Origin of the sequence: Fodinibius salinus (assembly GCF_008124865.1) — a bacterium.
Lineage (GTDB): Bacteria > Bacteroidota > Rhodothermia > Balneolales > Balneolaceae > Fodinibius > Fodinibius salinus.
The window spans coordinates 576,714-692,056 of record NZ_VNHY01000002.1 but is presented as its reverse complement, the minus strand read 5'-3'; the positions used below and the strand labels follow the sequence as shown (position 1 = coordinate 692,056).

At 43.8% G+C, this 115,343-nt stretch carries 95 protein-coding genes, 1 tRNA gene, 1 other RNA gene, 2 pseudogenes and 1 riboswitch (2 of these 100 cut by a window edge); of the genes and pseudogenes, 45 read left to right on the top strand and 54 right to left on the bottom strand.

Translation table 11 applies throughout. The features are described 5' to 3' along the window. The 7 genes from LX73_RS07940 to LX73_RS07910 all read right to left on the bottom strand — a co-directional run. On the bottom strand, positions 1-303 hold the 5' portion of the coding sequence (locus tag LX73_RS07940; RefSeq protein WP_148898942.1) for an ECF transporter S component. It extends 279 nt beyond the left edge of the window; 303 of the gene's 582 nt are visible here — the first part of the coding sequence; it begins with the start codon at positions 301-303; its stop codon lies beyond the left edge, outside the window. Positions 304-315: 12 nt separating this feature from the next. Beyond that, positions 316-990: a thiaminase II gene (gene tenA, locus LX73_RS07935; RefSeq protein ID WP_148898941.1), complete on the bottom strand. Its 675-nt coding sequence runs from the start codon at positions 988-990 to the stop codon at positions 316-318. 28 nt (positions 991-1,018) lie between these two features. Then, a complete protein-coding gene (thiD, locus tag LX73_RS07930; RefSeq protein ID WP_148898940.1) occupies positions 1,019-1,846 on the bottom strand; it encodes a bifunctional hydroxymethylpyrimidine kinase/phosphomethylpyrimidine kinase in 828 nt (275 codons plus the stop codon). Positions 1,847-1,850: 4 nt separating this feature from the next. After that, entirely contained in the window at positions 1,851-2,888 is a 1,038-nt protein-coding gene (gene thiL, locus LX73_RS07925; protein WP_148898939.1) for a thiamine-phosphate kinase, read from the bottom strand. A gap of 46 nt (positions 2,889-2,934) precedes the next feature. Further along, positions 2,935-3,030, bottom strand: a riboswitch (TPP riboswitch). A gap of 95 nt (positions 3,031-3,125) precedes the next feature. Continuing rightward, positions 3,126-3,716, bottom strand: coding sequence for a DsbA family protein (locus tag LX73_RS07920; protein ID WP_246138193.1), 591 nt, complete (start codon positions 3,714-3,716; stop codon positions 3,126-3,128). 67 nt (positions 3,717-3,783) lie between these two features. Beyond that, positions 3,784-5,442, bottom strand: coding sequence for a M20/M25/M40 family metallo-hydrolase (locus LX73_RS07915; RefSeq protein ID WP_148898938.1), 1,659 nt, complete (start codon positions 5,440-5,442; stop codon positions 3,784-3,786). A gap of 89 nt (positions 5,443-5,531) precedes the next feature. Beyond that, positions 5,532-7,259 (bottom strand): DUF2339 domain-containing protein, encoded by a 1,728-nt coding sequence (locus LX73_RS07910; protein WP_170245627.1) that lies wholly within the window; start codon positions 7,257-7,259, stop codon positions 5,532-5,534. 214 nt (positions 7,260-7,473) lie between these two features. On the opposite strand from LX73_RS07910, the gene LX73_RS07905 reads away from it, so the two are divergent. Genes LX73_RS07905 through LX73_RS07895 form a run of 3 tightly spaced genes read left to right on the top strand, consistent with a single transcriptional unit; the run spans position 7,474 to position 10,653 of the window. After that, the gene (locus LX73_RS07905) at positions 7,474-8,286 is read left to right on the top strand and encodes an SDR family oxidoreductase (RefSeq protein ID WP_148898936.1); all 813 of its coding nucleotides are present in this window, start codon (positions 7,474-7,476) and stop codon (positions 8,284-8,286) included. Positions 8,287-8,290: 4 nt separating this feature from the next. After that, entirely contained in the window at positions 8,291-9,658 is a 1,368-nt protein-coding gene (locus LX73_RS07900; protein ID WP_148898935.1) for an aldehyde dehydrogenase, read from the top strand. Beyond that, positions 9,655-10,653, top strand: a complete 999-nt coding sequence (locus tag LX73_RS07895; RefSeq protein WP_148898934.1) for a YhdH/YhfP family quinone oxidoreductase — start codon at positions 9,655-9,657, stop codon at positions 10,651-10,653. The genes LX73_RS07900 and LX73_RS07895 overlap by 4 nt, the downstream gene beginning before the upstream one ends. Here the strand turns inward: LX73_RS07895 and LX73_RS07890 are convergent. After that, positions 10,650-11,069, bottom strand: a complete 420-nt coding sequence (locus LX73_RS07890) for a response regulator (RefSeq protein ID WP_148898933.1) — start codon at positions 11,067-11,069, stop codon at positions 10,650-10,652. The genes LX73_RS07895 and LX73_RS07890 overlap by 4 nt on opposite strands. Before the next feature lie 475 nt (positions 11,070-11,544). Between LX73_RS07890 and LX73_RS07885 the strand changes: the two genes are divergently transcribed. The 3 genes from LX73_RS07885 to LX73_RS07875 are packed head-to-tail and all read left to right on the top strand — an operon-like array spanning position 11,545 to position 15,996. Next, entirely contained in the window at positions 11,545-12,255 is a 711-nt protein-coding gene (locus LX73_RS07885; protein WP_148899186.1) for an ABC transporter ATP-binding protein, read from the top strand. Beyond that, positions 12,252-14,801: an ABC transporter permease gene (locus LX73_RS07880; RefSeq protein ID WP_148898932.1), complete on the top strand. Its 2,550-nt coding sequence runs from the start codon at positions 12,252-12,254 to the stop codon at positions 14,799-14,801. The genes LX73_RS07885 and LX73_RS07880 overlap by 4 nt, the downstream gene beginning before the upstream one ends. 10 nt (positions 14,802-14,811) lie before the next feature. Then, entirely contained in the window at positions 14,812-15,996 is a 1,185-nt protein-coding gene (locus tag LX73_RS07875; protein ID WP_148898931.1) for a lipocalin-like domain-containing protein, read from the top strand. Between the two features lie 26 nt (positions 15,997-16,022). Here the strand turns inward: LX73_RS07875 and LX73_RS07870 are convergent, their stop codons facing one another. Next, positions 16,023-16,673, bottom strand: coding sequence for a flavin reductase family protein (locus LX73_RS07870; protein ID WP_148898930.1), 651 nt, complete (start codon positions 16,671-16,673; stop codon positions 16,023-16,025). Positions 16,674-16,792: 119 nt separating this feature from the next. On the opposite strand from LX73_RS07870, the pseudogene LX73_RS13215 reads away from it, so the two are divergent. Further along, positions 16,793-16,891: pseudogene (locus LX73_RS13215) on the top strand (DUF2805 domain-containing protein); the annotation flags it as partial. A 119-nt stretch (positions 16,892-17,010) separates the two neighbouring features. On the opposite strand, the gene LX73_RS07860 reads toward LX73_RS13215, so the two are convergent. From LX73_RS07860 to recJ, 4 genes are all read right to left on the bottom strand, one after another. Further along, positions 17,011-18,033: a DUF2235 domain-containing protein gene (locus tag LX73_RS07860; RefSeq protein ID WP_148898929.1), complete on the bottom strand. Its 1,023-nt coding sequence runs from the start codon at positions 18,031-18,033 to the stop codon at positions 17,011-17,013. Between the two features lie 134 nt (positions 18,034-18,167). Next, positions 18,168-18,815, bottom strand: coding sequence for a LexA family protein (locus tag LX73_RS07855; protein ID WP_148898928.1), 648 nt, complete (start codon positions 18,813-18,815; stop codon positions 18,168-18,170). 147 nt (positions 18,816-18,962) lie between these two features. Continuing rightward, a tRNA-Phe gene (locus tag LX73_RS07850) sits at positions 18,963-19,035 on the bottom strand. A gap of 76 nt (positions 19,036-19,111) precedes the next feature. Beyond that, complete coding sequence (gene recJ, locus LX73_RS07845) at positions 19,112-20,827, bottom strand: single-stranded-DNA-specific exonuclease RecJ (RefSeq protein WP_148898927.1); 1,716 nt, start codon at positions 20,825-20,827, stop codon at positions 19,112-19,114. A gap of 372 nt (positions 20,828-21,199) precedes the next feature. Between recJ and LX73_RS07840 the strand changes: the two genes are divergently transcribed. The 4 genes from LX73_RS07840 (at position 21,200) to LX73_RS07825 (ending at position 25,950) form a co-directional block, all read left to right on the top strand. Next, complete coding sequence (locus tag LX73_RS07840; RefSeq protein ID WP_170245626.1) at positions 21,200-22,372, top strand: Glu/Leu/Phe/Val dehydrogenase dimerization domain-containing protein; 1,173 nt, start codon at positions 21,200-21,202, stop codon at positions 22,370-22,372. A 51-nt stretch (positions 22,373-22,423) separates the two neighbouring features. After that, a complete protein-coding gene (gene hslO, locus LX73_RS07835) occupies positions 22,424-23,326 on the top strand; it encodes an Hsp33 family molecular chaperone HslO (RefSeq protein WP_148898926.1) in 903 nt (300 codons plus the stop codon). A 19-nt stretch (positions 23,327-23,345) separates the two neighbouring features. Then, positions 23,346-24,605: an NAD(P)/FAD-dependent oxidoreductase gene (locus tag LX73_RS07830; protein ID WP_148898925.1), complete on the top strand. Its 1,260-nt coding sequence runs from the start codon at positions 23,346-23,348 to the stop codon at positions 24,603-24,605. Positions 24,606-24,810: 205 nt separating this feature from the next. Beyond that, positions 24,811-25,950 (top strand): DmpA family aminopeptidase, encoded by a 1,140-nt coding sequence (locus LX73_RS07825; RefSeq protein WP_148898924.1) that lies wholly within the window; start codon positions 24,811-24,813, stop codon positions 25,948-25,950. Between the two features lie 39 nt (positions 25,951-25,989). Here LX73_RS07825 and LX73_RS07820 read toward each other — a convergent pair whose 3' ends face one another. From LX73_RS07820 to lpdA, 7 genes are all read right to left on the bottom strand, one after another. Continuing rightward, complete coding sequence (locus tag LX73_RS07820; protein WP_148898923.1) at positions 25,990-26,451, bottom strand: HesB/IscA family protein; 462 nt, start codon at positions 26,449-26,451, stop codon at positions 25,990-25,992. Positions 26,452-26,488: 37 nt separating this feature from the next. Further along, on the bottom strand, positions 26,489-27,157 hold the full coding sequence (locus LX73_RS07815; RefSeq protein ID WP_148898922.1) for an AlbA family DNA-binding domain-containing protein: 669 nt from the start codon (positions 27,155-27,157) through the stop codon (positions 26,489-26,491). Positions 27,158-27,300: 143 nt separating this feature from the next. After that, positions 27,301-28,311 (bottom strand): NAD(P)H-dependent glycerol-3-phosphate dehydrogenase, encoded by a 1,011-nt coding sequence (locus LX73_RS07810; protein ID WP_148898921.1) that lies wholly within the window; start codon positions 28,309-28,311, stop codon positions 27,301-27,303. A 6-nt stretch (positions 28,312-28,317) separates the two neighbouring features. Then, positions 28,318-29,019 (bottom strand): glycerol-3-phosphate 1-O-acyltransferase PlsY, encoded by a 702-nt coding sequence (gene plsY / locus LX73_RS07805; RefSeq protein WP_148898920.1) that lies wholly within the window; start codon positions 29,017-29,019, stop codon positions 28,318-28,320. Between the two features lie 90 nt (positions 29,020-29,109). After that, positions 29,110-29,988 carry a lipoyl synthase gene (gene lipA / locus LX73_RS07800; protein ID WP_148898919.1) on the bottom strand — a complete coding sequence of 293 codons (879 nt, stop codon included), beginning with the start codon at positions 29,986-29,988 and terminating at the stop codon, positions 29,110-29,112. A gap of 17 nt (positions 29,989-30,005) precedes the next feature. Then, positions 30,006-30,770, bottom strand: coding sequence for a lipoyl(octanoyl) transferase LipB (gene lipB, locus LX73_RS07795; protein ID WP_148898918.1), 765 nt, complete (start codon positions 30,768-30,770; stop codon positions 30,006-30,008). A 143-nt stretch (positions 30,771-30,913) separates the two neighbouring features. Next, positions 30,914-32,320, bottom strand: a complete 1,407-nt coding sequence (lpdA, locus tag LX73_RS07790) for a dihydrolipoyl dehydrogenase (RefSeq protein WP_148898917.1) — start codon at positions 32,318-32,320, stop codon at positions 30,914-30,916. Between the two features lie 295 nt (positions 32,321-32,615). On the opposite strand from lpdA, the gene LX73_RS07785 reads away from it, so the two are divergent. Further along, on the top strand, positions 32,616-33,389 hold the full coding sequence (locus LX73_RS07785) for a metallopeptidase domain-containing protein (RefSeq protein ID WP_148898916.1): 774 nt from the start codon (positions 32,616-32,618) through the stop codon (positions 33,387-33,389). A 221-nt stretch (positions 33,390-33,610) separates the two neighbouring features. On the opposite strand, the gene LX73_RS07780 is transcribed toward LX73_RS07785, so the two are convergent. The 4 genes from LX73_RS07780 to LX73_RS07765 form a co-directional block, all read right to left on the bottom strand. Continuing rightward, a complete protein-coding gene (locus LX73_RS07780; RefSeq protein ID WP_148898915.1) occupies positions 33,611-35,227 on the bottom strand; it encodes a peptide chain release factor 3 in 1,617 nt (538 codons plus the stop codon). Positions 35,228-35,366: 139 nt separating this feature from the next. Further along, positions 35,367-36,233, bottom strand: a complete 867-nt coding sequence (locus LX73_RS07775) for a DUF72 domain-containing protein (RefSeq protein WP_148898914.1) — start codon at positions 36,231-36,233, stop codon at positions 35,367-35,369. Between the two features lie 67 nt (positions 36,234-36,300). Next, a complete protein-coding gene (locus LX73_RS07770) occupies positions 36,301-38,163 on the bottom strand; it encodes a M61 family metallopeptidase (RefSeq protein WP_148898913.1) in 1,863 nt (620 codons plus the stop codon). A gap of 371 nt (positions 38,164-38,534) precedes the next feature. After that, a complete protein-coding gene (locus LX73_RS07765; RefSeq protein WP_148898912.1) occupies positions 38,535-38,963 on the bottom strand; it encodes a hypothetical protein in 429 nt (142 codons plus the stop codon). Positions 38,964-39,159: 196 nt separating this feature from the next. Between LX73_RS07765 and LX73_RS07760 the strand changes: the two genes are divergently transcribed. After that, positions 39,160-41,433 (top strand): glycosyltransferase, encoded by a 2,274-nt coding sequence (locus tag LX73_RS07760; RefSeq protein ID WP_170245624.1) that lies wholly within the window; start codon positions 39,160-39,162, stop codon positions 41,431-41,433. Between the two features lie 286 nt (positions 41,434-41,719). Here the strand turns inward: LX73_RS07760 and LX73_RS07755 are convergent, their stop codons facing one another. Then, a complete protein-coding gene (locus tag LX73_RS07755) occupies positions 41,720-42,580 on the bottom strand; it encodes a transglutaminase family protein (protein WP_148898910.1) in 861 nt (286 codons plus the stop codon). Positions 42,581-42,808: 228 nt separating this feature from the next. Between LX73_RS07755 and LX73_RS07750 the strand changes: the two genes are divergently transcribed. From LX73_RS07750 to LX73_RS07740, 3 genes are read left to right on the top strand one after another with little or no spacing between them, the layout of a single operon-like run. After that, positions 42,809-44,029 carry an arginine deiminase gene (locus LX73_RS07750; RefSeq protein ID WP_148898909.1) on the top strand — a complete coding sequence of 407 codons (1,221 nt, stop codon included), beginning with the start codon at positions 42,809-42,811 and terminating at the stop codon, positions 44,027-44,029. 17 nt (positions 44,030-44,046) lie between these two features. Next, the gene (locus LX73_RS07745) at positions 44,047-45,276 is read left to right on the top strand and encodes a site-2 protease family protein (RefSeq protein ID WP_148898908.1); all 1,230 of its coding nucleotides are present in this window, start codon (positions 44,047-44,049) and stop codon (positions 45,274-45,276) included. A gap of 60 nt (positions 45,277-45,336) precedes the next feature. Continuing rightward, entirely contained in the window at positions 45,337-45,756 is a 420-nt protein-coding gene (locus LX73_RS07740; RefSeq protein ID WP_148898907.1) for a hypothetical protein, read from the top strand. Positions 45,757-45,783: 27 nt separating this feature from the next. On the opposite strand, the pseudogene LX73_RS13210 reads toward LX73_RS07740, so the two are convergent. Next, a pseudogene (locus tag LX73_RS13210) lies at positions 45,784-46,022 on the bottom strand (four helix bundle protein). A gap of 220 nt (positions 46,023-46,242) precedes the next feature. On the opposite strand from LX73_RS13210, the gene smpB reads away from it, so the two are divergent. The 3 genes from smpB to LX73_RS07720 all read left to right on the top strand — a co-directional run bounded on the left by smpB (position 46,243) and on the right by LX73_RS07720 (position 48,852). Further along, positions 46,243-46,713: an SsrA-binding protein SmpB gene (gene smpB / locus LX73_RS07730; protein WP_148898906.1), complete on the top strand. Its 471-nt coding sequence runs from the start codon at positions 46,243-46,245 to the stop codon at positions 46,711-46,713. 7 nt (positions 46,714-46,720) lie between these two features. Continuing rightward, a complete protein-coding gene (locus tag LX73_RS07725; protein WP_148898905.1) occupies positions 46,721-47,497 on the top strand; it encodes a M90 family metallopeptidase in 777 nt (258 codons plus the stop codon). Positions 47,498-47,604: 107 nt separating this feature from the next. Then, positions 47,605-48,852 carry an MFS transporter gene (locus tag LX73_RS07720; RefSeq protein WP_148898904.1) on the top strand — a complete coding sequence of 416 codons (1,248 nt, stop codon included), beginning with the start codon at positions 47,605-47,607 and terminating at the stop codon, positions 48,850-48,852. Between the two features lie 93 nt (positions 48,853-48,945). On the opposite strand, the gene rnpB is transcribed toward LX73_RS07720, so the two are convergent. From rnpB to LX73_RS07705, 3 genes are all read right to left on the bottom strand, one after another. Then, positions 48,946-49,292: RNase P RNA component class A (gene rnpB / locus LX73_RS07715), an RNA gene on the bottom strand. Between the two features lie 256 nt (positions 49,293-49,548). Further along, positions 49,549-50,283, bottom strand: a complete 735-nt coding sequence (locus LX73_RS07710) for a zinc ribbon domain-containing protein (protein ID WP_148898903.1) — start codon at positions 50,281-50,283, stop codon at positions 49,549-49,551. 34 nt (positions 50,284-50,317) lie between these two features. Then, complete coding sequence (locus LX73_RS07705; RefSeq protein WP_148898902.1) at positions 50,318-51,358, bottom strand: Nif3-like dinuclear metal center hexameric protein; 1,041 nt, start codon at positions 51,356-51,358, stop codon at positions 50,318-50,320. A gap of 242 nt (positions 51,359-51,600) precedes the next feature. Here LX73_RS07705 and LX73_RS07700 point away from each other — a divergent pair, with 242 nt between their 5' ends. The 6 genes from LX73_RS07700 to LX73_RS07680 all read left to right on the top strand — a co-directional run bounded on the left by LX73_RS07700 (position 51,601) and on the right by LX73_RS07680 (position 54,928). Continuing rightward, entirely contained in the window at positions 51,601-52,308 is a 708-nt protein-coding gene (locus tag LX73_RS07700; RefSeq protein ID WP_148898901.1) for a YggS family pyridoxal phosphate-dependent enzyme, read from the top strand. Positions 52,309-52,390: 82 nt separating this feature from the next. Beyond that, positions 52,391-52,705: a hypothetical protein gene (locus tag LX73_RS07695; protein ID WP_148898900.1), complete on the top strand. Its 315-nt coding sequence runs from the start codon at positions 52,391-52,393 to the stop codon at positions 52,703-52,705. Between the two features lie 113 nt (positions 52,706-52,818). Then, positions 52,819-52,959, top strand: coding sequence for a hypothetical protein (locus LX73_RS12970; RefSeq protein ID WP_170245623.1), 141 nt, complete (start codon positions 52,819-52,821; stop codon positions 52,957-52,959). Then, positions 52,956-53,318 carry a hypothetical protein gene (locus LX73_RS07690; RefSeq protein ID WP_148898899.1) on the top strand — a complete coding sequence of 121 codons (363 nt, stop codon included), beginning with the start codon at positions 52,956-52,958 and terminating at the stop codon, positions 53,316-53,318. Before LX73_RS12970 ends, LX73_RS07690 begins: the two co-directional genes overlap by 4 nt. Positions 53,319-53,363: 45 nt before the next feature. Further along, positions 53,364-53,990: a DivIVA domain-containing protein gene (locus tag LX73_RS07685; RefSeq protein ID WP_148898898.1), complete on the top strand. Its 627-nt coding sequence runs from the start codon at positions 53,364-53,366 to the stop codon at positions 53,988-53,990. A gap of 101 nt (positions 53,991-54,091) precedes the next feature. After that, positions 54,092-54,928 carry a purine-nucleoside phosphorylase gene (locus LX73_RS07680; RefSeq protein WP_148898897.1) on the top strand — a complete coding sequence of 279 codons (837 nt, stop codon included), beginning with the start codon at positions 54,092-54,094 and terminating at the stop codon, positions 54,926-54,928. Positions 54,929-55,180: 252 nt separating this feature from the next. Here the strand turns inward: LX73_RS07680 and LX73_RS07675 are convergent, their stop codons facing one another. After that, the gene (locus tag LX73_RS07675; RefSeq protein ID WP_246138190.1) at positions 55,181-56,227 is read right to left on the bottom strand and encodes an isoaspartyl peptidase/L-asparaginase family protein; all 1,047 of its coding nucleotides are present in this window, start codon (positions 56,225-56,227) and stop codon (positions 55,181-55,183) included. Between the two features lie 132 nt (positions 56,228-56,359). Here LX73_RS07675 and LX73_RS07670 point away from each other — a divergent pair, with 132 nt between their 5' ends. The 4 genes from LX73_RS07670 (at position 56,360) to dxs (ending at position 62,537) form a co-directional block, all read left to right on the top strand. Further along, positions 56,360-58,777, top strand: a complete 2,418-nt coding sequence (locus tag LX73_RS07670; protein ID WP_148898896.1) for a DNA internalization-related competence protein ComEC/Rec2 — start codon at positions 56,360-56,362, stop codon at positions 58,775-58,777. A 240-nt stretch (positions 58,778-59,017) separates the two neighbouring features. After that, positions 59,018-60,334 (top strand): AI-2E family transporter, encoded by a 1,317-nt coding sequence (locus LX73_RS07665; RefSeq protein ID WP_148898895.1) that lies wholly within the window; start codon positions 59,018-59,020, stop codon positions 60,332-60,334. 54 nt (positions 60,335-60,388) lie between these two features. Continuing rightward, positions 60,389-60,607 (top strand): exodeoxyribonuclease VII small subunit, encoded by a 219-nt coding sequence (gene xseB / locus LX73_RS07660; protein WP_148898894.1) that lies wholly within the window; start codon positions 60,389-60,391, stop codon positions 60,605-60,607. Positions 60,608-60,614: 7 nt separating this feature from the next. Further along, on the top strand, positions 60,615-62,537 hold the full coding sequence (gene dxs / locus LX73_RS07655; protein WP_148898893.1) for a 1-deoxy-D-xylulose-5-phosphate synthase: 1,923 nt from the start codon (positions 60,615-60,617) through the stop codon (positions 62,535-62,537). Positions 62,538-62,782: 245 nt separating this feature from the next. On the opposite strand, the gene aat is transcribed toward dxs, so the two are convergent. The 3 genes from aat to LX73_RS07640 all read right to left on the bottom strand — a co-directional run bounded on the left by aat (position 62,783) and on the right by LX73_RS07640 (position 66,991). Continuing rightward, entirely contained in the window at positions 62,783-63,376 is a 594-nt protein-coding gene (gene aat, locus LX73_RS07650) for a leucyl/phenylalanyl-tRNA--protein transferase (RefSeq protein ID WP_246138189.1), read from the bottom strand. Between the two features lie 184 nt (positions 63,377-63,560). Then, positions 63,561-66,026 (bottom strand): zinc-dependent metalloprotease, encoded by a 2,466-nt coding sequence (locus LX73_RS07645; protein WP_148898892.1) that lies wholly within the window; start codon positions 66,024-66,026, stop codon positions 63,561-63,563. A 119-nt stretch (positions 66,027-66,145) separates the two neighbouring features. Beyond that, positions 66,146-66,991 (bottom strand): enoyl-ACP reductase FabI, encoded by an 846-nt coding sequence (locus LX73_RS07640; protein ID WP_148898891.1) that lies wholly within the window; start codon positions 66,989-66,991, stop codon positions 66,146-66,148. A gap of 224 nt (positions 66,992-67,215) precedes the next feature. Here LX73_RS07640 and ffh point away from each other — a divergent pair, with 224 nt between their 5' ends. From ffh to LX73_RS07610, 6 genes are all read left to right on the top strand, one after another. Next, positions 67,216-68,571 carry a signal recognition particle protein gene (gene ffh, locus LX73_RS07635; RefSeq protein WP_148898890.1) on the top strand — a complete coding sequence of 452 codons (1,356 nt, stop codon included), beginning with the start codon at positions 67,216-67,218 and terminating at the stop codon, positions 68,569-68,571. Between the two features lie 124 nt (positions 68,572-68,695). After that, positions 68,696-69,601, top strand: a complete 906-nt coding sequence (gene rpsP, locus LX73_RS13175; RefSeq protein ID WP_148898889.1) for a 30S ribosomal protein S16 — start codon at positions 68,696-68,698, stop codon at positions 69,599-69,601. Between the two features lie 43 nt (positions 69,602-69,644). Continuing rightward, positions 69,645-70,184 carry a ribosome maturation factor RimM gene (gene rimM, locus LX73_RS07625; protein WP_148898888.1) on the top strand — a complete coding sequence of 180 codons (540 nt, stop codon included), beginning with the start codon at positions 69,645-69,647 and terminating at the stop codon, positions 70,182-70,184. Between the two features lie 3 nt (positions 70,185-70,187). Continuing rightward, on the top strand, positions 70,188-70,883 hold the full coding sequence (gene trmD / locus LX73_RS07620; RefSeq protein WP_148899182.1) for a tRNA (guanosine(37)-N1)-methyltransferase TrmD: 696 nt from the start codon (positions 70,188-70,190) through the stop codon (positions 70,881-70,883). A gap of 6 nt (positions 70,884-70,889) precedes the next feature. Continuing rightward, the gene (gene rplS / locus LX73_RS07615) at positions 70,890-71,324 is read left to right on the top strand and encodes a 50S ribosomal protein L19 (protein ID WP_170245622.1); all 435 of its coding nucleotides are present in this window, start codon (positions 70,890-70,892) and stop codon (positions 71,322-71,324) included. Between the two features lie 425 nt (positions 71,325-71,749). After that, complete coding sequence (locus tag LX73_RS07610) at positions 71,750-72,328, top strand: fasciclin domain-containing protein (protein ID WP_211359387.1); 579 nt, start codon at positions 71,750-71,752, stop codon at positions 72,326-72,328. A gap of 445 nt (positions 72,329-72,773) precedes the next feature. Here LX73_RS07610 and LX73_RS07605 read toward each other — a convergent pair whose 3' ends face one another. Together LX73_RS07605 and uvrB are read right to left on the bottom strand one after the other, a co-directional pair. Then, positions 72,774-73,322, bottom strand: coding sequence for a class I SAM-dependent methyltransferase (locus LX73_RS07605; RefSeq protein ID WP_148898886.1), 549 nt, complete (start codon positions 73,320-73,322; stop codon positions 72,774-72,776). A 67-nt stretch (positions 73,323-73,389) separates the two neighbouring features. Continuing rightward, entirely contained in the window at positions 73,390-75,438 is a 2,049-nt protein-coding gene (uvrB, locus tag LX73_RS07600; protein ID WP_148898885.1) for an excinuclease ABC subunit UvrB, read from the bottom strand. A gap of 308 nt (positions 75,439-75,746) precedes the next feature. On the opposite strand from uvrB, the gene tyrA reads away from it, so the two are divergent. Continuing rightward, on the top strand, positions 75,747-76,880 hold the full coding sequence (tyrA, locus tag LX73_RS07595) for a bifunctional chorismate mutase/prephenate dehydrogenase (protein ID WP_148898884.1): 1,134 nt from the start codon (positions 75,747-75,749) through the stop codon (positions 76,878-76,880). On the opposite strand, the gene LX73_RS07590 is transcribed toward tyrA, so the two are convergent. Then, entirely contained in the window at positions 76,881-77,549 is a 669-nt protein-coding gene (locus LX73_RS07590) for a nitroreductase family protein (protein WP_148898883.1), read from the bottom strand. 417 nt (positions 77,550-77,966) lie between these two features. Here LX73_RS07590 and LX73_RS07585 point away from each other — a divergent pair, with 417 nt between their 5' ends. The 5 genes from LX73_RS07585 to LX73_RS07565 all read left to right on the top strand — a co-directional run bounded on the left by LX73_RS07585 (position 77,967) and on the right by LX73_RS07565 (position 92,434). Next, on the top strand, positions 77,967-78,458 hold the full coding sequence (locus LX73_RS07585; protein ID WP_170245621.1) for a DUF11 domain-containing protein: 492 nt from the start codon (positions 77,967-77,969) through the stop codon (positions 78,456-78,458). A gap of 130 nt (positions 78,459-78,588) precedes the next feature. Beyond that, positions 78,589-81,237, top strand: coding sequence for a beta strand repeat-containing protein (locus tag LX73_RS07580; protein WP_148898881.1), 2,649 nt, complete (start codon positions 78,589-78,591; stop codon positions 81,235-81,237). A gap of 72 nt (positions 81,238-81,309) precedes the next feature. Continuing rightward, positions 81,310-88,176 (top strand): OmpA family protein, encoded by a 6,867-nt coding sequence (locus LX73_RS07575; RefSeq protein WP_148898880.1) that lies wholly within the window; start codon positions 81,310-81,312, stop codon positions 88,174-88,176. Then, positions 88,173-92,033 carry a DUF2341 domain-containing protein gene (locus LX73_RS07570; RefSeq protein ID WP_148898879.1) on the top strand — a complete coding sequence of 1,287 codons (3,861 nt, stop codon included), beginning with the start codon at positions 88,173-88,175 and terminating at the stop codon, positions 92,031-92,033. The genes LX73_RS07575 and LX73_RS07570 overlap by 4 nt, the downstream gene beginning before the upstream one ends. Continuing rightward, positions 92,030-92,434 (top strand): response regulator, encoded by a 405-nt coding sequence (locus LX73_RS07565; protein WP_148898878.1) that lies wholly within the window; start codon positions 92,030-92,032, stop codon positions 92,432-92,434. Before LX73_RS07570 ends, LX73_RS07565 begins: the two co-directional genes overlap by 4 nt. Positions 92,435-92,455: 21 nt before the next feature. Here LX73_RS07565 and LX73_RS07560 read toward each other — a convergent pair whose 3' ends face one another. The 3 genes from LX73_RS07560 to LX73_RS07550 all read right to left on the bottom strand — a co-directional run bounded on the left by LX73_RS07560 (position 92,456) and on the right by LX73_RS07550 (position 95,974). Continuing rightward, positions 92,456-94,588, bottom strand: a complete 2,133-nt coding sequence (locus LX73_RS07560) for a hypothetical protein (protein ID WP_148898877.1) — start codon at positions 94,586-94,588, stop codon at positions 92,456-92,458. Between the two features lie 150 nt (positions 94,589-94,738). Then, positions 94,739-95,113, bottom strand: coding sequence for a DoxX family protein (locus tag LX73_RS07555; RefSeq protein WP_148898876.1), 375 nt, complete (start codon positions 95,111-95,113; stop codon positions 94,739-94,741). A gap of 9 nt (positions 95,114-95,122) precedes the next feature. Next, positions 95,123-95,974, bottom strand: a complete 852-nt coding sequence (locus LX73_RS07550) for a proline dehydrogenase family protein (protein ID WP_148898875.1) — start codon at positions 95,972-95,974, stop codon at positions 95,123-95,125. Positions 95,975-96,142: 168 nt separating this feature from the next. On the opposite strand from LX73_RS07550, the gene LX73_RS07545 reads away from it, so the two are divergent. Then, positions 96,143-96,328 (top strand): hypothetical protein, encoded by a 186-nt coding sequence (locus LX73_RS07545; protein WP_148898874.1) that lies wholly within the window; start codon positions 96,143-96,145, stop codon positions 96,326-96,328. Positions 96,329-96,352: 24 nt separating this feature from the next. Here the strand turns inward: LX73_RS07545 and LX73_RS07540 are convergent, their stop codons facing one another. From LX73_RS07540 to gcvT, 13 genes are all read right to left on the bottom strand, one after another. Continuing rightward, positions 96,353-96,991: a hypothetical protein gene (locus LX73_RS07540; RefSeq protein WP_211359386.1), complete on the bottom strand. Its 639-nt coding sequence runs from the start codon at positions 96,989-96,991 to the stop codon at positions 96,353-96,355. 11 nt (positions 96,992-97,002) lie between these two features. Beyond that, a complete protein-coding gene (locus LX73_RS07535; RefSeq protein ID WP_148898873.1) occupies positions 97,003-98,295 on the bottom strand; it encodes a choice-of-anchor B family protein in 1,293 nt (430 codons plus the stop codon). A gap of 149 nt (positions 98,296-98,444) precedes the next feature. After that, positions 98,445-99,266 carry an energy transducer TonB family protein gene (locus LX73_RS07530; protein WP_148898872.1) on the bottom strand — a complete coding sequence of 274 codons (822 nt, stop codon included), beginning with the start codon at positions 99,264-99,266 and terminating at the stop codon, positions 98,445-98,447. A 9-nt stretch (positions 99,267-99,275) separates the two neighbouring features. After that, positions 99,276-99,686: an ExbD/TolR family protein gene (locus tag LX73_RS07525; protein ID WP_148898871.1), complete on the bottom strand. Its 411-nt coding sequence runs from the start codon at positions 99,684-99,686 to the stop codon at positions 99,276-99,278. Further along, complete coding sequence (locus LX73_RS07520; RefSeq protein ID WP_148898870.1) at positions 99,686-100,423, bottom strand: MotA/TolQ/ExbB proton channel family protein; 738 nt, start codon at positions 100,421-100,423, stop codon at positions 99,686-99,688. The genes LX73_RS07525 and LX73_RS07520 overlap by 1 nt, the downstream gene beginning before the upstream one ends. Positions 100,424-100,450: 27 nt before the next feature. Beyond that, complete coding sequence (locus tag LX73_RS07515; RefSeq protein ID WP_148898869.1) at positions 100,451-102,349, bottom strand: SPOR domain-containing protein; 1,899 nt, start codon at positions 102,347-102,349, stop codon at positions 100,451-100,453. Then, the gene (locus tag LX73_RS07510) at positions 102,346-102,549 is read right to left on the bottom strand and encodes an HU family DNA-binding protein (protein WP_148898868.1); all 204 of its coding nucleotides are present in this window, start codon (positions 102,547-102,549) and stop codon (positions 102,346-102,348) included. Before LX73_RS07510 ends, LX73_RS07515 begins: the two co-directional genes overlap by 4 nt. A 6-nt stretch (positions 102,550-102,555) precedes the next feature. Then, positions 102,556-104,280 (bottom strand): TonB-dependent receptor, encoded by a 1,725-nt coding sequence (locus LX73_RS07505; RefSeq protein WP_148898867.1) that lies wholly within the window; start codon positions 104,278-104,280, stop codon positions 102,556-102,558. Between the two features lie 148 nt (positions 104,281-104,428). Beyond that, complete coding sequence (locus tag LX73_RS07500) at positions 104,429-105,478, bottom strand: lysylphosphatidylglycerol synthase transmembrane domain-containing protein (RefSeq protein WP_148898866.1); 1,050 nt, start codon at positions 105,476-105,478, stop codon at positions 104,429-104,431. A gap of 94 nt (positions 105,479-105,572) precedes the next feature. Then, entirely contained in the window at positions 105,573-106,211 is a 639-nt protein-coding gene (locus tag LX73_RS07495; RefSeq protein WP_148898865.1) for a LolA family protein, read from the bottom strand. Further along, positions 106,186-108,762: a DNA translocase FtsK gene (locus LX73_RS07490; RefSeq protein WP_211359385.1), complete on the bottom strand. Its 2,577-nt coding sequence runs from the start codon at positions 108,760-108,762 to the stop codon at positions 106,186-106,188. The genes LX73_RS07495 and LX73_RS07490 overlap by 26 nt, the downstream gene beginning before the upstream one ends. After that, entirely contained in the window at positions 108,746-109,486 is a 741-nt protein-coding gene (locus LX73_RS07485) for a 2-phosphosulfolactate phosphatase (protein ID WP_148898864.1), read from the bottom strand. The genes LX73_RS07490 and LX73_RS07485 overlap by 17 nt, the downstream gene beginning before the upstream one ends. Positions 109,487-109,545: 59 nt before the next feature. Further along, a complete protein-coding gene (gene gcvT / locus LX73_RS07480; protein ID WP_148898863.1) occupies positions 109,546-110,643 on the bottom strand; it encodes a glycine cleavage system aminomethyltransferase GcvT in 1,098 nt (365 codons plus the stop codon). 310 nt (positions 110,644-110,953) lie between these two features. Between gcvT and LX73_RS07475 the strand changes: the two genes are divergently transcribed. Then, positions 110,954-112,114 (top strand): Mrp/NBP35 family ATP-binding protein, encoded by a 1,161-nt coding sequence (locus LX73_RS07475; protein ID WP_148898862.1) that lies wholly within the window; start codon positions 110,954-110,956, stop codon positions 112,112-112,114. A 93-nt stretch (positions 112,115-112,207) separates the two neighbouring features. On the opposite strand, the gene LX73_RS07470 is transcribed toward LX73_RS07475, so the two are convergent. Continuing rightward, complete coding sequence (locus LX73_RS07470) at positions 112,208-112,660, bottom strand: SRPBCC family protein (RefSeq protein WP_211359384.1); 453 nt, start codon at positions 112,658-112,660, stop codon at positions 112,208-112,210. 231 nt (positions 112,661-112,891) lie between these two features. Between LX73_RS07470 and LX73_RS07465 the strand changes: the two genes are divergently transcribed. Next, complete coding sequence (locus LX73_RS07465) at positions 112,892-113,197, top strand: GIY-YIG nuclease family protein (RefSeq protein WP_148898860.1); 306 nt, start codon at positions 112,892-112,894, stop codon at positions 113,195-113,197. Between the two features lie 215 nt (positions 113,198-113,412). On the opposite strand, the gene LX73_RS07460 is transcribed toward LX73_RS07465, so the two are convergent. Next, on the bottom strand, positions 113,413-114,339 hold the full coding sequence (locus LX73_RS07460) for a formimidoylglutamase (protein ID WP_170245620.1): 927 nt from the start codon (positions 114,337-114,339) through the stop codon (positions 113,413-113,415). Between the two features lie 194 nt (positions 114,340-114,533). Here LX73_RS07460 and LX73_RS07455 point away from each other — a divergent pair, with 194 nt between their 5' ends. After that, positions 114,534-115,343 carry the 5' portion of a hypothetical protein gene (locus tag LX73_RS07455; RefSeq protein ID WP_148898858.1) on the top strand. The gene runs 255 nt beyond the window's last position, so the window shows 810 of its 1,065 coding nt (coding positions 1-810); its start codon is at positions 114,534-114,536; its stop codon lies off the right edge, out of view.

The following is a 115,343-nucleotide window of genomic DNA, read 5'->3' as shown; positions in this document are numbered from 1 at the left end:
TGCGGCCAGTCCCTGGGCCACTCCTGACAGCAAGACGGCCAAGCCCCACTCGGATCCCATAAAAAATTCGCCCGAAGCTGCTGCAATCTCTGCCAATAGTCCCACGCCGGGTTTTCTAATAAGCAGGAAAGCCACCGTTGCTGCAATAAACCACATCCCATAGATCAATTGCTCAAGATGCATACCGAGCGGCTTTATGGCGTAGTATAAAGGTCCCCACAACTTATAGATCACCCCAAAAACAAGGGCTACAACTGTGGTAACTAAGATGTCTGAAAGTTTAAGTTGATATCGATTCTTCATCGTTTTATGCACCTATGCCGGCACGGCACTTTTCGGTTCGTGGGGCCACTGCTCCATCTCATAAGCACTGTCCCAAAATTTCCACTCCATCTGCGAAGAACGCACAAAAGCATGCAGCATCTGCTGGCGACGATGTTTGGGCTCTTCTTCCGCAACGCGGTTTGTTATTGTGATAGCCTTTTCAACGCCCTCATTAAACTCTTCTCCCGCATAGGTATCAATCCAATCCTGATAGGGATTATCGGGAGCGGCATTTTCATAAATATGGAGCCCTACCTCACGATATATCCAAAAACAGGGGAGGAGTGCTGCAATAGCAACGGCATTATCTTTCATCGTTGCAGTAGCAAGCAAAAAGTTAGTATAAGCAAAACAAGATGGGGACTTTTGTAGTGGGTTACCGGCATCTAGCCTCTCATAAAACTCGCCGTGCAGTTCCCGCTCCACATCAATAGCATTAGTAGCAAATTCAAGAAACTGTCGAGCCTGCTCATTACTGTCGGATCGAATACCAGCCATCGAAAGTGCCCGAGAATAATCAGAAAGATATAAGGTGTCCTGTTTCAGATAAAAGGTGAAGACCTCTTCCGGCAAAGTGCCATCAGTAAGCTCTTTAATAAAAGGGAGTTTTAAAATACGATCGTAAATAGATTCAATTTCTTGCCAAAGTTCATCAGTAAATTTCATTCCTTTTCAATTCTTTTAGGTTAAAATATTAAATCCAAAATTGGTGAAAATGATGTAACGGTCCACTGCCCCCGCCCATATTATATTGACTACCTGCCGAAATAGCCTGTGTGATATATAGTTTTGCCTGTTCAACTGCTTTAGGCATGGGGTATCCTTTTGCCAAGTAAGCGGCAATAGCGGAAGAGAGGGTACAACCTGTACCGTGGGTATTATTCGTTTCTATACGTTTTGCATTAAATTGATGTAGCTCCGGATCTTTTGATGCGATTGATAAATAATCGATGCTTTCATCCTCCTCAAAATGTCCGCCTTTCAGTAACACTCCGCCAGTGCCAGTTTCCAAGAGGTTCTGGGCGGCTTGCTTCATCGACTCATCGCCGTTTATATCACGCCCCAGTAATCGTTTTGCCTCCGGAATATTTGGCGTAATAAGATCAACAAGAGGAAATAATTCTTCTCTTATCACTTCGATAGCCTCATCCTGTATAAGCTGAGCACCACTTTGAGCAACCATGACCGGATCTAATACAATATTCTTCAGATCATGTTTTTTAATGCGATCCGCGACCACCTCCATAAGAGGCCCGGTAAACAACATTCCTATCTTTACGGCATCGACCTCAAAATCCTCTATCACCACATCGATTTGATCTTTTAAAAACTGTGGCGGCACTTCATGAATAGCCCGTACTTCTTGTGTATTCTGGGCCGTAAGAGCAGCAAACGCTGACATACCGTAACATCCCAAAGCCGAAATAGTCTTTAGATCTGCTTGTACACCGGCCCCACCCCCACTATCAGAAGTGGCAATAGTCAATACACTATCATACGATCGTTTCGAATTGTTTTGCATAAAACTAAGATTCCTTAAAGTGTTTGAACTCCTGTTCTTTGACTTCTACCGGCGATCCATCTCGAAGTATTTCAACTTCAGAATCACCTTTGCTGACACTTCCTATCTGATGTAGAATAGTGCTAAATTTCTGTTTGTATCGCTTTTGCAAATCCTTAACAGCATCTTCGGCTACTGCCAAGAGGAGCCTATAATCTTCTCCTCCTGCCACGGCAAACTCCTGTGCCTGTTTATTGATACCATTTTTTTCATAAAAAGACTTGAAAGCCTGCGACAACGGCAGCTGTTCTAATTCGATATTAAGACGACACTGGCTTTGTTGGGCTATGTGGTGAGCATCTCTCAACAACCCATCGGAGACATCGATCATGGCATGTACCGCTTTTTCTTGACTCAGCCACTGCCCTTTTTCCACTTCCGGCTTTGGCTGTTGGTGACTCTCTAATAACTGCTGGCGCTCTGATTTCGTTAGATGAGCATATTGATCGGGATTTGATAGTATTTTAAGGCCGGCTGCGGAATCTCCCAATGTTCCGGTTACACATAAGACATCACCGACTTTTGCTTCGCTTCGCAATTTTACCTGTCGGGGTTTCCCAACACCCGTAATCGTAATATTGACAATAATATCATTCTGTGACCGAGTAGTATCGCCCCCCAATAGTAAGATATTATGCTTTTTGGCAAGAGCGAGTAATCCATCTCGAAACTGCCTAAGCCAACTTACAGATAGCTCTTTGGGCAGAGCCAGCGATAAGTAAAAGCCATTGGGACGGCCGCCCATTGCTGCAATATCAGAGAGGTTTACGGCCAGTGCTTTATGTCCCAGAAAATGGGCCGAAATATCTTGGCGCCTAAAATGGACATGCTCTACAATAAGATCCGTACTTAGAAACTGCTTAAGTCCGCTGGGTCCTTCTGTTACGGAGCTATCGTCCCCTATACCAATGCCATCTGCAGAGGATAGAGAATCAGCAAAGAGAGCAATAATCTGCTCTTCTGATAAGTCACTTATATTTGGGGAATTCAGCGAATCAGCCATATAAAATATTATGCTGCTCGCCGCCAGAAGGGCAGGAAAAATCAGTACCAATGATTTGTCGTTTCCCTCCGCTGGTGCTAACCAGATCAGGTTACCAGGATTTCATCTCAGCCGCATTCCTGCAGCACTCCTAACGACAAGCAATACGTAATTTCTACGTAAAAGGGAAGCTAGCCTTTTATCCCATGCAATGCAAGCTGGGAACCATAGGATAAAAGTTTTTATAAAACTAGAATATCAGTTTTCCTTCTTTCCAAGATACTTTTCAACTACTTTTTCAAATTCCTCATAATTCTGGGGAAGCTGGGTCAACTTTTCGCCCTCAATAAAAAAGGTAGGCGTAGAATTTACGCCCATATTCATCCCTTCTTGCTTTTGATTCATTACAATACGCTGCGTCTCAGCATCATTAAGATCACTTTTAAACTGCTCCATATCTAAGTTTAGCTTTTTGGCATACCGCTTAAAAGTGGGAATAGGATTTACAGATTCCGACCATCGTTTTTGATTCTTATACAGCATATTATGCATTTCCAAAAACTTGCCTTGGTTCTTCGCCGCTTGTGCTGCCCGTGCCGCCAAAGCCGCAAACTGATGGCTGTTTAACGGATAAAAACGCAGCTTCAGATTAATCTGGTCACCGTATTTATCCTTCAGTTTTTTTACAATCGGATTATAGTATGCACATGCCGGACATTGATAATCACTGTACTCAGTAATTGTTATTGTTGGCTTTTTAGTTTCAGTGTCCTGGGCATCAGCTTCGGACATACCAACGCTTAGTGACAAGATTGCAATGAGAGCTGCTGTTTTGATAAGTAACTTCATAAGGTTCTGCTGTTAATGAAAATTATTCGCTAATTATAACGATGGATTAGACCAAAAGATTCTATATTTATTGGGACGATGCATCTTCAATCATATTTAAACGCGCTTGTTTAAACTCATCACCTTTTTGCCAACGCTGCATGTCTTCGGCATTAATGATGCGGTATCCGACATCAAAAAACAAGCGTACATCCTGCACCATGCCGGCCAGATCCCAATACTTGTTAATTTCGTCATTGACCGTATGATAGTTTGCATTTTGCAGACTGTCCACAGTCTCTGCATAGCCTTCCGGCTTGTCGATAAAATTCGTACCTGAATTAGGAAATATAGCAGGAATCCCTTTCTTGGCCAGCGGAAAATGATCCGAACGATAAAAGTATCCGCGGTCGGGATGCGGATCCGGTTTAACCGTACGACCCTGCTTTTCGGCCAGCTTTTGGATCTGGTCACTTACCGTATTTCGTCCATATCCCACCAATACCAAGTCCTTGGTTTTACCATAGACATTCATACCGTCCAGGTTAATATTTGCCGTTACTTTTCCGGGATGAACTGTGGGATTTGAGGCCCAGTATTTAGAACCCACCAATCCTACTTCCTCTGCTCCCACGAATAAAAATAATACGCTTCGCTTAAGCTGTGGCTGCAACTTTTTGTAAGCACGGGCCATGTTAAGGACAGCGCTTACTCCCGCTGCATTATCCAAAGCCCCATTATTAACAGAGTCTCCTTCAACAGCTTTTGTAATACCCAGATGATCGTGATGGGCGGTAAATACCAAATACTCATCTTTAAGACGATCACTCGTTCCCTCCACAACACCCAACACGTTTTGAGCATCTTGGTTTCGGTAGCTGGCTTCAAGATCTAAGTTCAGTCGCAATCCCTCGAGCGGTACCGGCTCAAACGATCGGCTTTCAGCTGCAGCCAACTGTTCCTGCAGGTTGAGACCCGCACTTTCAAATAACGCTCTGCTGGACTCTTTGGTAAGCCATCCATTTACTTTTGTAGGTGATTGTTCCATTGAGTCATTTCCGCGCAAATAAAATCGCTCACGGCTCCAGCTGTTGGCCACCACATTCCAGCCATATCCCGCCGACGGAGTAGTATGAATAATAAGTACACCTGCAGCACCCATTTCGCGCGCTTTCTCGTACTTATAGTCATACCGACCGTAATACAACCTTGTCTTTCCTTCAAAAAGATCAGCCTTCTTACTGGGATCATTATTTTTTACGACCAGAACCTTTCCTTTCACATCGGCTTCTTTAAAGTCATCCCAGTTTTCTTCGGGCGCCTGAATACCGTATCCCACATAAACTAATTCTGCCTGATCAATGGATACATTCTCGGCCAGATTACTGGGCCAAGCCATAAAATCAGAGTAATATTCAAAACTGCGTACCGTACGGCCATTCTTTGTAATTTGAATAATAGCATCCTCGGCTGTCTTTTGACCAACCAGCGGCACATCCTGTACGTATCCACTATCCGACGCCCCACCCTTTATATCATGTTCTTTCAGCTTACTAACTAAATAGTTAACTGTCTTTTCTGCACCCTCAGTTCCTGTAGCACGCCCTTTAAAGCTATCTGAAGACAGTTTCTCAATGGGCTCTATCAGCTTTTCTTCTGTGATTGATTTTGCGGCCTGATCTATCGGTGACTTTATACAGCCCGCCAGTGAAATACAAACAACAACTAAAAATATCAGCCTTTTCATAATCAGTATTATTTCATTTAAATCATATATTCATAAAATATGACAACCCGTCTCACATATTCTAAACAGCACTAAAAGTAACATAAATTTTATTTATTGCTAAGTTCTCCGCCATCTTTTTTGTCCATAAAATGTGATTGTCCATAGTAGCCCAACAGTAAAAAGACAGCACCAAAACCAATAAAAAGAAAGATGCGCCATATAGCCTGCAGCTGTGACAAATCAACAATAAACAGCTTGGCAACAACTAATAATATGGTGGCCATCCCTGTCAGACGCATCAGTCGTCCGAACTGTATAAACCCTAATATTAATAAGATGGTGGCATAGGCTCCCCACGCTACGGTGATCCATGGCTGGCCGTTTTCTATCAGTGAAAGCTGCTGGTACATCCAAATCAAAAATACCAGGTGGCTAACTATACGATACCCTTTCTTCAGCTTTGTTTGTGACAACCAGCGCGGTATTACCAGTGCACCCACCGCAATGACACCAAGCTGCGTGAAGGGACGAACATTCCAAAGAAGTGGATCAGTACCTGGCCGATAAGCAAATGCCTCGACAACCCATAAAACAACTATACCAAATAGTATATGGCCGGCAATATTGAGTTTCCCATCTCCTGTTTGGTGGGCGATATAACGCAGGCATACGGCCTCAACAGTAAGCGTTACAAAAAGAATGCTTTGCTCCAGCAGAAGCATAAACCCAATAGTGAGCATACCCAGTCCCAACAGCATGTGCGTTGATGCAAGCCCGGTACATTGGTTATTCGTAAGCGGACGATAAAGCAATGCTGCCAGAGCTGATAATCCCATTGCAACATAGCCTGCATGGACCATCGATAACTCCCAAATACCTATTGTCACAGCAAGCATCAGCAATGGAGCAAAAACAACCATGAATTGAACGCTTGGGTTCGGACGAATTTTCTTTTGGCTACGTTTTTGCTCTTTTCCCGGATCGCCCCAACCTTTGCTATCAGATACCCAAAATACATTACGAAATACCGGCAACAGCCATGATCCCAGCAGCCAAACCACGGCTCCGGCCTGCAACATCCAGGACTCAAGTGAAGTATCCGCGGTGGCAATTCCCACCACTATTACCGCTGCACTGCCCAGTGAATACGTCCAAAGTAGCGACTTCCATCCCTTTTGCATATAGATTACGATAACCCCCGCCAGTACCAGCATAGTATAAATCATCAGCAGCACTACACTTCCACCCCCGGTATGCAGCATAAATGGCGTACCAAAAGCACCCAGCGTTCCCACCACCGAAAGTACCGCTTCATCCTGTTGCAGCGACAGCGATAACGCCAGCAGTGTAACTATGATCATAAACGACCAAACAACAGTACTCGGTAGAAATGAATACAGCTGAAATGTTGCAAAACCGGTAATATAGAAGGCCGCAATTCCACCACCCATCAATATTTGTTTAAGTGGACTTTGATCTGTATTCATCTGCAGTCCACCAAAGAAAAGTGTCACCCCAATGCCCAGGCCAATGGCACTTCGGATTGGAGGAATCAGCCATCCCTGATCAACGGAGTATTTAAACAGAAAAGCCACCCCAATCAGTAGTAATGTAATACCAATGCGGTTCAACCACTGTTCATTAAGCTCAAAACCTTTTGATTCCTCCGTCACATCGTCATCAGGGGGCGCTGCTTCCTCCTGTCGGAGAGCAGGAGTAGAAATATTCGACTCATCTTTTTTGGAGGGTACTCCCTTTTCCTCCTCCAAAGCCTTTACCCTTTTTTCTAGCTCATCAATGCGCGACGATAAATTATTTTCTTTTTGATCACCCACCACTCAATATATTTTGTTCAACTACTAATAAAATTATTTGACATGCTGAAAGAGATGCTACCTCAAGATCAGCACAAGGACTTAGAATAACATCATGTCTTAACTTTATAATAAACCACTTTTCTAGAATACTGATATACAAAATTTTCTGCTTCTTCTCTATTGATCACAGTATATTATTACTATACTCTGTGTTCTAAGACAAGATATTTCTATGAGTACAATTGCAAACAGCCATATCCTTATAACCGGCGGCGCAAGCGGCATTGGACTAAAGATGGGGAAAAATGCCCTTGAACGAGGAGCCTCAAAACTGGTTATCTGGGATATAAATACCGAAAAGCTGGAAGAATGCAACAAACAACTTGCCAATTTTCGGGATCGAATCCACACCTATAAAGTGGATGTATCAGATCCTGAACAAATCTACCAGTCGGCGAAAAAACTGCAAGCAGAAATTAATCATCTTGATATTCTTATTAACAATGCCGGTGTTGTTGTGGGCCAACCATTTCAGAAACAGAATATGGCAAACATCAACAAAACTATTGCCGTCAATTTGTTGGGCGTTATGCACACCACCCGCGCTTTTTTGCCCCAGATGATCGAACGTTCTACAGGGCATATCGTCAATATAGCTTCTGCTGTGGCCCACATGGGCAATCCCAATATGTCAGTTTATGCAGGCAGCAAATGGGGCGTTAGGGGATGGTCAGAATCGCTGCGTATTGAGTTAAACAACCAAAATGTCACCGTAACATCTGTAGAACCGGGTTATATTGATACCGGGATGTTTAAAGGAGTAACACCACCGCTGCTCACCCCCCTTTTGGATCCCGAAAATTTAAGCCGACGCATCCTTCGGGCCGTTGAGAAAAATAAAATGCATCTCCGCACGCCATTCATGGTAAAAATACTCCCGTTTTTAAAAGGCATACTGCCCACAAAAGTTTTTGATTTTGTAGCTGGCAAGCTCTTTAAAGCCTATCACTCTATGGATACGTTCACGGGTCGAAACTCAGACTAATAGTATGGAAGAAATCGTCAACATACAGCAGCAGTTTTTCAAACAAGGGCATACTCGTGATGTGGATTTCCGCAAAGAACAGCTGCGCAAAATTAAAAAGCTGCTCAACACTTATGAAGACGATATTTTTGACGCCCTCTTCGCAGATCTGAAAAAGCCGGTCTTCGAAACCTATGAGACCGAGCTGCTTATCCTAAAACATGAAATTGACCACCTGCTATCGAACCTGTCGTCTTGGGCCAGCCCTACCAAAGTAAGCGGCGAATTTTTTAACTTTCCTTCCCAAAATTATATTCATCCCCAGCCATATGGTGTGTCGCTGGTGATCGGTGCCTGGAACTATCCGCTACAACTCAGTCTCAATCCCGCTTTGTCCTCAATCGCAGCCGGCAATACCACCATCATTAAACCATCGGAGCACGCCTCACATACCTCTCGGCTGGTGACCAATATGATCAATGAAAATTTTGAAGCCGGATTTTTGCATGCCATTGAGGGTGACGCGGAGGTCACACAATCTCTGCTGGATCAGCCACTTGACTATATTTTCTTTACCGGCAGCACTACCGTAGGCAAAAAAATCATGCATGCTGCCGCCAAGCAGCTCACTCCACTAACTCTCGAGCTGGGTGGTAAATCGCCCGCCATCGTAGACCAGTCGGCTGATATTGCCACTGCAGCCAAACGCATTTGCTGGGGTAAGTTTATTAATGCGGGACAAACCTGCGTCAGTCCCGATTATGTATATGTTCACAAGAGCCTGAAAAAAACTTTTTTGCAACATCTTAAGGAGTATGTAACAGAATTTTACGGGGACGATCCCAGCCAAAGTCCCGACTACGCACGCATCATCAATCGTAACCATTTTAGTCGGATTACCGGTCTTCTGGAAGATCAGTCCGAAGTAATCGGGGGACAATATAATGAGGAGGATCTTTATATTGAACCCACTATTTTGCCGCGCGCCGACTGGAACCATTCAGTAATGCAAGAAGAAATTTTTGGTCCTCTGCTCCCAGTACTTCCATTTGCCGATCTCGATGACGTAATCACTACTATCAATTCCCATTCCCGTCCGCTGGCCCTTTACCTGTTCAGTACGGATAGCGACAATCAAGAAAAAATAATTAATGAAATTCCATTCGGCGGCGGATGCATCAATGACACGGTTGCACACCTGGCAAACCTTAATTTACCTTTCGGTGGGATCGGTAACAGCGGTTTTGGTCAATATCATGGGAAGAGTGGTTTTGATGAGTTTTCGCATCAGAAAAGCATCATGAAAAAATCCGGCTGGCCCCAAATACCACTGCGCTATCCGCCTTATGAGGGGAATTTGAAATGGCTCAAAAAATTTACTGACTTATTATGACTGATTCTTTTAAAGCCTTTGTCGTCGATGAAGATTCAGAAGGAACCATCTCACAATCCGTGCGCGACTGGCCTATCGACAAACTTCCCGACCACGAAGTACTGGTACGGGTCCATTACTCATCCTTAAATTATAAAGATGCCCTTTCGGCCACAGGTAACAAGGGCGTTACCAAAACGTATCCCCATGTGCCCGGCATCGATGCGGCGGGGATTATTGAAAGTCCCGGTGATTCTACCTTTGATGAGGGGGATAAGGTACTGGTAACCGGCTACGACCTCGGTCAAAATACATTCGGCGGTTTTGGTCAATATATCCGCGTGCCGGCAAACTGGATTGTCCCCTTGCCTGATAATTTAAGCCTTCGGGATAGCATGATCATAGGCACAGCCGGATTTACCGCCTCCATCGGCGTTCACCATCTGCGTCATAACAACATTACCCCTGATGACGGATCCATTCTCGTAACCGGCGGCACCGGCGGGGTAGGTACTATGGCGGTATCTATTCTTTCTGCGCTGGATTACAAAGTAACAGCCGCTACCGGCAAATTGGATCAGTCTTCTTTTCTCAAAAACCTGGGAGCGGCATCAGTCATTCATCGGGATGAAGTGCAAGATGAATCTTCAAAGCCACTACTCTCTAGCCGATGGGCCGGCGTTATTGATACCGTCGGCGGGATTATGCTCGATACTGCTCTGCGCCAAACACAACACAATGGGACAGTAGCCTGCTGCGGAAATGTGCTGGGGCACGAGCTGCATACCAACGTGTACCCGTTTATTTTACGGGGCATAAATCTAGCTGGAATGGACAGCGGCAATTGCCTGATGGAACTTCGAAAAAAGCTGTGGAATAAGCTTGCTTCCTCATGGAAACCCCAAAATCTGGAATCGCTGAGCCACGAGTGCTCGCTGGAATCAATACAAGAAGAGATTACAAAAATTCTGGAAGGCCAACAGGTCGGCCGAGTTCTCGTTAAGCTACCGGATTAAGTTGTAGAGTTAGCCGGGCGATTTTCTCCTGACTCTGATCCTTCGGACGGCTTACCCAAAACTTTCTCAAGCGGTATTTTAACATCAGCACTAGTAACCGGCTTGGTAAGAAATTCTACAAAACCAGTCTTTTTAGCACGCTCAAAGTTATACCGGTCGGAACTTCCGGAAAGATAAATGACGGATGCGTCAGAAAAGGTGCGAATCTCCTCCATGGCCTCAATACCGTCCATCCCCTCTTCAAGCGTAATGTCCATAATGATAACGTCAGGCTCTAACTCAGAGGTTTTCTCTATGGCCTGCGGACCGTTTTCAGCTTTACCAACCACCTCAAAGCCAATCCTTTTGACCATACGCTCCTCTACCATTGCAAGCAAGAGGTCATCTTCTACGATTAATACCTTACCGTCAGCCATTTTGCTGTAATTTGCACCAAGTGGAATTAATCCAACTTGTAGTTTAATCTATTTGTAAAAAATAATTAAAATGTTTTAACATCCAAGTATATTTTTGCCCTTCAGGGATTTTTAACAATACGCAAATAGAGAATCCCCGTTGCAGTGTTAACCTAACACAAATGGTGTCGTTTTTTCGAACCGAAGTGAACAATCAGGTGTTAATACATTTTTTAAAATCAATCAGCGACTCATAACTATTTAGCTCATTAGTAATAGTACCGTTTCACATTCCGTAGTGATATCCAAAGACAATCTTAAACACGCTACCCCTCCCTAATACTGCATTGTTTTGATTCTCTCAAAATCTACTACTTAATGCAACTTCAGTTGAGCCTGCAATGTGATGGTTCTGTAGCAATACTTTGATAGCCGAGGAACCATTGAAGAAGGTGGTATGTTATTTGGTTCGATGATCAAAAGAAAACCTAACTCCATGGATGCAGTGGCGCATATTCAGTTAAAACAGTTGACCAAAATTTATCAGGAAGGAGAAAAAAGCCGCTCCGTGTTGGATGAGCTCAACCTTTCCGTTCAAGAGGGAGAAATGCTTGTGCTATTGGGCAGATCTGGGTCTGGCAAAAGTACTATGCTGAATTTGGTGAGTGGAGTTGACAAACCAGATTCTGGTGAGGTGCGCATCGGTGGGACTGACTTAACAACCCTGAATGAAAAAAACCGAACCCTTTTCCGACGTAACAATATTGGCTTCGTTTACCAATCGTTTAATCTTATCTCCACACTTACCGCGCACGAAAACGTACTGTTACCACTCAAGTTAAAGGGTATCAAGGATAGCCAGACCCTTGATAACGCTCAACAGTTTCTGGATGAAGTAGGGTTGGGGGATAGAGGAGATAGTTATCCTGATCGCCTTTCAGGAGGTGAACAGCAACGAGTAGCTATTGCCCGGGCTCTGGCAAATGAGCCAATGCTTATTCTGGCTGACGAACCAACCGGCAATCTGGATTATAAAACTGGGAGGGATATACTGAGCGTCCTGAATGATCTGGTTCGCAAGAATGGCAGAACAATGATTATTGCTACTCACGATCATGACATATGCAACATTGCGGATCGTGTTCTTGAATTAAAAGGCGGCAAACTGCATGAAGTCGATAACGTTGCTGAAGTGACAGGAAGATGAGTAAACACAAAAAGAATTTGCTGTGGCTTTCTAGCCTGCGCTTTTTATGGAAACATCCCTGGCACTTTGCACTTTCCATTTTGGGAGTAGCCCTGGGGGTATCTGTTGTTGTTTCTATCGACCTTTCCAACAGCTCAGCTAAAAAAGCGTTTTCACTATCTACCCAAGCCGTCACCGGCAAAGCGACCCACCAAATAACGGGAGCCGGCGAAAATATAGATGAAGAGGTATATCGAACAGTTCGGATAGATGGCATGGTTAAAAAGTCGGCACCCGTAGCCGAAGGATATGGACAGATTGAAGGCATAAATCGAACCTTTCAGATTATGGGTATAGATCCCATTGCGGAAGCACCCTTCCGCGATTTTGCCAGCCAAAAAGGTGGAATCGAATTACCAAAATTTATAACTGGAAAGAATACAGGCATAATTGCCAAACCGGTAGCCCGGCAGATTGGAGCATCAGTGGGAGATACGTTGTCAGTTTCAGTGGGTGGGCGCACTTACAGCGTACAGTTAGCAGGACTTATCAACGCTGGTAACGATCGCAGTCAACGCGCACTGCAAAATCTACTGGTCGTAGATGTAAGTACAGCCCAACAATTATTTAACATGCAGGGACAGCTATCCCGCATAGACCTGATTATACCTCAAGAGGATGAAAAAAAGATCATCCCCAAAATACAATCCCTATTGCCCAGTGGGTCCACCATTAGTCGTTCCGATTCAAGGTCAGAAACAGTAGCACAAATGACCCGCGCTTTTGAATTAAACTTGGAAGCGCTAAGCATGCTTGCACTGCTTGTAGGGATGTTTTTAATCTATAATACCATGACGTTTTCAGTTGTACAACGGCGTCAACTTATTGGTCGACTGCGTGCTTTAGGCGTCACAAAAAAAGAGATACTCACCATTATTCTTAAAGAAGCCGCACTAATTGGAATAATAGGTACCATCGTCGGCATTATCTCTGGTCTCTTTTTAGCAAAAGTGCTGCTCAAGCTAGTCACCCAATCCATAAACGATCTCTATTTTGTACTCTCAGTCCAAGAGCTCGCCATCGGATTTTATCCGCTGGCAAAAGCAGCCGTACTGGGATTGGGAGCCACGCTGCTTGCTTCATACTGGCCTGCCCGCGAAGCTTCGCAGGCAAAGGTATCTACCGTATTGAAGCGCTCATCCAGTGAATCAAAAATAAAAGGAAAATTAGGGATTCTTGCCGCATCGGGCCTCGGTGCCATTCTGTTGGGAGCGGCCATTTTACTTATTCCAAATGGCGGTATAGCAGCCGGCTATTCTTCTCTGCTATTTATGATCGTGGGATTTTCATTGGTCATCCCGTTAATAATTGTAGCAATCGCTCAGATTTTTCGTCCACTGTTGGGTAAACTCAATGGCTTGATTGGCACAATGTCGGTCCGGGGAATAGTTACGGAACTAAGCAGAACATCGGTTGCTATAGCTGCACTCGTAGTAGCTGTATCCGCAACTGTAGGCGTGGGAGTAATGGTTGACAGTTTTCGCACAACCGTAGTTTCATGGCTTGAAGCTCAACTCCAGGCTGATGTATATATTCAGCCGCCTAGTGCAGTATCCCGCAAAACAGACACAGAACTTGAACCAAGACTCGTAGATCTACTTAAAGAAACCGAAGGTGTTTCCCGCTCACACACCGTTCGCAGTGTGGATGCACAAACCAACAACGGAACCGATAATCTGATAGCAATAAATCAGGGACCCAGTGCGCAAAAAACCTATCAGCTTAAGAAAAAGAAAGCCGGCTTTTGGCAACGCTACACAAGCGAAAATATCGTTATGGTTTCAGAAGCGTATGCATATCGCAATAATGTAGCATTGGGCGACTCCATTTTTATTGAAACCGATCGGGGACGCACCGGATTTCAAATACAAGCCATAAATTTTGATTACGCATCGGATATGGGCGCCATCACCATTAACCGACGTATATATGACCAATATTTTAACGACAAGGCAATCTCCGGGCTCGCTCTCTATGCTGCAAACGGCATCGAGGTAGACCAGCTCGTAGAACGACTCAGAAAGAGAGCGGAGGGGCAACAAGAGGTCTTTATCCGATCGAACCGCGGACTTCGGGAAGCCTCCATCGCAATTTTTGATCGTACTTTTACCGTGACCATTGTTCTGCGAATGCTTGCCATGCTGGTCGCATTCATCGGTATTTTAAGCGCACTGATGGCCCTTCAGCTGGAACGCTCCCAAGAGCATGCCGTGATGAGAGCTAACGGAATGACCCCCTCCCAACTATGGAACTACGTGACTACCCAAACTGGAGTGATGGGGTTAATGGCTGGGATCTTATCGTTGCCTCTGGGTATTCTTATGGCCTACATTTTAGTCTTTGTTATCAATTTGAGATCATTTGGCTGGAGCCTTCAGTTTGTGCTTTCTCCGTGGCTGCTTGCACAGGCGGTAGGGCTGGCCTTTGTCGCTGCTTTACTAGCCGGTATCTACCCGTCTATAAAAATGGCCCGGGCCAATCCTGCAGATGCCTTGCGTAATGAATAAATAAAAGACAATGAAAACTTCTTTTTGGTATATCCTGGCTGTTCCATTGACCATTGGATTAGCAGTGGGATTATGGTACATCGTTGAAGATAAGGAAGAGATTCGCGCCTCTGTGTCTGTTGCAGAGGCCATGAACAGCGGCGGTATGGAAGGATATAAACGAGTGACCGGGCCTCGAGAATTTATCTTTCCCGATGACCATGGCGCACATCCGGGATATAAAACCGAATGGTGGTACTATACTGGAAATGTATTTACAGAAAGCGGACGCCAATTCGGGTATCAGTTTACCATTTTCAGAAATCAGTTAACTCCGCCAACAGATGTCGCCAACCGTTCAAAAGCACCATCAAACTGGAATACCAACCAGCTCTATTTGGGTCATCTTGCCATCTCAGATGTCGAAAATGAAGACCATATTTTCGAGGAACGTTACAGCCGTGGAGCGGTAGGGCTGGCCGGCGCCGAAGCCGATCCCTATCGTATTTGGATTGAGAACTGGGAGATTAAACGAATGGACTCAACAAATAGCGGAGACCAAAATTTCGCGGTTCACATCAAGGCCAAAATGCAAAGCGGTGCCGCCATTGATCTCAATATAACTCCCGCAAAACCACTGGTTCTGCAAGGGGATAAGGGATACGACCGAAAAGGAACCGACGCAGGGAACGCCTCTTATTATTTTTCTTTTACACGCATGAAAACAGAAGGGATGATCACCAAGAATGAGAAACAGTTCCGTGTCTCCGGTACCAGCTGGATGGACCATGAGTGGAGTACCTCAGCTCTGGGGAATAGACAAGAAGGATGGGACTGGTTTTCAATTCAGCTTTCCAACGGCTACGATCTCATGTACTATCAGCTGCGTAACAAAGACGGTTCCATCAGCAAATTTACGACCGGTTCACTAATTGGTCCGGATGGTCAAAAAACGACAATTGGACCCGATGATGTCAATATTGAAGTACTGGATAAATGGAAAAGCCCACATAGCAAATCGGTATATCCCGCAAAATGGACCATGAACATTCCAAAAGCCAATTTGTTTTTGGATCTACAAACATCATTTCCAGACCAGGTTATGGACGTCTCTGTACGATACTACGAAGGCACAATATCTATTTCGGGAACCATGAATGAAAAAGATATTGGGGGGACCGGGTTCATTGAGATGACCGGATATGAAGAAAAGTAAAGAAGGTACGCTCTCGCTTAACCAAGTTACTCTTTTTCTTCTCTGCTCTTTTCATTTTCTACCCTCACGTAGTCCAGTTTATCCAGCAGCGATGTGCTGTGGTAACCATCCAGACCACTAACTGCTACAGTACCCGCTTTTTCAATATCCAGAAACCCGTCGGTATCTATAAATGATCTGTTGAGCCACACTTCCTGTATTGACCCAACGAGCAGCATGGTCTGGTTTGCTTCTATCATATGCTTCTCAATCGGCTTAAGTCCGATATTTATGCGTGATTCGTTGACGTATGGTGCCGTACATTTTTTTGAATACCATGGGGTTAAATCAGATACATCGAACTCTGAGATTTCTTTGTGATATTTACCGGATGTCTGATGAGCCTGCTCATATATATCCTCATTAATATGATTTACGGTGTACCATCCTTCTGATTTAATGTTGTTCCACGTATGGCGCGGAACGGTATTCGGTCGTAAAATACACCCGAGCAGTGGCGGGTCTGAACCCAGGTGGATAAACGAACTAAAGACGGCCAGATTTTCGCCGTCCTCTTTACTACCTGTACCAATAAGATTGGCACTTTTAAATCCTGACAAGCCATTAATGAGTTTAAGACGGTGCACCCTATCCATATCATCAATATCAGCGCGGCTGATACATACAGAATGTTCCATAATATTGTTGTTGAGCAGTTTCAAGTGATGTATTTAAACGCTCAGCTTTTTAATAACGTTCTGAATGCGCACCATATAATTCGTTAAAAAATGTCATCTCCAACAACATACAATAGCTATTGGATTCCGAAATAAGCCGAATCATTGAAATGGCCTGGGAAGATCCGCCCTTTGGCGCCATAGAATATCTGTTTGGACTCAGTGAGGATGATAACATTGCAAGCAACACCTCATCTTCTACGATTAATACTTTACCATCAGCCATTTTTTTGTGATTTGCACCAAATAGCACCCACACTGCGAATATTTTTGTCCTAAAAGCAGGTCGCAGAATAGTTTAGAAAGAATTAAAATCTTGCTGGGATTCTACCTGATAATCACTTTGTAAAATCCACGGCTGGTAATCTTCTTGCTCGGCCCGTTTCAATACGCTTTCGTGGACTACGGGAATATCCGAACGTTTTTCCGGCCAGCTCCGGACTTCTTTACGATAAATTTTCTTCCACCATTCGCCACGGGAATCATGCATTACTCCTGCGGGATCAGGATTGAGCCTGATCCTGTTTTTGTCATAAATCCGAAGCCCATGATCAATAGCTTTTCGACACATCCAGATTAACGACAAGTCTGAAAGCCCATGCTCCCTGTATCCACCACCTACATCCGTATGCATGCCGGGAAACCACACTTGTTCGAGGGACTGATCCTCATTGACTTCCGATTTCCAAAGCACGGGATGAAAGGTCTTTCGTTTGTCATCAATAGCTAAAGCATGAACGGCATTTTCAACGCTTTTACTAAGTTGAAAATCATGAAAACGATGTTTAAGGCAGGGAATTATATTTAAAATGGTACTTATCCATTTTACAGGAAATCCTAATGCATCCACAGTGTCAAAACATCCCAAAAATTTTATTTTGGTCCACATCGTATGATGCCTCCCGATAAAATTCTTAGCCTTTTTCTCCAGCTCGTCATCATCTCGAGTACGATAAATATCGTAAGCATCGCTGATTAGGTCGGGACGGGATTGGGGCAAAATTCCAAAGTGATGAATAAAGGCAGAGAGGCTTCGAACGGTAGCAGCACCACGGCTAAATCCAATCAGATAAATTTGGTCACCTGACTCGAAATGTTCAAACAAAAACTCGTAACAGTCTTTGATATTCTTGGAAATACCCAACCCTGTTGCCTGCTTAATCAGCTCAAATCCATTGGTCCCCAAGCCCGGATCGTAATAGACAATCTGTTTCTTCGTCCGATCCTCAATGATGTTGAATATTTTATAGACGTTCGAATTGTATCCCTCTCCTCCCTCTTGTCCCGTGCCGTCGGCAAGTATGACGATATTTTTCGACATAACCCTGTACTATTCAGAATATTTATATCAGGATAAGCAATGCCGGAGCAGTTTGCAATCAGTTTTCCCTGTCCTACATTATATGAAGTGCTGTATCTAAGTATTTTCCATTGGACAGACGAAAAAATACCGGGCTACCCGGATCGGAAGATTACCCCCCAGTTTCCGTCCTTTTTCCATGCTTTGCCAATATAAGTTCCATATACGGTCACTTCCTCCCATTCATCCGGGGTAATATCAATAGGCTCGTAGGAGGAATTTTCGGGCTGTAACGTAATGCCGTCGGACCGTTTGTTAATCGTTTTCAAGGTGGTCTCCCCGCGATATCGAATTGCTCCAATTTCCCCGTCTTTTGGCTCACGAGGGTCAATAATAATATAATCACCGTCGCGGATATCGGCATCAATCATACTGTCTCCGTCAACGATAAGAGCAAAGTAGTGATCCGACTTTTCAGGATGTATTTCGACGGGCAAATGGCCAAGATTTTCACTTATCGCCTGATGCATCGCTCCGGCGGCAATACGTCCTTTGATCGGAACCCCGGGATAAAAATCCGATAACTGATTCCGCTTGCTGTGATGGATTTCGTAGTGTCCTTGCCCCATTTTGGACAAGTAATTTTTCTTGGTTAGCCCCTGCAGGTGCTGGTAGATACTATTTGTGGAGCTATATCCAAATTCATTCTGCATGTCATCGTAGGTTGGGAACTGGCTGTAGTCCTCATAAAACTGGAGGATAAATTCCCAAAGCTGTCGCTGTTTGTCGGTAAGTGACTTCATAAGAGTTTATTATAATACATTTCATATGAAAAAACACATGAAAATATATGAAATAATTTTATCGTAAAGCAACAGCAGAAATAAGGGCGCCCAAAACCTCCAAAATAAAAAAGCCCTGCAACTCAAAAGAGTTACAGGGCTTTTGCGTGGGACCGGGCGGAATCGAACCGCCGACACCGCGATTTTCAGTCGCGTGCTCTACCGGCTGAGCTACAGTCCCAGTGCAATACTAGAGCAATAAGAGTTGCCAAATATAAAACGTTTTCATCTTTATCGAAAGAGATAATTCTGTGTTTTTACGGTTCGCGAATTTGTACATCTCGGAGGCGAATTTGCAGTGAGCGGCGGCCATTCCAGTGATTTTCTTCCAGCGAATAAGCAATATCGATCTTCTCGTCGCCGCTGTTGCGAACAACCGGCAGATATTCGTGCATATTAAATCCAATAACATCAAAAGTGCCAGCTCCTTCCTGGGATACTTTCATTTTCAGATGTCCCTTTCCCACAACGGTGGGAACACCCACCACTTCTACATCGCGGCTGGCAAAAACGGGCCGCAGGTTCGAAGGACCAAAAGGCTCAAACTGGCTGAGCAGCTTCCAAAATCCCTTGTTCACATCAGCCAGCTCCAGGTCGCCTTCGATACGCAGGTCCGGCACAAAATCATCCTTGGTAAGTCGGTTGGCAGCAATATCATCCATCTGCCGGCGAAAGGAGTCGAGGTTTTCTTTCTTGATCGTCAATCCCGCTGCATGCTCGTGCCCGCCGAACTGTTCTAGTAAGTCAGCGCATTCTTTGAACGCTTCGTAAATATTAAATCCTTCTATACTGCGCGCCGATCCTTTAATTTTGCCGTCCACCGTACTCAGCATCACCACCGGACGGCTGTAGCTATCAACGAGCCGAGAAGCAACAATGCCAATAACACCGAGATGCCAATCGGGTTGGTGCAATACCAGCGACGAAGCATCATCCATATCATATTCTTCATCAATAATGGCCTGAGCCTCTTCCAGGGTCTCACTGTCTTTGTCGCGACGGGCCACATTAATACTTTCGAGCTCATGGGCCCTGGAGGTAGCCTCCGAATCAGTCTCTGAAATTAGCAACCGCACGGCTTTGGAGGCATCTCCCATACGTCCGGCGGCGTTAATACGGGGACCAATGGAAAACACAATATTTGAGGTGTCAAGGGTACCCGGCGTCATATTAATAACATCAAGCAGTGCCTGCACACCAACGCGAGGCTGTTCATTAATCTGCCTGAGTCCCTCTGACATTAAAATCCGGTTTTCGTCGTGGATGGGCACAATATCAGAGGCAATAGAAATGGCAACCAAATCCAGCAGTTCAAAGCCCATGCTTTCGCTGAGGCCCAGCTTATCGATAGTGGCTTGCACTAACTTAAACGCAACGCCGGCGCCGGAAAGTCCTTCGAAGGGATAATTGCAATCTTCCCGCTTCGGATCCAAAACAGCTACGGCATCGGGGATTTCATCGGCCACATTGTGATGATCACAAATTATCACATCTATGCCGTGCTCTTTTGCTCGCTCTGTTTCTTCCACGGCAGTAATTCCACAATCAACCGAAACAATGAGATCAACATTCGTATCGATGGCGTGCTGTATTCCTTCCTCGTTAATACCGTATCCTTCTTTAAAACGATGAGGAATATAGAAATCCACATCAACGCCAAATCGGCTCAGAAAAATATATAAAATAGATGTAGATGTAGTACCGTCCACATCGTAATCGCCATACACCAATATGCGTTGGCCCTCACGAATGGCCTCGGCCAGGCGCTTGGCTCCCTCGTCCATATCTTTCATCAGAAAGGGATCATGGATACCGCTTAAGTCAGGACGGAAAAAATCTTTAGCTTTGTCATAGGAATCTATGCCGCGCAGAACAAGTAGCTTCGCGATCTGTTGAGATACACCCAGCTCTTCCTGCAATGTTGATACGGTCTCCTCCTGTTCGGGCTCTGTATATACCCATCGGAAAGACATAATTATGTGTTTTTTTCTTTGTTTTCATAAATAGCATGTCGACTGTCAAACCGGACAGCTACGCTACTGCAAAAGCAATAGTGTTTAATTCTTATATTAAGATACAATTTCATTGCCAAAATTCATTATAAGTTGTACTAATTGTTTGCAGCACTCCTTCATAGAAGGCGTTTTTAAATACCTTGAAACCACTATCACATGCAGGCTTTTTTTTGTATCTTCGGATACTTGATTTTAGCCGCATTTACTGCTGAATCCAATAATACATATGCTTAACATAAATTTTGGCTCTCACATATTGGATTTTTTGCTAATCAATCACCGTGTGAGATCCTTTTCTAATGAAAGTGTTAATGATTTAATCCCATTATAATGGAACCATCTACGACAATAGATAAAGAAACAAGTAATGATGTAATGGAAAACTTTCCTCTTTTTAAAAAACTTCAGTCTTATGATCACGAGCAGCTTGTTATCTGCTCGGAACCCGATCTGGGATTAAAAGCTATTATTGCCGTCCACGATACCACGCTGGGGCCAGCGCTTGGCGGTGTTCGCATGTGGCCCTATAACAATGAGCAAGAAGCAATTCGCGATGTCCTTCGCCTCTCCCGCGGCATGACGTACAAAGCTGCTATTTCGGGGCTGAACCTGGGCGGAGGAAAAGCTGTCATTATCGGCGATTCGCGGGAAGAAAAAAGCGAAGCACTCTTCCGCGCCTTTGGTCGATATGTTGACGGGCTCGGCGGGCGATACATTACTGCCGAAGATGTAGGTATTGACGTGCAAAATATGGAGTGGGTTCGGATGGAAACCAATTATGTTACGGGACTACCAAAAACCATTGGGGGAAGCGGCGATCCCTCTCCTGTTACGGCCTATGGGGTATATCAGGGAATGAAAGCATGCGCTAAAAAAGCCTATGGATCTGATTCTCTAGAAGGTAAGCGCATTTCCATTCAGGGAGCGGGTCACGTAAGTTCAAGTTTAGCAAAGTTCTTGAGCGAAGAAGGTGCTGAACTATTTATCTGTGACATTTACGAGGACAAAGTGAAAAGCCTTGCAGAGGAAGTGGGAGCCGAAGTTGTAGATCCCGATGATATTTACGGACTGGACGTTGACATTTTTAGCCCCTGTGCGCTGGGCGGCGTTATCAATGATGAGACAATAAGTGAGCTTACGTGCGATATTATTGCCGGTGCAGCAAATAATGTGCTCGAAGAGGAAGAAAAGCATGGACAAATGCTGCTGGATCATAATATTTTATATGCACCCGACTATGTAATCAATGCCGGTGGACTCATCAACGTGGCCAGTGAGCTGGAAGGCTACAATGAACAGCGTGCACATGATCAAGCTTCTAAAATCTACGATACTATTTTAGATATTCTGAATTATTCTGAAGAAAATGACACACCCACTTATGTAGCTTCTAATATTCTAGCTGAAGAACGAATTAAAAATACAGGCAAAATTAATCAGATATATACATCCGAAAGCAAATTTTCCGGTCACTTGGGAGATTTATATAATAACATCGTATAACAATATGCTGTCGGATGTTGCCTACATCATCAATTAATCCCAGTACATTTTATGTTTTCTAAAAAGCAATTTAAAAATAAAGATCGTCTCATTAAGGGCATTAGTAATAATGAGGGATTAAAAATATCCGTTGTTAAAATGACGGATGTCGTTAAAACGGCCAAGGAAAAACATAACCTTTCACTGCTGAATACTATTTTGCTTGGCCGGGGTATGATTGGTACGATGCTTATGGCTTCTGAACTGAAGGGGGAAGAACGTATTAAAATGCGCATCGAAGGCGACGGTCCGGTAGGCCTCCTTACAGCCGAAGCAAATTGCGTAGGCGAAGTACGGGGCTATGTGCAAAACCCGGAAGTAGAACTCGATTATTCAAAAGATGTAAGCCTTGGCGACGGACTGGGACTGGGAGTATTAACATTCAGCAAGATTTTATACAACGAGGCCAAACCAAAACACAGTTCAATTGAACTGGTCAATGGAAATATTACGGATGATCTGGCCTACTATATGGTGCAGTCAGAGCAAATTCCTTCTGCCATATTACTTGATGTTGGTATCGACCAGCAGGGGAATGTTACCCAAGCCGGCGGCCTCCTCATTCAACGAATGCCCGAAGCACAGGAAGGCATTATAGACCAAATCCAGGAGAAAATGCTGGAGTTTGAATCTATCGACAGCCTGCTTGCTAACGGTTATTATATTGATGACATCATGGAAATGGCAATGAATCCCATTGAAGTAAAAGAACTGGACCGCCAACCTGTTGATTTCTTTTGCCGATGCACCCGAGAGCGCTTTATACATGCATTGTCTATGCTCGGTTTTGAGGATCTTCAAGAAATTAGTGACGAGGGACAAGAACTTGTTTGCCATTTCTGTAATGAGCGGTATAATGTGACAGAAGACGAAATTGAAGAACTGTTAGTTGAGACAAAAGCCAAAATGAACTGATCGCAGTACATCCCATACTATGAGTGAGCGCAATCATGTAGTCATCATTGGAGGCGGATTCGGCGGTATTTCAGCGGCAAAACAACTAAAAAAGGCTGAGGTAGATGTCACGCTCATCGATAAAAATAACCATCATCTCTTTCAGCCACTGCTGTACCAGGTAGCAACAGCAGCCCTCTCTCCGGGTGATATTGCCGTTCCCATTCGTGCCGTTCTTGGAGAACATAAAGGTATGAAAGTGCTGCTTGGCAATGTCGTCAGCATCAACAAAGAAGCACAACATGTTGAACTTGAAGACGGCAAGACGGTGGACTTCGATTACTTGATAGCTGCTCCGGGAGCCCAATACAACTATTTTGGCAATGATGAATGGGAAAATCACGCACCCGGCTTAAAATCTATTGGCGATGCTCTGCAGGTACGAGAACAGATCTTATTTTCCCTTGAAAAGGCCGAACAGCTCGAAGACCCCAAGCTCCGCGAACCTTACCTAACCTACGTTATTATCGGCGGCGGACCTACGGGTGTAGAGATGGCTGGGGCTATAGGCGAAATTGCCAAGCGCAACATGATGCGCGACTATAGCACTTTTAGCAAAAATGAAACACGCATCTTCCTGGTTGAGGCTGCGCCTCGAATTCTTAACGGCTACCCAGAATCTCTTGCCCAAAAGGCGCAACAGACGCTCGAAGATATGGGCGTACGCGTACTCACTGATACGCCGGTTACCGATATTAGTAATAATAATGTGACTTTTTCTGAAGGAACTATTGAAACTCCCAATATCATCTGGGCCGCCGGCGTTGCTGCTTCTCCGCTCTTATCTACACTGGATACTGAACAGGACCGGACGGGCCGGGTTAAAGTCACGGACGATCTTTCTATCCCAGATGATGATCATATTTTTGTAATCGGTGATGCAGCTCATAAAAAAGATGACGACGGTAATCCGCTGCCTGCCCTGGCGCCTGTTGCGATGCAGCAGGGCAAATATATCGGAAAGCTTATTAAAAAAGAGATTGCCGGTAACGAACGAACACCCTTCCGCTATGCCGACAAGGGAACGATGGCAACCATAGGTCGTGCGAAAGCAGTGGCCGATATTCGCGGCTTTAAGTTCAGCGGATTTTTTGCCTGGATACTGTGGTCGGTAGTACACATCTTTTTCCTTATTGGTTTTAGAAGCCGCTTCCGTGTATTTGTTGAATGGATGTGGCACTACTTCACCTTTAAGCGTGGCGTGCGACTCATTACTGATCGGTTTACCAATAATGACTAGCCATCAATGTAATAATAAAGGCTGCTATTTTTGATAGAAACAGATATCCCCAGTCGAGCTAATTTATATGGTTTTATAATTCTATTTAGGCAATAATGTGCTTTACAGACAATTCTTGGAACCTGCTAATTAGCTGAGAATCGAATTACTGGCTTCTCTCTATTATATTAGGTGCAACAATACATAATTAATAGTTGGGAGTATCATGCGACGCCTACAACTTCTGGGTTTTTTTGCTTTCTTGCTTATCTCCATCTCGGCAACCGCTCAAGACCAGAACCTTCGTCAGTACGGTATTGAAATAGGTGTCATGGAAACGGACAGCCTCAATGCCATCACTGATGTCGCAGGCGTAAAAGTTGGTCATCGAACTATTATAAAGGGCGACAGTATTCGTACGGGGGTCACGGCTATTCGCCCTCATCCCGGCAATATTTTTCAGCAGAAAGTTCCGGCTGCAGTATATGTGGGTAACGGATTCGGAAAGCTGGCCGGCTCAACACAAATTGAAGAACTTGGTAACCTGGAAACTCCTATTATTTTAACCAATACGCTGAGCGTCCCTACTGCGGCCGATGCCCTCATTGACTACACCTTTCAGTTTAGAGAAAACCGTAATGTCCGGTCCGTAAATCCTGTAGTTGGAGAAACAAACGATGGCTATCTTAATGACATCCGCGGGCGGCATGTATCCAAAGAGCATGTATTAGCTGCCATTAAAAATGCGAAGTCGGATAGCATTAAACAAGGCAACGTAGGAGCAGGCACCGGCACTATCGCCTTTGGATTTAAGGGTGGCATTGGTACCGCTTCACGGAAGCTCCCTGCAGACATGGGCGGTTATACTGTTGGCGTACTGGTACAATCTAATTTTGGCGGCGTTCTGCAAATTTCGGGGGTCCCAATTGGTAAGGAGCTCAATAAATATTATCTCAGCGATCGGCTTAATGAGTCTCCGGACGGCTCTTGTATGATTATAGTAGCTACCGACGCCCCATTAGCTGCAAGAAACCTTGAGCGGTTGGCAAAACGAGCGGTCCTGGGGCTGGCCAAAACAGGCGGTATTGCCTCGAACGGAAGCGGTGATTATATCATTGCCTTTTCTACAGCCAAAGAAAATCGTATTTCTCACCAATCGGCTAATCGTACCCAGGAGAAAACCATACTTAAAAACAACGCTCTGTCTCCTCTGTTTATGGCTGTAAACGAAGCCACGGAAGAAGCCATTATTAACTCACTGTTCCAGGCCCAAACGATGAGCGGACGCAACGGGCATACGATCAATGAGTTACCGGTTGACTCCGTACTTAAACTGATGGGGAAATATGGACGAGGATCACAATAATATCTCCCCTTCAAATCTAAAAACATCAATTACATATTACTAAGTAGCAAAGGAGCTTCCACAACCACAGGTTTCGGAAGCATTAGGGTTGTCAAAAGTAAAGCCACGGGCATCAAGTCCATCGGGGTAATTAATCGAAATGCCTTTCAGATACATCATATGCTTCGGATCAACGATAATTTCAATACCTTTGCTCACAAGCACCTCATCATCATCCGATTTGTGGTCAAAACCTAACTTATAACTTAATCCCGAACAGCCGCCGCCTTCTACGGCAACACGCAGCTTAAGATCATCTTCCAAGTTCTCATCCTCACGGATACTACGCACCTGTTCTGCTGCACGCTCGGTCAATGATACCGGAGGGCCAGAAAATTCCACATCATCAGGGGCCTGCATCTCTTCTAATGGAGACTGTCCGTTTTGATCTGTAGAATCATCATCTTCATCAACGAGATCCGCTATTACATCATCTAATTGTTCTCCCTGTTCAGAAGGCATAACAGTTGTTCATTTTAAAAATTAGGTTTCAACACTTTTATGAGTACGTAAAGTAATCAACATTGTCTTTGCGAAACAGGTTTAGGATGTCAGCACTAACGAGATTCACGAGTGTACCTGAAGCTTTGGCTCTGGGCACATCCACCAGTTGCGCAAATTTATCAACAGTAATTTCGCCGTACTCATTCAGATAACGAAACAGTTTCTGTTCGTCGGGACCGTACTCAAAAGTTATCCCTTCATCAGAATTTCGCTTCTCAATAATTTTAATAAGTTCTTTACTGGCTACTTTATTCCGATCCTCCTCGCGCATAAATACGGTATCTTCATCTTCGCCTTCCACAAACACCGGCTTATTCGAAACTTCGGGTACTTTAATTACCAGCAAATCCCGTTCGCCAAAGTGAACGATTTCAATCACAATGTCAACGGTAGGTTCACAAAGCTCCTGGGCAGCCTTTTTCAGCAAAAATTCTTCTTCCTGATAGCCCAGCACTCCTACCAGCGACTGGTCATCATCCACTCCAATAAGCAGTGTACCTCCATTGGTATTCGCAAAAGCGGCAATTTCGCGCGCTATTTTATATGCGGATGGAATAGTCCGCTTGAATTCGAGATAGGTACCTTCTCCTGTCTGGGCCAGATTCTTAACATCCAGATAGTCCATTTGGGAAAGCGAAGCGGTACTTCGATTGTCAGGATTCATAGGTACTTCGTCTTTGGTTCACTCGCTAACGAAGGTAATCACAAAATATTAAGTAATAATGAACAAACCGAACACAACTTATAAGATCCTATAGCATGTACTGACTTCATTTCAGGATCTCATCGAATCACAAAGTTAACACTCTATATCACAATCTCTTCTTTAGGGTTCCGAGTCATCAGATCATACAGCATATCTTTGGGATCTTCCTGTTCAAATAACACCCGATGTACCGCCGCCGTAATAGGCATTTCCACATCTAGTTTGCGGCTCCATTCCAAAACTGACTTTGTTGTTTTTACGCCCTCGGCTACCATATTCATGGTCGAGATGACTTCATCTAAACTCTTGCCCTGACCAATATTGTAACCTACAAATCGGTTTCGGCTGTGTTCACTGGTACAGGTTACTACCAAATCGCCCATACCGGACAAGCCTGAAAAGGTATCCTGCGAAGCACCCAGCTTCATTCCCAGCCGCTTCATCTCATGTAATCCGCGTGTAATAAGTGCTGCGGTCGCATTGTCACCAAGATTAGCACCATCCACAATACCAGCGGCAATAGCCATGATATTTTTTACCGATGCTCCTATCTCTACACCAATAATATCATAATTCAGATAGACACGGAACATAGGCGTCAAAAATGTCTCCTGAATATTCTCGGCGGTACGTTTTGAATAGGAGCTGGCTACAACTGTGGTGGGCTTAAACTTACTGACCTCTTCAGCATGGCTTGGGCCCGATATAACTCCGATGTGATCATCAATAATTTTGTCTTCAAGCACTTCACTCAGCACTTGTGACATCGTCATAAACGTATCCTTTTCGATGCCCTTTGCTACGCTTACCACAATTTCATCACCATTAAGATATGGTTTAATGTTGGTAGCCACATCACGCATGGTGTGCGAAGGCGTAGCAAATACGACCATCTCGGGATCATCAAAACATTCTTCGGGATCTGTAGAACTCGCCACCGAATCCGGCAGGGTTACATCCGAAATATAGGATGGATTGCGATGGCGTTTGTTAATACCGTAGGCCACTTCAGACTCGCGTGCCCATAATTGCACCTTGTTACCCGCACGTGCCAGCACTACCGATAATGCGGTTCCAAAACTACCTGCTCCAACAATGGTTATCTGTTTCACTATATTTTAGTTACCGGATTGCGGTTTTTCTTCTTTATTAAGCCACCCTACGGCCGGCTCAAATGAACTTACCCTGTTCTCAGTTCCATTCAGTAATCGCTTAATATTGCCACGGTGCTTTATAATGATTCCAAGACCTACAATTCCACCCAGCAAAAGGACGCTTCCATCAAGATTCCAACCGAAACCATGCTTCAACATCACCAACAGTAATGGATACACAAAGGCTGTAACGAGAGAAGCAAGGGAAACATATCGGGTTGAAAACATAATAATAGCAAATACTACCGCTGCAATGCCTACGGAAACGGGCTCAATTCCACACAGCATACCAGCAGCTGTGGCCATGCCTTTGCCGCCGTCGAAGTTGGCATAAAGCGGAAACATGTGTCCGACAATAGCAAACACCCCACAAACAATCATTAGAAAAGGATCAACATCCCAAAAAGAAAAGGTAATGGGGCCGGATCCAATATGATAGGCCAGCTGACTAATCCACAACGAGCTGGCAAAACCTTTAAAAAAGTCTATCGCCAATACTGCTACGCCTGATGGCCAACCTAACAGGCGAAAGGTGTTAGTAGCACCGGCATTGCCACTGCCATGATTGCGGATATCCACCCCCTTCACAATCTTACCTACCCAAATAGATGAAGGGATGGATCCAACCAAATAACTTATCACTACAACAACAGCAAGTGCTAGCATATACGTTGATTAATTGAAAAAGCTAACCATCTAAAATATAAGAGATGAGAGCTAAATCTCGATGGTAATTTTAAAAATTCTTGAAGCTAATTACACGTGCTCTTCAGCGTGGTAAGATGAACGAACCAGCGGCCCACTTTCAACATGTTTCAGCCCAAGCTCTTCTCCAATTTCTTTATATTCTGCAAATTGATCGGGATGCACCCACTCTTCAACCGGCTGGTGCATCTTTGTAGGCTGCATATACTGGCCGATGGTCAACACATCTACATCGTGATCTACACAATCCTGCATCAGCTCGATGACCTGTTCGCGTTTTTCGCCAAACCCAACCATAATACCAGTCTTGGATTTAATGCCCTGATCTTTTACACGCTGCAACAATTCCAGCGAGCGCTCATATTTTGCTTGCGGACGAATGGTGCGATAAAGATCCGGCACTGTTTCCAAATTGTGGCTCAATACATCGGGCGGAGTATCAATCACAATCTGCAGGGCATCCCACTCTCCGCGAAAGTCGGGGATCAAGGATTCGATTGTTACACCATCAATAGCTTCGCGCAGCTGGCGGTGTGTTTCTGCAAAGATAGGTGCTCCGCCGTCATCACGTTCATCGCGATTTACAGAAGTCAATACAACATGTTTAAGATCCATTTCCTCCGCTGCTTCTGTCACGCGGCGCGGCTCATCCCAATCCAGGCCCTGCATGGGCCGACCGGTTTTTACGGCACAAAATGAGCAGGAACGCGTACAAACATCACCCAAAATCATGAAGGTTGCAGTACCTCGTCCCCAACATTCTCCCATATTTGGGCAGCGCGCCTCGGAACACACTGTGTTTAATGACTTTTCCTGAACGGTCTCCGACACTTCCTTAAATTTTTCGCCGGATGGTAACTTTACGCGCAGCCATTCGGGGCGGCGCTGGGTGGTTTCATTTCGATCAACAACATTCAGTTCTTTAATCATAGCACTAAAATAAAAAATTAATGAGGTGCTGCTTGGATATCAGATTGCACAAGATACGAAAATTCATTGTCCAGTTCAGGCAGTGAATCAACCTCTGATATGGATATTTCAAACACTTCCTGAAAGTGTGTAACCAAATGTGCTTTCACTTCGGTCGGGTCCACTTTGCGACCCAACAAATCCTGCAGGCTGGTTACTTCTTTATCAGAGATACCACAGGGAACAATATGATTGAAATAGCTTAAATCGACATTAACGTTAAAAGCAAAACCGTGCATGGTAACCCAGCGAGAGCACCGAATGCCCATAGCACAAATCTTTTTGTCGCCTACCCAAACCCCGGTCAATCCGTCAATACGGCCTGCTTCAATATCGTACTCAGCACATGTTTTGATGATGACTTCTTCGAGATAACGCAGATATTTGTGGATGTCAGTAAAATGGCGATCCATATCAAAGATAGGATATCCCACAACCTGTCCGGGTCCGTGGTAGGTAATATCACCGCCTCGGTCAATTTCGATAAATTCAGCGTCGATATCTGCCAGTTCAGCCATCCCCTTTAGCATATTTGCTTTATCACCGCTCTTACCCAGTGTATAAACGTGGGGATGCTCTACAAAAAGCAGTACATCGTTGCTTTCATCGCCGGGCTTGTACAACTTTTGCTCTTTACGACGAGCCATTTTTTCATCTACCAGCCGCTGCTGAATAGCCGTCTGTAAATCCCAAACAGGACGGTAAGGGGCGTGGCCGAGGTCATAAAGTTCTACCTTATTCATAGTACCAATCAGGAATTAAAAGATTAAGAATTAGAAATGAGGCATACTGTTCTCCTCATTTCCTAATTCCTTATTCCTAATTTAGGATTTTCTGTTCGTCAGCTAACATGCCAACACAAATTCTCAGAAAAATCGTGCTGCTATTAGCTTCCCAAGTGGACACCTTCGCCGTAGGCTTCTGCAACAGCTTCCATTACGGCTTCTGACATCGTTGGGTGCGGATGCACGGCACTGATAATTTCATGTCCTGTAGTTTCAAGATCACGAGCTACTACTGCTTCAGCAATCAATTCGGTAACGTGAGAACCAATCATGTGGCATCCCAACCATTCGCCATATTTTTCATCAAAGACGACCTTCACAAATCCTTCTTCGTGACCGAGTCCCGTAGCTTTACCACTGGCAGAGAATGGGAACTTGCCTACTTTCACATCGTACCCTTCCTCTTTAGCCTGCTCTTCGGTATAGCCCACCGAAGCAATTTGTGGTTCGCAGTAGGTACAACCAGGAATATTATTATAATTAATAGGCATAGGATCTTCACCGGCTAAGTTCTCTACGCATACCGTACCTTCATGCGATGCTTTGTGTGCCAGCCAAGGACCACCGGCTACATCACCGATAGCATATATACCTTCTACATTCGTTTGATACGTTTCTTTGTCAACCTGGATGGCACCATTTTCATATTCAACACCAATCTTATCCAGCCCGATACCTTCTACATTACCCGCTACACCAACGGCAGAAAGCAATACATCAGCTTCTACAACTTCTTCATCGTCGCCAGTCTTGATGGTAACCTTCACGCCATCACCGTCTTCTTCGATATTGTCAACAGTGCTGCCCGTGCGGATATCCATGCCTTTTTTCTTATAAATCTTGCCAAGCTCTTTCCCGATTTCTTTATCTTCAACGGGCACCAGCGAATCTTTAAGCTCAACAATAGTCACATCAGTGCCGATGGTATTATAGAAATACGCAAATTCGACGCCAATAGCACCGGCTCCCATAACCACCATTTTGTCAGGCTTCTCTTCGAGCTGCATAGCACGTTCTGAATCAATAACCATTTCACCGTCGATGGGAATATTGGGCAGTTCACGCGGATGCGCGCCGGTAGCAATGATAAAGTTGTCAGCGGTAATATCTTCCTCAACTTCGTCATCATCGTTCAAAACATTGACTTGATCTTTGGATTCAAAGACCCCTTTACCTTCAAAGACATCAATCTTATTGGCCTTCATGAGAAACTGAACGCCCTTGCTCATTTTATTAGCCACGTTACGACTGCGATCTATCATACCGCCAAAATCAGCGGAATAATCTTCCACGTTTACTCCATAATCATCGGCATGGTCAATGCTTTCAAAAACTTCTGCTGATCGGAGCAGTGCTTTTGTAGGAATACAACCAATATTCAGGCATACCCCGCCGAGGTGACGTTTTTCAATAATTGCTGTGTCAAAACCGAGTTGTGATGCACGAATCGCAGCCACATATCCACCGGGGCCGGATCCTATTACGCAGACATCAAATTCTTTAGCCATGAGAAAATCTTGATTTGTTGAATTTTGGATAGTTCAATTAGTACATAACCAATCAGAAAATAGTTCTGAAATGTTTGATAGCTATCCACTAATTAAAAAGCCCTCTAATTTAAGGAATAAAGACGAGAGATATAAGGTGTCAACCTATAAAATTCATCTAAGAATAACTCATAGATATATGATATTAAATCATATTAAGAAATCAGACCCATCGAAACTTTTTTAGCTTAATCCTGTTTACAACGAACATTCACAAAATGTGAATAAACGTTACCGGATTATGAGAATATTTGTTATGACTTTATTTAAACGATTAGCCTTATTTTTGGTCTGTTGTTCACTGGTAGTGGTAACCATAAGCTGCTCAGACTCTTCAACGGGATCTAATGAAACATCCCAAACTCAACTTGACAGCAAGAAAGGACCCGGGCAATCTGCAGAGTTATTTCTTAACGGGGATCAATACACCTCATTAGAGGTAGAAATTGATTATATGCCGGGCCATAAACCCACCACAGACGGACTAAACAGCGCCAAAACCTTTTTAGAAGAACGACTACATAAACAAACCGTCACATTCAGCACTCCTACTGAGGTACCTTCTGCGGGGCAAAGCTCCTATACTTCATCGGATGTTCGAAATCTCGAAGATCAATATCGTGATCAATTTACCAGCACCGATGGAAACACCCTACACGTTTACTTCTTGGTTCTTGATGGTGAGTACAGCCAGTCCAACGTGTTGGGTATTGCATACTGGAATACCTCTGTAGCTTTCTTTGGAAAAACCATAGAAGATATCAGTGGTACTCCACCGGCAGCTCCCAGCGAAGAAAAAATTGAAAGTACCGTATTTCGCCACGAATTTGCCCATAATATGGGTCTGGTTGATAATGGCAGTCCTATGCAAACGGATCATAAAACGAGCGGAAGTGCCCACTGTACAACCGACGGCTGCCTCATGAAACCTTCGGTTCGCACTACCGATTTCTTTTCCAACTTTAGCGGCAGTGTTCCCCCTCTTGATGATTTATGTATCAACGACCTACAGGCGAATGGCGGAAAATAGTTTTAGTAAGAGAATCCTTTGCAAAACCACACAATCTGCAATTGTCATCACGAGCCCCACGATTTTGGGGGCGTGGCGACCCCCAATATAGTGGCGATTGCCACATTTCGCTCATTTCATTCACTCCATTCGCAATGAGACAACGTTTTGCAAAACCCCGTAAGAATTGTAATCAGAAAATAGCAACAGTGGGCTTGCTACTTTCTGTCATTTGCCTTCTGCTAACTTTGCTTGAACTTAAATAGATTTTCGGCGCCTACTTTGTCTTCAGCCTGATTGAGTGCATAGCCACTGTCGAACAGTACAATAGGATGACCTTCCATATCCTTAGTAACATGTGTAGAATAGCTACTTTTTAGCTTGTCCATTACATCTGGATCATCACTTAACCAGCGCGCCGCATGGTACGACACCGAATTCATGTGCAGCTCAGTATTGTACTCGGTTTTCATCCGATGCTCTACCACATCAAACTGCAGTGCACCCACCGTTCCCAGTAGCAACTCGTTTCCTACGCCATTGGGGACTTCAAACACATGAACTACTCCTTCTTCTGCCAGCTGCTTAAGTCCCTCACGCAACTGCTTTCGCTTAAAGGGATCTTTAGTAGAACACTTCATAAAGTGCTCAGGCGTAAAGAGCGGGATAACATCAAACTTTACGGGATCATCACTGTAAATAGTTGTACCAATACGAAACGATCCCGGGTTAAACAAAGAAACTACATCCCCGGGATAGGCTTCCTCGAGAATATTTCGCTCATCTCCCATTAACGTATGTGGGGTAGACATTTTTACCTTTTGCCCCGTATTACTTTCCGTAACTTCAATATTACGCTCAAATTTACCTGATGTGATACGGATAAAGGCTGCACAATCACGGTGATCCGGATTCATATTGGCCTGCATCTTAAAAACAAAGCCCGAAAATCCACGATCAAGATCGCGGTCTTCTTGGTTTTCGTCCGCATAGGGCTGTGGCGGATTTGCCAACTCTGAGAAGTACTCCAGAAACACATCCAAACCAAAGTTATTGAGCGCTGAACCAAAGAAAACAGGCGTAGCCTTTCCGTTCAAAAAGGCCTCTTCATCCATCATATCCATCATATCTTCAGTTAGCAGCACTTCCTCACGGAACTTCTCTTTGTCATAATCAGAAAGGTGCGATGCCTCAATACCTTCTTCCAGATCATAGACTTCTGTTTCGGCTTTTTTGGCCCCGTGCTCTTCTTTTTTCTGCAGATGCAATTCTTTACCAATCAAATCGTAAATGCCCTGGAAATCCCTGCCGTAGCCCAACGGCCATGAGGCCGGCACTGCTTCAATACCCAGCTGATTCTCGATATTACTGATAACCTCGAGCGGTTCCAGTCCCGGTCGATCACACTTATTCACAAAAGTGATGATGGGAATCTCCCTCATCTTACACACTTCAAAGAGTTTTTCGGTCTGCTCCTCAACACCTTTGGCAACATCAATCACCATAAGTGCCGTATCGGCAGCAACCAGTGTACGAAGGGTATCTTCAGAAAAATCTTTGTGCCCCGGCGTATCCAACAGGTTAAACTTGATGTCATCTTTCTCAAAACGAAGTACCGACGACGTCACCGAAATACCGCGATCTTTTTCAATGGCCATCCAGTCGGAAGCGGCATAGCGATTAGCCTTACGCTGACGAATGGAGCCTGCCTCGTGGATAGCTCCACCGTAAAGCAGCAATTTTTCAGTGAGGGTCGTCTTACCGGCATCAGGATGAGAAATAATAGCAAAAGTGCGTCGACGCTTAGCCTCTTCTATAATTTCTTGCTGCTGTTTCGTTTTGGTATCGGTCTTAGACATGAAGAGATTTCAAAGTTGGGTATTCAAAAGCCTGTAAAGATAAGGAAATTCGGATGTTATTTCACCTCTGATATAGGAGATAGATTAAGAGATTTAAACAGAAAGGCTATTTGAAGATCCGTGTAACCTGCATTCTATATCAAAACAAATCTATTTGCTTATCCTGCCGGTCAATAGGCCATGCCGGCATCGGCTCCAAATCAACAAGTTCAGTCAGCATTCGATGAAAGGTGCGGGCTATTTTAGGCTGACTGACCCTATCCGGTGAATGCGGAAAAAAATACGGATGCAGTCCCTCTTTAATCCAGTCGGCCACGACAATAGCCCATTCTTTTAAATACGACTCATTCGCTACCGGGTCGTTGCCCCCCACAAAACGAACCATAGGACGCGAACCCGTATTATTAAATCGTACCGGCGAATTGGGCTTTTTCTTTTGGGCTTTCTGCACCGAAGGATCGGTGGGCTTCATAGCATGTAGTTTGCGCGTATCAAAAACCACGCGATCAATGTTATAACTACGCAACAGGCGGTTAAGGCGATGCTCTTCTCGCCCCTGGTTATAGAAATCGGGATGGCGAACCTCTACCGCATAGCTGTACGAGCTGGGCAGCACCCCCACCATCGTCTCTAATCGTGAAAAAGATTCGGGAGAAAATTGCGGCGGCAGCTGAATCATAAAAGGCCCGAGGCGGTCAGCAATAGGATCAAAGACCTCCAAAAATTCCAAAATGTCACTTTCTACATTTTTCAGCTGCTTTTCGTGGGTAATAGAACGGTGAAATTTGAAACAAAACTTAAACTCATCCGGCGTTGCTTTGCCCCATTTTTGCACTGTCCTTTGTGCAGGAATGTTATAGAACGTAGTATTACCTTCCACAGAATTAAAGACCGAAGCATACTGTTTTAGAAATTCCCTCTGCTTCGCATCATCAGTAAAAAAATTACCAACCCACTCTTTAAGACTCCACCCGGTACAGCCAATATGATATTTTCGAATAGGCATGCTCGAATTATAATTTCCTTTTGCTTATAAGCAATTGGTAAAGGTGACTAATCGTTCAAGTGTGGTGCTATTGGGATGCTGTAGCTTTGCTTCCCAGCCAGTCTTCCCGGAACTGATTAATACTGTCCGTTACAGTTTTATCAACCTGTTCAAAGGGTACAACTTGAAGCTGAGGATTTTCTACTAACGTAACCATTGACTCATACGATTCGCCGAGCGATGTATAGGTAATTGAAAGCTCACTACCGGGATCATGTGCTGCTAACAACTGCTGCATATCGCGAGCGTTATCAATGGCCTGCCCATCTATTGACTGTATTTCATCTCCAACATCCAGACCAGCACTGTACAGTGGACTACCAACCTGGGTATTTTCAGATATAGTCGCTTTGCCATCCTCATAACTAATCTTTGCACCTCCCAAACTGATTACCGATTGGTTAGCATGCGCTTTCTGCAGTACAAATCCGGCATTTGCCAACAACGGCTTTAAGTTCACCTGCTTACCACTTCGGATATGTTTGTCAAAAAAGGTTTCAGCAAATTGGGTACTGTCTGTTACTTCAGCCAGTGTTTGCTGCAAATCATCAATAGTATAGGGTTTTTCGGTGATACCGTACTTCTTCCAAACAGCACGCATATAATCATCAAGGGATACATCCTCGAAGGTAGATCGCAGGGTTAAATCAAGCCCGAGACCAATAGTAGCACCCCACGAATAATACGAAATAAAGGTATTGGATTTATTTTGTGCATCTACAGAAGTAGCTGCGTCCACAAAAGGTGCCTGCTGGCTCATTTCGATAGGACTATAATACTGATTACCGACCGAGTTCAACACATAATTGAGCGTGCCCGCCCAATCGGCCGCATATTTTTCGTTGGATATGATTCCAGCCCGACGGATGGTCAAATCATCGTAATAACTGGTAAATCCTTCAGCAAACCAAAGCGCCCCGGAGACATTAGCCTCCATAAAATTGAATGGCTCTAGCGACTTCGGGCGCATTCGTTCTACATTCCAACTGTGAAAAAATTCATGGGAGAGCGTATACAAATTTTGTAGCGCGCCATCACCCTTGAGTGCCGTTTGGCTAGTCAATATTGTAGAGTTGCGATGTTCCATGCCATCACTATGTACATACGGCAGATAATCTACAATAAATGTATATTGATCAAAGTCAAAATCAACGGGCATGCCATAAACTGCAACCTGTTCGGCCACAACTTTTTGGGCCATATCCGCATATTCATTCACCTGTTGCTGTGTACCATTATGATGTACAGCCATCTGAATAGTTTGTCCACTCGTATCGGCAGAGGCCTCCCAAGATGCTGTATCAAAATTACTGAGCTCCGTGGGGCTATCCAGAAAGTAGTAGTAATCAGGTGCTTTAAAAGTATATGGATCGTCGGTCTTTTGCAGCTGCGTAGCTACGTCCCAGCTGCTATTTTGGGGCGGATAAAAGTTAACCGTTACCGGTGTTGAAGAGAGTCCGCGAATCCACGCAAAAGTCGCCGGCATATTTAAGTGCGCATGCTCTTCGTTGATGCCCGAATAAGTGCCGTCGGCATGGCGGCCGTAAAGCGTATAGTTAAACTTGACGGTTCCGTCGTGCCCTTTTACCGTCCAGTTATGCAAGTCCGGACGGTCAATTTCGAGAGTGTCACCAGTGCTGTTTACAGCCGTCACCTCATATACATTCTTGGCAAACTCGTGTAGGGCATAACGGCCTGGTGATGTTCTGCTCATTGATACCGTTACAGGACCGGGTAACAGATTCTTCGCCGTTAACGTGATGTCAGCTTCGTTGTGCTCTGCATTTGAAAAACGAACATCATACTGCACCGAAGGGCTAGAATCTGTACCGGATTTACAGCCTGCAATTCCCAAACTGAAAATAAATGTAACTAGTAATATCTCTCTCATATCTATATATGTACTAATTGGTCAAACTTAATGCAGAATACCCTTGAAAGCTAAATGCAATAACTATCCAACTGAATCTTCCGTTTTCCACAATCACTATTTCCATAAGAAAATTTTTTATAGCAAATCTTAATAAGTTCAAAGCGTTTAATCCAATTCTGACTAACTTTATTTTGCAAACTGTAATTAATCTATAATTCGTAATTACTACTGCTTTACCTGACCAAATTATTTTGCCCTTTCAAAATGGGGAATCGTCTGTATAGACTCACAGAGAGCAATGATGAAAATAGCGATCCAAATTCAGATAGCGATAAATATACATACAGAGAAAATCGTCATTCAACTGCTCAAAAAATCACAGTCAAATACTAACGACCAAGGATTTCATCAATATCATTCATCAATTGTTTAGCATATTCTTTTCTCTCAGAACTTGATACAGAATAATGATACTCTGGATTGAAGATCGTAATTCTTGTTTTTTTAGTGTCAACCTTTTCAATAATAACTTCAGCAATATCCCCGGAAATAACATTTTCACTACTATAATCTTGGCTCGATGTCTTTATCGGTTTACTGAATTTTATAACCACCTTGTCTCCAGATGAAGGCTCATTAATAGATTGAATACTTAGCGATCTATTATTAATAGCTTGTTCAACAACATCACCCATTCTAGAATATTTTTCACTATAAACTTTTGAGGCATCGCCCTGTATAGTTCCCATACTAGAACATCCAATAATAGCAACAGCAAGAATAATAATAGACAAGTGCATCTCCCTTAAAACTTTCATAAGCAAAATTATTATAAAATTATTTATGAATTTGTTCATGATAGAATATATAAAATATGACAAATTACAAATCCTTTTAAAAACCCCCTATAACAAACTGTACCTCCTCCCCTTTCTTGTAAAGAAATCATTTTCGCCTTTTCACCTTCAGCTCGTATATTTCGGTAAACTAACTGCCCAATCGGGATGCACATTTATGGCTGACAAACCACTGCTTTCGGTTGCTTTTGTTTTCCAAAATCAACGAGATGTTATTGAACCAACTCTGGATACTCTTTATGACATCTCTGCATTTTCTTTTGAACTTTTTGTTATTGATGATGGCTCTACCGATGGAACGACTGATGCCATAACCTCACTGCTAGATTATTATCAGCATGAGCATACTTTCTTCTTTTCTCACAATCAGCCATCAGGACGCGGTAACGCCCTCAACGAAGTGTTACTAGAATGCAACGGCTCGGTATTCTGGGCGCCCGAAACACTTCAGGATATCAATGAAAATCTACTTGCCCGACAGCTAAAAAAACTGAACCAATCTTCATATTCGGCTCTCGTTCAAGACACCAATCTACCGACCGGCCACGACCAATGGTTATCTTTCTTACAAAACAGCCACTGGCCACAGGATAGCCATTTCATTTGGAATTTATCTACGATTGCATCAGGTAATCGCTTTTTCAACCCATATTTGCAGCACTACCACAGCCTCGAACTCGCGGCCCGGCTGGGCGACTCCTCATTTATGGAATCAGAGTCGTGGCATACAACCAATAGTTTCCTCGAATCTCCAAATATAACCGTGCGGGATCGGGAAGAGATTATAATGACTCTACTTAGACAAACTGATTATCGTGCGGACAGTCGGGAATCGGTTACCCAAGTACTTGAACAACTACAAGAGCAGGATTCCTCTACCGGCCAAAAATCATTTGATAACAATTTACTGAGCGAAGCTGAAAACATGAAAAAAGACGGGCGCTTCAATGCTGCACTAGAACTCATTGAAGAAGTTCTACAGAACCATCCCAACCATCAGGCAGCAAGTCAGCTAAAAATTGAAGTACTCGAAAAGAAACGTCGGTTTGTTGAGGCATCCGAACTCAAGCATGAGGTAAGTAAATCGGAAGAACAAAAACCAAGGAAAACAACTGAACCAACTGACACGAAAAAACCAAAGGTCAGTCTTATCATCCCCACAACAGCATACGGAAAACCAGCCCTAGAACACTGTCTACTCTCAATTTCTGAACACTGTGACACCTCCCCCCTAGAGCTTATCGTTATTGACAATGCCAGTCTAGATAATACTCACGACTATTTGGACGAGCTTCAGGAAAAGCAATTTTTGGACTGCACTGTTATTACGCATCCTAAAAATGTCGGTTTTGCAGCCTCGGTCAATCGTGGACTTGAAAAAGCCAATGGCAAGTATGCCTGCGTGCTCCACAATGACGTTGAGTTTACTGACGATGCTATTGCGCACCTAACGAAGCTAATGGATAATAACCCCCAATACGCGGTGATGGGACCTTCTACCAACAAGACGCTGAATCCCGATCAGGCGGAACGAAATGTTGACGATGACGCCCCCACGCTGATCCGTACTGAATATCTTGACAGTTTTTGCATGATGATCCGTACTGATGCCAACCTACAGATGGATGAAGAGTTTGAAATGGCATTTTTTGAAGACATCGATTTTTGTTTTCAGGCCCGGTCAGATGGTCACAAGGTGGGCCTTGCTCCACATATAAATGTTAAGCACCATCTGGGCACCACCACCTTTTCTCTTGATCTGGATACCAACAGTGAACAATATTGGAAAAATATAGCTTACTTTAATGAGAAGTGGAATATTGAAGTCTTTTCAGAAGAAGAATTGAAATCTCTAAGTACTTTCGACCAGCTGCTTGCGCTTGATGAACTGGTAAACCCGCTCTTCCCTGAAGAAAAAATTATAGAACAGTTCCACAGACTTTTTACCGATGAATTAAAAACCGAAATACTAAAGGCGGAACATGATGATGATACGATTTGCCGACTTGTTCACTTGTTTATGGTAATGGAAGAACGCGAAATCATGCGCCGTCTTGAAGATCAGCTTGATGATGTTGAGTTATCTGCTGCACTGATATTTCAACTGGTGCGTTTTTATTATGAACGCAATATCTATTCGCGGTGCTTGCATTACCTGGATCGGCTCAAGCCGCAAAACAACTCGTTGCGGGCCGACCTCTATCGCCTGGCTATTAATGTAGATAACAAAAACCTGGATGATGCCATCCCCAAACTCAAATACCTGATGGATGAAGCCCCCTCAAATCCTATGGTCTACAAACTAGCCGGCGATATTCATCGTTTTAATAACAACCAAGAAGAAGCACAGTCTTTTTATAAGATAGCTGAACAAATCAATCCCTTTGAATTTGCAAATGAGAAACAAGATACCTTTGGGTTCTCGTTGTAGGGCGTTACATGCTATCCTAAGTGTAAGCTGCCAGTAGTAATATATCTTTTCGCCCCGTGGCCTGCCTATAGTGCCTTTACTAGCATATAATTACGCACTATGCCGAAAATTGTCTGAGATAAGCTCTCAATAAGCCCAGCCTAAACACTCACATATAATAAAAGAAAGCCCCACCGTTCAAAGCGGGCTTCCGTTATTCATCAAGAGAGACGCCTTCAATAGGCGCATTGTAAGCTGCTGCAAAAAGAGGACTTCTTCAACTATCCCTTTAATTTCATAAACAGACTTAGTGTTGGGCGGCTATAGTTTCTACCGTACTGAGTAAGTTTTTCAGGTTTTCTGCTGTATCCAACTGGTCCAATTTTTCGTAGCTGTTAATAAGATTCCGGATACAGCGAGCCAGAATAGTTATCTCGGAAGCAACCGAAAAGTGCTTGCTTTTAGGATCAATACCATTCTGCTTTAAGAAATAATAGCACTGGCTATAATCTACCAACTTACCGTGATCAAAAGGATCAATAAGTACCTCTTCCATTTCCCCTTGGTAAGTTAACATAAAGTGGATGGGCATATTTATACCATGAAAAGGAAGCTGTAGCCGGCGACCAATAAACAACACAATAAGTGATAGTGTAATGGGTAATCCTTGCCGCCGATCAATCACGCAATTCAAGTATGAATTTTCAGGGTTGTAATAATCCTTGGTGCTTCCACTAAAGTCCAGTTCGGCAAAAACATAATCGAGCACAACATGCATTTTCTGACTGTCATCAAGAGCATAGCGCACTTCATCACCAATAGTTTCGGCAAACCGGTCTAGCTTTTTCTTATATTCACTGGCACGCAAGGTAGGATTGTTAAATCGTGACAGAATAAAAATAGCATCTTCAAGCTCTTTTAAATTATTAAGTCCGCCACTTACCACATCCATAAAGTCATTCTCAACGCTGCTGTAGGTAATCCACCGGATTATTTCGCTGATCAGCTCACGCTCACCCTCATCCTGAGTATTATTTTTCTGCTGGTCAAGCAGCGGCACTGCCTGTTCACCCAGCTCAAAAAGCCGCGATCTTACCTTATCCTGCACATAAGGATCCGGGTCCTCAAGCAAATAAACCAGCGATTCTATTTCAGACGATGATGACATATAATTATCAATCCAATATAAAGTGGTGTTCGACTAATGAAACAAATTAACAGTTTTTCACTGCCAATCGTGCGAAAATATAGAGAAATTCTATACTACTTTTCTACTTTAATTAGGATTTAAAAATTGCCCGATCAACATGTATATTTGGAATCAGCACTAGTGAGTGGTTACAGTCTAAAAACTGTATCTTCAGCTCATTAAAACCCAATAAAGCAAATTGCCTCAATGGATTTATCCGTCACATCAGAAACGGCTCAGCTTAAAAGTGTCATCGTTCACACTCCGGGCACCGAAGTATCGCTTGTAAACCCAGAATTAAAAGACGAGCTTTTGTTCGATGATATCATTTTTGAAGAAGATGCCCGCCGTGAGCACCTTGATATGCTCAACGTTTTTAAAGCTGCCATGCCCGAAGACGGAACCATTTATGAAATTACTGATCTACTGAGGGAGTGTTTCAAGCAGGATAATGCTCGATCTTTTTTTATTGAAAAGCTGATTGGGCGGCTCAGCGAACAAAATCTTCATACTATTGAAGACGAACTCTTTGCCCTGGATGCAGATGAACTGCTCCGCTTTGTTATTAATGGAGCCACAGATTCGATACAGAACTTTACACTCCATCCCACGCCCAATCTGCTATTTACCCGCGACCTCGCAGCAGTCGTCAATGATAGCATACTACTTTCACAGCCGGCTAGAAAAGCCCGTATTCGTGAATCCATCCTTATGGAAACGCTCATACAGCATCACCCGCTATTTGCTGACATTAAGAAAAACACTATACGCATTGATGAGCAAGAATCTATTGAAGGCGGTGATGTGTTGGTAGCATCCGAAAAAGTTGTACTCATTGGCATGAGTGCCCGCACTTCGTTTAGCGGATTGATGACAGCTACCGAAGGATTACTGGAACAAGGTGTTGAGCACGTGCTGGCTGTGGACATCCCCAAGAAACGTTCATCGATGCACCTGGATACTATTTTCACTTTTTCCAGTGAGCATGAATGTATTGCATTTCCTCCGGATATCACTCAGCGTCAAAACAATGTAGTGGCACTGCGATCACAGAATGGCTCTATTATTACAGAATCGATGCCTTCGCTAAAAAAGGCACTCACCGAACTTATGAATCGTGACTTCACCTTTATCAATTGTGGAGGAGACCAGCGTACCAATCAATTTCGTGAACAATGGACTGACGGTGCAAACGTTTTTGCATTGGCTCCCGGCGTTATTGTTGGATATGAACGGAACACCAATACATTTCGGGAACTAAAAAATCACGGCTACCAGCTAATGGACCAATACGAATTTGTCGAAGAATACAGTGATCGCAACTTTGATCCGTCAGATAAAAAAATTGCCATTAGCTTTCGCGGCCACGAACTCTGCCGCGGGCGGGGCGGCGCGCGCTGTATGACGATGCCCATTACAAGAACTTAATAAACGTACTAATACTTTTGGATAACAAACCCCCAACGGAAACAACAGACTTTCAACTCGATCTCGTTAATGCTCAATCTTCCTTTTCTCAACAAGTTAGACAGGAACTGGATCCTAAGACCATTGCTAAACATCTAGCACTTTTCCTGATTACTGTACTCACAGTATCGCTAACTGGCTCCAGCTTTGTCGGATTCAATCCTGCACCATTTCCCTTGGGACTACCATCGCTCTCAGATTTTTTCCGGGGTCTCCTTTTTGCGGGACTACTTTTAGGTTTTTTGGGTGTACACGAATTTGGTCATTATTTTGCAGCCGTATATCATAAAATTAAAGTTACCCTGCCCTATTTTATCCCTATCCCCTTGGGCATTGGAACGTTTGGAGCCGTTATCCGCATCAAACAAAAAATTAATGACACCTATAAAATGTTTGATGTGGGCGCTTCTGGACCACTGGCCGGCTTTGTAGTATCGCTGGTTGTTCTCATCTATGGATTTTCGACGCTGCCGGAACCATCTTATATACAAAACTTTGAAGGCCACGAAGCAGTCAAAGAATACGTCGCAGAAAATGGCGTATATCCTGATAATCCGCCGCAGGAAACCAACGGCAACGTACTAATGGTGGGTAACACCATTCTTTACAGTGCACTGGCCTCATTTTATGAGAACGTACCCCCCATGTGGGAGATGTATCACTATCCCTTTCTGTTTGCGGGATGGCTGGGGCTGTTTTTTACGGCACTGAACCTAACGCCCATAGGTCAGCTCGATGGGGGCCATATACTCTATTCCCTTATCGGATTTAAAAAACACAAGATCGTAGCCCGCCTGTTTTTTGGAGTTTTAATAACGCTGGCGGGTATAGAGGCCATTCCTTTTATCCATATGAATCTCGGCGATTTCGATAATTCCCTCGGCATCTTAAGCTGGATTATCTGGGCAGCCGTACTATATACATTGCTCAGAAAAGCATTCAAAGGCGATCTACAGTGGATTATCCCTACGTTGGCTACAAGTATCGCCAGCTCGGCCGGATTCCTGTATCTATATGTGGGCAACATCACCACCTCAGGTTCACTTATCTGGGTTTTCTGGTCATTTTTTCTTGCCTACCTGGTAGGAATTGAGCATCCCCCGGCACTGCGTGAACGCAAACTGACTCCTACCCGCCGATTCCTGGGATGGCTTTGCATGGTTATTTTTGTGCTCTGTATTAGTCCCAATCCCCTGTATTTAATCTAGAGATCTTTTAGTTATCTTATACATTCAATACAACTTCGATCCTTATCAAAATTAATTTTTATGCGCTATCTCTCGCTGCTATTCTTGATTCCACTGTTTATCGCCTGCGGTAACAGCACGCCCGAAGATTTACCTAAACGGATTGATCAGCTTATTGCAGATGACAATTATACACGAGCATTGGATCTTTTAAACAATGCTTCGGCTGAAGATACTAATGCTAACCTTGGCCGTCTTAAAGAAAAAGCACACCTCAATTATGGTCTTTTCCTAGAATATCGCGGGCCGGAAGACAGTACCATGCGAAGCAGGATGACCTCGGCACTGGAACAATATATTGCTGTACTGAATATCAATCCCAAAAACCAAAAGGCACGGTCTGAGATTAAGCAGATTATGGATATTTACAGTACCATGCCAGAGAAATCACCGGGCAAAGAAATTATTGCTGACCTTAATGAACTTGGATTTGATTACTAATAGCTTTCGGCAGTTAGCATTCAGCTATCAGATTGAACTTCTTTTAGTAAAAGAGCTTATCATACGCTTTATTTCTGTGACGTTATCAAACAGTTTTTTAAATATTTCTTCACTAAGAAATCCTAAATCTTTGCTCAAGATCAACTGATACTCCAATTCAGATGCAGACCCAAATGCAATATTTAAAAATCTTGCAAATTGGGGTTGTGAATTCCTGCACAACCTTCTGCAATATTGGAGGGGATAGAAGAGACCGATCGACGCATTTGACTTGTTAAGCCATAACGTTCATCTGTCGGATAAGAAGATGTATATTCGTAAATATTAAGGTCAGATTATGACTCTTTTCCCAAACTTTTAAATTTCTGAAATTTCTCATAATAAATAGTATTTAATAAGTTGCTGATAGCTGAAGACTGAAAGCTAATTGTTTACCTTATAGTAAGACTCCAACACTCACAAATCCTTACATAGTTTTTATAAACAATGTCCAACAATTCCACACCAACCATTAAAAACCGGAAGGCACGGCACGAATATCATGTTGAGGAAACGTACGAGGCCGGGCTTGTTTTACGAGGTACCGAAGTGAAGTCACTGCGTAACGGCAAGGCTAGTCTCAGCGAAGCATTTGCCTACCTCAAAGATGGGGAAGTATGGCTACGGGATATGTATATTAAGCCGTACAAGCACAGTTCTTTTGAAAACCACGATCCGCGCAGGGAACGCAAGCTACTTCTTAACAAGCGTGAAATTCGTGATATGGATAAAGCCGTTAATAAAAAGGGATATACGCTGGCCCCGCTCAAGCTCTATTTTAAAAAAGGGTATGCCAAGGTCTTAATTGGCATTGCCAAGGGTAAACAGAAGCACGACAAGCGCCAGGACATTAAAGAACGTGATATGAAGCGCGAACTGGATCGCAAGTACAAAGGGTCCTATAAAGTAAATATGTAACCACTCCATGTTTGGGTTTACCAGTTGGCGCCGAAAACGCATTGCAAAACGTTCCTTTCCCCAAGAATGGGAATCCATTCTTTCTGAAAACGTTTCCTACATACAGCATCTGCCCGGTGGGCTCCAGAAAAAATTAAAAGAGCTCATTACTATATTTCTGAATGAAACAAATTTTGAAGGCTGTGCCGGACTAGAAATTACGGATAAAATTCGTGTTTCCATTGCTGCCCAAGCCTGCATCCTGATCCTCGGCACTGATGACTATTCGTTTGTCTATAATGATTTGCGATCGGTTCTCGTGTATCCCAAGCCTTATGTAGCTAAAATAAAAAACCGGAACAACAGTTTTTTTGTGGAAGAAGGGTTCCAGCAGAGACATGGCGAGGCCTGGTCCCGGGGAACTATTGTTCTGGCATGGGATCAGGTTCAAAATGGCGCACGTGACATCCACGATGGACAAAACCTGGTATTCCATGAATTTGCCCACCAGCTGGATTATGAATACGGGGCTACCAGCCAAGTAGAAGACGAATATGAGGAATCCCAATTCCTGTCTTGGGCCAGAGTCGTTGGCGATGAGTACCAACAATTTGTTTCTGATTTGCAGCGAAACAGAGAGACACTGCTGGATTCTTACGGCGCTACAAACTTAGCAGAATTTTTTGCCGTTATAACTGAATGCTTTTTTGAGAGACCCACAGAACTTAAGAATCAACACCCCAAACTGTATCATCAACTGAGTGAGTTTTACCGACAAGATCCTGAAACCTACATCAAATCTTAACATTCGGTTGTTATTTTTGATGCCTGTTGGATGGAACGATTACCTCTGAAAACCGTTCTCATTCTATGATCAAATAGCCAATCATAAAAATAGTAAGCAACCACTTTTTGCCCCTCAAAGATAAGCTTATCAAGACACTCGGTATTAACAAAGGAGTGCTAGCGCTCTCTGTTGCACGCATGGCCGATGCCATGGGCAACAGCATCTTGTTCATTCTTATTCCACTTTATGTAGCTAAACTGCCCAGCAACTTTGTCGATTTTCCGGTCCCTATTCTTGTGGGTATTTTAATTTCTCTGTTTGGGTTTATTGCTGCTATTTTTCAGCCGGTGATGGGTGCACTCAGCGACAAGCTCAACATGCGAAAAAAACTAATCCAGGCTGGTCTGGGCCTCATCGGCATAAGTACCTTATTTTTTATCTTTGCAGACAACTTCATTCATCTGCTCATTTTACGTACACTGCAGGGATTGGGCGTAGCCATCACCATCCCAGCTGTTCTTTCGCTGATGACCCTCATCACGGAACGAAGTACCCGCGGTGGATCGATGGGCGTATATAGCACCTTTCGGATTATCGGTTTTGCCATTGGGCCTGTTGTCGGTGGATACCTGCAGGTTCACTACGGTTTTGACGCCGCTTTTTACCTGGGGTCGGGATTTATCATTCTGTCAATGTTACTCGTTCAAAGTTGGGTTAAAGAGGTTAAGATTGAGACTGATAAAGAAGTTACGCGCCACCTCAAAGTATTTGATTTATCCCTATACGGTGACGGGATTCTCACTGCAGCTTTGGCTACTTTTGCAATGGCTTGCTGCTTCTCAATGGTTACCACACTCGAAAATGAGTTTAATGCCCGACTCGAAATGACCGCCATCGGCTTCAGCATCGCCTTTAGTATGCTGATGGTCGGCCGACTTATTTCCCAAGTGCCCCTGGGCCATTTTTCTGATAAGTTCGGCCGTAAACCATTTATCCTGGGCGGCCTTGCAATCATGGGCTTAACCACTATTATAATGGGTGAAGTACAAACATTAACACAGCTCATTATCGTCCGCCTCCTACAGGGTATTGCCGCTGCCGGGGTTGCAGCTCCTGCTTTTGCTCTCGCTGCTGATCTATCCAAAACAGGTGGCGAAGGACGTCAGATGAGCGTGGTCACGATGGGCTTTGGACTCGGAATTGCCGTTGGTCCGCTATTTGCGGGACTGTTAACGGTCTTTTTCTTCGAGCTGCCGTTTATCGTTATCGGAATAGCAACTATTATTGGTACATGGATTGTTTATAAACGAATGCCTGAAACCGTTCAGCGCGAATCAACAGTATTTAGTTACGGCATGCCGCCAGCCGAATAGTGTTACATTACGGCATACGTTTAAATTAAAAACAGCTGTTCACATCTCTTACTATACAAAAGGCCACCCTTTCGGGCAGCCCTTTGATATAATTTCATGGGATGATCTGTAAGCCGAATTCTGTCAGAGGCAATCATTTATCTAATTCCCGGGTCGCCCCGGAACTTAAGCACTCCACCCGGCCGTATAACGACGAGCGGCGTACGACCTACATGAGCTTGCACCCTGTGAGGTTTGCCCTGCTCCCCACCTTGCGATGCGGGACGGTGAGCTCTTACCTCACCTTTTCACCTTTTCCCAGCATACATGCCGGGTAGTTTATTTTTCTGTGGCACTTTCTTCTATCCGGTTGCCCGAATCTTCCCGTTAGGAAACACAGTACTCGTTGGTGTTCGGACTTTCCTCTCACCTGACAGGTGAGCGGTTGCCCGATCATCCATTATTAAATATACAAAAATCTTCGGAATATTTTATTTGATGGAACAATTTAGCAGCCTAATCATAACAGTAAACTGCTATAATGAGTATCCATCTCGAGAAGTGATAGTAAGCTACTCCCCACTAATAAATATCTTGTTCTGTACCATAGGGAAGAAGCGAAATAAATTTCTTAGTAAGAATGTTGAAAAAAGATATACCGCATCTAAGTCGATGCGGTACATCTTTTAAGTAGAAACTAATTTGATACCGTTACTTCTAGAGCGACAGTTCTTCTTCAGCCGTTTCAAAAAAGGACTCATGCACTACAATACGTCCGCTGTTTTCATCAATGATAATCTTGTTTTTATGACGAACTTCTACTTGTGTTTGCGGCGGCAATGCCATTCCAAGGGCAGCTCCTTTTTCCATCGGAACAACAGCAAGACCGTTTGAAAGGCCATTGCGAAGACGATTATAACTCTTTAGGTAACGCTCGTCGATATCTTTCTCAACCTCCTCACGCTTTTCCTCAAGCATATCCTCTTCTTTCTGAGTATTTTCTTTTACCTCTTCAAGCTCTTCCTGTTTTTCCTCGTAGAGCTCTTTAGTGTCCTCCAGCTGCTCTTGAATCTTTTCCATCTGGGGGTCAATTTCTTGAAGGCGCTTCTCAATTTCTTCTTTTCGAGATTGTGAGTTCTCAATAATCTGCTTTTGAGACTCAATCTCTTTAGTCAGCGCATCATACTCTCGATTATTACGGACCGACATCTGCTGTTCTTCATATTTTTCCATCTTATTTTCGGCATCTTTGATCTCCAGCTCGAGGTTATCATTTTCAACCTTTAGGTCTTTTTTCTCTTCCTCTAGCCGATCAATTTTAGCCTCAAATCGATTTATATCAGTCTCTATATCGAGAATTTCCTCCGGTAGATCACCCCGCAGCTGTTTAAGCTCATCAATTCTGCTGTCGATATATTGAAGATTAGCTAACTGTTGAAGTACTTCTTCCATAAGTAATTATTGTCGTCGTTTATTCCTGCGGATTTTATTTATTGTCAGGTATAAAAACCTGCATAGGATTCGTATTAATCCCTGTTTCAAAAACATCCAGCTGTTCAAAAGCTTCGGTAAGTTCTTGTTTTAGTGCTGCCACAATGGGCACTTCACTTTCATAATGTCCTACATCAATCAGTAAAAAGTCATCGGTATCGGTAAAATAATCGTGGTATTTAATATCTGATGTCACAAAGGCCTGCGCACCTTGTCCTACTGCCTGCCGTGCTAGCGAAACTCCCGCTCCACCGCAAACAGCTACCTTTTTAATGCGATCCACAGAACCTGAATAGCGTACAGCCTTAACATTCAATGCATCGGCAATGCCATCTAAAAATTGCTGTTTCGTCAATCCTTTGTTACGGTAAAATCCAACCACCCCCATACCTACGTTATTAGAGGGGCTCGCAACCTCCATCACTTGAAAGCTACCTTCATGCAACAATCCGTTTTTTTCAAGCTCACTTTTTAAATCCGCTACATGATGCTCATCCATGATAGCTTCATAGGTTCGCTGGCCATCCTTCTTGCCTTTTACCTCATAATAATGAGCTTCCTCAGCCGAATAATAATTGAGAAGCTTGAGTACTGAATCTTCATCAGAATGGTCGGTGGTAAGTACAATCTTACGGCTGATATTATAGCTGCTATCTAAAAACTGCAGATTCTCGAGCCCTAACTGCTGGGCCAACACAAATGATACACCATCAAGCGCAGCATCAAGATTAGTGTGAGCAGCAATGAGCGCAATATCATTTTTGATAAGCTTAAAAGTGATTTTACCCTGCTCATTTGTGGGATTTATACGATCAATACCGTTAAAAATGAGCGGGTGGTGGGCAACAATCAGATCGCAATCATTCTGGATGGCTTCGCCAACAACATCCAGTGTTACATCCAGACAGGTTAGCGCACGTGAAATCTCTTGATCCGGATCGCCGACAAGGAGCCCGACGTTGTCATAATCTAGTTTGGTACTGGGGGGAGCCCATTGGTTAAGAAAGGTGGAAATATGCCGAACCTGAATATTCATTTGGGCGATCCACCTCGGTTTTTTGTCGTTGCCATTTTCTTTGGCCTGAGATGGAAACTGGTTATATCAGACTCGAAATTAAAAATACCCGTCGTTTTCCTAATCAACGTAAATTCAATTATTTAATTCAGTCCTTTAAAATATGATTTTAATAGCTTTCTTAAAAGCTTATTTTTCAATAGAATTCTGAACTTTGTTAAGACTACTTATTATAATAAACCTCCTATAGAAAATACCTGTTAATGAGTAAAGACATTTGTCAAAACCTGGATAGTTTACAACAACGTATTTCTAATGCCTGCGAAAAAGCAGGGCGAAATCCCGATGAAATTACGTTGGTGGCCGTCAGCAAAATGAAGCCACTGAGTAATATTAAAGAAGCTTTTGGTTGTGGACAACTGCATTTCGGGGAAAACCGCGCCAAGGAACTGCAAGAAAAGATGGGCGAATATGGGGAAGAAGAAATTCAGTGGCACATGGTTGGCAATTTACAGACCAATAAAATTAAATATATAGTAGATCGCGTTAACTGGATCCATTCAATTAGTAAATCGAAATATTTGAGAGAAATTGAAAAACGAGCCTCTCGCATAGATCGGGTCGTCAACACCTTGGTTCAAATTAACATCAGCGGAGAGGATCAAAAAAGTGGCTGCGAAGCTGAACAGCTGCCTGAAATTTTGGAATATGCCCAAGGGCTTGATCACGTTCGTATCCACGGACTGATGGGCATGGCCAGCTTTGTAGATCCTGATGAAGTTGAACAAGTACGTCCCCAATTTGCCATGTTGCGTAAACTGCGCGACGAACATCGAAAATATGAAACCGAAAATGTGTCGCTTGATGAACTTTCTATGGGCATGACCAACGACATGGAAGTAGCGATAGAAGAAGGATCCACCATGCTTCGGGTAGGGCGCGCCATTTTTGGCGAACGTAACTATACGTAACTATTCGTTAGAATGTCAGTATAAGTGCTTTCAATCTATCTCAGATTTAGTACATTACAGTTACTAACGAAAGCAAAGTGTTATGACAGTTTGGATTTTTCTGATTGTATTGGTTTCCATTATTGGCGGACTGGCTATCGAATACCAGCGCAATAAATTAGAAATAAAAAATAAAAGCCGCCAAAACGAAGAAGAGGTTGAAGATCTGCGAAAGCTTATCAATTCACTAAAAAAGCGTATTGAAAACCTCGAAGCCATTGCTGCGGGTGAACCCGATGACTTTAAGACCGGGGCAGGAACTGGTATGAGTGAAATTGAAATTGAAGAAGAACCATCTGTTAAAGAGCAAAATCAACAAAAAGTTTCAGATATCGCAGACAAACGCAGGAACAAATAATAGGTTCTGAGACAATCATGAATTACCTATACAACAGGGACTAACCTTCATACAAAGTAGGCTTCAAACAGATTTAACAAGCTGACTGAATCGTTTACAAAACATAAAAGGATATGGCTAAGCGAATACAATATTTAAAAACTATTATTGCTGAGGAAGGAAAACGTGACGGGTATTTCTCAAAAATTGAGGTTCTTCAAGAAAGTGATAATTTGGCAAATGATTTAAAATCGAAAAACCAGCTTCTATTATGACTTTTCAAGAAATGGTAGTTGCATTAGTGGTTTCAATTGGAGCATTTGCGCTCTTTGGCTACTTGGCCGCCAAAACGTTTGGAATCATAAAAGCGTGGATAAACAGAAATAACAGCTCAATTGAAGAAGAACAATTCAACCGATTGGCCAAAGCCTTTGTAGAATACAAAAAAGATACAACCAAGCGCATAGAACACTTAGAGGCTATTATTGCTGACGAAGACACGGAACAAGCATCAGCTAATTCTCCAGAGATTGAAGCGCCCAAAGAGAGTATTGAAATTGAAGATCGGGAAACGTCCAAGGAACAATCCAGTTCCAAGGACGATAATAACCTACAGAATATGCTACGAGAGTAGCACGTTACATTACACAAATTTATCTGATTATTTAGGAGACAAGCTATGAAACTGACAGCACTTGAAATTAAGCAACAGGAATTTGAGAAATCCTTTCGCGGCTACGACAAGGATGAGGTAGAAGCTTTTCTCAACCTGATGTCTAACGAATGGGAACACCTGGTCGGGAAAAACCGTGAGCTGGAAGAACGCATTGATGAACTGGAAGAAAAATTAAAACACTACGAGCGCGTTGAAGAAGCACTCCATGAAACACTGCAGACAGCCAAAGAATCAGCCGAACAGAAGCTGACCGGGGCCCGCAAAGACGCCCGCAACAAGGTGGAAAAAGCTGAAATGGAAGCCGAATCCATTATCCGCGAAGCTACACAACAGCGCCAGCAAGTTCGCCAAAGCATCATCCGGCTGCTTGACCGCCGTAAAGAAATTATCAGCGGTATTCGATCATACCTAGAGATGGCCCAAGAATCGCTTGAACAATTTTCTAAAGATGAAGCTGCTCTGTTTGATGTTCCTTCCGATGAAGATGAATTTTCAGAAAGCCTGAATGAAAAGGCAAAGCGACGGGTAAAAGCACTTTCTGAAGAAACAGATGAAGATGTAGAGACAGACAGTCAACCACTACCACCGGGAACCGAAGATATGGATGACCTCATCGATGACATGGACTAACAGGCGTTAGAAGTGAGCATCAACGGTCGTTTTCCTCAACATTCTTTTCTGCTCTCCTTTTCGTATCTTCAATTTTGTTTTAATAAAACGAATAAAAACAAATGAATCGAGAATCTGTCACTGAATTTCGCAAAAAACGCGATGAAGCACTTTCTTATCTCGAAGAGCAAACTCAGCAGCGGCCTGAGCATCTGATTATTCTTGGTACGGGATTAGGTAACCTTGCAGATGAAATTGATGTGGAGGCAGCTATTTCCTATGCCAATATTCCCCACTTCCCAGTTTCAACCGTGCAAAGTCACGAGGGACAATTGATCTTTGGATCGCTAAGCGGAAAGAAAGTTGTGGCTATGCAGGGACGATTCCACTACTACGAAGGCTATTCTATGCAAGAAATTGCCTTCCCCATCCGCGTACTGCATGCACTAAGCGTACAAATGATGATCGTCAGCAACTCATGCGGCGGCATGAATCCGAACTACCAGCGCGGTGATATCATGTTGATTAATGACCACATCAATATGCTGGGCGACAACCCCCTTATCGGTCCCAATGACGATGACCTCGGCCCGCGTTTCCCGGATATGAGTGATCCCTATACCAAAGAACTCCGCAATATTGCCGAGCAAGTAGCACTGGATAAGGGAATCAAAATGCACGAAGGTGTTTATCTTGCACTCAGTGGCCCCACCCTGGAAACCAAGGCCGAATACCGTTTTTTACGGATGATCGGTGCTGATGTGGTAGGGATGAGTACTGTACCTGAAGTTATCACTGCTGTTCACATGGACATGCAAGTACTCGGCATTTCTGCTATTACTGACGAGTGCTTCCCCGATGCACTCGAACCAGTAAGTATTGAAGACGTTGTAGAAGCAGCAGAAATGGCCGAACCTGATATGACGCGTATTATTAAAGATTTTTTAACCCGGGTATAAGCTAACCAAATACTGCGTCATCGGCATTCCTGTATTCATCTCAAAGGAATCCGAAAATCAACAATCCTCTACGTAGGTGGCAAGAATAACTCTGTAAAAAAAGTAGAGAGCTTTGGCAACTAGGCTATCACTCTGAACAAGATTAAAAGGCCTTCCTCAAAAGGCTAAACATTATCTGCTCCCAATCTGTCGGAGTCGATAAGCTCAGAATGAACAAGCATTGGGGTTGTACAAGACAAAGTCCTCAAGCAACTACCAAATTGCCACCTTACGATTCCCTTCTGAATCAGACGTGCCACGAAACATGCCTTGGGTATTCATATTCAGGTAGGTATTGCCATTTTTATCAACGGCTATCATGCCCGCTTCGCCTTCGTTAAGCACATCTTGCAACAAATAATTACCAGCTTCCTGAACAGTTGCAGGTTTGTGTTTCATATAGGCGCTGACGGTATGTCCTGATACAGCCTGCATAATTTTTTCGCCCCAGCCCGTCATAGATACTGCTACTTCATTACTAGCGTACGTTCCGGCTCCCACAATGGGTACATCGCCCACACGGCCAAACTTTTTATTCGTCATGCCTCCAGTGGAGGTTCCTGCAACAATTTGTCCATCCTTATCAACAGCTACGGCTCCTACCGTACCAAGTTTTTTCTCATCAAAAAAGTCACCGGGGATACCAGGCTCAATAACGCTGGACTGTGCTCCGTCTTGTTTCTCCTCTTCAATGGCTCGCTTCCAGGCTTTGTGTCGGCTTTCGGTGTAAAAATACTCTTGGTTTACGCGCTCCAAATCAAATTGATTGGCATATTCTTCAGCTCCCTCACCGGCAAACATTATGTGTTTTGAATTTTCCATCACCAAGCGTGCTAGTGATATTGGGTTTTTGATCGTCTTTACGCCGGTAATCGTTCCGGCCTTACGGTTATTACCTAACATAATAGCAGCATCCAATTCATGACCTCCATCGTGCGTAAATACCGCTCCCTTACCGGCATTAAATTTAGGGTTATTCTCTAAGTAGTTAATCACACTTTCAACCGCATCAAGAGCACTTCCTCCTTCTTTAAGAATTTTTTCGCCAACCGATAAAGCTTCATCCAGATCACTTTTATACGCTTTAACCACCGAATCAGGTTTTTCTTTGGATATCGTTCCGGCACCACCATGAATGACCAGAGCCCAGTCTTTTTTGGTCGTATCTTGATTCGCTGCCTTATTTTGTCCTTCCATTTTTGTACATCCTATCGCCATTACAATTACCAGTAGCCCGACTAGTTGTTTTGCAAACATCATATTTGTCCGTATTAATTTGACTGATTTCTCAAATTATAAGCACCCTCTTGGCCATTTCAAAGTCGGGCTTTGCATTAAAACTCAAAAACAAACTATTCCGTAAGGATTTGGTCCAAAAACGATCATACCTATGTGGAGATCAAACAATCATATCAGTTTCCTTTTGCCTCCTATCCAGCGGTACGCCTTCTCCTGCTGATGGCCGCAGGTATATTACTGGATTATCACCTTCAGGTGAGTTCTTATATTTGGCTTGGCCTGTTCGCAACATCAGCTTCTATTTATCTGCTCAGTGAATATTTTTATCAAGAATTTCTGAAAGCTGGATTATACAATACTGCCATCTGCTGTTATTTGATACTCATTATCGCTTTTGGAGCCTCTTGGCACTCCTTTTTTGACTATCGCACCCCACCTGAGGAAGCACAAATCCTGAATGCTTACACCTGGAAGGAACTCACCTTTTCGGGCACCGTCCATCAAATAAGGCAGACCAACACCGGCAAGTATCAGATTGACACCAACGTAGATACCACCCTTTACCCCAATGACATTCTTTGGGATAAATCTTATCGTATCCGTACTATTCTCGATCCCGCAGATATTCCATTTCCCAATGGCTTGGAGCTGGGCGATCAAATAAATTTTTCAGCTATCATCTATCCACTGGATCCAAAGCGAAACCCCGGTCAATTCGACTATAAAGATTACCTGAGCTCCATCGGGATTTATACACAAGCGGGAATCACAAATATTGGGAACATTCATTCTTCTCCCGCTTCCGTTTTTCGATGGACGAGCCTTCGTCAAAAAGTATTAGATGCGATCGAACATAACTTTAGCAAGCAAACAGTGCCACTAGCCAAAGCATTGTTAATAGGCCATAAAAATGAACTCAAGCGTGAAGAAAAGATTGCCTTTTCCCGTGCTGGCCTATCCCATATCATGGCCGTATCGGGCCTTCATGTGGGATTTATCTTAGCACCTTTTTGGATTTGTATACCCCTGTTCTGGACCTTTCGCTACGGAAAAGAAATCGGGCTGTTTTTATTATTGATGCTCCTGTTCTTTTATGCCGGGCTGACTGGCTTCTCTGCCTCAGTCATGCGTGCTTCATTAGTAGGTGGATTCTTAGCCTATGGCAAACTTTTTAACAAAGTACGCAATTCGAAAAATCTGACGGCCGTAGCCGCACTTATATTGTTATTAATAAATCCCGGTAATCTGTTTACCATTGGTTTTCAGCTTTCATTCAGTGCTGTTTATGTTATTCTACTCACCGCGCCCATTATTTCACGCAAACTCCCCGCTTGGATTCAATACCGCTGGTATGGACAGCCGGTGATGGTGGTTATAATCTCATTTATTGTACAGCTGGGACTTTTTCCGCTGCTGGCCTACCATTTTGGTGAATTTTCTATTATCGGACCATTTGCTAACGCCATTGTAGTTCCGATATTGGGAATTGCCGTACCGGTCGGGTTATTACTCCTTCCGTTGAGTAGTTTTCTTCCCGATTTGGCTCACACACTCAATATACCAATTGACTATTTTCTAGGGCTGCTTGACTGGTTTGTTACACTTACGGCCAATTGGCCCTGGAGCTGGATGCAAGTCCACATCCGTAGCCTGCTATTCTTTTCGATATGGACAGCCATTATCTTTCTTATTGCTTCGCTTCCTATTCCCAAAATGCGGTGGAAATGGTTGGCTATTGTACTAGCCCTACTCTGTGTGGATCAGGCTCAAAATATTATCCAAAAGATACAGCCGGCTAAATTGCATATCACTTTTTTTGATGTCGGTCAGGGCGATGCAGCACTTGTCAAAACGCCCGCGGGAAAGCATTTTCTCATCGATACAGGCCGGTGGCAGCCCGACTACAACAGCGGTAAATACATCATTATACCTTATCTAAAACAAAAAGGGATCGAAAAACTCGACGGGATTTTTCTTTCGCATCCGCATGCCGACCATATCGGCGGTATGCCGGAACTTATTGACAACATTGCTATCGACACTATATATAATTCTGGAGCTAAATATGATTCGCAACTATATGATACCTATCGGCGAAAAGCAACGGAGAAAACAATTCCGATTGTTCCACTTACAGCCGGACAACAAGTTGTTCTAGATCCATCGATGCGAATATTTATCTATGGACCCGCTCAAAATATATCCGATGCAAATGTTAATAATCGATCCTTAATACTGGAATTGATCTATGGACAAACACAGATGCTGTTTATGGGCGACGCTGAACATCAGCAGGAGCAGCGCATTGCCAGGCACTATCCGCAATTAATAGCAACAGATTTTTTAAAAGTAGGTCACCATGGTAGTAAAACGAGCTCAAGTACTCCTCTTTTACAACAAGCGGATGCTAAAGCCGGAATTATTTCGCTTAGTAAACAAAATCAGTTTCATCATCCGCACCCTGCAGCTATACAACGCCTGCAGCAAGACTCAGTGTCGCTATATTTCACCAGCCTTACCGGAGCCATACAACTGTGGTCTGATGGTTCTCGCATTCGAATAGAGAAATAAACAATACTAATTATATACTTCTCATGCTTTGCCTCCCAAATCCTGACGCTGGCAGCAGGAATTTAGACACTTTTTTATCATCCAATGTAAATGGTTTACAGAAGGCTTGCTCATAGTTGTTACATTTCAAAAAATAATCTGAAATTTTCACTTTCCCTTTGTACTTCAATCAATATATTAAAGCGTTAATTCCTGTTTTTAATGAAAGTGTAACATTTTCTAATACCAAGTAGCTAACTTATGGCCAAGCATTCCCAGTCGTGGCTCAATGAACGGGGACAACTTATTTTGATGGCAGGCGGAGTAGCCGGATTGCTATTTTTGATGTATCTGCTAGAACACCTGATAAACCCCCTCGGCTATGGATTACTGATTGGCATTGTTTTGTATCCTATTCGCAAACAACCGGTAGCCCGTGCCCTACTGTATGCAACTACTTTTTCGGCGGGACTCTGGCTTATCTATGACTCCGGGCACCTGCTTATCCCTTTTGTGCTGGCCTATATTATTGCTTTTATCATTAATCCGGTTGTGGAAATGCTCGAAAAAAGACGTATTCCGCGGGGCGCCATTGCGGGCGTTTTCACCTTTGTAAGCTTGGGCCTTATAGGACTGGGGCTGTTCTTTGCCATACCATTGCTTACCGAGCAGCTTTCAAAATTGGGATCCCTCATCCAGGATATGTCAAACAATACTGAAGCGGTCGTCGAAAGTACGGGTATCCTTTCTTTAATCGAATATTTTGGGTTGGATGCTGTTTCAATTAAGACTCAGCTGGTAACGCAACTTAATATGTTGATGGAAGAGTTTTACCAAGGGGTGACCTCCCTGTCAGCAACATACATTTCTGGTGTGGGAAGTGTTGTCACTGTTCTGTTCTTTTTAATTCTGATGCCTTTTCTATGCTTTTTCATGATTCGCGACTATGAAAAGATTGGCGTTTTTGTCCGCTCGCTAATTACTCCTAATAATGTTTCTACCGATTATACCACCGAAATTAGCCGCATTGTGGGCTCATATCTACGAGGGCAATTTATTGTTGTACTTATCAGTGCTGTAAATCTGAGCCTCGGCTTCTATCTGGTTGGAGTACCCTATGGCATAGTATTGGGGATTTTAGCCGGACTTACGAATTTTGTACCCACCTTTGGACTCTGGTTTAGCGTTACCGTATGCAGCTTGGTAGGTATCTCTGTGGGGCAACCCTGGTATGAGTTTTTACCCGGCATCTATCTCGTTTTTGCCATCGAACAAGTGCTTGAATCAGGATTTATTGTTCCCCGGGTCGTTGGACGACATGTAGGTCTGCACCCACTGCTCGTCATGGTATCACTGCTGTTATTTGGATTTATGTTTGGACTATTGGGATTGCTTATTGCCGTTCCGTCGGCTGCGCTAATTTCCGTATTTTACGAACAATATAAAGAGACTAAGAAAATTGCCTTTTTAAGCGGAAGTGAACTTGACTCTTTTATGCAGCAATTTGATCGAGAATCCCAAAAACAAAAAAAGAAGAAAGAAGAGGAAATGGAAAAAGAGTTGGATACTGACCGGTAAAACTTTGTATTATACGGTTTTGCAGATAGACAAGCCTACAATCAAAATAATTATATGAGTAATTCGGAACGACTGAGCTTCGAACAGGCTTTATCAAAACTCGAGGATGTTGTTAATAAACTCGAAGATGAGTCTATTTCATTAGACAAATCTATTGATCTATATGAAAAGGGCATTGAACTTTCTGATTTTTGCACCCAAACATTAGAAAATGCCGAACTACGTATCAAAAAGGTAGCCGAAAAACAGGCTAACAATAATGAGAATGAATAGGTGATTTATGGAATTTGAAGAAATTACTCCCGGTCCTCTGCTTGCAGATATTCACTCTCCGGATGATCTCAAAAAACTAGACGAAGAACAACTTGTTGAAGTATCCGACGAGCTGCGCGATTATATTATCGATATGGTTTCTATCCACGGCGGCCATTTTGGAGCAAGCCTCGGCGTTGTTGAAATGACCGTAGCTCTCCATTATGTGTATGATACTCCTGAAGATCTGCTGCTTTGGGATGTTGGCCACCAAGCTTATGGACACAAAATTTTAACCGGTCGGCGGGAACAATTCCATACCAACCGGGAATACGGTGGGTTGTCGGGATTTCCCAAACGAAGTGAAAGCAAGTATGATACCTTTGGCGTTGGTCACTCCAGCACATCAATTTCTGCGGGATTGGGGATGGCTGTTGCGCGCGACCTAGATGAAAGTGACAAAAAAGTAGTCACCGTTACCGGCGATGGCGCCATGACAGCCGGACTAGCCTTCGAAGGATTAAACAACGCCGGATTTCTTGACTCTGACATTCTTGTAATTCTCAACGACAATAATATGTCCATTGATCCCAATGTAGGGGCTCTCAATGAATACCTGGTTGATATTACCACCAGCAAAACCTATAACAAATTGCGCGATGAAATTTATGATATGCTGGGTCATTTTAAATCCGCAGGTAAAAAAATGCGCAAAGTAGCATCAAGACTCGAGAAAGCCGTAACGACTGCTATTACACCCGGTGGACTTTTCCAGGCACTAGGCTTCAAATACTACGGACCCGTTGACGGCCATAATGTTGATACCATGCGCCGCCATCTCGAAGATCTTAAAGATATTCCCGGCCCAAAGTTACTGCATGCAGTAACCGTTAAGGGTAAAGGTTTTGCCCCCGCCGAACGTGAACAAACCAAATGGCATGCCCAAAGCAGTCCATTTGATAAGATTACCGGTAAACAGCTGGATCCCGACACTGAGCCCAAACCGCCCAAATATCAGCATGTGTTTGGCGAAGCAGTCGTAGAATTAGCCGACGAAAACGAAGACATTGTAGGTATTACACCGGCTATGCCCAGCGGATCTAGCCTTTGGCCACTGATGAATAAATACCCCGATCGTGCTTTTGATGTAGGTATAGCTGAACAACACTCCATCACCTTTGCAGCAGGACTGGCCGCCGAAGGCAAAAAAGCATTTGCCGCTATTTACTCTACCTTTCTACAACGTGCTTATGATCAGGTCATTCATGATGTAGCCATCCAAAAACTGCCTGTTGTTTTCTGTATTGACCGTGCCGGCCTTGTAGGCGCTGATGGTCCCACCCACCATGGAATATATGATATTTCGTACCTGCGCAACGTACCTAATATGATTGTATCATCACCACTCAATGAAGAGGAATTGCGCAATATGATGTTTACAGCCTCTAACTTTGACGACTATGCCTGGGCTATTCGGTATCCGCGGGGACGTGCAACCGGCATGGATTATCCCGAAGAATTTAGCTCAATGGAAATTGGCAAAGGACAGCGCCTTCGTGAAGGTGATGATATTGCTATCCTTAGCTTTGGACCATTTGGCAACTATGTAATGGATGCCGCTGATGATCTGTCCGAAGAGGGAATTAAAGTTGGCCATTTTGATATGCGCTTTGCTAAACCACTCGACACCGATCTTATTGATGAAGTATGTCACACTTACGAACATATTATTACTATTGAAGACGGTACCAAGCTTGGCGGATTTGGCAGCGCAGTAACAGAATATCTGGCAGACAAACCACATCACATTCCCACAACAATCATGGGTGTGCCCGACCGTATTGTTGAACACGGCACACAAGAAGAGCTCCATGATGAAGTCGGACTTGATCCCAAAGGTATTAAAGAAAAAGTAAAAGAAGTAATGCAGGCACAATCCCTCAACGCTTGAACTAACAGCTCTATTAAAATCAGACCATTTATTAAAGTACGATAGAAGAAGCATGAGCCGGGGCCTCAAAAAACGCCCAGCCTGGATCACACTTCTCAACCAGTACAATAAAAATTGCTATACAGCTCCACTTACAAATTCTAACCGCAAGCAGATAATGAACTTATTTCAGTACGGGAATAGTAAAAACAATTTATTGGCAAACAGCTATCAATAATTAAGGACTATCAGTTACTAATAACTGTTTATTGTGCTGGCACTGTTTCAAATTTTGCTTTCTTTCGCAATGCGGATTTGAGCTTTTTCTCATATTCACCGGCTGTAATCTCAATACACCCAAACTGCGCCAGGTGCTCACTCCAGAACTGAGTATCCCATAGTTCAAAACCACCCTGCTGCAGTGCCTGATGTGTCCAATACAGCGCTACTTTAGAAGCCTCCTTTGCCCAACCAAACACCGATTCACCAAAGTATGCCCCTCCCAGCGATACGCCATACTGTCCGCCGACCAATTCCCACTTCTGATTATACACACTTACCGAGTGAGCATAATTGAGTTTGTGTAAGCGGCAGTAAGAATCAATGATTTCATCCGAAATCCACGTAGAGTCACGATCGGCACACGCCTCCATCACTTTGCGAAAATTATAGTCGACCTTGATATGATAGTGTTTATTTCGCACTATGCGTTGTACATTCGATGAAACCCGAAACTTATCCATCGGGATAATACCCCGACGACGCGAAGTGTACCATTTGGCCTCAGGATCATCCCGCGAATCAGCCATTGGGAATAAGCCGTTGGCATAAGCATTTAATAACTCTTGAGGATCAATCATCTATATTTTACTGTTTCCTGGAGATCCTGACATTCATGTATCTGGATTTACTGTAAATAACTCAACTGAAACCATTGTATTTAATAAAATAAAGGTTGCGCAGCAAAGCTACGCAACCAAATATGTAACCAGATGTACAACCCCCTTAGCATATTTGGAAACCTTGAGGGTGTTAATAAGTCTATCAACGAAAACTGCACTGCAAAAAGGTAGAATCACTACTACCGATGGGCGAACCGGGCGGTGGATCCAATGTCCGTGTTGGCATAACCATTTCGCCCTTGTCTTTAAACTGCTCCAGCATTCGATATCCATATAATAGCGACGCTTTGCGCTGTTCACCTTCCGCATGATTTTCGGCCTCCATCTTCATCCACTCACGGAGCTTCTCAAGTTTAAGATTCGTGACGGCTCGTACTTGAGATGAGGCGCCCTCATTCGAGGCTAAGTTCATCATCTCAAACAACACTACATGATTAATCGTATTTTGTACAGCCCCCTGATATCCTTTAGACACCGGTTGCCGCCAAGTTTTCTCTATCACTTTTTCGAGCATATCACCAAGACCCAGATTCGTAGAATCACGGGCTTCGGCATCTATAAGACGGGCGGCACGATTGGTGTTGAACAACAGATTTGCTGACATAGAGGCGGCTGTTTCTGCAGCTCCCAATGGGTCAAAGGCAGGATCAGTATGACTGTTAAACAGTTCCCGGGAATCATAATAGCCAAGGGGACGAGGAGGTATTAAATCTACGATCCGATCGGGCATATCCAGTGCTTCGGGCGTTATCGTCTGTAACATAGCATCCAGAGCTGCCCGCTGTTTGCTGTCCGCCACCCATTCAGGGCCGGTCTGGCTATCACCGCGCAGATTATAACTGTAATTGAGTCCACCAACAAGCTTAGCAGTTCCGGCAATTTGATAGCGGTGATACAAGTACATGGGCACCAGCACATCCTCTAATGTTGCCATGGGCGTTCCCTGCGGAATATTAGTTTCCGAAAAATTCTGCAGTGCAATTTCTCGAACATCCATAATATGGTGCAGCTGCTCTACGGCATCTTTTCCATTGTCCCAGAGATGTGCTTTGGGATGAGCACCACCCTCGGGACGTGCATCATAATCCGAAATAAATAACAGTCCGTCATCAATTGCATTCTTCAACACATTGTTGAGAGCAACATCTTCGCTCGGCAGATTAGTGAGGTCTTTGTATCCATACGTAATCGACACCTTATCCCATTCGCCAATACCGGTGTCATAGGCATTTGATAAATCGAGCGTACTATCTTGGGTGATATTCACTTTGGGCGCTGGATAATCCATAACGGAAGCACGATTGTTAGTGCTAGCTGCGAAATTGTGAGCCAGTCCCAGTGTGTGGCCGACCTCATGGGCAGCCAGCTGCCTAATTCGCGCCAGTGCCATCTCCAGCATGGGATTATTTTCATCAAAACTCATACCTTCTTTATAAGGTGATAACAGCCCCTCGGCCAGCAGATAATCCTGTCGCACCCGTAGCGAACCAAGCAATACGTGACCTTTAATAATTTCTCCCGTCCGCGGATCCACGACGGAAGTACCATACGACCAACCTCTCGTCGACCGGTGTACCCAATTAATCATATTGTACCGCACATCCATGGGATGAGCGCTATCGGGCAGCACCTTCACCTGAAATGCGTTTTTATAACCAGCCGCCCTGAAAGCTTGGTTCCACCACCGGGCACCATCCAGCAGTGCACTGCGCACCGGTTCGGGCGTACCGGGATCCAGATAATAAACAATGGGCTCGACCGGCTCGCTTATCTTGGCATCAGGATTTTTCTTTTTAAGCCGATGCTTTGTAATCAGTCGCTTATCAATTGATTCACTGATGGGGGTGCTATAATCCTGATAGCTTATGCCAAAATATCCGGCACGCGGATCAAATTGACGAGGTTCAAAATTATCGTCGGGCAGCTGCACAAACGAATGATGCTGGCGTACGGTAATTGCATCCGGAGTGGGGGTTACGGATCGCACTTGTCCACCGGCATCACTTCCCGTAAAGGTAAGTGTAGCTTCAAATTCAGTGTTCTTTGGGAAGTTCATAGTCCCTTTCTTGTACAGCGCAGAGCGACTTTTATCCACATTAAAATTGCCTTCGTCATTTCTTTTCAGCGTGACACTCACATCGTGGGCATCCCGCAGCAGAAAATCCGTCATATCTACGAGCACCCTTCCCTCTTCCTGGGCTACCACTTCAAACCCCCAAAGCACTGACTGCGCAAAAGCATCACTCACCGACTGCTTTTCTTTCTGATTATCGGTAATAGCACGATAAGAATAATTGGGCTGTACCATTAGCACCTTAGGACCTCGACGCTCAAACCTGATGATACGATCATCACCCAGCTGATTACGATCGAGACCGATATCATTGGAACCTACACCCGCAGTCAAAGAATTGACATACAGAAGTTCGGTATCAAATTTGTCGATCTCCAGCCAAAGCTTTCCACTGGCTTCATCCCAGTAATAGTTAAAGTATCCCTCGTGCTTTTCGAGCCCCTTTGTTTTCTTAGTGATGGTGGGGATCTCTTGCGCAAAGGTTAGCGAGGTTGCAAAAATTAGAAGATAGATAAGCGTGGCAAATCGTTTCATAACTGCTTGTTTGATTGGAGATTTAGACCAAAGGATAAGTAACTACTTTTGCAGAAAAATAAAAACCGGCAGATGTGAACGTGCCGAGCACTAAGCTTCTATTCTAAATAAGAATCTGCTTATCCTTCATCTTCCTCATCAGCATACATCTCCGCCAGGTCGTTGATCATATCTTCGTTGATGCCGGCTGTAACGAATCCGCCGTCATGATAAAGGTTCTGCATCGTCACTTTGCGGGTCAGATCAGAAAAGAGTGTCACACAGTAATCTGCACACTCATCAGCCGAGGGATTGCCAAGCGGCGCCAACTTATCGGCGAAAGTGTACATGCCGTCAAAACCCTTAATACCACTGCCCGCTGATGTTTTGGTTGGTGCTTGCGAAACGGTATTCACGCGGATGCCACGATCGGCCAGTCGGCTGCCATAATTACGTGCGATACTTTCGAGTAAGGCTTTGGCATCATTCATATCACCGTATTTTGAGAAAATACGCTGCGCACCAATATAACTCAGCGCCAAAATACTGGCACCATCGTTCAAGATGTCGGCCTCATCAGCATAACGAATTACTTTATGCAGAGAAATAGACGAAATATCCAGCGTCTGCTGCATCCACTGGTAGTTCAGTTCCTTATAGCCTTTTTTCTTGCGCACGTTGGGCGACATGCCTATGGCATGGAGCATAAAATCTATCTTGCCATGCTCCTCTTTTACATTTTGCATCAGCTCTTCAATTTCATCCTCGTCCGTTACATCACAAGGAAATACCTCGGCGCCTGTTTCTTCGGCCAGCTCATCCAATTCTCCAAAGCGCAATGCCACCGGAGCATTGGAAAGTGAAAACTCTGCTCCCTCTCGCTGACATGCCAACGCAATACGCCAAGCGATGCTGCGCTCATCAAGTGCACCGAAAATTAATCCTTTTTTTCCTGTTAATAATCCATATCCCTGTTGGTCAGACATAAATAGTTAATCCTCAATTATACTGTTTAAAAATGTTCTGCACGAAAATAACAAAACTCAGCCATCAAATCCGAAATTTGAATTCTCTTAAAAGGTGCTATAATTTTTTGTTGATAATTCTGTTGATAAGACAGTTATTTGTCCTTATTTTTCGAAACTTTGTCCCAATACTGTATCAGGGATAAGCAAACAGATTTCAATGTTTTAAAAAGACACGATAACAGATGTTTCAAGATCTCTCATCAAAATTAGATAGCGCCTTTCAAAAGCTGAAAGGGGAATCTAAGATTACCGACGTCAACATTGCGGAGACGGTGAGAGAAATACGTCGCGCCCTGCTCGATGCGGATGTGAACTATGAAGTTGCCAAAGAGTTCACGAACAAAGTTAAAGAGCGGGCCATGGGCGAAGATGTATTAACGGCTGTAAATCCCGGACAGCAGTTTACCAAGATTGTACATGATGAACTGACTAATATCCTTGGTCAGGAACGTGTAGATATATCTGTGGCACACACGCCGCCGACCGTAATCCTGATTGCCGGCCTGCAAGGTTCTGGTAAAACAACCTTTAGTTCTAAGCTGGCTCGGTATCTAAAAGAAGAAAATAATCGCAGCCCTATAATGGCGGCCGCCGATGTTTATCGCCCGGCTGCTATTGATCAGCTTAAAACGCTGGGCGATTCCATTGACGTGCCGGTATATTCCATCGATCAACAAGATGCCGTCCGTGCTGCCAAAGAGGCGGTATCCATGGCCAAGAGCCTGGCACTTGATACTGTTATTATTGATACGGCTGGACGCATGCACGTTGATGAGGAAATGATGGACGAAGTGGCGGACATTAAAGAAGCCGTTGAACCGGATGAAACACTGTTCGTTGTGGATTCCATGACGGGACAAGATGCCGTGAATACGGCCAAAGAATTTAATGAAACCATCAATTATGATGGGGTAGTTTTAACCAAGCTTGACGGTGATACCCGCGGCGGGGCGGCTCTTTCGATTAAGAATGTAGTCCAAAAACCGATCAAGTTTGTAAGTACCGGAGAACAGCTGGACGCCCTTGCACCCTTTTACCCCGAGCGTATGTCGCAACGCATCCTCGGCATGGGTGATGTTGTTTCACTTGTAGAGAAAGCCCAAAAAGAGTTTGATGAAAAAGAGGCCCAGGAACTACAGAAAAAGATTAAATCTGACAGTTTTGACCTGGAAGATTTTTACGAACAGCTGCAGCAGGTGAAAAACATGGGCAACATATCAGACTTGGTGGGCATGATTCCGGGCGCCGGCCAAGCACTGCAAAACTCTGATCAAGAAATTAATGAAGAATCCTTCAAACCTATTGAAGCCATCATTTGCTCGATGACTCCGGAAGAAAAGCATAATCCGGACATACTGAATGCGACCCGAAAGCGACGTATTGCCCAGGGATCAGGAACTCGTGTTTCTGATATTAATGACCTGCTAAAACAATTTGAACAAATGAAGAAAATGATGAAGTCTTTCTCAGGCATGGGCAAGATGGGTCAGATGATGCAGGGGATGAAGGGAATGAAAGGAAATTTACCATTTGGATAACCAAACTGATGCCATGTGCTGTTTAGCCCAGCCCGGCATCACTATTAAATATTGCGCAAGATTCCGACAATATCCTCTATTTATAATCAAAGTAATACTAACATAAAATTGAGAAAATAATCCATTGTTAAGAATTAGATTACAACGTAGAGGTCGAAAAAAACGACCGATTCATCACATTGTTGTGGCCGATAACCGCAAACCTCGTGATGGTCGAATCATCGAAGATATAGGTCGTTTTGATAATGTAACTCCAAACAATCAACTTGATCTGGACTATGATCGGGCACTGCACTGGCTTAAAAAAGGAGCACAACCCAGTGATACTGTCCGTTCTATTTTTAAGGATGAAGGACTGATGTATCACATGCATCTGATTCGTTTGGACAAATCGGAAGAAGAAATAGAAGAAACACTAAGCGAATGGCGTGAACAGCGTGATGAGAAAGAAGATGAAGTTCCCACACGCAAAGAACGCCAGCAGGCACTGCTCGAAGCCGAAGAAAAAGAATTCCAGAAGCAGCTTCAGAAAAAAGCAGAAGAAGCCGCCAAGGAAAAGGCTAAGCAGGAAGCTCTTTCTTCTGAAGAAGATGACGAAACTGATGAAGAATCAACAGAAACAGAGGAAGATACTCAGGAAGCTTCGGCCGAAGAAGACACGCAAGAAGCCGAGGAAGCAGTTGAAGCTGAAGAAGATACTGCTGCTGAAGACGACGTTGATGAAAAGAAAGCTGCTGAAGCTCAGGAAGATGAATCTGACGAGGATGAAGAGTCTGCTGAAGAGGTTGAAACTTCTGGTGATGAAGAGCAGGAAGACGAAGAAGAATCTTCAGAAACCGAAGACACTGATGAGGCTGAGGAAGCTGACAGTGAAGACTCTGAGGCAAAAGTATCTACTAATATGCTGGCGAAAGAAGCTATCAGCCATATCAAAAACACGCCTCTTGATGAGCTTGAAGGTTTTGTGCCTGAAGACGAAGATCGGGTAACCGTTCAGCGTGCTTTGGATGAAAAAAAAGAAAATGATTAGATACTAGCTTTACGAATTTTCGTAAAGTTTAAAGGTAATAAAGATGCTGGAACCTATTGAAAACCAGTACACAAAGATCGGGGTTATTTCCCGATCTCATGGCGTAGCGGGTGATGTGTTAATCATCCCCGATATTTACGCTCCAACACTTTTTGATGCTCTTGACTTGGTGCATATTGCAAACACCAGAGGGGATTTGGTCCCTGCTCGGATTGAGTCGGTCCGGGTGCAAGAAAAGAACAACCGACTTTCGTTCTTTGTAAAATTTGAACACGTGACTGATCGCACGCAGGCCGAAAAGCTGAAAAACTTTGCCGTCTATGCAGATCGCAAAGCAGTAGACAATCAGCTGGATTCGGAGAAAATTCCGCTGGACCTAAGCTCGTTTGACGTTCTGGCTGATAAACAATTAGTCGGCTCCGTCAAAGCTATGCAAAAAAATCCGGCGCATCCGATTATCGAGGTCTCGACCAGCAACCAAGAGCAACTGTTAATACCACTTGTGGATGAGTACGTTGTCGATATTGATGAAGGAAAAGAAGAAATACAATGCCAAAACCTGGACCAACTGAAAGGACTATAAATGATGCGCATTGATATCATATCGGCCGTACCGCAGCTGCTCGAGAGTCCGCTGAAACACAGTATTGTGGGTAACGCCCGGGAAAATGGTTTGGTTGAAATCCATATTCACGACCTGCGCGATTACTCCGAGGATAAGCACAAGAAAGTAGATGACTATCCCTACGGTGGTGGAGCCGGCATGGTGCTTACGCCCCAGCCGATTTTCTCATGCATTGAAAAACTGCAGAGCCAAAGGGAATATGATGAAATCATCTTTACAGCTCCGAATGGAGATCCATTCGAGCAGGAAAGTGCTAATAAATTATCTATCAGCCAAAACCTGATGTTTTTGTGCGGGCACTATAAAGGAGTCGATCAGCGTGTTATAGATTCACTAATTACCGAGACCTACAGCATTGGCGATGTAGTACTTTCCGGCGGTGAGCTGCCGGCGGCCGTAATGGTAGATTCCATTGTCCGGCTGTTACCCGGCGCACTAGGTGACGCGGAAAGCGCATTAACGGACTCTTTCCAAAATGATTTACTGGAAGGTCCGGTTTATACGCGCCCTGCTAAATACCGGGATATGGAAGTACCAAAAGTGCTGCGGTCAGGTGATCATCAAAAAGTAAAACAATGGCGATTAGAACAATCGCTGGAGCGTACGAAGAACGTACGTCCTGATATGTACAAAAAATTTCGAAATGAACAACAGTAAGTTATTATGGATAAGTTAAAACTAGCAGAACAGACATTGATTAACGACGAGTATCCCGAGTTTCAAACCGGTGATACCGTGAATGTGCACTACCGCGTGCGCGAAGGAGATAAAGAGAGAATTCAGAAGTTTGAAGGACTTGTTATCTCACGCAGCGGTTCTGGTGCCAACCAGACTTTTATGGTGCGTAAAATTTCGGAGGGAAATATTGGCGTTGAACGTATTTTCCCACTTCATTCTCCGTTTATCGCAAAAATTAAACTGAAAAAGCAAGGCGATATCAGACGTTCCAAGCTATATTATCTACGCGAACGTCAAGGTAAATCAGCCCGTATTAAGGAGAAAGACCAAAATCAAGATACGATTCGCGAAATAAACCGCCAGGCAGAAAAAAAAGCTGAAGCTAACGATCAGCAAAATTCTGGCTCCGAAGAGGAGTAACGCTTTTTACAAAATCCCTCTTACTTCAATTTCCTTATTACAAAGTCATTCTATCTGACCATCAGGTAGAATGACTTTTTTATTTTTGAGATTCTATAATTTAAATAGTTGTCCTGGGTTAATAACGAGATGTTGTCCAACCTTCCACATAGTAGTGTACCTGGATTTTTTTATCACTATTCCCAAAGAGAAGATGACGAGAAAAGTCGTGCTGTTCCTTCGCCCTACCATCAACTATTGCTACTAGCACCATAATAGTATGGAGTTATTCTATCTTGTGTTGATGCGTTGGATAGGAAAACAGAGTAAAGAGACAAGCAACATTATACCAGATTTATTATTGGGAGTAATAGATTTTTTTCATAAATTAAGAGATAAAGATCTTTTTTTCTTATTACAAGATATAAAATAAACCCATTACAGTTATGAGTATCGTACAAAAAATAGCCTCGACAGCGTTGGTGATGATAATTTCTACAGCACTAATTTCGTGTGGAAATACAAAAGAAAAACCCAATAATACAACAACCCAAAATGAGACTACCTCTGCATCTACAACAGGACAGGCGGGTGTAAAAGATGATGCATCTAAAGCGCACATCCTGCAAATTGCTAAAGAATCCCCTGATCATACTATTCTTGCTAAAGCGATAGAAGCAGCCGGCATCCAAAATGTACTGGCTAATCCGGGACCGTTAACAGTATTTGCTCCAACCGATGATGCTTTTAAAGCATTACCTGAAGGTACGCTCGACGATTTGATGAAGCCTGAGAATAAATCTAAGTTAGCCAAAATTTTAACTTCCCATGCTTCTCCTGCTTCACTGGATCAAGATCAATTGGCCAAAGGCACGAATGTATATCTGGCCACCGGACAGTATGTGAAATCAGAAAAGAAAGACGGTGACATTTATGTTAACGGAGCCAAAATTTTAGGTTCTGTTGATGCTTCAAATGGTGAAGTTCACGTGGTCGACAAGGTTTTCTTAGTAGCCGCCAATTAACAAAAACTGCTATTACGAAGAGCTGCATGAATACCCCTCCGGGCAACAGGTTAACCTGAGCTGGATTCTTCCACAAGAAACAAATTAAGACCATTCTTACCGGAGGGATATTCAAAAATTAGGAATACTTCCAGACAAGTATTTCATCAGCGGTAGAAAAATACATTGTCTTTGTGATATAGATAGATCGCCCCTCCTCTGTCAAAACAGCCACCCGGCAACAGAAATGCGAAAACGAGTTTGCTTAGGATTTAAAGATAACATTAGTTATTTCTCTGGCTCTGACAAACATCCTCGCTTATCAGAAAATATAGCTATGGTATCAAGAGTTGATACAACCAAAATTTGAACTAATGATCTCCAAGTCGTTTACTGCCTTACGATGCCCAGCCTCATAAATAGTATAGGCAGAGCCTTGTAAACTAAGTCATCACTTCGCAACTTTTTATTTTTCGGCCTCATACACTGTCATCGGAGGGATGTTCCGCCACTCCCATTCCGTTTTGACGTTACCGAAGGTTTGCCGCAACGGCTCCTTTAAGTGTCCTGATGTCTGATAGGCCAAGAACTTTCCGCCGTCGCGCAAGAGCCGAGAACTCTGGCTCAAGATCGATGACTTTGTATCTTCATCCAAAAAAGAAAAAGGAATCCCGGAAATGATAAAATCAACTTCTCCAATGGTTTCATCGGGCAGCAGTTTGCTCACAAATTCTACGCTCTCATCATAACAAATAGCCCGCGGATCATTGATTTGCTCTAGTTTCTCAAAGAGGATCTCATTGGTTTCAAAGAGGAACAGCTTAGAATCAGCTGTCATATTTTGTAGAATATACCGGGAAAAAACGCCGGCACCGGCACCGTACTCCACCACGGTAATATCTTTGGTGAAATCAATTGGGCTGCATACACTCCGCACGCAAAATCGAGAAGTGGGCGTCACCGAGGCAACATCTTTATCCTTAAAAAAACTTTTTAAATACGCTAGTGTGCTCATCTTTTATTATTTGTTATTCGCTATTGGTTAGTCAGGCTTGCCAAATAACCAATAACTATTTGGTACGTTACAGTTCTTCTTCTAATTGTTCGATCTGGTCACGGATGCGCGCCGCTTCTTCAAACTCCATATTCTGTGCAGCGTTATGCATCGAATCCTGTAGGTATTCCAGAAACTCCTCTTTATTATCAAAAGTTACCTCTTTCATCGCTGGATTTGCCTTGTACTTAATACCTTCATCGGCCACTTTTACCACCTCAAGAGCTTCTTCCTCGTCTTCACTATCCCCTTCCAAGTCGAAGTTCTCGTTAGAAATCAACGCGGGATCCACCAGCGGCTTCAGCTCTTTTTCAATAGTCTCGGGTGTTATGCCATGTTCTTCGTTAAATTCTTTCTGTATTTTGCGCCGCCGTTTGGTCTCATCAATAACTGTTTGCATACTGTCGGTAATTTTATCGCCGTACAAAATAGCTTTGCCTTCTACATTCCGCGCTGCGCGGCCCACTATTTGGAAAAGCGAAGTCTCCGACCGAAGGAATCCTTCTTTGTCTGCATCTAATATGGCCACAAGGCTAAGTTCGGGAATGTCGATACCCTCCCGCAGCAGATTGATACCTACAAGGACATCAAAGTCACCGCGGCGGAATTTAAAGAGTACCTCTACACGCTCCATAGCATTCAGCTCGCTGTGCATATAAGCTGCCGAAATGCCCACGCTTTTGAGATATTCGCTCAGCTCTTCGCTCAGTCGTTTGGTGAGGGTAATACATAATACCCGATCTCCATTGGCTATCCGCTTTTGAATTTCTTCGAGCAGATCATCAATCTGATTCTCAACGGGACGTACTTCAATTTCGGGTTCCATAAGTCCGGTGGGGCGTACAATTTGTTCCACAAAAGCGCCGCCGCTTTTCTCGAGCTCATAATCACTGGGGGTAGCACTTACAAAAATAGCCTGGTTGACCAGTCCCTCCCATTCTTCGAAGGTAAGTGGACGATTATCCATGGCCGAAGGCAGGCGAAATCCATTTTCCACCAGCTCTGTCTTTCGGGACCGGTCACCACCATACATAGCCGAAATCTGGGGTACCGTCTGGTGGCTCTCATCTACCACCAGCAGAAAGTCATCCGGAAAGTAATCAAATAGGCAGTACGGACGTTCGCCCGGCTTACGGTTACTTAAATAGCGCGAATAGTTTTCAATGCCTGAACAGTAACCAATCTCCTGCATCATCTCAATATCAAAGAGCGTACGCTGCTCCAGCCTCTTGGCCTCTAAGTATTTACCTTCATCATTGAGCGTACCCACGCGCTGGTTCAGCTCATCGCGAATCTGATCTATAGCTTTATTAAGCCGATCTTCGGTAGTCACATAATGCGACGCAGGATAGATTCGAAACTCTTGCACGGTATCTAAAACTTCCCCTGAATCGGTATCAAAAATCTCCATCTTTTCGATTTCATCCCCCCAAAAAGAAATACGAAGGCCATCTTCGGCATAAGCGGGATACAAATCCACTACATCACCGCGCACGCGAAAGGTGCCGCGACTGAATTCCCGATCGTTGCGCGTATAGTGCAAATCTACAAGATCATAGAGTAACTTATTTCGGGAAATGGTCATGCCCTGTTCAAGGTTAATAATCAACTTCTGGTACTCCGAAGGCGACCCAATACCGTAAATACAACTTACCGATGAAACGATAATCACATCACGTCGACCGGAAAGCAGCGAGCTCGTCGCCCGCAGGCGCAGGCGCTGAATCTCATCATTGATCGACAAATCCTTTTCAATGTATTTATCCTGAGATGAGAGATAAGCCTCGGGCTGATAGTAATCATAATAGGAGATAAAAAACTCTACCTTGTTGTCAGGGAAAAAGTCGCTGAGCTCGCGGTATAACTGTGCAGCCAGCGTTTTGTTGTGGCTCATTACCAACGTCGGTTTCTCAACCTCATCGATAACACCTGATACCGTTCGCGTCTTTCCCGAACCGGTAATTCCCAGCAACGTCTGATACTTATCTCCATTTTCGATGCCTTCTACTAATTCTTCAATGGCTTCCGGCTGATCACCCGCCGGCGGCCAGGGAGATTGTAAATCAAAATGGGACATGTGATACTTATTTAACTTTTAAACCCTCGGATTTTCAAAGATGCCAAACAAATAACTTTCTGTACAAGCCCGGGGTTCTAATCAATTGATATTTACATTTTAATAAAACGAAAACAGCGCTGAATCATTCTCTTAAAATCCCATATTTTTCGGGGAATTAACAGCAAAGCTTCTATTTAATTTTTGACTCCCTATCTTTTTAATCTATCGGTACATTTATTTCGCGATAGATAAATTTGTATTTTAGGCAGCTTTCGTTGCTAATGCTATAATCAGCATAACACCTAGTTTTTAGATTAAAAGAAAATATGACCCCTAAAGAAAAGAAACTCGGTCCCCAACGTGATCGCATTGATGAAATTGATAGCCAGCTCCTTGATCTCCTTGCCGAACGACGGGAAATTGTGCACGAAGTTATAGACAAAAAGGTTAAAAACCAGCTCCCCATTTTTGCACCCAAGCGTGAAGATGAAAAAACTAAGAAGTTCCGGAAGATGGCCGCCAACCGCAATCTCGATCCCGACTGGGCCGAAGACTTTTTGCGGATGATTATGGCCTCATCCCGAGCCAGCCAATCCTCTAATGAATTTCCACGTGCTACTGAAGAACCTAAGCACATTTTAATTGTTGGCGCTAAGGGTGGCATGGGGCAACTGTATTCCCGCATCATCAGGCAGACGGGACACAAGCTTTATCAAATTGACAAACATAATTGGCATGAGCTCGAAGAAATGGCCCCAAACATTGATCTGGCCATTGTTGCCGTACCGATCAATGTTACTGAAGATGTCATCAAGCGGCTGGCACCCAAGCTTAAGCCTGATACCATCCTTGCTGATTTTACAAGCAATAAAACCGACCCCATCAAAACGATGAAAGAAGCTCACGACGGACCAATTTTGGGCCTCCACCCCATGCATGGTCCCGATGTTGACAATCTGTCTAAACAGTTGATGGTAGTTTGTACTGCGCGAGACACGAATACATCAGAGTGGGTTATCCAACAGTCAAAATTGTGGGGCATGCGCGTAGTTGAAGCTGATGCCGAAAAACATGACCATGTAATGCACATGGTGCAGGGACTGCGCCACTTTGTAGCGCTGCTACACGGCTCATTTATGAAGACCTACGATCTGAAACCGCAAGATATCCTTGACTATTCTTCGCCCATCTACCGTGCCGAGCTGATGATGACAGGACGTATTTTTGCTCAAAGCGCTGAACTATATGCGGATATCGTTTTTGCCAATGAAGAACGGCGTGAACTGCTACTCAAATTTATTGAACATAATGACAAACTTGCTCAGATGGTTAAGAATGATGACAAAGAGGGTTTTGTCAAAGAGTTTGAGTCCGTAACTGATTTCTTTGGCAAGTTTGCCAGCCAGGCCCTCGAAGAAAGCGGATATCTGATTAACCGGCTGGCCGATCGTTTTGCCTGATTAAACAAAGCTTGCAATCTCGTCCAGCGGCTTTTTAGTAATATCCGGTACGCTTACATCGTCTTTGGGATAACCCACCACCAACAGTAAAAAGGCACGTTCATTTTTGGGTCGCTCCAAAATATCATTTAAGAACCCCATGGGGCTGGGCGTGTGGGTCAGCGATGCCAATCCCGCATTGTGGATTGCTGTAATCAACATGCCGGTAGCAATACCGACCGATTCTTTCACATAGTAAAACGTCTCTTTCTCTCCGTCATCTTTGAGTCCATAACTTTTAGAAAAAATGGCGATAAGATAAGGAGCATCTTCAAGAAAAGGCTTATTGGCATCCGTGCCGAGGTGTGCCAATGCTTCCAACCATTCATCAGTAGCACGATTTTCATAAAACTCTCGTTCCTCTTCTTCGGCTGCCTCTCGGATTTCTTTTTGTACTTCGGGATCACTAACAACTGAAAAATGCCATGGCTGTTTATTAGCCCCGTTGGGTGCAGTACCCGCCGTTCGCAGACAATCTTCAATAATTTCCCGAGGCACATCTTCATCAGAAAAATCGCGAACCGTACGCCGTCGTTGCATCTCGTTATAAAATGACCGGGCACGCTGCCGCATTTCTTTTACAGGATATCTTTTGTAATCGGTATGGGGGATGAAATTGCTGCGGGACATAAAGACACAACTTATGAATTAATATTATAGCAGACAGTTCCATATTAACATAGCAAAAACTTTTTTGACCTACCATTGATTACCAACTGGTCTAGAGCCAATTGTCGAAAAATCAAATTTCGCACAATTTTTTTCTCGTTCATCAAAATAATTACGGGCCATTTAATTAAGGCAGCTGAAAATATGGAATATTAAATTTGTACATGGAATGTAAAATATTTTAACCCATTGCATTACAGTGACTTAGAGGATTGACATTTCTTAATATTGGAAAGTTTTAATCTTCATTAATAGCCCCTAATAAAGGTTAGGATTCCTTCATGAAGGCCTAAAAAAAAGAATCCTCTTACTCTATTCTATATTTTGAAGAGCATTTAGCTTCGGATTAGTTAACAAATAATGAAATACAACTTGATTATGAATATCAGAACTAGCTTTGTTCTGTTTCTTTTTCTTTTTGCCCAAGTACTTGTAACACAAGCCCAGGGCAACGAAGATCTGACTTCAGAATTAAAAACATATAAAATTTCAACAGATGGTGCCGGTAACGAAACGGCTGTTGAAGTATCCGAAATACAGCCCGGCGATACTATTGAATATCGGCTGACCTATACGAATAACACAGAAAATAGTATTTCAAACTTGGTACCTACCCTGCCCATTCCTGCAGGCGTGCAATATCTTAGTGATACTGCCGAACCTGCATTAAATGCGGCAAGCCTTTCTTCAACTGGTAATAACTTTCAAAAACTACCCATAACCAGGGAAGTAACACAGAAAAATGGCGAAGTAGTAGAGCAGGAGGTTCCTGCCAGTGAATATCGACGACTACGATGGGCCGTTGAATCTCTGGAGGCTCAGGGATCAGTGACATTACGTGCACGGGTACAAGTAAACGATATAAACTAATATAAATCACAACTATAACAAGCACGACTCTTTAAGGTTTAGCGGCTTTCAGTTTCAGCATTTAGGAGTGCGTTTAGAAGGCCCTATCTCAGAATTCAATAAATAACAATCACTAATACAAAATAACTATATGAATACTCAACTTTATTCAGCTCAAAAGTTGCGTAGTAAAATGGTTGGTTTTTTCGCGGTTTGTATGGTGGTGGGAATTGCCATGAGCTTGACACCTAGCGTGTCTATGGCTCAAAGTGGTGATCCCGCAGCCGGTACAACCATTGGGAACCAAGCTTCTGCTACGTATGTAGATAACAACGGTAATACACAAACGGTTACCTCTAACAGTGTGGAAACAACGGTACAGCAAGTAGCGGCTGTTACTGTTTCATCAGGCATTACCCAAACGGTAAGCCCCGGTGGAACCGCTGTATTCCAACATACCATAACAAATAATGGTAATGGATCAGATACCTTTGATCTTTCCACTATTGCATCTTCGAATAATTTTAGTTTCACAAATATTCAGATATTTGAAGATGCCAACCAGGATGGCTCAGCTGACGACCTCAATTCACCAATCACATCTACGATCAGTATAGCAGCAGGCAATACTTATACGGTTGTTGTTAGAGCAGATGTGCCCACTGGTGCTACAGATGGACAGTCAGAAACGGTTGACGTTACAGCAACAAGCCAGTTCGATGGCAATGTGAGTACTACTGTACAAAATACAGCAACGGTATCTGAAAATGCTGTAGTAACGCTTAACAAATCGCTGGATACAAATAGCGGTGATGTCGGAAATCAAGTTACAGTAACGTTAAACTATAACAATACTGGTACTTCTGATGCGACAAACCTAACGATCAGTGATCCTCTGCCTGCCGGCTTTGACTACGTTTCTGGTTCTGCGCAGGTAAATTCTTCCGGAGTTACTGATGGCAATGACGGCGACAGCTTTACTTATGATGGCTCGGGCAATGGCGGCGACGGTTTAATTACTGTTGACGTTGGTACCTTTAGCCCCGGACAAAGCGGCAGCATAACTTTTGATGTACAGGTTGCTACCGGTACTGAAGGACAAACAATCAGTAATACTGGAGAATTGAACCATGATGACTTGTCCACATCACAAACCACTGCTCCAGCTAACTTCACCGTTAATGAAGATTACTCCGTAACTGACGCTGGAACTTCTACGGTATCAAAAGGACCGGTTGCGCAAGGTTCAGCCGTTGAGTTTGTGAACACTTTTAAGAATAACGGCAGTTCTGCAGATACGTATAACATTGTGTTATCAAATACGGCGAATTATCCTTCCGGAACGTCATTTCAACTGTATGCGTCTGACGGCAGCGGAAACAAAGCCGGACTACTGGGTGATACCAATGGCGATTCCACCCCTGATACCGGTCCGGTAAGCCCGGGAAGTGAAGTTCAGGTAATTGTACACGTGCAGCTCCCATCTGGGGCTTCAGGAGCGGGACCCTACAACCTTACCAAGACGGCTACTTCTGTGAACGATCCTTCAACGTCGGTACAAGTAACCGATCAAATAACAGACATTACTGCAAACACGGTTGATGTAACGAACAATCAGGCAGTAAATGGAAGTGCTCCCGGCGAAGGCATTAACCCGACCGGTGAAAATAGTCCTGTTACAACCAACACTACGAACCCTGGTACTACAACAAGCTTTACACTGTTTATTAACAATACCAGTTCAGTAGCTGATACTTACAATCTTGCTGCCAGTACCGATAATACTTTCGGTTCTATCACGCTACCTGCCGGATGGTCGGTAGAATTCCAAGATTCTGGCGGAAATCCCATTACCAGTACCGGATCTATTGCATCGGGTAGCAACATGGAAGTTACAGCTGTTGTAACAGTACCTGCTGGTGCTGACTACAGTGCTCCGCAAAGCATCTACTTCCAGGCACAATCATCTTCAGGCGCATCTGATGTTAAACACGACGCGGTTGATGTAAATGCCGTGCGAAGCCTAACACTCGTTAGTGACCAAACCGGTACTGTAAGCGCAGGTGGTTCCATTACATACACTCATACACTTACCAACACTGGTAATGTTGTAGAAAATGATGGAACGAACTCAACACTACAGCTGGATCTGTCAAACTCTGAGACAAGCGGTTTCCCTACAAAGGTATTTTACGATGCCGATGGTAGTGGCACTATCAACAGTGGCGACCCACAAGTTACAACTGCCAGCAACGGTGCGGCAGTTCTGCCAAGTGGTGTAGGAGCCCTGCAAAATGGAGACCAGATACAGCTGATTGTACAGGTTCAGCCTGGTGCAAACGTAGCCGATGGTACATCCAACACTACGACGCTTAGTACTTCAGATGACGGTTCAGGTCAATCGGTTGGCGGCACAGGAACCGGAACACTGAATGTTTCTGTCAATGATGTCACCACTATACAGGCCGGTGATCTTGCTATCAATAAATCACAGCGTATTCAAGGATCCGGTAACCCATACGGCACAGCAAACTTAAATGCCGATCCCGGTGAAGTAATTGAATACCAGATTGTGGTTACCAACCAAGGTTCTGCACCGGTAAACACTGTTAATGTAACCGATAACATTCCCAGCTATACTACCCAAGATGGAACAGTATCAGCTAGCAGTGGTAGCGTATCACCATCTGTCGATAACGAACCCGGTGATGGAAATACTGGGCCAATTGAGGTAAGCGTTGGCAGTCTTGCGCCCGGAGAATCGTTTACTATCGAATTTGCTGTACAAATAGACAGCTAAAAATCTTGTTCCGTAGTGAGGAGGGTGAAGCCTCCTCACTTCTTTTCAGCAACTTAAGTTCAATCACATTTAGTGCGTAAACTATTCCCATATATCATATTTATGGTAGTGGCTTTGGCTGCTTCTACGGCTGTGGCACAACAGTCCCCCGCCCCGAATACGCACATTAAAAATAAAGCATCCGGCTATTTCACTATTCCGGGGAATACAGATACTGTACGTGTTAGTTCTAATGAGCTAACAACCATTGTCAACAAAAAAGAAAGTGTCGTAATTGGGCCTGACCATAATGTGGTTGAACGCAGAGGACAATTACGCACTTTTACCCACACCCTTTCCAACACAGGTAACACTGCCTCTACCATTACCGTGACAGTCAGCAACGGTAACAATGATGACTTTGACTTTGCCAATCTATCAATAAAACCCCAATCTACAAATCAACCTCAGCCTAAAGCAGCTTCGTCTGCAGCCCCACAAACCCCTGTATCCAGCTCTACAGTAACAATTAATCCCTCCGATACTGTTAGTTTTAAGGTTTCAACAATAGTAAACAATTCTGCAAAAGCCGGTGATATGGGTAAAATCATTATACAGGCCCAAACCCAACAAAATCAGGTTCTGTCACAAACCACCAACACGATACAGGTCTTACAGGGACCAACTATTAGCATTCAAAAGCAAGCTATTCAGCAAAACCCAGAACCGGGAAAAATTTTGACCTATCGTATTACTGGCGGCAACAATGGCGACCAGGTTGCTAAAAAACTACTAATTTCTGTTGATGGTAATTCTCAAAATAAAGTTGTAGTTCGGGATCAGATACCGGCTAACTCTACTTTTCAACAAATAGTTGATGCCGATGGCGGACAGCCGTTGTATCACCTTATCGGGGAACCGGAATTTACTTATACTACCCAGCGACCGACAGATCTCTCAAAGGTAGACGAGTTTGCTATTGCCTTTGATGCTTTACAGCCCGGCGAACAATTAGATATTCAATTCGATGTTTCTGTCAATGATAATGCTGCCGGAGTGTTAGAAAACACTGCTCAACTTAACTACAACGATCCCATCAACAGCAATAATAAAAATAACTCTGCTCAAACTAACACCGTACAAACTTCCCTGCCTCAAAAACAGGCCAAGCTGAACTACTACATTGATAATTCGTATTCTGATACAAGCTATGCTACACAGCTAGGTGATAATCTGCATCTGCAAGCAAGCGCTGCTGGTTGTAACGCTAATTTTGCAACACAAGATACGTCTGAAATTACGCTGACCTCCAAAAAAACTACGGACACCGAAACATTTGACGCTATAGAAACAAGCAACAATAGCGGTTATTTTCGCATCATTCCCAACGTACCTACCCGTGATGCTTCCAACAACCCAGTCAATCAGGATAATGGTATTTTCGAAACACTCAGCAACGATGTAATTACGGCCACCATGCCACAGTGCAACAACCAAAAAAGTACAACTGCTAACATTGTTGTTGATCCACACGGTGTTGTTTTTAACAGCCAGACAGGTGAACCGGTATCCGGTGCTGAGGTTACTCTTATTGATGTTACCGGAAACGGCAACGGCGGCAACCCCGGCGCACCGGCTGATGTATTTAACAAAACCGGTAATAATGAAATTAACAGCACCCAAACGACTTCCGAAAACGGACAGTTCAGGTTCCCTTATGTAAAGTCCAGCACCTATCGTATTGAAATTTCACCGCCGGCCGGATATCAGTTTCCTTCACAACTGTCTGCTTCTGAACTACCATCTGATAAAACCGTCCGGGAAGAAACTTCTTTCGGTAAAGAGTTTGTTTTTTCACAACCGGGAGCTATTACCTTTGATACCCCGCTCGATCCGTCAACCGACGGCACGCTCTTTATCGAAAAAACAGCCTCAACCGAGAATGCAGAGATAGGCGACTTCGTTAATTATGAAATTACCGTGGCCAATAATGCATCATCCGTTGTCAGGGATGTACGCGTGGAAGATATGCTTCCCTTTGGATTTCGCTATGAAAAAGGGACCACTCTCCGTGACGGATCACCCATTGCAGACCCTGATGGAGATCAAGGACCTTCACTGACTTTTAATATTGGTGATATCCCAGCCAATGGATCGGTAACGCTCAGCTATCGCGCATTGTTAGGAACCGGTGCTATGAAAGGCGACGGTAAGAATACGGCCGTTGCTGTTAGTGATCGGAGTATTCAAATCCAAAGTAACCAAGCTCAGCATACTATTGATGTACGCGGTGGCGTGTTTACGGACAAAGGCTACATTATCGGTAAAGTATTTGCCGACTGTAATGAGAACGGTGTGCAAGATCCCGGTGAGCTTGGCGTTCCGGGTGTGCGACTATATCTCGAAAATGGTTCATTTGTAGTTACTGACAGCAACGGACAATATACCTTCTACGGTATAAATCCGAACAAACATATTCTCAAGCTTGATAATTACTCATTGCCTGAAGGCAGTAAGCTGGGGGTTTTGGATAATCGTCATGCCGGTGATCCTTCAAGCCGCTTTGTAGATCTAAAGAAAGGCCAAATGCACCGTGCTGACTTTTCGGTTTGCGACTGTGATGAACAGACACACAAGCGAATAAAGCAACGACAGAAAAAATATTCCTCGTCCGCCAACAGCGAAATTGGTTCATCCGTTAGTAAAAAGATTCGCGTTGAAGACAATCGCAACAGAAGCAATAGGAAACGAGCCAAAGCCAGTGGCGTTGTCGGCAATACTAAAACTCCAGAGCTTAAAAACTCTGATGAGTCCACAACGCCTAAAACAAATATTAAAAGCGATACCACTGCTGCTGATTCAACAGTAAAAAAACAGCTTACGCTCGAAGAGGCTATGATCCAAGAAGAGGCAGAGCTCGGTTTTATTGGCCTTCAAAATGGTGATACGCTGCGAACCGCACAGCGCCGAATATGGGTAAAAAGCAAAATGGGAGCTTCCTTATCTCTTGCTGTAAATGGAGATACGCTGCGTAACGATCGGATCAGTAAAAAAAGCTCCCTTTCTCAGACTAACCTGCAGGCTCAGGAGTATATTGGGGTTAAGCTTTCACCCGGCAAAAATACGCTTACACTCACCGAAACCGATCCCTTTGGAAATCCAAGAGGAAAGAAAGAAATAACCCTCTTTGCCCCTGGCAAGGTTAAACAAATTGACCTGGATGTTCCCGTCAATGATGTGTCTGCCGATGGTACTTCTGCAGCAATCGTACAGGTTCAACTGCTTGATAAAACGGGCATCCCGGTAAGCTCTCGTGTTCCTGTTACCCTGGATGTTTCGGCCGGCCAATGGAAGGTTAAGGATCGGAATCCAACGGAACCGGGAACCCAAACCTATATTGAAAATGGTAGCCAGCGACTTAAGCTTCAGTCTCCCACGGCACCACAAGACGTAAAAGTACGGGTGGCTATAGGCGCACTTGAAGAAACAACTACTGTTAGCTTCTTGCCCGACCTGCGCCCCCTTATTGCAGCTGGTATTATTGAAGGGAGTATTCGCCTGAATGACGGCGCCAGTATTGTTCCCGCCCACAGCGCTGACGGTTTTGAACGTGAGCTGAAATCACTCTCCTATAAAACCGGTAATGCTACAGCCGATGCCCGGGCAGCTTTCTTCCTGAAAGGTAAAATTAAGGGAAATATGCTACTGACGGCTGCCTTTGATTCTGAAAAAGATGACGATGAGCTGTTCCGAGACATTCAGCCGGACGAATTTTATCCGGTCTATGGAGAGTCTTCCGTAAAGGGATATGATGCACAATCCACGAGTCGGCTTTATGTTCGGGTTGAGCGGAAAAAGACATACGCACTCTATGGTGATTTTGAAACGCAAAAACGTGATCCCGCTAAAAGTCTTGGCGAATACAACCGAACTCAGACCGGTCTTAAAGTTCACTATGAAAAAGACTGGGGCAAGATCAATGTATTTGGAAGTCAAGCATCTTCACTGCAGCGTATTGAAGAATTTCGCGGACGCGGTATTTCAGGTCCCTATGAGCTGCAGAGCGATAATATTTTGGTGAACAGCGAACGAGTCGAACTTATAACACGCGATCGCAATCAGCCGTCGGTAGTTATTGATCGTAAAAAGCTGACTCGCTTTCGGGATTATGTGATCGAGCCATTTACAGGTAATATTATATTTAACGCTCCGGTGCGCAGTGCGGATGAAGAACTCAATCCCATTTATATCCGCGTGACTTATGAAGTTCAAGACGGAGGCAAGGATTATTGGATTGGCGGAGCTGACGGTCAGTTTAATATTACTGATTCTTTTACAATGGGCGGATCGTTTGTTGAAGATCGTAATCCCGAAAACAACTACCGACTCAAAAGCGTCAATTCAACAGTTGAATTCGGAGAAAATACCCGCCTTATTGGCGAAATAGCTGAAAGTACCACTGAGCAAGATGGGGATGGGCGCGGCGGCCGCCTCGAGCTACAGCATCGAAGCAACAAAATAGATGGACGCCTTTTTGCCGGCCAGACAAATGAGGACTTTGTGAACCGTTCCTCACAGCTTGGGCAAGCACGTACAGAGGTAGGCGCACGAGGATCTATAGAGCTTACAAACTCAACAAATCTAAAAACAGAGCTTCTTTACAGCAGTAACGACACTCTTAATACCAACACCACTGGCGGCTTAGTCAATGTTCAGCGACAATTTACGCCCGATATCCGCGGCGAGCTGGGCGTACGCTACTCCGACCAAAACCAACCCCAGGGCCAGGATATAACCAACAAAAACATCCGCAGTAAATTAACGGTGGGGGTTCCCAAAGTGGATGGAGCTACAGTATTTGGTGAATATGAGCAGGATGTAACGGAGTGGGACCGCCGGCTTATTGCAATGGGCGGAAACTACAGCTTTAAAAATCGCGGCAAAATTTATGCCCGGCACGAATTTGTCTCCAGTGCTTTGGGACAGTACAATCTGGACGGTAGCCAACGTCGCCAAAATACGGTTGTTGGCCTTGATGCCAGCTACATGCAAAATGGACGAGTATATAGTGAATACCGTGTTAACGATACCTTTGACGGACGTAGTGCACAGGCAGCTATCGGACTCCGAAATCGCTTCGAAGTTCGCGAAGGCTTAGGTATTACTGCAAGTCTGGAGCGCATATATAGCCTCTCTGGAAATGCCGGCAACGAAGGTACTTCTATTTCTACTGCTGTTGATTATACCACCAACCCTCTTTGGAAAGCTACTGCTCGCGCCGAGGCACGTTTTAGCAATAACGCCAACAGCTATTTAAACACCCTCGGATATGGACGGAAAATTAGTCCCAATTGGACGTTCCTCGGTAAAAATATCTTTAACTTACAAACATCATCTAATGCCGGCACGGCCAATCGCATTCAGCAGCGGCTACGGTTTGGTTTTGCTTACCGACAAGCAGACCAAAACCGCTGGGACGGACTCGGACGCTACGAGCTAAAATATGAGCAAAACGGGCAATACGGCGGCGACTTTAACCGACTGGTCCACATATTTTCTACCAATGTAAACTTCAACCCCAATGCCGACTGGACACATTCCGCTCGTTTTTCTGCCAAAAAGGTAAGCGAATCATCCGCACAGTTTGACTCTAACAGCTTAACCATGCTGATGAGCGGCCGCACCATGTACGACATTACGCGTAAGCTCGACGGCGGTGTTAATGCCAGCTTTATGACAGATGCCGGATTCGGCAGTAAAGATTACGGAGCCGGCTTTGAAGTAGGGTATGTCGTAAAACGCAACCTGCGGCTGGCCGTAGGATTCAACGTATTCGGATTTAACGACCGTGATCTGGCCGCTTCTAATTATACCCGCAAAGGCGTTTACCTAGGATTCAGCTACAAGTTTGATGAGCGCCTTTTCCGCGGCTTAACTCCCGATGCCAGTAAGCGCCAGAAAAAACTATATGACACCTGCAACAAATGTAATAGCCCCGAACAGGTACAAGAGGTAATGCAACTGCCAGAACCTGAAGTTGAAATGCCTGGCATCCAACCCATAGAATTTGAAGCTCCGGAGTTTAAAGTTAACAAACATAAACCACTGACAACCTTACCCAAAGACATCCACTTTGCCTCTGATGCTGATACGCTCAGTAATGCATCCAAAGAAATGCTGCAGCTGGTTGCAAACTTTTTGAATAAACAAGAAGAGTTTACACTCGAGATCATTGGTCATACCGACAGCCGGGCATCATATCAGTATAATCTGGGGCTTTCCAAACGCCGGGCTGAGTCGGTACAAGAATATCTGGTATCATTGGGCGTAAATAAAAACTCTGTGGAGTTCGAAGGGCTTAGCGAATGGCAATCGGAGACAAGCAAAGAAAGTGATATGATAGATCGGGCAATGAACCGACGTGTGGAACTGAATTTTGAAATCCCTAATGCCAATGTTCGATTTATTCCTCAGCTTAACGACTTACAAATAAGCAGTGATACTGGCACTGACATTGCTAAATTAGATTACTTATTTAATACTGAAATTACCGCCGTGCCCGACCGTATTCATTTCAAGGATGACACATTGAGTGCCGCATCTAAATATCTGCTGCAGCGTATTCATCTGGCATTATCGTACTATCCCGAAACATCCGTTACTTTTATGATGAATAACAATCAAACGGAACAGCACAAGCAACAGCTAAAATCATTTTTGCAACAGGCTGGCACAGATATGAATCGGGTTGACATACAACTTGACACGGGTGGTACCAATAGACAAAGCGAAGAAATGGTCGTTGTAAAATACAGCGGAGAATCTCGACTCTCTCCCATCAGCCAAGATCATAATATCGGATTAGAACAGGATCAGTCCGTAAAACCAATCTTGTCTAAGCTCTTTAAACTGTTAAGCAAACGCGAGGATCATTTGTTAATATCATCGTCTAATCAATGAATGTACTGAAAAAGACATATCAAATTTTTGGAATCTTGCTGGTTGCATGTACCCTGGGTGCTACCCTACAAGGACGAGCCCAAGGCAACTATCAGTATGTCAAAGAAATTACAATAAATGGCTCACAGGTTCAGGGTTCGCATACGAACTTTCCCCTGTTGATCGACATTACCGATGCCAACCTACAGGCTAATGTGCAAAATTCTAATGGCTATGACATTATCTTTGCCACGGATCCTGATGGCAACAATGTTTTAGACCATCAGATAGAAAGCTACAATGCAAGCAATGGAAATCTTGTATCCTGGGTACGTATCCCAAATCTAAGCAGCAGTACGACCATCTATATGCTTTACGGGAATGCAAGTGTAACTTCGGATCCGTCAACTTCTAATACTTGGGATAACAATTTTAAAGTTGTTCAACACTTTAATGCAAATAACCTGGCCGATGCTACAAATAATGCCAATAACGGACTGAATAACGGTACTACAAGTATTCTCGGTAAGCTAGGAACTGCACGTGACTTTGATGGTAACAGCAATATTGAAATTCCCAACTCCCCCACCCTGAATATTAGCGGCCCCATAACTATCTCGATGTGGGTTTATAATGAAGATACAAATGGTGGCTGGTTCCCATTGCTACTTTCAAAAGGGGCATACAACGAATCGTATTCTGTAGCTGATTATTATGGAAATAATTACAGTTTTATATTAAATGGAAGCTATTTCCAATCTAACACATCTTCTTCAACAGGTAGTTGGCAATACCTAACATTTATCAAAGACAACAATGGACGTAACATTTATATTAACAGTTCATTGGATGCCACTGACGGGAATTCGCCACCTATACAATCCAATAATAGTGTTTTAAAACTTTCTGGTACTGGCGCACTTGCTTTTGACGGCCGACTTGATGAAGTTCGCATCTCTAATACAGCGCGCTCGGCAGACTGGATAGCAACACAGTATAATAACCAAAATAACCCGGAAAACTTTTACACCCTGGGATCGCAACAGCAGGTACAAAACAATGGTGTTGCCGTTACTAAAACGGTTAATAATGGTAATCCAGAGGAACAAGAAACAATTACCTATACCATCACTGCAGCAAACGATGGAGAAATTCCGGTCAGCGGCGTTGAAATTGAAGACAACCTTCCCCAAGGGTTAACGTTTGTATCAGCCACTGCCAGCCAGGGAACCTATAATAATACGTCCGGTAATTGGGATATTGGAAGTTTGCCTACTTCAACAAGTGCCACATTAACTATCCAGGCCGAAGTGCAATTTGGCCAAGAGGGCAATACCATTACCAACACTGCATCACTGTCAGCCATTGATCAAACTGATGAAAATGCAGCTAATAATAGTGATGATGCTCCCATATCAGTACAGTTCAGCGGCAGCGGTCCCCCGCCAAGCAGCTGTGACGGATTACCCACCCTTACATTCCAAAATGGTTCTCTGATATCAGGAAGTTCAGGACAGGTCGGTGCCGTTTATCGATATGACAATGTATTAACGGGAACATATGCTACTATCACTATTACTGACGTTAATAACGCAACATTAGAAAATCCCGATCAGTTTACCGGTAATAATGAAGCAGCGTTTAAGCCCATTATTTCCAATAATTATGGGCAAGGGCATATCGATTTTGAAATTAAATTTTTTGATGCAGGTACAGGCACCCCCAAAACAATAGATCGCTTTAGAGTATCGGCTACTGATGTTGACGGCGATGGTGGCAACAGGCATGAACTAGTAGGATTTGCATCAAGTGCTTCATACACTCTTGGGACAACCACTTTATTAAATACCGGTTTTGATGCTCCTTTTGACATTTTTGAACCTCAAAATAACGACAATTTTAGCGGGTCGGATCCTTTAGATTATCCTGAAGGAATGGTTTCGTTGGAGTATAAAAATGTTACTTCATTTCAACTAAGAGGAGGAGTCGTAAACTATACCGGGTCGGGTCCGGCCGCCGAGCGTCAATTTACTGTTGATTTTAACCCCTGTGTCCCGGAAAGTTTTCCCAATAACCCACAACCGGTTCCCAACAATGCTGATGTAGGCGTTTCCAAAACAGTCGACAAATCCAATCCTGATGAAAATGAAACTATCAGCTACACTATTGATGTCCAAAATTACGGTCCGGAAAAGGCTACCAGTGTGTTAGTAAAAGATCCGCTGCCGAACGGCATTACCTATAGTTCAGCATCCGCCACAAAGGGTACCTATAACCCAACAAGCGGCGAATGGGACATCGGAGATATTCCGAACGGTAACTCTGAGACACTAACTATAACGGCTACAGTAAATCAAGGTACCGCGGGCAACACCATCAACAATATTGCGCGAATTGACGGGCTTAACCAAACTGATCCCAATACTGGTAATCAGCAATCGAATGTTGAAATTAATGTAACCTCGGGCGTTAAAGTAAGCGGTACCGTCTTTTCGGATAACAACCATAATGGGACTAATGAATCAAGTGAAAGCGGTATCTCGGGCGTAACAATTGTATTGCTCAACACCAATAACACAACGTGCCAAAGTGTACAAACTGACGGCAATGGCAATTATGAATTTAGCAATATTCCGACAGGCAACTATAAAGTAGTTGAGGCTGCTAATGAAAGTACTCCTGCTCCTGGCAGCTGTCCTCCAACAGCCACCGACCCATCAGGTTACGTATCAACCACGGCCAATACCAAACCGATCACCGTTAATAACAACCCCATCATACAGCAGTTTGGTGATTTTGAAGGCTCGAAAGTACAGGGCATCGTTTTTAATGATAACGGTACCGGTGGCGGAACGGCCAATGACGGCTTACAAAATGGGGGAGAAACGGGCATTGACGGTGTGACTGTCGAAGCCACTGACAACAGTGGAACAGTTCTCAAACAAACCACCACAGCCGGAGATGGATCATATACAATGTTTCTTCCTGCCTCAACTGCGCCTGACGGCAGTACAATCAAGATAAAAGAAACCAACAAAGCAGGCTTTCTTTCGGTAGCGGGAAATGCAGGCACTACCGGAGGGAATTATGACCGACCAAATGATGAAATTAGCTTTACAAATAATACAGGTACCATATATACCGGGCTGTTATTTTCTGATGTAAACAAAAGCCTGCTGTACACCGACGGACAAAAAAATCTGTCCACCGGCAGCAGCGGTACTTTTCCACACAAATTTACAGCTAAAACGGATGGGGATGTCACCTTTTCGATTCAATCTACCAACAATCCGTCGAGCAACGACTTTTCTCCAATCTTGTATCAAGATAATGATTGCAATCAAACAATTGACAACGGTGAACCTATCTTAACAAACTCAGATATCCTTTCAGTAACAAAGGGTCAAACCGAATGCCTGCTCTTGAAAGTTGTCGTACCACAAAATGCAAGCAACGGAGACACCGGTACTCTCACCTTAAATGCTTCTTTTACATTAGCGAACACCTCTCCGGTCGTCCAGCAGACTGCATCGCGAAATGATGTTATTAATGTCACCGAAAGCAACAGTGGACTTTCACTCAGCAAATCGGTGGATAAATCCCAGGCTTTACCGGGAGAGCTGATTACCTATACTATCACCTATAGCAATAATGGAACGCAACCGATCAACTCACTTGAAGTCACTGATAACGTTCCTGCTTACACGACCTACAGCTCTTCTAACTGTAATCCTGGCTCACTGCCCAACAACTTAACCGGTTGTAACACAACGTCTCCGGGCGTTGGAAATACCGGTACCATTACGTGGACATTTTCCGGCAGCTTGCAACCCGGCGAAAGTGGAACCATAATCTATAAAGTGCAAATTCAAAATTGAGCGAAAGTATAAATTCTATTACAGAAAATGAGTGTCATATTTTTGTTATTGATGACAGTAAATTTCACAACATTATCTTAAAAAAGATGCTCACTGCTAAGGGTTATGCCGTCAAAACATTCACCAATGGATTTCATTTGCTGGAACAGCTGCAGCAGACAGAAATGAAGCCCCATCTGATAATATCTGATATTGAAATGCCGGAAATAGATGGTTTTACCTTATTTGAAGAGATAAAAAACCATTCGGGTATTCAAAATATTCCTTTTATGTACATTTCATCACTCAGTCCTACTGAAGTAAACTCTAGAGTGGAAGCCACCGGTGCAGAGGGATTCATCCAAAAGCCCATTAGCAAGAGTACATTTTGGGACACTATTAATCAGATCATTTTTAGCTGACAGAACTGTAAAACACCTGTACTACTTGCTCATAAATTTTAGCCACCCTCTTTCATTCTGCAATTGCTCAGCTTGTCGGCGGCGTAATGATAATTTTGATACTACTCTCCGCCATTGCTCTGCCAACTTGTGGTTTCCCTGAAGTGCAAGCTCATGAATAAACAGCAGATACTCGTCAACATACCGCTTTCGGGGATTTACCTGCAGGAGCTGCCTTCCATATTGCTCAACTAATTCCCAGCGCTCTTCTTTAATTGCTTTTTTAAGGGTACGGATTTTTATGTGGTAATTTGTTTTTGCAAAAATTACAGAGTCCGGCCAATAATTCTGATAGCGCAGCTGTCTGTAAATATTCCACTGCCAGTCATCCTGCCGAACCTGCATGCCCGGCTTAAGCAGTGAGTCCTGTTTGGGATTAAAAAGCTGTCGTGCTTTTCGCAAATATTGACGAGCCGTTTCAATATCACCGTTCATGGCAAATGCATCCGCATAAAGCAAATGCTGCTCTACCGTCGTATCCTGCAAAGCCGCCACTCTGTTTACCTTGTCGAATTTGCCGGCAACCAATTGACGAAAACTCCATTCTATTTTCACAGACGCTACACTGTCGGCGGCGGCCAGCGCATCATCCAACGCTGCTAGTGCCTGGGTTGTATCATGACTGGCCATTAAAAACCGGTACTCATCCCAGCGTGCTGCAAAATTAGATAGCACGTGAGGACAGGCCTGCTCAAACAGTGAAGGAATACGAAAGATACGACTGGCCGTTTGTTGATCCGCAGAATCAACGGATATTGAATCTAGGTGCCGGTGCCAACCGTTGGCCAGTACCTGCCAGTCTTTACCGTACGAAGCAGCAATATCTGCTGTGCGGTACGCCTCTTTAAGCAAGGATATAGGGTACTCATTCATCAAATAACGGATAAACGAACCGCTGGTAATATAGTTGACGCCCGACCGTCCGCCATAAAACCCCAGCAGAGAAAAACTATGCTGCAATTCTTTAGCTGTCGGATAAGGCTGCTCTGATACCACAATCTGATCGATGGTAGAAGTGGAAGAGGAACCACCATCAATAGCAACGGCTAGTCCTTCAATCAGCCCAATACTCCAGCTACCATTAAACAGTCTGTTGCCAAATCGCTTGGCCAGTACATGCACCAGCTCATGCTTAAGGCTACTTTTCGTTTGCTGCTTGGCAATATGCAGCTGATCCTGTTGCAGCCAAATGGGGACATAGCTGGTAAATTTAGCTCCCACCAGTTCTTTCTTTTGCCAGGGATGTCCGTACAGGTAGCTTTCAATTTTGTTGCTCTTACCCCGAGACGGCAGGGTCAGAGCATCGGTAATTTGCTGCAAATAAAATTCATGCTCAGCAGCCAGCTTATTAATTTCGTATTCGCTATATAGCCGTTGATCGTAATATAGCTCAAAATGCTCGGTCGTTTTGTGCCCGCCTAGCTGCTCCTGAATATATGAGCGAGGAGTAAGCACTCCCTGCTTGGTAAGCTGGGTATATCCAAATAGTAACGCTATTGCTGACAAACCAACGATCCATTGCGCGTACCGCTTTTGGCTAAAAGCTGGAATATGCCACAATAAAAGTATCCAAGATATGGTAAGTGCCCGAAAAAATACCATTGGTTTTGTGAGTTTTACCGTCTCATCGTAAATGGGTCCCGGCCACACGCCCCACACATGATTAAAAAAATACACTTGGGGATAGTGGAAAAACTCATACAAAAATATGCCAATACCCAGGGCAAGAAGGATTGTCGTTAACAGCAGGCGGCGAAAGGAAAGCTGAAAACTCCGTAACAGGCGGCCAATAGCATATCCAAAATACACACCGGTTGGCGGAAAAAGCAACCAGAATGCAAGACCGTGGATGCTCAAGCATTCTGTAAGTATAGCATTTACTAATAAAGGTAATCCTGCCAGAAATAAATAGCCGATAATCCGAAGAGCGGCTCGAAAATCAGCATTCGGATTCCCGCGACATGCTCGAAATCCACCCCAGAAACAACCGATCACTGTAGCAAGCATCGCCGACTCGATATGGAGATCACCCAAAAGAGGAATAAAAAGCAAGACCACTCCCGTTGCTATAGTCAGGAAATACGAGAGGTAATTTTGTGTTACTTTTTTTGGCATTATTCAAGATCTGTAAGATATGAGGCCGTAATCGTAAAACGAAAGAAGCTAGAAGTAAAATGTTAAAAATTAAAGCTCATCCTTTTTCTGCTTAATCAACCTATGCAAATGCTTTTAGCAGGTACTGGTTCTAGCTTCTCACATTCCCGGCTATCTCAAACACGCCCAATACACCCAGTAGATGAGGACAAATTGTAGCGGAAGTCGAGCTATAGTTATAATAGAATACCACGAGCTGTATCCTGTTTTTTCTATCGCTTCTATTGTCATATTAATATTGGCCGGGAATACTGCAATGAGTAGCAAAATCAAACCACCTCCGGCCCACAACCTCGTTTCTTGAAACAGAATTCCTATGGCCCCCATCAATTCCGCCACACCGCTACCATACACCATTGCTAAATGCCAAGGTATATAATCCGGCATAATCTTTACAAAGACCTGCGGCCTGATAAAGTGCAAGAGGCCAGTAACAACAAAAGCCGTGGCCATAATATACCGATGAATTTCAGGCTGTAGCCACATATTCAGGCGTTATTTTTGGAATAGCGTGGACAACACAAACCAGATGTTTTCTTTTCGTTCCATCAGGCGGCGCTTGAAATAGGGAAACCACATAGTGCCAAAGGGTACATAAATACGGGCGTTGTATCCGTTTGCCACAAAATCTTCCATAGTTTGTTGGCGCAGGCCATACAACATCTGGAATTCAAAATTATCCGGTGATATATTTTTTTGATCAACATAACCTTGTACCCAGTCGATAAGCTCATCATCATGAGTAGCTATACGGGGATAAGGTGTTTTTTCGAGCAATACCTTGGTGTATTGCTTGAAGGCTTGGCGAATATCGTCCATTTTCTGCAGTGCTATATCTTTGGGTTCGCTGTATGCCCCCTTGCACATCCGAACATCGGCACCCATCTCTGCCAACTCTGCGACATCCTGTTCTGTACGGTACAAATAGGCTTGCAATACAATGCCTACATGACTGCCGTATTCATTGTGTGCCTCCTTAAATAAATCAATAGTAGGCTGGGTATAGTCAGAGCCTTCCATGTCAATACGGACAAACTGATCAGTTTCGCGAGCAGTATCCAACAGCTCAAACAAATTATTGCGGCAATACTCCCGATCTATATCAAGCCCCAGCATAGTGAGCTTAATAGAAATAGTACTGTCAAGACCCGCCTCGTTAATATCATTCAGCAGCTTTATATAACTTCGTACCGTATCATCTGCGGTGGCACGATCATCCACATTTTCGCCCAGTAGGTCGAGCGTTACGTGAATACCCTTGCTGTTAATTTGTTCTACTTTGGGGATGGCCTGATCAAAAGATTCTCCCGCCACAAATCGTTTCGCGAGAAAAAATGGTAGTTTCATGGTGTGGTAATTTTTATCAATCAAAATAACTGCAAAGAAAATAATGAATTGCGAGCATCTCTCCTACTGATTTACGGCAATTTGCGCTCCCGCTGTAACACTTTTATCTCCCTATCGTAAAGGGCTATTGTTAGCTACTTTCATAAATTAAACTATGCACCACATACCATGAATAAACGAAGAAAATATATCAAACAAATCGTAGTCGTTTTTACGTTATCATTGCTCGGGACCTTACTGTTAATGACCCCCGCCAAAGCATCCACCAACAAAACGATTAAGACAACAGATGTAACGACAGCAGTCCAAACTGGCGACCACTACATTCAGCGGTACCGTTCAACTGGATTTTAAATAATACTTTGAATGAGGGAAAGGCTACTTGTTTTCATCATCAGTGCTACTGCTTACGTTCCGCCCCGTAACTACCATAATATGCGCCCATGGTTTACCGGGTTCCATAATCCAGGGTGCTCCCTTGCTAGCCGGTTTTTCGGATAAGCCGGTAGTAGTAGAAGTGGCAAAGGGTACATAAATCACATAGAGCGGCGATGCATTTGTTATCGTCCCCGTTTCATAGTCATAACTCCCTTTTGATGCAGTCAATGAGTACAGTGCCATTGCTTTGCGGGGTAACTCCAGCTTGCCGGCCTTAACCTCTGCCCGGCGAAGGCTGTCCACTTTTGCTGTTGATAACCCTTGTGCGCGAAGCTCGCGTCCCCGCTTCATAAAGGGCTCCAAATCTTTGTGGTAGCAGGCCACGTGGAATTCATCATCTCCGGGCTTATCGGCAATGCAAATTAATTTATTACTCCCCTCTCGGAGCTGTATCAATTTGCCGGAATCTTTGTATCCTAAAACGGCTGTACCAGACTGCATTTCATCAGGGGCAGCACTCACTGCTGCAGCAACCTGTTGTTTGGACGATACCTGCATCTCTTGTGCCACCGTGGCACTAGCACTTAATAATAAAATACCGAAGACAACTCCCGCAAATACTCTGGACAAACGTCTCATATCAATATCATTTATAATTTAGGATCCAACACGAAAAGTCCGTTTGATACATCACTGACAATCACCAATCCGCTTTCAAAGAAGGGATAATTGCTCCATGCTCCATCAAAATTTGGTCCATCTCCAGCCGGATAGGTATCAAAATAGGCCACTTCTTTCAACTTTCCATCACCGACATTGCTTAAACTAAGGATACGCAAGCCTGCCGTATAATTGGCTTGGTAGGTCATATCGCCTTTCACATATTGATTGTGGTCAATGGATGTCTGGGCTGATTCATAAGTGCCAATTAACTTGGGGTTATCTAAATCCTGCAGGTCCCAAATATATGTTTGGGTAACTATATTATTTCTATATTCATCCAGCTCATCATCAAGCAAAAAATAACGCTGATCTTCAGTTAACCACCCTTGATGCGCATATTCATTGCCCGGATACGTGCTTTTGGCAACCGTGACAGGTGCCTGCTTGTCAGACACATCGGAAATCATAAAATGCGATTCGCTGGCATTAAAGCACAGTTCCTGACCAGCATAATCAGTATCGGGTCCATCGTACATCACGCACTGCGTATCATGTACATAACCGGGAGAAGTAGTCCCAACCGTTTGGTCCTGATGGTGGCCCACAAGTTGCGGATCTTTTGGGGTGCTCAAGTCCAACATGTATAACCCGCCCCCAAACCTGTCGGATCCTACCACGTAGGCAAAACCTGATTCTTTATTGATGGCAATGTTATGAGCATTACCGAAATCAGTATAGTGCAGATCTTCGCTAAATGTTTTCGGTGGATTACTGATCCCCCGAAGTCTGGTTAAGTCAAAAACTTGTAGTCCATGGGGCTGTCCGTCACTCACTATATAGGCATGATTTTGATATACTTTCAGATCCCTCCACGCCGATTTGTTTTCTGCCTCATTATCATCATGGAAAGCAACAGACGATGTACTGCTTCCATCAACTGATTCCGGCAGCGTACCCACAACCGCAGGATCAGAGGGTGTTGAAATATCTACAAATGTCACCCGATCGGTAAGTGCCACCAGTGCATATTCTTTGCCTGTCTGCGGATCTGTCCATCCCCAAATATCATTAAGCCTATCCCCGAGTAAATCATTAGCTGAAACGCGGGATACCAGCTCTACATTTTTACAGGGATATTCGATGTCCGTGGATTCTTCCAGGCAGCCTTGTTGTTTGGCAATAGCCTCTTCCTGTTTATTTTCTTGCTTATCCGCCGTTGGCTGCTCAGAGCAAGAAAAAGCAATTAACGCAAAAACAATTATCAATAATATTTTTTTCATGAGATAAAAAGGTTTCACATATATTAAACCGTACTTATCAGTGTAGTACGGAGTAACCATTCATGATCTTTCAACCCGATAATGTATAAATAATAAATGAAGGGCAACAACAAGACTCTCCATTAGTCAGTAAATATCGGCTAGATAAATCACTCAAGTACGAAGCGGAAGGTAATGGTGCCCCACTGTGATTGCTGTGGTACACCGGGAGGTAATCGTGAAAAACGCCAACTGCGAAGGGTCTTCATCACTTCACGCTCCAACTCAGGATTCATTTTTTTCAGTGGAATAATCCGTCCCACCGTGCCGTCGGGCTGCACTTCAAAACGGATGGTGATTGTTGCTTCGGCATCAGTCGTATTAGTAGGCAGCGGCTGTACCATAGGGTTCCGTTCAATGTCACCTTCCCACTTCAATTCATAGGGGGCTGACTTCTCCTGCTCATTCCCGGTTCCCTGATCAGCATCAGCATCACCGGTATTTCCTTCTTCGTCACCGCTGTTCTTTGCTCCTTGTTGTTGCACCTCATCCTCTTCAGTTTTGGGAGGCACAGTAACTTCTTGCTGCTGCTCGGTCGAATTTTCCTTCTTTGGATCCACTTTGTCAGTTTCGGGAGTTTTGACCTCTTCTTCCTGTACCTGCTCCTCTTGGTCAGACAGATCCACTTCTTTTGTGGTTTCTTTCGTTGTGGATTCCTGTTTTTCGACGGGATCCGGTTTTTCAGGTTCAGGCTTTTCAGGTTCGGTTTCTGATGGATCGGGACGCGTGGCAACCTGTTCAGCTTTCTCTTCGGCTTTTTGTGTTGGCTTGCCGGATTTAAATTGCCCGAATTCTACTTCGATAAACGAAGGCCGAACATTCGTTTCTATTGAAAAAGTATAAAACACGAAAAACACAACAAGCGCTACATGTACGCCTCCCGTAACCGAAAGGGCAAAACGATCTTCGTTATTTAGGCTGGGTAGCTGCATTACGCATCTCTATCTTGAAGACTGCTCGGTAGCCATCACAATTTTAAGCTCCAGGGCTTTGGCAATATTCATCACTCGCACGGCATTATCAATAATCGCTTCTTTATCTGCTCGCAACACCATTGTGCCCTGTGGGCTTGATTGCTTTGCATCGCGAATGGCCGATGATAACATGCCACTACTGGTTAATTCACCATTTACATAAAACTCACCATCATTCGTTACCGCAACAGTAATAAAATCCGATTGTGTTTGCGCACCAGTCTCTGCTTTGGGGATATCCACTTTGATACCAAAATTGGTAACAAAGGAGGATGTCAACAAAAAGAAAATAAGTAGCAATAGCACAATATCTGTCAGTGACGACTGTGAAAACATCGTCAACGGTTCCATGCTATCATCATCTTTGCGAAAATCCATTATCCTACCTTCGTGCGTTCTTTTTTACTTTTGCTTGACGGCGACTGTAGCATATCAATAAAATCAGCCGAAGCATTTTCTAACTCGTGAACCATACGATTTATTTTTCCGAGCAAGAAATTATAAAATCCATAAGCAATAATACCGACAATTAGTCCCGTAGCCGTAGTAATGAGCGCTTCCCATATACCGCCCGCCAGCACACTGGGGTTTACATTCCCCTGCAGCGACTGGATATCCATAAATGCCTCAATCATACCGGTTACCGTTCCGGTAAAACCGATGAGCGGCGCTACACCGGCAATGGTCGCTAACCAGTTCATCCGCTTCTCGAGATGATAAATTTCTTTTTTGCCGGCGTTGCTAAGGGCATCTTCAATATCACGAATAGAGCGACCCAGCCGACGGATACCTGCTTTAAAGATTCGGGGCAGTGGTTTATCAATGCCATCGCAATAGGTAAGTGCTCGTTCCCGATCACCGTCTTTAAGCATCTCCCCAACGGTGCGTAAAAATCCGTCAACTTCAATACGGGCATTATTGAGTGACCGCCACCGTTCTGCTATTACATATATAGCTACCAGCGATAATATGAACAGTGGAATCATCAGCACTCCACCTTCGGATAGCAGCTCAAACATTGACATATTATCTTGCTGGGCTGCCAGACTCAATGAATCTGCAGCCGCAGCGGTGTCGCTTTGCGTTTGTATCAAAAAGAAAACGAATAGTTGCATAAGAAAAATCTAATAACTGTTCAGTAATTAAATTTGTTGAATAAAGTTATTGCCACGGTAACGCTCCGGCAGATCACTAGTTGCACTCTTGGCTGCTGATAAGGTCTCAAACTGTCCAAGTGCCACCCGGTAATAAGTTGTGCCGTTAACCGTAGCTTGGCGAATCAGTACGCGAAATCCCTGTTCACGAAGCTCCGCCTTCTTATTAATCGCCGTTTCATTGTTTTGGAATGAGTGAATCACAATGGTATATCCCTCAACAATAGATGAATTCTCCTGCCCATGCAGTCCATAGGTGTTCTGCGATGTTTGCTGCGACTCCTCAACTGCTTCTTGTTCGGACATGTCATCATTTTGTACTTCTTCGGACGCCTCAGGTTCCGTATTCTGCTCAGATTTTTCACCAGAACCAGTATCTCCGGTTTCTGATGTAGTGGCGCCCGTTTGATCAGTCATTTGGCCTTCTTGCTCATCGGATGATGCCTGTTCACCGTTCGTTGACTCCTGCTGATCAATTTGCTGCTGGTTTGCCGGTACCTCATCCTGCTGTTGGTTCGGCGTTTGCTGTTGCTCTGCTGGCACTTCTGATATTGTTGACGTACTATCAGAGCTTTTATTGCCCAGCAGGCCCAGATCATAGACTTTCAATCCTATTAATACAATGACAATAATCACTACGGCTACTGCCAATATACGCTCAATGGGCTTCTCTTTGTCGGTTTCATCTGCTGTTGCAGAAGATTCTTTATCTAATACAGGTTCGGGCTCATCCTCTTCTTCCCGTTCCTCAGCCACAAGCTCTTCTTCGTCATCAATCCCTGCTTCAACCACATCGTCTTGCAGCTCCTCTTCAGATACAGACTCATCTTCATCAGATGCCGATGTATCCTTTAAGCCGTGCTGTAGATAATCGACCTCTTCAGATGGCTCCGGCTCTTCTTTATCTTTGGCCACCTCTTCTTGTTCATCGCCTTCTGGTTCTTCCCCTTTTCCTTTACTGTCTGTTTTCTCAGGCTCCTCAGGACCAATAAAAGCATCCAGGTTAAATTTTTCTTCGGATGGTTCTTCTTCTGCTTTTTCTTCCGTTGTTTCTGAGGTGGGTTCAGCTTCCGCTTTTTCTTGGGAAGCTGTTTCTTCAGAAGCAAGTGTTTCTTGCTCATCAGGCTCTTCCTCCGTTATATCTTCTGATTCGTCCGAAATATCAATTTCTTCGGTTTCAGACTCAGACTCTTCTTCATCTTCGGATTCACCTGTAAATGCTGCTAAATCAAATGCATCTTCTTCATCCGGCTCCACTACATCTGCTTCCTCCTCGGAATCCTCCGTCGCTGATGAAGCTTCCACTAAATCTTCTTTTAAGTCATCCTCTTCAGCTACCGGTTCTTCTGTTTGATGCTCGGGTGCTTCCTCCTTTTCAGGCTCTTCATCAGTACTCTCAGTCTCCGCCTGCTCGGGCTCGTCGGTTTTTTCCTCTTCTTCGGACTCTGGCTTTGCTCCTCCCTGGGGAGTAGATTTAAACCCTTCGAGGCTAAACCCACCTTCTTTTTTATCTTTTCCTTCTTTTTTGCCGAAAGCTTCATCAAACACCGATCCTTTTTCTTCAGTATCATCGGTTTCTCGATTCTGCTGCTCTTCTACAGTCGGTCCTTCTTCATCAATTCCTTCAAATGAACCAATCAACTCAATGGGTTTCATACCCGAGTACTTATTGTTGATTTCGGTCGAAAGCGTTTCGCTGGGGGTAAACTGCAGCATTCCCTCTTCCATCGAAAAGGTCCCAAACGCTTCTATTTCGAACTCTTTGCCCTCTTGGGCAGCATTTTTAATTTTTTTGATCAGTTCTGCAAGCTGATTTCGAACCTCTTGTTCATCTAAATCAGTCTTGTTTACGAGAAGTTGTATAAGCTCTTGCTTGTCGATAATCATACCTCCGAATCCTTTTTAGGAATAAAACTGATAGTATTCTTTGGGGGCATCATCACAACACGTCCGTCGTCAAACTTTTTCTGATATTGCTTTTGATGCTCCGAAACAAAGCATCCGATGCCCTCTACATGCACTTCATTATTTTGGGATACCTCATTACGAACTACCTCCGAAAATGCCTGTAGAAAATCACTATCCATCACATATTATAATTTTACAGTTAAGCCACCGTACACTTGAAACGGCCGTTCAGCATATCCTTGCCAAACCTGATAGTCTTGGTTAAGAATATTCACAAATTTAACGTAAGCCCCAACATTTTTAGTAATATTCATTTCAGCGCGGCTACCCGTTATCACATAACCGGACAACGTACTATTTGTTCGAAAAGTCTCCCGGGATCCTATATAGTCACCCCATAGTTCAATAGTTAATCTATCAAAAAACCGTGCTCGAAACGTGGAACTTATACCTACCTTTTCTTCGTATGGGGTGCGTCCGCCACCTTGTACCTTCGGCGACTGCCAATAAATCTTTGCATCAAACCAAAGCCGTTCTGGAACAAGCTGATGCGTGGCATTGGCATAAGCTCCAATAGTATAGGTATCCAAATAAGCTATACCGTAAAAGTCTAAAACAGAGGTTCCCAAATTATTTCTGTCTCTGGCATATACAGGGTCATTGGACGTATTTTCATACCGGATACCTACATCCAGCGAGCCTAACTTATCGTGTGCTACCTGCACCTCCGCCGATCCATTTATGCGATATGAGTGCTGCAGACGATCATCCGTTCCCAAAAAACGATTTTGAGTCTGGTGATCTTCGAGCGTAGTAACCGTCGGGCGACCCTTGGCCTGCAGCTTTACACTTAACATATCTGTTATCGTCTGTTCCACCACTACAGACGGACCAAAATAAATATTATCCCTAAATGGATTATCGATATAAAAAATCTGCGCATCAGCAGAAAGCTGTGTCTGATAATTAAAGAGTCGCTCATACCCCACGCCGCCGCGTGCCGTAATCCAACTGTCATTTATTATGCCAGAGGATGTATTATGCTCATAATTCCCACCATTTGTCCCTCCCTTAATGGTGAATACTTCGTTGGGATGCGAACCGGCCCACTGCTTTGCTACAGAAATGTTAAACACTCGCTCTTCAGATTCCTGTGTGAGCAGACTGCCTGCATTATCCAGCCCAGTATTAAAATATCGAACGTTAGCGCGGACTTTCCAGCCAGTCACCGTATTCTTGTGATGATCAAATCCTGCCCCCAATCGAAATCCACTGTATGTTTTACGAGCGTTATCAGGAATAGGACCACCCGAACCATAGTTCGGTAATTGATTAAAGCTGTTGGCATACCCGCCTGTGAAACTTAGCTTACCTTCGGAGCTCAACTTCGTTACAAATTGGCCATTGGCATCCACAAAACGAAAGCTACTGGCTTGGTTCTGCAGGTGACCATCGGAGGAACTATAATCAAAATTACCTCCCACATAACTTTTATCAGATATACGGCTGACACCCCAAAATTGGGCTTCGGGACTCAGATAACTGCCTATCCCCATACGGGCAAAGGCATTAATATCAGAAGAATAATGAAAGGGGGTATATTCCGGAGGGGCCGGACGTGACAAATTACTAACTTCCAGATCAGCTACAGCCTGATCGCGGTCTTCTAAATAGGGCGTGCGGTTGGGATCAATCTGATAGACACGCGGTGTAGGATCAAAACCCAGAATGGGCTGCCGCCGCAGACCGGGGAACTGGGCCTTAAACTGACTGCGAATTTCAATATCCTGAGGATCTATTTCCGGGAGTAGTGAATTTTCACTCCCCTGTTGCTGATCTTGACCACTGGCCGGCAATGCAATGAACAGTGCCCATAAAAGTACAAATGTAAATGGTACAATTTTTTTCATAAAGCTCGTCATACTCACTGAAAGAAAACCTTTCGATAAGGTACTAATTTTTTGGCAACGATTAATAGTCCAACTCCTTTTTATATCCCAAAAGAATGTAACTGTTTCCAATAATTAAAGAATCAGTCTAAAAAAATCCTAACCTGTCCTAAACAACCGATTTACCGGCCTTTGTGGATCTAAGTTTATCAATAAATAAAAACACGGGCGTAATACTTGCTACAAAAATTACCATAGAGGCATGGGTAACTGTGGCATAAGCAATACCGGTAACCGCTGGGACAGCATATAGTACCAGTAACGACTGTTTTACAAAATAGTGATAGGTACCAATACCGCCGGGTGAGGGTATAGCAATACCGATAGCCGAAATAACAGTGATGACCAAGGCATCAAGCATGTCAAGATTATAAACTTCCTGCAGATCAAACATCCAAAAAGGAATATAGGTCATAAGCGTATAGCAAAACCAAATACAGGCGGTATAAACTACAAAAAGCCCCCAGCGCTCAACTTCTCTGGCTGAAAGAAGTCCATCTTTAAACATGATAAGCGCACTTTTAGCCTTATCAATCCATTTTTGTAGCACTTCAAATTTGGAGCCCAAATACAGAATAAATTTGATTCCCAGATATCCAATTGCTGCAAAAACGATTAGCAGCAACCCTGCCCAACCATAAGTAGATAAACTGGATTCATTCGTTAAAAAACTAATGGTTTGATCTCCAAAAATTTGGCGCAATAAATCAGGATCTGAAATTACATACACCGAAACTACAAGCATCAAAAAGGCCATGACTACTACGTCAATAATACGTTCGAGCACAATGGTGCCCATCAGCTTTGAGGTGCTTAGGTCTTCTTTTTTGGCTACATACAGCGGGCGCGAAACTTCTCCCAGCCGTGGACCGACGATATTCATCAAATAGCCAACCAAGACCCCCGAAATAAGCGTCACCCGGTCTAGTTCATCATTGTCGTGTTCGATAAGCAACCGCCAGCGCTCAGCTCTAAAAACATGGCTAAGCAAGGCCGATACAGCAAAGGGGAGTATCCAGCCGAACTGTATATTTTGCGCATACTGCCACACCTCTTGCAGCCGGACATTACGAAAGGCCAACCACATAAATAGCGCACCCAATGCAAGGGCTAACCCTATTTTTAATACGCGTTTATACGGTTTTTTTGATTCGGACATTTAACCAATAAGAATTACTGGGTGTTCACTATTCTTTCGTTAAGCTGCATACTGATGATTGTTCGCTATCCCCATCCCTGAAAATAACCTCTCTTTATTCACTTCGCATATCTACCACTTCGGTATTGTCGGGATAATCCAATTCAAAAATGTTTTTGCGAAGACTTACAAATTCTCCGTTGCTAAAGGTGGTCGTAATCACATTATCTACAGGATCAACCGCCCGGATCTTCTGCGGGATAAGTGTCTTGGCAAGATGAATTTCAACTTTTTTATAGATAGCAAAAGGATCGTCTGAACCGAGACGAATATAATGCTGGTTGTCACGTATTTCCTGCGACTGTACAGTAAAGGTAGAATCGATACCATTTAAAATTCGGGAGGGAGCAAAATCATCTTCCGAAGGTTCATATTTACTGATAATGACTCTGCTCCTATTTTTATCATATACCATCGACATTTTACCATCTACAACAACTGTCTGATGCTCTGTCTTCACTTTATATTGGGTGCCACCGACCCAAATTTGACCACGGCTGGACATTGTATCCTGTGTATAAGAATCAATGGACTGATGGTGGAATTGGGCTTTAAAAATATAGTTAGTCTCAAACTTTTGTTTGAGGTCATCCAGCGGAGTGTCTTGTGCTTGAAGGGCAAGTGAGCATCCGCATAAAAAGAACAGAAAACTCAAAAATTGTAATACGCTATCGTTCAAATTCGTCAAGATCATCTAATACTTGTTCCAATTCTTCTTCATCTTCTACCAGAACATCGCGCGCCGTGCTTCCCTGATAAGGTCCCACAATGCCTGCGTTAAATAATTGATCTACAATACGGCCAGCACGATTATAACCAATTTTAAGCTTGCGCTGCAACAGTGATACCGAACCTTGCTGGTGCAGTACAATCACTTTGGCTGCTGACTCAAAGAGTTCGTCAATATCTTCCAGCGGGTCTGGAATGTCACCGCCCGACGAAGACTCATCTTGTAAAACAGGCAGTTCATACTTTTTATTATACCCTTTCTGGTTACCAATAAAGTCGGTAATCTCTTCGACCTCCTCAGTAGACACAAAGGCATTCTGGATACGTGTCATTCCACCCCCGTTGGTAAACAGCATATCTCCGCGGCCAATAAGCTGATCAGCACCGCCGGTATCGAGGATAGTTCTGGAATCCACTTTCGAGGCCACCTGATAAGCCATCCGCGCCGGAAAGTTCGCCTTAATAGTTCCGGTAATAACATTTACCGACGGACGCTGAGTAGCAACCACCAAATGGATGCCCACTGCACGGGCAAGTTGAGCCAGCCTGGCAATAGGTTCCTCAATTTGTTTACCGGCCGTCATCATCAGATCAGCTAGCTCATCAATAAGTACCACAATGTATGGCAAGTGGCGATGCCCCTCTTCTTCGTCCAGTTCTCCATTATCAAACTTCTCATTATAAGCTTGGATATTGCGTACCATTCCTTCTTTAAGCAAGTCGTAACGCTCATCCATCTCTTTGGTAAGGCTTTCCAGCGTTTCCTGAGCTGTCGTTGTATCCGTAACAATAGGCTCATCTTCACCGGGCAAGGTCGCTAAAAAGTGATCTTCAATCTTTTGATACAGCGATAGCTCAATCTTCTTGGGATCAATCATCACAAACTTCAGATCGTCGGGATGACACTTATACAACAGGCAGGTAATAATAGTATTGATACCCACTGTTTTACCGGATCCGGTTGCACCAGCAATCAACAGGTGCGGCATCTTCGTCAGATCTACCATAAACACATCATTCTCGATGGTCTTACCGAAAGCCAGCGGCAACTCATGGTCACTTTCCACAAATTTCTTGGTATTAATAACGGTCTTTATAAATACCGTTTCACGGGCTCCGTTCGGCACCTCAATACCTACGGCAGATCGACCGGGGATTGGCGCCATAATACGTAATCCTTTTGCAGCCGTTGCCATCTTCAGATCGTTGGCATAACTTTCGATCTTGCTGATCTTAACATCAGGAGCTGGATCAAGTTCATAAAGTGTAACGGTGGGACCTACAATAGCGTTGATGCTGCGAATCTCAATATTGTGGCGCTGTAGCTTGTCGAGAATAATACGTTTATTCTCTTTGATTTCATCAAGGTCAACGTCATTGCCTTCATTGGGCGGAGAATCCAGCAAATCAATAGTCGGGAACTTATATTTGACCCGCGGAATTTCTTTAGCCTTGTCTTTATTTTGTTTGTCTAGCTCTTTCTCATCGGCCTGTTCATCTCCTTCACCCACATAGACCGAAATATCAACGTCATCTTCTTCAGCTTCGGCAACTTTATTCTTTTCAATATCAGCGCGCGGACGGTTTTCGAGCGATTGCACATCCTCCTTTTCTTGCTGTATACGCTCCCGATCCTGCTTCTGCGATTTTGCCACAATATCAGCTATAGACTGTGAATCATCTTCTCCTTCGTCCTGCTCTTCGGGCTCTTGATACTGTTGTTCCTTACGCTCCGGTTCTTGCCGGCTTTGCTGTTGTGGCTGAGTCTCTTTGGGAGTACGCTGCTGTGCCTGGCGCTCGGCTTTGCGCTGTTGTTCAACTTTTTGTTGCTGTTCTTGTTGTTTCTTTTCTTTGCGCTTTGCTTCTTTTCGCTGGCGTCGTTTTTCTTTCCACTCTGCAAAAGATGCTTTAATACCAGCAATCCATTCCTTACATCGCTCTACCGTTTGCTGAAGATCACGATCCAAAAAGGCCAGCAAAGTTGTAATAAAAAATACGGTGAGAATAATAATGGACCCCACCGGAGCAGTAAATTTTTGAAGACCTTGCGCAGTGGCAATGCCCGATGACCCACTCCAAACAGATGATACTAAATCGTAATTAATATTCATCCATCCCAGAATGGTGGAAAAAAGTACCATACTCCAAATGCCGTAGGCCGTAGTCCATAGCAATGGACTTGTATCACGATCACGAAAAATAAACCAGCCGTAACTGATGATAAAAAACGGCACAATGATGCTCATATATCCAAAAAGCAAGTGCACAAAAAATTGAGCCAGATAAGCACCAATAATTCCGAGTGCATTCTGCACCCGTAATACCGGACCTTGGTCAAGGGCAAACAGACTGTCGTTTGATAAGGACTGGATGACCGCAAAATCGCCCGGGTCGTAGGTTATGATACTCAACCCCAGCAGACCGCCGACAGCCATAATTAGAATCCCGATAATTTCCATTTTCCGAGATTCCGAAAGTCCGCCAAAAATATTTCCCGAATTAGTTTGCTGTGTCATCTAAACTTGTAATGATTCCTTTATTTAATGCTGGTAAATTCTGCAATTCGTTGCGTTGACAGCAATACGATATGTCATCTTTACTTACGATACCTTCCAGCCGTTCGGCATAATTCGATGACATGATACTGTTTTCTATATCATCCGCAAATTTTTCATAAAGACCAAAAGCTACTTTTGCGCCATCTGCTGCTGTATTTGACAGGTTTCCAGAGCAAAGTTCGTAAATAATATTTCCAGCACAAAGTAAATCCTCAAACGAAAGGCGTCCCCGCCAGCCTGCACAAACCAACACTATCTCGTTTTTCTCATCTTGCAGATGTTTAACCACTGCATCTAAATTTAAAAAAGATCCTACAAGAATTTTATCTGCGTGATCTGCTCGATCTATCGCCTTGGTACCGTTGGTTGTATTTAATATGACCGTTTTTCCCGTAACTACATCTGCTGCATGTTCCAGCGGGGAGTTAGTCAAATCATATCCATCAATTTTGACACCGTTCTTTTCGCCGCTCATCAAAAAACTTTCTGAATCTAAATTCCGGGATATTTTGCCCGCTTCATCCATATTGCCCACCGGAATAACTCCCTTGGCACCGTGATGCAGTGCTGTCACCATGGTGGAACTTGCCCGCAGCACATCAATCATTACTACAGTTTTATCTCGCAAATCTTTTTCCCGAAAAGAATGGGCTGATACAAATACGTCAAGTGCGTCAGTCATAAATTGAAATACTCTCTATTACATTGGGCTTGCAGGTAACTCATTTTTGTTGATAAATATTACTCCACAAATGGTGGTTTTACTACCTTGGCCTCGGCCTTTTTGTTTCGGATTTCTACAAAAACAGTGTCGCCTTCATCTGCATGGTCGATAGCTACATACCCCATACCGATATTGTTCCCTAACGTAATTGACCGAGAACCGCTGGTGACAAATCCAATTTCGTTGTCATTGGCATCAAAAATCTTATACCCCTTGCGCGGGATAGACCGCTTATCATCAATGGTAAGACCAACAAGCTTACGCTTGAGTCCTTCTTCTTTGGCTTCCAGCAATGCAACCCGACCAATAAAGTCTCCCTTATCCAGCCTTGTAAGCCAGCCCATACGTGCCTCCAGCGGGTGTGTATCTTGGGTAATGTCATTGCCATAAAGCGCAAAACCTTTTTCAAGACGTAACGTATCGCGGGCACCCAGCCCACAGGCTTCGATATCAAACTCGTCCCCAGCTTCCATAATAGCTTCCCAGATAGCTTCGGGGTCAGTGTCATTTTTATCAAAATACAGCTCAAATCCTTTTTCGCCGGTATAGCCCGTGGCGGAAAGCACCACGTTATCAAAGCCTGCCAATGTGCCCATTTCAAAACTATAAAAGGATATTCCGCTAAGATCTGTCTCCGTCAGCTTTTGGAGCGTCTCTATTGCCTTTGGTCCCTGTACAGCCAGCAAACAAGTATCATCGGATTGGTTATTCACCTCCGCATCAAAACTGTTATTAATTTCAATCCATTCTAAATCTTTTTCAATATTTGAAGCGTTTACTACCAACATATATCCGGCGTCATCAAACAACTTATACACCAGCAGGTCATCCACAATACCGCCGTCTTCGTAACACATAACACTGTATTGCGCCTTGCCATTTTCAAGCTTCGACACATCGTTAATCGTCACATGCTGCAGCAAATCCAGTGCTTCATCGCCAGATACATAAAATTCTCCCATATGTGATACGTCAAACATACCTACCCTTTCGCGAACTGCCTTGTGTTCTTTGCGGATACTATCGTACTGTACGGGCATTTCAAATCCACCAAAATCAACAAGTTTAGCTCCGGCTTGCTCGTGGACATTATAAAAAGGTGTTTGTTTTAACATGGGAGGATAATGTTGGTTTAGCTTTGAACTCTATTTCAAAAATGATGTTTCCTATAGCTTATGATATAAGATACCGGATTCTAAATACTGAAGTCTCTAGCCGTAGTTTGCATCATTATTCCAGTATTTCGTATCTAGTTTACAGCATCCAGAAAACTGTTGCCTAAAATACAGATTAAACAATAGAATGGAGAATTTTATATCCTTCCTGTAATGAATTTTTATTCGACAATCAGCGTTTAGCATCTGGTATTAAATGCTTATCTTTGAAGACTAAATTATTTAGCAAAATCTAATATTTTATTCCCTGATGGCCATTAATAAACAACAAGTCCGCACGGCGCTTACTCATGTAATGCATCCCGAGATGGATAAGGACGTGGTAACGCTGGACATGATTGAAGACCTTATTGTGCAGGATTCCTTCATCACTTTTACTATTGACCTGCCCGAAAAAGATACTAAGCTTGAAGCCACACTTAAGGATAAATGTAAAGAAGCTATCCATAAGTTTGTGGATGAAGATGCTGTACTGGATATCACAACGGCCGTTAATATCTCGAAGTTTCGCAATGGCGAAGAAGAGCAAGGAGAATTCCCGGGACAAGGTCATCGTAGTCAAAAAAAGCAGGAACAAGATCAGGAAGATGAAGAAATTCTTACTGGTGTTGACAATATTATTGCCGTAGCTTCAGGTAAAGGCGGTGTTGGTAAATCTACGGTCGCCGTTAACCTGGCCTGTGGACTGGCACGAACTGGCGCCAAAGTTGGATTACTGGATACTGATATTTATGGCCCCAGCATTCCCACAATGATGGACGCTCACGGACGGCCTAACATCACGACGGAAAAGCAGTTGATCCCCAAAGAAAAATACGGCATCCGCTTTCTGTCAATGGGCATGCTCGTTGATCCCGATCAGGCCATGATCTGGCGTGGACCAATGGTAACGAGCGCTGTCAAACAATTTATGAATGAGGTGGAATGGGGTGAACTTGACTATCTCGTGCTCGACCTACCACCCGGCACCGGTGACATCCAGCTTACGCTGGTACAAACCGTTCCGCTAACCGGAGCAGTTATTGTTTCAACACCACAGAATGTGGCGCTGGATGATGCCCGCAAAGGCGTTGCCATGTTTAAAAAAGTGAATGTACCAGTACTGGGCATGGTTGAAAATATGGCATACTTTATCCCTGAAGATCAGCCGGACAAAAAATATCATATTTTTGGCAAACACGGAGCCCGAAATTTAGCTGAGCAAATGGGAACGAACTTTCTGGGTGAAATCCCTCTGGAACAAAAGGTACGTGAAAGCAGCGATGAGGGTAAACCTATTGTACTGGGCGATATGGAAACAAAATCCGGTGAGGCTTTTGTGGAACTTTCCAATAATGTGATTCAGCAGCTGGCAATTCGTAACCAGGAACAGGATCCGACTGAGAAGATCGATATCAAAATTAAGCCGTAATAAAACGCAAATATAGCGGCTAGAACTAATTGCCACTGGTTTTATAGAGAGCAATTAGGATTGTAGATATTCAGAACCCACATGGTTCGTATGCTAAATATTATAACGACCATCCAGCACTTCCTTTCGGTAGTTGAAAATCTCTTCTAGTTTATTACGGATTAGCAGAGTATTAGCTATTTGTCCAAGTATCCCATAGGGTGGCTGATAGCTCACGTGATCAATCATTTTTGTGCCACGATCGGTCTCTTCAAGCTGATGGCGGTGATACCAAAAGTTATAAGGTCCTATACGCTGCTCATCCACAAACTCTTTGCCTGACACAATATGCTTGATCTCAGTCACCCATTCCGAATGTCCCAGCAACGGCAATTTAACTTCATACTTGATTAATAACCCATTACGCATCATATCTGGAACACTACTTTGGATATCAAAATCCATTTGCGGCGGGGTTATCTCATTCAGGTTGGCCGGGTGAGAAATGAAGTCCCATATTTCATCTATCGGCGCATCTAAAAATTGCTCCTGGTGCAGTTCGTACATATTTATTGGCCTTTCTTAAGTATTGATAAGACAAGGTTAACCAAATCAACTGCCATAAAGGTTCCTTGAAAGTTTCCTCTTCGATAATTTTGCCCCTCTCGTATTGAGATTCCGCGCCGGAGCACGGAATGACATCAACATTTTATAAGGATAGAAACTCCTTGGAATCCAGAATGACATCAAAAAATGTAAGGATTCTCTTTTAAAAGTCTCTTACTAGTAAATTTCATTATGGCTACCAAAAGGGGTTTTATTTATATTTTATCAAACAAGAGCCGATCGGTTTTATATATCGGCGTTACCTCTGATTTGCTACAACGTATTCATCAACATCGAATCGGTTCGGGAAGCAGCTTTACCAAACGGTACAATCTTCGCTATCCCATTTATTATGAAGAGTACAAAAGTATCACTAAGGCAATTGAGCGGGAAAAACAATTAAAAAACTGGGAACGAACATGGAAGCTTGACCTAATTCGCGAAGTTAATCCCACCTTAGATGATATTTGGACTGATATTATAGCGAACAACAGGTAGAATTATTAGGAACGGTTGTCATCCCGGACTTGATCCGGGATCTCAAAAGATCCTAACACAAGCCACTGCTAAGATTCCGCGGCGGGGCGCGGAATGACGATAGAACAGTTGAATTAAAAATATGAGAATTCACTAGGACAGGAATGACGTTTGGTGAAACAAATCCATTAAAGCCCATTCAGCTTATCCACCTGAGTTTGAATATGCAAAACCGTTTATCGCTGGCTCAATCCCAATAAGAAATGCCAGATCGTAAGTGCTGCTAGCTTAGTCGTTTGATTATCACGATCATATTCAGGATTTACTTCAGACAAATCAAAAGAAGTAACCTTCTCATTTCGACCGGCCATATAAGCGGCCGTCAGCCAAAGATCGGCCGGCAGGCCATTTGTACAAGGAGCACTTACGCCCGGTGCCTGTGACTGATCTACAGCATCCATATCAAAAGTGACCATTAACTGTTCACTTTCGTGCTGGTGAAAAAGTCCTGAAATTGCCGTTATATTGGTTTCGTCACGAAATTTATAATGCCCACCCTGTTCCTTAATAAAGTCAAGGTGAGATTGTGAAACAGAATGGGGCTGTAATCCTGATACAAGATAGGTTTCCCCGCATCCACTCTTATGTTCAAGCGCCTGTCGAAAGGGCGATCCTGAATGAGCTTTATCCTCTTTGAGCGGACGCACATCACTATGGGCATCCAGGTTAAAGATGGAAGTTCTTTTTTCTGCTTTCGCATAGCCTAAAAAGTGTCCGAAGGCTGTTTCATGCCCTCCCCCCAAAATGATAGGTACAACACCCTGCTCCAAAAACTCTGCTATCGTATCACCTAGTCGCTCCTGATCTGTTTCGAGATTTCCGGTTACTTCTATATCTCCGGCATCTTCACAGCCTTCCAATAATGTAACAAAGGGATCATAATATTCAGCACTCGGCGTCATCTTATAAAGCTGTTCACGTATTTCAGACGGTGCTTTTGAAGCTCCGGGACGCCCGCCATTCCGACGTACTCCCTCATCAGAAGGAAACCCCACTAATACTGTTTGTACAGAATCAGAGTTATTGTTCAACCAATGAGCTAAACGGGGATCATCTTTTGCTGTTTCGGGAATAGAGACCGACGGTGAAATAAGATCAGACACAGTTTTCAACTTTTGATTTTCGGTTTTCAAAAAGCAGCCCTAAGCATAACATTATTCCAAATCGTGAGCAAACTACAGGGATAAACTTTTTATTAAGCTATCAGCTGGATATTAAGCACTTTCCTTTTTACAGTACTAAGAGTATTGTATGTTATTAACTATAGTAAAAAATAAAACTTTAGTATGACCTTCTCATGACTGACTTAAGACCATATCTGCTGTCGTTCCTTAGCTGCTTCCTTTTTCTTTGGGGATCTGTATCGGCTCAAAATACGACTGATGATCAACTTAAACTGGGTTCTATCGATTTTCCCACTTCAGCTACCGGTAAAGCTCAACAAGAATTTTTAACAGGAGTACTTGCCCTCCACAGTTTCTGGTATCCAGAAGCTCGTGATCATTTTAAAAAAGCCAGAAAGCTAGACCCAGCCTTTGCAATGGCTTACTGGGGAGAACTGATGACGTACGACCATCCAATCTGGGGACAACATAACCAGTCTGCCGGCTCAAAGGTATTAGAACAGTTAGATCACCAAATAGAAAGTGGCAAGATCAACTGGACAGAACGAGAGAAAGCTTATATAAATGCGATCCGCATTCTCTATGATGACAACAAAAATATGAGTAAGCGGCGTAGTGAATATGCCCAAGCAATGCAGTCGCTTTATGAGAAGTTTCCCAGCGACGAAACACTGGCTTTTTCTGCTCTGGCTTCAATGACAACACCTGACTATGACTACAGCAATCCTGATCCGGATAAGCTTGTTCCTATTGCAGCCAAGCTTGAGCAGCTATACAAACGTAACCCAAAGCACCCCGGAGGCATGCACTACCTTATTCATATTTATGATAACAGTACTTTTGCAGAGATGGGCATTCGTCCGGCCAATGATTACTCAGATGTGGCCTACTCATCCTCTCATGCTATTCATATGCCCAGTCATATTTTTAAACAGCTGAAGATGTGGGATAAAGTAATACAATCTAACATTCGCGCTTATGAT

Bases quoted from the DNA above. Each gene is read 5' to 3' on its own strand.
- LX73_RS07530 (WP_148898872.1), bottom strand. From the start codon at position 99,266: ATGCAGCTACCCAGCCTAAATAACGAAGATCGTTTTGCCCTTTCGGTT.
- LX73_RS07645 (WP_148898892.1), bottom strand. From the start codon at position 66,026: ATGAAACGATTTGCCACGCTTATCTATCTTCTAATTTTTGCAACCTCG.
- LX73_RS07780 (WP_148898915.1), bottom strand. From the start codon at position 35,227: ATGTCTAAGACCGATACCAAAACGAAACAGCAGCAAGAAATTATAGAA.
- LX73_RS07740 (WP_148898907.1), top strand. From the start codon at position 45,337: ATGCGCTATCTCTCGCTGCTATTCTTGATTCCACTGTTTATCGCCTGC.
- xseB (WP_148898894.1), top strand. From the start codon at position 60,389: ATGAGTAATTCGGAACGACTGAGCTTCGAACAGGCTTTATCAAAACTC.
- dxs (WP_148898893.1), top strand. From the start codon at position 60,615: ATGGAATTTGAAGAAATTACTCCCGGTCCTCTGCTTGCAGATATTCAC.
- recJ (WP_148898927.1), bottom strand. From the start codon at position 20,827: ATGTCTTTCCGATGGGTATATACAGAGCCCGAACAGGAGGAGACCGTA.
- LX73_RS07905 (WP_148898936.1), top strand. From the start codon at position 7,474: ATGAGTACAATTGCAAACAGCCATATCCTTATAACCGGCGGCGCAAGC.
- rplS (WP_170245622.1), top strand. From the start codon at position 70,890: ATGGATAAGTTAAAACTAGCAGAACAGACATTGATTAACGACGAGTAT.
- smpB (WP_148898906.1), top strand. From the start codon at position 46,243: ATGTCCAACAATTCCACACCAACCATTAAAAACCGGAAGGCACGGCAC.
- LX73_RS07585 (WP_170245621.1), top strand. From the start codon at position 77,967: ATGAATATCAGAACTAGCTTTGTTCTGTTTCTTTTTCTTTTTGCCCAA.
- LX73_RS07885 (WP_148899186.1), top strand. From the start codon at position 11,545: ATGGATGCAGTGGCGCATATTCAGTTAAAACAGTTGACCAAAATTTAT.
- LX73_RS07725 (WP_148898905.1), top strand. From the start codon at position 46,721: ATGTTTGGGTTTACCAGTTGGCGCCGAAAACGCATTGCAAAACGTTCC.
- LX73_RS07685 (WP_148898898.1), top strand. From the start codon at position 53,364: ATGAAACTGACAGCACTTGAAATTAAGCAACAGGAATTTGAGAAATCC.
- LX73_RS07535 (WP_148898873.1), bottom strand. From the start codon at position 98,295: ATGAAAAAAATATTATTGATAATTGTTTTTGCGTTAATTGCTTTTTCT.
- lpdA (WP_148898917.1), bottom strand. From the start codon at position 32,320: ATGGCTAAAGAATTTGATGTCTGCGTAATAGGATCCGGCCCCGGTGGA.
- LX73_RS07770 (WP_148898913.1), bottom strand. From the start codon at position 38,163: ATGAGAGAGATATTACTAGTTACATTTATTTTCAGTTTGGGAATTGCA.
- LX73_RS07485 (WP_148898864.1), bottom strand. From the start codon at position 109,486: ATGACTGACGCACTTGACGTATTTGTATCAGCCCATTCTTTTCGGGAA.
- LX73_RS07505 (WP_148898867.1), bottom strand. From the start codon at position 104,280: ATGAAAAAAATTGTACCATTTACATTTGTACTTTTATGGGCACTGTTC.
- LX73_RS07825 (WP_148898924.1), top strand. From the start codon at position 24,811: ATGCGACGCCTACAACTTCTGGGTTTTTTTGCTTTCTTGCTTATCTCC.
- LX73_RS07465 (WP_148898860.1), top strand. From the start codon at position 112,892: ATGGCTACCAAAAGGGGTTTTATTTATATTTTATCAAACAAGAGCCGA.
- LX73_RS12970 (WP_170245623.1), top strand. From the start codon at position 52,819: ATGGCTAAGCGAATACAATATTTAAAAACTATTATTGCTGAGGAAGGA.
- LX73_RS07500 (WP_148898866.1), bottom strand. From the start codon at position 105,478: ATGTCCGAATCAAAAAAACCGTATAAACGCGTATTAAAAATAGGGTTA.
- LX73_RS07840 (WP_170245626.1), top strand. From the start codon at position 21,200: ATGGAACCATCTACGACAATAGATAAAGAAACAAGTAATGATGTAATG.
- LX73_RS07640 (WP_148898891.1), bottom strand. From the start codon at position 66,991: ATGTCTGACCAACAGGGATATGGATTATTAACAGGAAAAAAAGGATTA.
- LX73_RS07700 (WP_148898901.1), top strand. From the start codon at position 51,601: ATGAGTAAAGACATTTGTCAAAACCTGGATAGTTTACAACAACGTATT.
- LX73_RS07705 (WP_148898902.1), bottom strand. From the start codon at position 51,358: ATGAATATTCAGGTTCGGCATATTTCCACCTTTCTTAACCAATGGGCT.
- lipB (WP_148898918.1), bottom strand. From the start codon at position 30,770: ATGAATAAGGTAGAACTTTATGACCTCGGCCACGCCCCTTACCGTCCT.
- LX73_RS07510 (WP_148898868.1), bottom strand. From the start codon at position 102,549: ATGGATAGTGATTTTCTACAGGCATTTTCGGAGGTAGTTCGTAATGAG.
- LX73_RS07710 (WP_148898903.1), bottom strand. From the start codon at position 50,283: ATGGAAGAAGTACTTCAACAGTTAGCTAATCTTCAATATATCGACAGC.
- tyrA (WP_148898884.1), top strand. From the start codon at position 75,747: ATGACCCCTAAAGAAAAGAAACTCGGTCCCCAACGTGATCGCATTGAT.
- LX73_RS07855 (WP_148898928.1), bottom strand. From the start codon at position 18,815: ATGAAGTCACTTACCGACAAACAGCGACAGCTTTGGGAATTTATCCTC.
- LX73_RS07915 (WP_148898938.1), bottom strand. From the start codon at position 5,442: ATGAAAAGGCTGATATTTTTAGTTGTTGTTTGTATTTCACTGGCGGGC.
- uvrB (WP_148898885.1), bottom strand. From the start codon at position 75,438: ATGTCCCATTTTGATTTACAATCTCCCTGGCCGCCGGCGGGTGATCAG.
- LX73_RS07605 (WP_148898886.1), bottom strand. From the start codon at position 73,322: ATGAGCACACTAGCGTATTTAAAAAGTTTTTTTAAGGATAAAGATGTT.
- LX73_RS07540 (WP_211359386.1), bottom strand. From the start codon at position 96,991: ATGAGACGTTTGTCCAGAGTATTTGCGGGAGTTGTCTTCGGTATTTTA.
- LX73_RS07475 (WP_148898862.1), top strand. From the start codon at position 110,954: ATGGCCATTAATAAACAACAAGTCCGCACGGCGCTTACTCATGTAATG.
- lipA (WP_148898919.1), bottom strand. From the start codon at position 29,988: ATGATTAAAGAACTGAATGTTGTTGATCGAAATGAAACCACCCAGCGC.
- LX73_RS07515 (WP_148898869.1), bottom strand. From the start codon at position 102,349: ATGATTATCGACAAGCAAGAGCTTATACAACTTCTCGTAAACAAGACT.
- LX73_RS07765 (WP_148898912.1), bottom strand. From the start codon at position 38,963: ATGAAAGTTTTAAGGGAGATGCACTTGTCTATTATTATTCTTGCTGTT.
- trmD (WP_148899182.1), top strand. From the start codon at position 70,188: ATGCGCATTGATATCATATCGGCCGTACCGCAGCTGCTCGAGAGTCCG.
- LX73_RS07675 (WP_246138190.1), bottom strand. From the start codon at position 56,227: ATGATGTTTGCAAAACAACTAGTCGGGCTACTGGTAATTGTAATGGCG.
- LX73_RS07680 (WP_148898897.1), top strand. From the start codon at position 54,092: ATGAATCGAGAATCTGTCACTGAATTTCGCAAAAAACGCGATGAAGCA.
- LX73_RS07895 (WP_148898934.1), top strand. From the start codon at position 9,655: ATGACTGATTCTTTTAAAGCCTTTGTCGTCGATGAAGATTCAGAAGGA.
- LX73_RS07550 (WP_148898875.1), bottom strand. From the start codon at position 95,974: ATGAAACTACCATTTTTTCTCGCGAAACGATTTGTGGCGGGAGAATCT.
- LX73_RS07495 (WP_148898865.1), bottom strand. From the start codon at position 106,211: ATGATCTTGACGAATTTGAACGATAGCGTATTACAATTTTTGAGTTTT.
- aat (WP_246138189.1), bottom strand. From the start codon at position 63,376: ATGATTGATCCTCAAGAGTTATTAAATGCTTATGCCAACGGCTTATTC.
- LX73_RS07775 (WP_148898914.1), bottom strand. From the start codon at position 36,233: ATGCCTATTCGAAAATATCATATTGGCTGTACCGGGTGGAGTCTTAAA.
- thiL (WP_148898939.1), bottom strand. From the start codon at position 2,888: ATGGCTGATTCGCTGAATTCCCCAAATATAAGTGACTTATCAGAAGAG.
- LX73_RS07525 (WP_148898871.1), bottom strand. From the start codon at position 99,686: ATGGATTTTCGCAAAGATGATGATAGCATGGAACCGTTGACGATGTTT.
- LX73_RS07470 (WP_211359384.1), bottom strand. From the start codon at position 112,660: ATGTACGAACTGCACCAGGAGCAATTTTTAGATGCGCCGATAGATGAA.
- LX73_RS07580 (WP_148898881.1), top strand. From the start codon at position 78,589: ATGAATACTCAACTTTATTCAGCTCAAAAGTTGCGTAGTAAAATGGTT.
- LX73_RS07570 (WP_148898879.1), top strand. From the start codon at position 88,173: ATGAATGTACTGAAAAAGACATATCAAATTTTTGGAATCTTGCTGGTT.
- LX73_RS07890 (WP_148898933.1), bottom strand. From the start codon at position 11,069: ATGGCTGACGGTAAGGTATTAATCGTAGAAGATGACCTCTTGCTTGCA.
- gcvT (WP_148898863.1), bottom strand. From the start codon at position 110,643: ATGTTAAAACAAACACCTTTTTATAATGTCCACGAGCAAGCCGGAGCT.
- LX73_RS07755 (WP_148898910.1), bottom strand. From the start codon at position 42,580: ATGTCATCATCGTCTGAAATAGAATCGCTGGTTTATTTGCTTGAGGAC.
- LX73_RS07750 (WP_148898909.1), top strand. From the start codon at position 42,809: ATGGATTTATCCGTCACATCAGAAACGGCTCAGCTTAAAAGTGTCATC.
- rimM (WP_148898888.1), top strand. From the start codon at position 69,645: ATGCTGGAACCTATTGAAAACCAGTACACAAAGATCGGGGTTATTTCC.
- ffh (WP_148898890.1), top strand. From the start codon at position 67,216: ATGTTTCAAGATCTCTCATCAAAATTAGATAGCGCCTTTCAAAAGCTG.
- LX73_RS07920 (WP_246138193.1), bottom strand. From the start codon at position 3,716: ATGAAGTTACTTATCAAAACAGCAGCTCTCATTGCAATCTTGTCACTA.
- LX73_RS07610 (WP_211359387.1), top strand. From the start codon at position 71,750: ATGAGTATCGTACAAAAAATAGCCTCGACAGCGTTGGTGATGATAATT.
- LX73_RS07690 (WP_148898899.1), top strand. From the start codon at position 52,956: ATGACTTTTCAAGAAATGGTAGTTGCATTAGTGGTTTCAATTGGAGCA.
- LX73_RS07875 (WP_148898931.1), top strand. From the start codon at position 14,812: ATGAAAACTTCTTTTTGGTATATCCTGGCTGTTCCATTGACCATTGGA.
- tenA (WP_148898941.1), bottom strand. From the start codon at position 990: ATGAAATTTACTGATGAACTTTGGCAAGAAATTGAATCTATTTACGAT.
- LX73_RS07870 (WP_148898930.1), bottom strand. From the start codon at position 16,673: ATGGAACATTCTGTATGTATCAGCCGCGCTGATATTGATGATATGGAT.
- LX73_RS07820 (WP_148898923.1), bottom strand. From the start codon at position 26,451: ATGCCTTCTGAACAGGGAGAACAATTAGATGATGTAATAGCGGATCTC.
- LX73_RS07880 (WP_148898932.1), top strand. From the start codon at position 12,252: ATGAGTAAACACAAAAAGAATTTGCTGTGGCTTTCTAGCCTGCGCTTT.
- LX73_RS07760 (WP_170245624.1), top strand. From the start codon at position 39,160: ATGGCTGACAAACCACTGCTTTCGGTTGCTTTTGTTTTCCAAAATCAA.
- LX73_RS07545 (WP_148898874.1), top strand. From the start codon at position 96,143: ATGAATAAACGAAGAAAATATATCAAACAAATCGTAGTCGTTTTTACG.
- hslO (WP_148898926.1), top strand. From the start codon at position 22,424: ATGTTTTCTAAAAAGCAATTTAAAAATAAAGATCGTCTCATTAAGGGC.
- thiD (WP_148898940.1), bottom strand. From the start codon at position 1,846: ATGCAAAACAATTCGAAACGATCGTATGATAGTGTATTGACTATTGCC.
- LX73_RS07590 (WP_148898883.1), bottom strand. From the start codon at position 77,549: ATGTCCCGCAGCAATTTCATCCCCCATACCGATTACAAAAGATATCCT.
- LX73_RS07520 (WP_148898870.1), bottom strand. From the start codon at position 100,423: ATGCAACTATTCGTTTTCTTTTTGATACAAACGCAAAGCGACACCGCT.
- LX73_RS07830 (WP_148898925.1), top strand. From the start codon at position 23,346: ATGAGTGAGCGCAATCATGTAGTCATCATTGGAGGCGGATTCGGCGGT.
- LX73_RS07785 (WP_148898916.1), top strand. From the start codon at position 32,616: ATGACTTTATTTAAACGATTAGCCTTATTTTTGGTCTGTTGTTCACTG.
- LX73_RS07490 (WP_211359385.1), bottom strand. From the start codon at position 108,762: ATGACACAGCAAACTAATTCGGGAAATATTTTTGGCGGACTTTCGGAA.
- LX73_RS07665 (WP_148898895.1), top strand. From the start codon at position 59,018: ATGGCCAAGCATTCCCAGTCGTGGCTCAATGAACGGGGACAACTTATT.
- LX73_RS07860 (WP_148898929.1), bottom strand. From the start codon at position 18,033: ATGTCGAAAAATATCGTCATACTTGCCGACGGCACGGGACAAGAGGGA.
- plsY (WP_148898920.1), bottom strand. From the start codon at position 29,019: ATGCTAGCACTTGCTGTTGTTGTAGTGATAAGTTATTTGGTTGGATCC.
- LX73_RS07560 (WP_148898877.1), bottom strand. From the start codon at position 94,588: ATGCCAAAAAAAGTAACACAAAATTACCTCTCGTATTTCCTGACTATA.
- LX73_RS07815 (WP_148898922.1), bottom strand. From the start codon at position 27,157: ATGAATCCTGACAATCGAAGTACCGCTTCGCTTTCCCAAATGGACTAT.
- LX73_RS07695 (WP_148898900.1), top strand. From the start codon at position 52,391: ATGACAGTTTGGATTTTTCTGATTGTATTGGTTTCCATTATTGGCGGA.
- LX73_RS07555 (WP_148898876.1), bottom strand. From the start codon at position 95,113: ATGTGGCTACAGCCTGAAATTCATCGGTATATTATGGCCACGGCTTTT.
- LX73_RS07900 (WP_148898935.1), top strand. From the start codon at position 8,291: ATGGAAGAAATCGTCAACATACAGCAGCAGTTTTTCAAACAAGGGCAT.